The organism is Dyella sp. SG609, assembly GCF_012275375.1.
In the GTDB taxonomy this organism is placed as follows: domain Bacteria; phylum Pseudomonadota; class Gammaproteobacteria; order Xanthomonadales; family Rhodanobacteraceae; genus Dyella_D; species Dyella_D marensis.
Genome location: NZ_JAAZQJ010000006.1, coordinates 1 through 115,343, shown reverse-complemented (window position 1 = coordinate 115,343; position 115,343 = coordinate 1). Strand labels below are relative to the sequence as shown.

General features: G+C 64.4%; 92 protein-coding genes and 3 pseudogenes (1 of these 95 running past the window's edge). 41 read left to right on the top strand and 54 right to left on the bottom strand.

Translation table 11 applies throughout. The annotated features are described in order from the left end of the window. Window positions 1-1,327, bottom strand: partial view of a M1 family metallopeptidase gene (locus FHW85_RS13170; RefSeq protein WP_168648527.1) — the 5' portion only. 1,325 nt of this gene lie to the left of the window's left edge; 1,327 of the gene's 2,652 nt are visible here — the first part of the coding sequence; the start codon lies at window positions 1,325-1,327; its stop codon lies beyond the left edge, outside the window. 788 nt (window positions 1,328-2,115) lie between these two features. Here FHW85_RS13170 and FHW85_RS13165 point away from each other — a divergent pair. From FHW85_RS13165 to FHW85_RS13155, 3 genes are all read left to right on the top strand, one after another. After that, window positions 2,116-4,002 (top strand): PKD domain-containing protein, encoded by a 1,887-nt coding sequence (locus tag FHW85_RS13165; protein ID WP_246866752.1) that lies wholly within the window; start codon window positions 2,116-2,118, stop codon window positions 4,000-4,002. A gap of 270 nt (window positions 4,003-4,272) precedes the next feature. Then, window positions 4,273-4,764 (top strand): helix-turn-helix domain-containing protein, encoded by a 492-nt coding sequence (locus FHW85_RS13160; RefSeq protein ID WP_246866751.1) that lies wholly within the window; start codon window positions 4,273-4,275, stop codon window positions 4,762-4,764. Between the two features lie 2 nt (window positions 4,765-4,766). Further along, window positions 4,767-5,333 (top strand): PIN domain-containing protein, encoded by a 567-nt coding sequence (locus tag FHW85_RS13155; RefSeq protein ID WP_343203701.1) that lies wholly within the window; start codon window positions 4,767-4,769, stop codon window positions 5,331-5,333. 14 nt (window positions 5,334-5,347) lie between these two features. On the opposite strand, the gene FHW85_RS13150 is transcribed toward FHW85_RS13155, so the two are convergent. After that, entirely contained in the window at window positions 5,348-6,112 is a 765-nt protein-coding gene (locus tag FHW85_RS13150; RefSeq protein ID WP_168648526.1) for a DeoR/GlpR family DNA-binding transcription regulator, read from the bottom strand. An 81-nt stretch (window positions 6,113-6,193) separates the two neighbouring features. Here FHW85_RS13150 and FHW85_RS13145 point away from each other — a divergent pair, with 81 nt between their 5' ends. Continuing rightward, window positions 6,194-6,781: an NUDIX domain-containing protein gene (locus tag FHW85_RS13145; RefSeq protein WP_168648525.1), complete on the top strand. Its 588-nt coding sequence runs from the start codon at window positions 6,194-6,196 to the stop codon at window positions 6,779-6,781. Between the two features lie 400 nt (window positions 6,782-7,181). Here FHW85_RS13145 and FHW85_RS13140 read toward each other — a convergent pair whose 3' ends face one another. From FHW85_RS13140 to miaA, 8 genes are all read right to left on the bottom strand, one after another. Next, the gene (locus tag FHW85_RS13140) at window positions 7,182-7,553 is read right to left on the bottom strand and encodes a hypothetical protein (protein ID WP_167258408.1); all 372 of its coding nucleotides are present in this window, start codon (window positions 7,551-7,553) and stop codon (window positions 7,182-7,184) included. 164 nt (window positions 7,554-7,717) lie between these two features. Beyond that, window positions 7,718-9,010: an adenylosuccinate synthase gene (locus FHW85_RS13135; protein WP_167258410.1), complete on the bottom strand. Its 1,293-nt coding sequence runs from the start codon at window positions 9,008-9,010 to the stop codon at window positions 7,718-7,720. 79 nt (window positions 9,011-9,089) lie between these two features. Next, window positions 9,090-9,275 (bottom strand): DUF2065 domain-containing protein, encoded by a 186-nt coding sequence (locus FHW85_RS13130; protein WP_167258412.1) that lies wholly within the window; start codon window positions 9,273-9,275, stop codon window positions 9,090-9,092. Window positions 9,276-9,286: 11 nt separating this feature from the next. Continuing rightward, window positions 9,287-10,153 (bottom strand): protease modulator HflC, encoded by an 867-nt coding sequence (hflC, locus tag FHW85_RS13125; protein WP_168648524.1) that lies wholly within the window; start codon window positions 10,151-10,153, stop codon window positions 9,287-9,289. Then, on the bottom strand, window positions 10,153-11,304 hold the full coding sequence (gene hflK / locus FHW85_RS13120) for an FtsH protease activity modulator HflK (RefSeq protein WP_167258416.1): 1,152 nt from the start codon (window positions 11,302-11,304) through the stop codon (window positions 10,153-10,155). The genes hflC and hflK overlap by 1 nt, the downstream gene beginning before the upstream one ends. Window positions 11,305-11,477: 173 nt before the next feature. Next, window positions 11,478-12,788 (bottom strand): ribosome rescue GTPase HflX, encoded by a 1,311-nt coding sequence (hflX, locus tag FHW85_RS13115; RefSeq protein WP_168648523.1) that lies wholly within the window; start codon window positions 12,786-12,788, stop codon window positions 11,478-11,480. 165 nt (window positions 12,789-12,953) lie between these two features. Then, window positions 12,954-13,220 (bottom strand): RNA chaperone Hfq, encoded by a 267-nt coding sequence (gene hfq / locus FHW85_RS13110; RefSeq protein WP_167258420.1) that lies wholly within the window; start codon window positions 13,218-13,220, stop codon window positions 12,954-12,956. Between the two features lie 180 nt (window positions 13,221-13,400). Next, entirely contained in the window at window positions 13,401-14,351 is a 951-nt protein-coding gene (miaA, locus tag FHW85_RS13105; RefSeq protein WP_168648522.1) for a tRNA (adenosine(37)-N6)-dimethylallyltransferase MiaA, read from the bottom strand. Window positions 14,352-14,558: 207 nt separating this feature from the next. Between miaA and FHW85_RS13100 the strand changes: the two genes are divergently transcribed. Continuing rightward, window positions 14,559-14,750, top strand: a complete 192-nt coding sequence (locus tag FHW85_RS13100; protein ID WP_167258424.1) for a hypothetical protein — start codon at window positions 14,559-14,561, stop codon at window positions 14,748-14,750. 138 nt (window positions 14,751-14,888) lie between these two features. Here FHW85_RS13100 and FHW85_RS13095 read toward each other — a convergent pair whose 3' ends face one another. Next, the gene (locus tag FHW85_RS13095) at window positions 14,889-17,048 is read right to left on the bottom strand and encodes a S46 family peptidase (protein ID WP_168648521.1); all 2,160 of its coding nucleotides are present in this window, start codon (window positions 17,046-17,048) and stop codon (window positions 14,889-14,891) included. 154 nt (window positions 17,049-17,202) lie between these two features. Between FHW85_RS13095 and tdh the strand changes: the two genes are divergently transcribed. From tdh to kbl, 3 genes are all read left to right on the top strand, one after another. Next, window positions 17,203-18,237, top strand: coding sequence for an L-threonine 3-dehydrogenase (gene tdh, locus FHW85_RS13090; protein WP_210427788.1), 1,035 nt, complete (start codon window positions 17,203-17,205; stop codon window positions 18,235-18,237). A gap of 185 nt (window positions 18,238-18,422) precedes the next feature. Beyond that, window positions 18,423-22,088, top strand: coding sequence for a DUF748 domain-containing protein (locus FHW85_RS13085; RefSeq protein ID WP_168648520.1), 3,666 nt, complete (start codon window positions 18,423-18,425; stop codon window positions 22,086-22,088). 199 nt (window positions 22,089-22,287) lie between these two features. After that, entirely contained in the window at window positions 22,288-23,490 is a 1,203-nt protein-coding gene (gene kbl, locus FHW85_RS13080; protein WP_167258430.1) for a glycine C-acetyltransferase, read from the top strand. 37 nt (window positions 23,491-23,527) lie between these two features. Here kbl and FHW85_RS13075 read toward each other — a convergent pair whose 3' ends face one another. Then, window positions 23,528-24,265, bottom strand: a complete 738-nt coding sequence (locus FHW85_RS13075; protein ID WP_168648519.1) for a hypothetical protein — start codon at window positions 24,263-24,265, stop codon at window positions 23,528-23,530. Between the two features lie 127 nt (window positions 24,266-24,392). Between FHW85_RS13075 and FHW85_RS13070 the strand changes: the two genes are divergently transcribed. Then, entirely contained in the window at window positions 24,393-25,262 is an 870-nt protein-coding gene (locus FHW85_RS13070; protein WP_168648518.1) for a LysR family transcriptional regulator, read from the top strand. Here FHW85_RS13070 and FHW85_RS13065 read toward each other — a convergent pair whose 3' ends face one another. The 6 genes from FHW85_RS13065 to acnD all read right to left on the bottom strand — a co-directional run bounded on the left by FHW85_RS13065 (window position 25,263) and on the right by acnD (window position 34,155). Next, window positions 25,263-26,033, bottom strand: coding sequence for a pseudouridine synthase (locus tag FHW85_RS13065; RefSeq protein WP_168648517.1), 771 nt, complete (start codon window positions 26,031-26,033; stop codon window positions 25,263-25,265). It abuts the gene before it with no gap. A 79-nt stretch (window positions 26,034-26,112) separates the two neighbouring features. Next, window positions 26,113-27,219: an OmpA family protein gene (locus FHW85_RS13060; protein WP_167258437.1), complete on the bottom strand. Its 1,107-nt coding sequence runs from the start codon at window positions 27,217-27,219 to the stop codon at window positions 26,113-26,115. A gap of 321 nt (window positions 27,220-27,540) precedes the next feature. Then, a complete protein-coding gene (locus FHW85_RS13055; RefSeq protein ID WP_167258439.1) occupies window positions 27,541-28,650 on the bottom strand; it encodes an OmpA family protein in 1,110 nt (369 codons plus the stop codon). Window positions 28,651-28,838: 188 nt separating this feature from the next. Then, a complete protein-coding gene (locus FHW85_RS13050; protein WP_168648516.1) occupies window positions 28,839-30,290 on the bottom strand; it encodes a bifunctional 2-methylcitrate dehydratase/aconitate hydratase in 1,452 nt (483 codons plus the stop codon). A gap of 83 nt (window positions 30,291-30,373) precedes the next feature. After that, the gene (gene prpF, locus FHW85_RS13045; RefSeq protein ID WP_168648515.1) at window positions 30,374-31,558 is read right to left on the bottom strand and encodes a 2-methylaconitate cis-trans isomerase PrpF; all 1,185 of its coding nucleotides are present in this window, start codon (window positions 31,556-31,558) and stop codon (window positions 30,374-30,376) included. A 2-nt stretch (window positions 31,559-31,560) separates the two neighbouring features. Continuing rightward, window positions 31,561-34,155: a Fe/S-dependent 2-methylisocitrate dehydratase AcnD gene (acnD, locus tag FHW85_RS13040; protein ID WP_168648514.1), complete on the bottom strand. Its 2,595-nt coding sequence runs from the start codon at window positions 34,153-34,155 to the stop codon at window positions 31,561-31,563. 344 nt (window positions 34,156-34,499) lie between these two features. On the opposite strand from acnD, the gene FHW85_RS13035 reads away from it, so the two are divergent. Further along, complete coding sequence (locus FHW85_RS13035; RefSeq protein WP_167258448.1) at window positions 34,500-35,177, top strand: TerC family protein; 678 nt, start codon at window positions 34,500-34,502, stop codon at window positions 35,175-35,177. Window positions 35,178-35,378: 201 nt separating this feature from the next. Here FHW85_RS13035 and FHW85_RS13030 read toward each other — a convergent pair whose 3' ends face one another. The 8 genes from FHW85_RS13030 to prpB form a co-directional block, all read right to left on the bottom strand. Then, window positions 35,379-36,674 (bottom strand): acetate kinase, encoded by a 1,296-nt coding sequence (locus tag FHW85_RS13030; protein WP_246866750.1) that lies wholly within the window; start codon window positions 36,672-36,674, stop codon window positions 35,379-35,381. Between the two features lie 256 nt (window positions 36,675-36,930). After that, window positions 36,931-37,443, bottom strand: a complete 513-nt coding sequence (locus FHW85_RS13025; RefSeq protein ID WP_168648513.1) for a hypothetical protein — start codon at window positions 37,441-37,443, stop codon at window positions 36,931-36,933. Beyond that, a complete protein-coding gene (locus FHW85_RS13020) occupies window positions 37,440-38,126 on the bottom strand; it encodes a C39 family peptidase (protein ID WP_167258453.1) in 687 nt (228 codons plus the stop codon). Before FHW85_RS13020 ends, FHW85_RS13025 begins: the two co-directional genes overlap by 4 nt. A gap of 4 nt (window positions 38,127-38,130) precedes the next feature. Continuing rightward, window positions 38,131-38,532 (bottom strand): hypothetical protein, encoded by a 402-nt coding sequence (locus tag FHW85_RS22390; RefSeq protein WP_246866749.1) that lies wholly within the window; start codon window positions 38,530-38,532, stop codon window positions 38,131-38,133. Window positions 38,533-38,589: 57 nt separating this feature from the next. Then, entirely contained in the window at window positions 38,590-39,519 is a 930-nt protein-coding gene (locus FHW85_RS13010) for a hypothetical protein (RefSeq protein WP_168648512.1), read from the bottom strand. A gap of 438 nt (window positions 39,520-39,957) precedes the next feature. Further along, entirely contained in the window at window positions 39,958-40,914 is a 957-nt protein-coding gene (locus FHW85_RS13005) for a hypothetical protein (RefSeq protein ID WP_168648511.1), read from the bottom strand. A 367-nt stretch (window positions 40,915-41,281) separates the two neighbouring features. Continuing rightward, window positions 41,282-42,427, bottom strand: coding sequence for a 2-methylcitrate synthase (gene prpC / locus FHW85_RS13000; protein ID WP_168648510.1), 1,146 nt, complete (start codon window positions 42,425-42,427; stop codon window positions 41,282-41,284). Window positions 42,428-42,497: 70 nt separating this feature from the next. Beyond that, window positions 42,498-43,385 (bottom strand): methylisocitrate lyase, encoded by an 888-nt coding sequence (prpB, locus tag FHW85_RS12995; protein ID WP_168648509.1) that lies wholly within the window; start codon window positions 43,383-43,385, stop codon window positions 42,498-42,500. A gap of 143 nt (window positions 43,386-43,528) precedes the next feature. Here prpB and FHW85_RS12990 point away from each other — a divergent pair, with 143 nt between their 5' ends. The 3 genes from FHW85_RS12990 to ahpF all read left to right on the top strand — a co-directional run bounded on the left by FHW85_RS12990 (window position 43,529) and on the right by ahpF (window position 47,316). Then, window positions 43,529-44,836, top strand: a complete 1,308-nt coding sequence (locus FHW85_RS12990; RefSeq protein WP_167258463.1) for a dicarboxylate/amino acid:cation symporter — start codon at window positions 43,529-43,531, stop codon at window positions 44,834-44,836. Between the two features lie 170 nt (window positions 44,837-45,006). Continuing rightward, a complete protein-coding gene (gene ahpC, locus FHW85_RS12985) occupies window positions 45,007-45,570 on the top strand; it encodes an alkyl hydroperoxide reductase subunit C (protein WP_167258465.1) in 564 nt (187 codons plus the stop codon). 162 nt (window positions 45,571-45,732) lie between these two features. Next, window positions 45,733-47,316, top strand: a complete 1,584-nt coding sequence (gene ahpF / locus FHW85_RS12980) for an alkyl hydroperoxide reductase subunit F (protein WP_168648508.1) — start codon at window positions 45,733-45,735, stop codon at window positions 47,314-47,316. An 83-nt stretch (window positions 47,317-47,399) separates the two neighbouring features. Here ahpF and prpE read toward each other — a convergent pair whose 3' ends face one another. Beyond that, window positions 47,400-49,292, bottom strand: coding sequence for a propionate--CoA ligase (prpE, locus tag FHW85_RS12975; RefSeq protein WP_168648507.1), 1,893 nt, complete (start codon window positions 49,290-49,292; stop codon window positions 47,400-47,402). 498 nt (window positions 49,293-49,790) lie between these two features. Between prpE and FHW85_RS12970 the strand changes: the two genes are divergently transcribed. The 6 genes from FHW85_RS12970 (at window position 49,791) to FHW85_RS12945 (ending at window position 60,084) form a co-directional block, all read left to right on the top strand. Further along, complete coding sequence (locus tag FHW85_RS12970) at window positions 49,791-51,488, top strand: collagen-like triple helix repeat-containing protein (protein WP_168648506.1); 1,698 nt, start codon at window positions 49,791-49,793, stop codon at window positions 51,486-51,488. A 108-nt stretch (window positions 51,489-51,596) separates the two neighbouring features. Then, window positions 51,597-53,276 carry a ShlB/FhaC/HecB family hemolysin secretion/activation protein gene (locus FHW85_RS12965; RefSeq protein ID WP_168648505.1) on the top strand — a complete coding sequence of 560 codons (1,680 nt, stop codon included), beginning with the start codon at window positions 51,597-51,599 and terminating at the stop codon, window positions 53,274-53,276. 264 nt (window positions 53,277-53,540) lie between these two features. Beyond that, a complete protein-coding gene (locus FHW85_RS12960; RefSeq protein ID WP_167258473.1) occupies window positions 53,541-54,842 on the top strand; it encodes a dicarboxylate/amino acid:cation symporter in 1,302 nt (433 codons plus the stop codon). Window positions 54,843-54,909: 67 nt separating this feature from the next. Continuing rightward, on the top strand, window positions 54,910-56,055 hold the full coding sequence (locus FHW85_RS12955) for a porin (RefSeq protein WP_168648616.1): 1,146 nt from the start codon (window positions 54,910-54,912) through the stop codon (window positions 56,053-56,055). 17 nt (window positions 56,056-56,072) lie between these two features. Further along, window positions 56,073-57,380, top strand: coding sequence for an MFS transporter (locus FHW85_RS12950; RefSeq protein WP_167258475.1), 1,308 nt, complete (start codon window positions 56,073-56,075; stop codon window positions 57,378-57,380). Between the two features lie 52 nt (window positions 57,381-57,432). After that, window positions 57,433-60,084 (top strand): PAS-domain containing protein, encoded by a 2,652-nt coding sequence (locus tag FHW85_RS12945; RefSeq protein WP_168648504.1) that lies wholly within the window; start codon window positions 57,433-57,435, stop codon window positions 60,082-60,084. A 915-nt stretch (window positions 60,085-60,999) separates the two neighbouring features. Here FHW85_RS12945 and FHW85_RS12940 read toward each other — a convergent pair. After that, window positions 61,000-61,632, bottom strand: coding sequence for a response regulator transcription factor (locus FHW85_RS12940; protein WP_343203641.1), 633 nt, complete (start codon window positions 61,630-61,632; stop codon window positions 61,000-61,002). Between the two features lie 143 nt (window positions 61,633-61,775). On the opposite strand from FHW85_RS12940, the gene FHW85_RS12935 reads away from it, so the two are divergent. After that, entirely contained in the window at window positions 61,776-62,810 is a 1,035-nt protein-coding gene (locus FHW85_RS12935; protein WP_168648503.1) for a MerR family transcriptional regulator, read from the top strand. A 47-nt stretch (window positions 62,811-62,857) separates the two neighbouring features. On the opposite strand, the gene FHW85_RS12930 is transcribed toward FHW85_RS12935, so the two are convergent. Together FHW85_RS12930 and FHW85_RS12925 are read right to left on the bottom strand one after the other, a co-directional pair. Further along, window positions 62,858-63,844, bottom strand: a complete 987-nt coding sequence (locus FHW85_RS12930; protein ID WP_168648502.1) for a malate dehydrogenase — start codon at window positions 63,842-63,844, stop codon at window positions 62,858-62,860. Between the two features lie 82 nt (window positions 63,845-63,926). Further along, window positions 63,927-65,126 carry an aminotransferase class I/II-fold pyridoxal phosphate-dependent enzyme gene (locus FHW85_RS12925; protein ID WP_168648501.1) on the bottom strand — a complete coding sequence of 400 codons (1,200 nt, stop codon included), beginning with the start codon at window positions 65,124-65,126 and terminating at the stop codon, window positions 63,927-63,929. 247 nt (window positions 65,127-65,373) lie between these two features. On the opposite strand from FHW85_RS12925, the gene FHW85_RS12920 reads away from it, so the two are divergent. After that, entirely contained in the window at window positions 65,374-65,631 is a 258-nt protein-coding gene (locus FHW85_RS12920; RefSeq protein ID WP_167258810.1) for a GlsB/YeaQ/YmgE family stress response membrane protein, read from the top strand. 61 nt (window positions 65,632-65,692) lie between these two features. Here FHW85_RS12920 and FHW85_RS12915 read toward each other — a convergent pair whose 3' ends face one another. The 3 genes from FHW85_RS12915 to FHW85_RS12905 all read right to left on the bottom strand — a co-directional run bounded on the left by FHW85_RS12915 (window position 65,693) and on the right by FHW85_RS12905 (window position 68,724). After that, window positions 65,693-66,142: a YidB family protein gene (locus FHW85_RS12915; RefSeq protein ID WP_167258808.1), complete on the bottom strand. Its 450-nt coding sequence runs from the start codon at window positions 66,140-66,142 to the stop codon at window positions 65,693-65,695. A 164-nt stretch (window positions 66,143-66,306) separates the two neighbouring features. After that, window positions 66,307-66,816, bottom strand: a complete 510-nt coding sequence (locus FHW85_RS12910; RefSeq protein ID WP_167258806.1) for a peptidylprolyl isomerase — start codon at window positions 66,814-66,816, stop codon at window positions 66,307-66,309. A gap of 72 nt (window positions 66,817-66,888) precedes the next feature. Continuing rightward, window positions 66,889-68,724 carry a 3-hydroxybutyrate oligomer hydrolase family protein gene (locus tag FHW85_RS12905; protein WP_168648500.1) on the bottom strand — a complete coding sequence of 612 codons (1,836 nt, stop codon included), beginning with the start codon at window positions 68,722-68,724 and terminating at the stop codon, window positions 66,889-66,891. Between the two features lie 260 nt (window positions 68,725-68,984). Here FHW85_RS12905 and FHW85_RS12900 point away from each other — a divergent pair, with 260 nt between their 5' ends. Continuing rightward, on the top strand, window positions 68,985-69,638 hold the full coding sequence (locus FHW85_RS12900; protein WP_167258802.1) for a response regulator transcription factor: 654 nt from the start codon (window positions 68,985-68,987) through the stop codon (window positions 69,636-69,638). On the opposite strand, the gene FHW85_RS12895 is transcribed toward FHW85_RS12900, so the two are convergent. After that, complete coding sequence (locus FHW85_RS12895) at window positions 69,639-72,941, bottom strand: PAS-domain containing protein (protein WP_168648499.1); 3,303 nt, start codon at window positions 72,939-72,941, stop codon at window positions 69,639-69,641. Window positions 72,942-73,349: 408 nt separating this feature from the next. Here FHW85_RS12895 and FHW85_RS12890 point away from each other — a divergent pair, with 408 nt between their 5' ends. Then, on the top strand, window positions 73,350-74,981 hold the full coding sequence (locus FHW85_RS12890) for a recombinase family protein (protein ID WP_343203700.1): 1,632 nt from the start codon (window positions 73,350-73,352) through the stop codon (window positions 74,979-74,981). 139 nt (window positions 74,982-75,120) lie between these two features. On the opposite strand, the gene FHW85_RS12885 is transcribed toward FHW85_RS12890, so the two are convergent. Continuing rightward, window positions 75,121-75,270, bottom strand: coding sequence for a hypothetical protein (locus tag FHW85_RS12885; protein ID WP_167252101.1), 150 nt, complete (start codon window positions 75,268-75,270; stop codon window positions 75,121-75,123). 8 nt (window positions 75,271-75,278) lie between these two features. Further along, a complete protein-coding gene (locus tag FHW85_RS12880) occupies window positions 75,279-83,915 on the bottom strand; it encodes a glycoside hydrolase family 94 protein (protein ID WP_167252102.1) in 8,637 nt (2,878 codons plus the stop codon). Between the two features lie 249 nt (window positions 83,916-84,164). Here FHW85_RS12880 and FHW85_RS12875 point away from each other — a divergent pair, with 249 nt between their 5' ends. Both FHW85_RS12875 and FHW85_RS12870 read left to right on the top strand, forming a co-directional pair. Then, window positions 84,165-84,758 carry an NAD(P)-binding domain-containing protein gene (locus FHW85_RS12875; protein ID WP_167252103.1) on the top strand — a complete coding sequence of 198 codons (594 nt, stop codon included), beginning with the start codon at window positions 84,165-84,167 and terminating at the stop codon, window positions 84,756-84,758. 461 nt (window positions 84,759-85,219) lie between these two features. After that, window positions 85,220-85,936 (top strand): Crp/Fnr family transcriptional regulator, encoded by a 717-nt coding sequence (locus tag FHW85_RS12870; protein ID WP_167252104.1) that lies wholly within the window; start codon window positions 85,220-85,222, stop codon window positions 85,934-85,936. A gap of 208 nt (window positions 85,937-86,144) precedes the next feature. Here the strand turns inward: FHW85_RS12870 and FHW85_RS12865 are convergent, their stop codons facing one another. Further along, entirely contained in the window at window positions 86,145-86,384 is a 240-nt protein-coding gene (locus FHW85_RS12865; protein ID WP_167252105.1) for a hypothetical protein, read from the bottom strand. Window positions 86,385-86,687: 303 nt separating this feature from the next. Here FHW85_RS12865 and FHW85_RS12860 point away from each other — a divergent pair, with 303 nt between their 5' ends. Then, window positions 86,688-86,885, top strand: a complete 198-nt coding sequence (locus FHW85_RS12860) for a DUF1328 domain-containing protein (RefSeq protein ID WP_167252106.1) — start codon at window positions 86,688-86,690, stop codon at window positions 86,883-86,885. A gap of 923 nt (window positions 86,886-87,808) precedes the next feature. Here FHW85_RS12860 and FHW85_RS12855 read toward each other — a convergent pair. From FHW85_RS12855 to FHW85_RS12840, 4 genes are all read right to left on the bottom strand, one after another. Further along, the gene (locus FHW85_RS12855) at window positions 87,809-88,030 is read right to left on the bottom strand and encodes a TonB-dependent receptor (protein WP_167252107.1); all 222 of its coding nucleotides are present in this window, start codon (window positions 88,028-88,030) and stop codon (window positions 87,809-87,811) included. Window positions 88,031-88,524: 494 nt separating this feature from the next. Beyond that, window positions 88,525-89,583, bottom strand: coding sequence for a slipin family protein (locus tag FHW85_RS12850; protein WP_343203537.1), 1,059 nt, complete (start codon window positions 89,581-89,583; stop codon window positions 88,525-88,527). Window positions 89,584-89,981: 398 nt separating this feature from the next. Then, window positions 89,982-90,203 carry a TonB-dependent receptor gene (locus tag FHW85_RS12845; RefSeq protein ID WP_167252108.1) on the bottom strand — a complete coding sequence of 74 codons (222 nt, stop codon included), beginning with the start codon at window positions 90,201-90,203 and terminating at the stop codon, window positions 89,982-89,984. Between the two features lie 99 nt (window positions 90,204-90,302). Continuing rightward, window positions 90,303-90,581, bottom strand: a complete 279-nt coding sequence (locus FHW85_RS12840) for a hypothetical protein (protein WP_167252109.1) — start codon at window positions 90,579-90,581, stop codon at window positions 90,303-90,305. Window positions 90,582-91,041: 460 nt separating this feature from the next. Here FHW85_RS12840 and FHW85_RS12835 point away from each other — a divergent pair, with 460 nt between their 5' ends. Beyond that, complete coding sequence (locus FHW85_RS12835; protein WP_167252110.1) at window positions 91,042-91,494, top strand: fasciclin domain-containing protein; 453 nt, start codon at window positions 91,042-91,044, stop codon at window positions 91,492-91,494. A 720-nt stretch (window positions 91,495-92,214) separates the two neighbouring features. After that, window positions 92,215-92,445 carry a hypothetical protein gene (locus FHW85_RS12830; RefSeq protein WP_167252111.1) on the top strand — a complete coding sequence of 77 codons (231 nt, stop codon included), beginning with the start codon at window positions 92,215-92,217 and terminating at the stop codon, window positions 92,443-92,445. A 607-nt stretch (window positions 92,446-93,052) separates the two neighbouring features. Here the strand turns inward: FHW85_RS12830 and FHW85_RS12825 are convergent. Beyond that, window positions 93,053-93,271: pseudogene (locus FHW85_RS12825) on the bottom strand (transposase); the annotation flags it as partial. Between the two features lie 862 nt (window positions 93,272-94,133). On the opposite strand from FHW85_RS12825, the gene FHW85_RS12815 reads away from it, so the two are divergent. Continuing rightward, window positions 94,134-94,379 carry a 2-hydroxyacyl-CoA dehydratase gene (locus FHW85_RS12815; RefSeq protein ID WP_167252112.1) on the top strand — a complete coding sequence of 82 codons (246 nt, stop codon included), beginning with the start codon at window positions 94,134-94,136 and terminating at the stop codon, window positions 94,377-94,379. Between the two features lie 488 nt (window positions 94,380-94,867). Beyond that, a complete protein-coding gene (locus FHW85_RS12810; protein WP_243867792.1) occupies window positions 94,868-95,320 on the top strand; it encodes a hypothetical protein in 453 nt (150 codons plus the stop codon). A gap of 19 nt (window positions 95,321-95,339) precedes the next feature. On the opposite strand, the gene FHW85_RS12805 is transcribed toward FHW85_RS12810, so the two are convergent. Continuing rightward, complete coding sequence (locus FHW85_RS12805) at window positions 95,340-96,935, bottom strand: MASE1 domain-containing protein (RefSeq protein ID WP_167252113.1); 1,596 nt, start codon at window positions 96,933-96,935, stop codon at window positions 95,340-95,342. Window positions 96,936-97,185: 250 nt separating this feature from the next. On the opposite strand from FHW85_RS12805, the gene FHW85_RS12800 reads away from it, so the two are divergent. The 5 genes and pseudogenes from FHW85_RS12800 to FHW85_RS12780 form a co-directional block, all read left to right on the top strand. Beyond that, window positions 97,186-97,611 (top strand): hypothetical protein, encoded by a 426-nt coding sequence (locus FHW85_RS12800; protein ID WP_167252114.1) that lies wholly within the window; start codon window positions 97,186-97,188, stop codon window positions 97,609-97,611. Between the two features lie 301 nt (window positions 97,612-97,912). Then, the gene (locus tag FHW85_RS12795) at window positions 97,913-102,232 is read left to right on the top strand and encodes an RHS repeat-associated core domain-containing protein (RefSeq protein WP_210427786.1); all 4,320 of its coding nucleotides are present in this window, start codon (window positions 97,913-97,915) and stop codon (window positions 102,230-102,232) included. 10 nt (window positions 102,233-102,242) lie between these two features. Next, a complete protein-coding gene (locus tag FHW85_RS12790; protein ID WP_167252116.1) occupies window positions 102,243-102,596 on the top strand; it encodes a hypothetical protein in 354 nt (117 codons plus the stop codon). 111 nt (window positions 102,597-102,707) lie between these two features. Continuing rightward, the gene (locus tag FHW85_RS12785) at window positions 102,708-103,061 is read left to right on the top strand and encodes a hypothetical protein (protein ID WP_167252117.1); all 354 of its coding nucleotides are present in this window, start codon (window positions 102,708-102,710) and stop codon (window positions 103,059-103,061) included. A 142-nt stretch (window positions 103,062-103,203) separates the two neighbouring features. Beyond that, window positions 103,204-103,296: pseudogene (locus FHW85_RS12780) on the top strand (transposase); the annotation flags it as partial. 366 nt (window positions 103,297-103,662) lie between these two features. On the opposite strand, the gene FHW85_RS12775 reads toward FHW85_RS12780, so the two are convergent. Next, a complete protein-coding gene (locus tag FHW85_RS12775; RefSeq protein WP_167252118.1) occupies window positions 103,663-104,097 on the bottom strand; it encodes a helix-turn-helix domain-containing protein in 435 nt (144 codons plus the stop codon). 107 nt (window positions 104,098-104,204) lie between these two features. Here FHW85_RS12775 and FHW85_RS12770 point away from each other — a divergent pair, with 107 nt between their 5' ends. Further along, complete coding sequence (locus FHW85_RS12770; protein WP_167252119.1) at window positions 104,205-104,822, top strand: NAD(P)H-dependent oxidoreductase; 618 nt, start codon at window positions 104,205-104,207, stop codon at window positions 104,820-104,822. 190 nt (window positions 104,823-105,012) lie between these two features. Then, window positions 105,013-105,648 (top strand): DsbA family protein, encoded by a 636-nt coding sequence (locus FHW85_RS12760; protein ID WP_208399558.1) that lies wholly within the window; start codon window positions 105,013-105,015, stop codon window positions 105,646-105,648. A gap of 68 nt (window positions 105,649-105,716) precedes the next feature. On the opposite strand, the gene FHW85_RS12755 is transcribed toward FHW85_RS12760, so the two are convergent. Then, entirely contained in the window at window positions 105,717-106,007 is a 291-nt protein-coding gene (locus FHW85_RS12755; protein ID WP_343203538.1) for a hypothetical protein, read from the bottom strand. A gap of 237 nt (window positions 106,008-106,244) precedes the next feature. Between FHW85_RS12755 and FHW85_RS12750 the strand changes: the two genes are divergently transcribed. Further along, on the top strand, window positions 106,245-106,679 hold the full coding sequence (locus FHW85_RS12750; protein ID WP_167252121.1) for a response regulator: 435 nt from the start codon (window positions 106,245-106,247) through the stop codon (window positions 106,677-106,679). 307 nt (window positions 106,680-106,986) lie between these two features. Here the strand turns inward: FHW85_RS12750 and FHW85_RS12745 are convergent. From FHW85_RS12745 to FHW85_RS12725, 5 genes and pseudogenes are all read right to left on the bottom strand, one after another. Beyond that, window positions 106,987-107,343 (bottom strand): annotated as a pseudogene (locus tag FHW85_RS12745) (DDE-type integrase/transposase/recombinase); the annotation flags it as partial. Window positions 107,344-107,463: 120 nt separating this feature from the next. Beyond that, a complete protein-coding gene (locus FHW85_RS12740) occupies window positions 107,464-107,763 on the bottom strand; it encodes a hypothetical protein (protein ID WP_168648496.1) in 300 nt (99 codons plus the stop codon). A 287-nt stretch (window positions 107,764-108,050) separates the two neighbouring features. After that, on the bottom strand, window positions 108,051-108,188 hold the full coding sequence (locus FHW85_RS12735; RefSeq protein WP_167252123.1) for a hypothetical protein: 138 nt from the start codon (window positions 108,186-108,188) through the stop codon (window positions 108,051-108,053). Between the two features lie 87 nt (window positions 108,189-108,275). Further along, the gene (locus tag FHW85_RS12730) at window positions 108,276-108,758 is read right to left on the bottom strand and encodes a DUF1643 domain-containing protein (protein WP_343203539.1); all 483 of its coding nucleotides are present in this window, start codon (window positions 108,756-108,758) and stop codon (window positions 108,276-108,278) included. A 102-nt stretch (window positions 108,759-108,860) separates the two neighbouring features. Further along, window positions 108,861-109,079 carry a hypothetical protein gene (locus FHW85_RS12725; RefSeq protein WP_167252125.1) on the bottom strand — a complete coding sequence of 73 codons (219 nt, stop codon included), beginning with the start codon at window positions 109,077-109,079 and terminating at the stop codon, window positions 108,861-108,863. Window positions 109,080-109,952: 873 nt separating this feature from the next. Here FHW85_RS12725 and FHW85_RS12720 point away from each other — a divergent pair. Both FHW85_RS12720 and FHW85_RS12715 read left to right on the top strand, forming a co-directional pair. Beyond that, complete coding sequence (locus tag FHW85_RS12720) at window positions 109,953-110,174, top strand: TonB-dependent receptor (protein WP_167252126.1); 222 nt, start codon at window positions 109,953-109,955, stop codon at window positions 110,172-110,174. Between the two features lie 140 nt (window positions 110,175-110,314). Then, window positions 110,315-110,464, top strand: coding sequence for a hypothetical protein (locus FHW85_RS12715; RefSeq protein ID WP_167252127.1), 150 nt, complete (start codon window positions 110,315-110,317; stop codon window positions 110,462-110,464). A gap of 97 nt (window positions 110,465-110,561) precedes the next feature. Here the strand turns inward: FHW85_RS12715 and FHW85_RS12710 are convergent, their stop codons facing one another. Then, the gene (locus FHW85_RS12710) at window positions 110,562-110,774 is read right to left on the bottom strand and encodes a cold-shock protein (protein WP_167252128.1); all 213 of its coding nucleotides are present in this window, start codon (window positions 110,772-110,774) and stop codon (window positions 110,562-110,564) included. Between the two features lie 919 nt (window positions 110,775-111,693). Here FHW85_RS12710 and FHW85_RS12705 point away from each other — a divergent pair. Then, window positions 111,694-111,933, top strand: a complete 240-nt coding sequence (locus FHW85_RS12705) for a hypothetical protein (protein WP_167252129.1) — start codon at window positions 111,694-111,696, stop codon at window positions 111,931-111,933. A gap of 478 nt (window positions 111,934-112,411) precedes the next feature. Here FHW85_RS12705 and FHW85_RS12700 read toward each other — a convergent pair whose 3' ends face one another. From FHW85_RS12700 to FHW85_RS12690, 3 genes are all read right to left on the bottom strand, one after another. Next, window positions 112,412-113,413, bottom strand: coding sequence for an NADP-dependent oxidoreductase (locus FHW85_RS12700; protein WP_167252130.1), 1,002 nt, complete (start codon window positions 113,411-113,413; stop codon window positions 112,412-112,414). Continuing rightward, window positions 113,410-114,246, bottom strand: coding sequence for an oxidoreductase (locus tag FHW85_RS12695; RefSeq protein ID WP_167252131.1), 837 nt, complete (start codon window positions 114,244-114,246; stop codon window positions 113,410-113,412). Before FHW85_RS12695 ends, FHW85_RS12700 begins: the two co-directional genes overlap by 4 nt. A gap of 141 nt (window positions 114,247-114,387) precedes the next feature. Continuing rightward, window positions 114,388-114,969, bottom strand: coding sequence for a TetR/AcrR family transcriptional regulator (locus tag FHW85_RS12690; RefSeq protein ID WP_167252132.1), 582 nt, complete (start codon window positions 114,967-114,969; stop codon window positions 114,388-114,390). Between the last annotated feature and the right edge of the window lie 374 nt (window positions 114,970-115,343).

The window sequence follows — 115,343 nt, the reverse complement described above, 5'->3', positions numbered from 1 at the left end:
GCACGCCGTCGCGCCATGCGTCGGAACCGACGTAGCCCTCGAGCATGCCGATCACCGCCTGGCCCTTGGAATAGGTGATGGCATCGAAGGCCTGGCTGGCCTGCTCCACCGTCTCCACGTGCTGCACGATCGGATGCGTGGTGGCGATGGCGTCGCGATTCATCGCGCCTTCGCGCACATTGACCTGTTCCAGCTTGGTGTTCCATTCCGGATGCAGCTTCTCGGTGGTGCGCGCTTCCATCCACGAGGCGAAGCCTTCGTTGAGCCACAGGTCGTCCCACCAGCGCATGGTGACCAGGTCGCCGAACCACTGGTGCGCCATCTCGTGCGCCTGCACCGAGAACACGTTCTGCTTGTCGGCCTGGGTGGAGATGGTGGGGTCCAGCAGCAGCACGTATTCGAAGGTGTAGATCGCGCCCCAGTTTTCCATCGCGCCGAAGAACTGGCTGCGGCCCGGCGAGGCGATGTTGTCCAGCTTGGGCAGCGGATACGGCGTGCCGAAGTAGTCGTTGTACTCGGCCAGGATGGTCTTGGCCGAATCCAGCGCGAAGTTGGCCTGCGACAGCATGCCCTTCTGCGTGACCACGCCGACCTCGGTCTTGCCGGCCATCGCGGTGGCGCGCTCGAATTCGCCCACGCCGAAGAACAGCAGGTAGGTGGACATCTTCGGCGAGGGCTGGAACTGGATCGTCACCAGGCCGTTGCCGGCGTCGCTCTTCTTCGCCACCGGCATGTTGCTCACCGCCATGTCATCCGCCGGAACCGTGGCGGTGAGGCTGAAGGTGGCCTTGTAGTTCGGCTCGTCCCAGGACGGGATGAAGCGGCGGGCGTCGGAGTTCTCGAACTGCGTGTACAGCGCGCGCTTCTTGCCGGCCTTGGTGTCGTAGTCGATGGCGAACAGGCCGTTGGCCTGGGTGCCGATCTTGCCGGTATAGGTCATCGCCAGCGTGTAGCTGCCCTTGGGCAGCGGCTTGTCGAAGCTGAAGGTGGCGGTCTGCTTGTCTTCGTCCACGGCCACCTTGGCCGCCTGCGCCTTGCCGCCGGCCGCGGCCAGGGTGACTTCGGAGAAGCTCATGCCCATCGCGTTGAGGGTGATGCTGCTGGTCGGCTCCAGCACGTCCACCTTGATGGCGACCTTGCCGTCGAAGCTCAGCTTGTCCGCGTGCGGCGTCACCGCCACGTCGTAATGCGTGGGGCGCACGTTGCGCGGCAGCTGGGTGGTGGTCTGCTCGACGGCGTGCTTGGCCGCGGGGACGGCGGCGACAGCGCTCATGGAAGCGCTTGCGAGCGCCAGGACGATCGCGGAAACCAGGGTGGAACGGCGCATGTCAGCTCCTTGGGAAAGGCGTGGGGTCCGGCGGGTGCCGGCGAGGCATTCGGGAGGCGGCCGGCGAAGCTCCCCTTCTACGGCACGTCCCCATGATGGTCGCCGGCCATGCCGGGCGGGAGCACGGCCCGGAAGTCATGGCGGGGTGCGGCGATGCTCGCGGGAGGGGCCGTCGGCAAAAAACGCGCGGCCACTGAAAAATCAACTTAGCGCGGGCTTAGCAAATACTTAGGCGGAGTTTGCGCGAAGCATTCGAATAAATAAGCGCCGTGCGCCATATCGCTATTCTTGAAACGCAATTAATTGCCCATCTAAAACGATTACGCAAAAAATCCATGCACACCGCTTTCACCGGCCACGAAAGCTTCGCGCAACCCTGAAAACAGGCCGGCGTGCGCAACCGCGCCACGACTGGCGCGCCACCGCAATGAAAATAGCTTTGCGAAGCATTATCTGCGCAAGAAACCCGCGCACGAACTTGCGCAATTTCACGGAAATTAATCGCAACAAAAAGCCGGCAAAAATGCCCTGAAAATCCAATTGACCGGTGCTCCGCCGGTATTTATATCGTCGTCAATTCGCCGGCCCGGGGAGGGGTTGACGAATATCCCGGTGGAGGCGCCGCTGTGGCACGCGTCGGCTCGCCGCGCCAGGGGAAGCGGACCGGGATCCGCGGGGAGCAAGGCCGAAACCAGGTCCGGCCCAAGCCGGGCATCCACTTGTGCATGGGGTCCGCGCGGCCGCATCGGGCGCGCTTGTCCCCAGAAATCTCAACCGGGGAGTCATTCATGAAGACGTGTTCCATCGCAGTGACCGCCATGACCGCGCTGCTCGCCCTGAGCGGCGGCGCCATCGCGGCCGGCGGCAGTCCCGCCGCGGCTGGCCAGGCCGCCAGCAGCCAGGTCGCCAATCCTTACGCGCCCAACTACGACCACCCATACCGCCACGGCGCCGTGCCGACACGCGAAGCGCACGCGCAGATGAAGCAATGGGCGGCCTTCCATCTGGCCACGCCCGCGGCCACCGGCACGCAGACGCTGAGCTACGGCGGCGGCATCGACGGCATCGGTGTCACCAGCGGTACGCCCAAGGTCTACCTGGTGGTGTACGGCAGCCAGTGGGGCACCGCCGGCACCGACGCCAACGGCAACATGACCTTGTCCGGCGACTCCGCCGGCGCCGTGCCCTACCTGCAGCAGATGTTCAAGGGACTGGGCACCAACGGCGAGCTGTGGTCCGGCGTGATGACGCAGTACTGCGACGGCGCCGGCGTGTCCTCCGGCGCCACCGCCTGTCCCACCGGCGCCTCGTATGTCGGCTATCCCACCGGCGGCGCCACCCTCGCCGGCGTGTGGTACGACAACTCGGCAGCTTCGCCGAGCAATGCCACCGCCGCGCAGCTCGGCCAGGAAGCGGTGAAGGCCGCGGGCCACTTCGGCAATACCACCGCCGCATCCAACCGCTATGTGCAATACGTGATCCTGTCGCCCACCGGCACGCATCCGGACGGCTTCAACACGTCCAGCGGCCAATTCTGCGCGTGGCACGACTACAACGGCGACGTGGGCGTGAGCTCCTCGTACGGCGACATCGCGTTCACCAACATGCCCTATGTGCTCGACATGGGTTCCAGCTGCGGACAGAACTTCGTCAACAGCGGCAGCGCCGGCAATCTCGACGGCTTCTCGCTGGTGAACGGCCACGAATACGCCGAGACCATCAGCGACCAGAACCCGGCCGGCGGCTGGACCAACCACACCGGCTCCAGCTACAACGGCCAGGAAAACGCGGACGAATGCGCGTGGCTCAGCTCCGGCCAGGGCGCCAGCGCGAACGTGGCGATGAGCACCGGCAACTTCGCCATGCAGAGCACCTGGTCCAACGACACCAATCGCTGCGACCTGGCGCATCCGGTAGTCGGCGGCGGCGGTGGCGGCGGCACACCCACGGCCAACTTCAGCTACACCACCAACGGCCTGACCGCGAACTTCACCGACAGCTCCACCGACAGCGGCGGCAGCATCACCGCGCACGCGTGGACCTTCGGCGACGGCGGCACCTCCAGCGCCACCAACCCGAGCCACACCTACGCGGCCAACGGCACCTACAGCGTGACCGAGACGGTGACCGACGGCGGCAGCGGCAAGACCAGCAGCAAGACGGCATCGGTGGCGGTGTCCAGCGGCGGTGGCGGCGGCAGCCAGCTGATCGTCAACCCCGGCTTCGAGACCGGCACGGCTTCGCCGTGGTCGATGAGCTCCGGCGTGCTGTGCAGCAACTCCAGCTGCAGCGGCGAAACCGCGCATGGCGGCACCTGGTTCGCGTGGCTGGACGGCTATGGCAGCAGCCACACCGACACCGTCTCGCAGAGCGTGGCCATTCCCAGCGGCAAGACCAGCGCGACACTGACGTTCTACCTGCACATCGACACCGCCGAGACCACCACCACCACGGCGTACGACAAGCTGACGGTGCAGGTGCTCAACAGCAGCGGCACCGTGCTGAAGACGCTGGCGACGTACTCCAACCTCAACAAAGCGTCGGGCTATACGCAGCGTTCGTTCGACCTGAGCGCGTACATCGGCCAGACCGTGACCATCAAGTTCACGGGCACCGAGGACAGCTCGCTGCAGACCTCGTTCGTGCTGGACGACGTCAACCTCAACGTGCAGTAAGACGCAGCATCGAGGCGTAAACGCAACGGGCCCGGTCGCCGACCGGGCCCGTTCTGCGTTCGCGGCCACGCACATCGAAGCGGGCTAGGTCTTGTCTGACTTTACGGTCAAACCGGCATACGGCCGCTCGCACCGGCCGTAATCTGGCCTTCGCTCCCGGTCACGCCAGCCCCTTCGCCACACGATCGCCAGCGGGAGCCGGGTACAAGCCCAGACAATTTCGTTTATTTCGTATGTTGCGTTTATTTCGATTTTGGAGGAGCATCTGCCATGAACGTAGTCAGGATCGACCGCTGGAGAGCTCCCATGACCGTGCCGCGCCAGGATATCCCCTCGCTGCCACCCACCCCCGAAGAAGCCGAAGCCGCCCGCGCCAGCGGCCGCCTGCTGGCCGCCTACCTCGGCGACGGCGGCAACGGACGCATCAAGGTCATCGACGGCGACGCCACCATCGACGTGCCGGTCAGCGCCCTGCGCATGCTGGTGGAAATCCTCGCCAACATGGCCGAGGGCAAGGCGGTCAGCATCATTCCGGTGAAGGCTGAGCTGACCACCCAGCAGGCGGCCGACTTCCTCAACGTGTCCCGGCCGCATCTGGTCTCGCTGCTCGAAGCCGGCGACATCGCCTTCCACAAGACCGGCACGCATCGGCGCATCTACGCCAGCGACCTGCTGGCCTATCGGCACAAGCGCGATGCGGTGAGCAGGAACGCCCTCGACGAGCTGGCCGCGCAGGCGCAAGAGCTGGGCCTTGGATACTGACTGTGCCCTTTCCGGTGATTTACGACGCCTGCGTGCTGTACCCGGCACCCTTGCGCGACCTGCTCATGCGCCTGGCGCTTACCGGCCTGTTCCGCGCCCACTGGACCGAGCGCATCCATCACGAATGGATGCGCTCGGTGCTGGCCAGGCGTCCGGAGCTGAAGCCGGAAGCGCTGCAGCGCACGCGCGAGCTGATGGACTCAGCCGTGCCCGACTGCCTGGTCGCGGGCTACGAACAGCTCGAGGCAGGCCTGGCGCTTAAAGACCCGGACGACCGCCACGTGCTGGCCGCGGCCATCCGATGCCATGCCGGCGTGATCGTCACGTTCAACCTCAGGGACTTTCCGCAGCACGCGCTCGAACCCTTCCACATCGAAGCGCAGCATCCCGACGAATTCATCCATCACCTGTTCGACCTGCAGCGCGGCAGCGTCTGCGCGGCGGTCAAAGCTCAACGCGAAGCACTGAAGAACCCGCCGAGAACCGTCGAGGAATGCCTGGCGACGCTGCTGGCGCAGGGGCTGCCCACCACCGTGGCGGCGCTGCGCCCGATGACGGGCTTGCTGTAAGCACGCGCAGCGGCTTACTCCCTCCCTGCCCGCAGCACCGCCAGGCCAAGCGCCGCGAACGGCGCCAGCACGGCCTCTGCCGTATCGCCCTCCACCACCAGGGTCTGCGCGGCCTGCACCGGCGCGATCACATACGGCGAGGCCGCGTGCAGTTTCTCCGCCGAAGCGAGCACCACCACTTCGGCCGCGCGTTCGATCAGCGCACGCTTCACGCTGGCTTCCTCGAAATCGCCGGTGCTCAGGCCAGCGGTGGGATGCACGCCGGTGACGCCCATGAAGTACAGGTCGACGCGCACGCGCGCGATCGCCTCCATCGCCGCGGCGCCCACCGCCACCACCGAATGCTTGAACAGGCGTCCGCCGATCAGCACCACCTCGATGCCGGCGTGATCCACCAGTTCCACCGCGATGCTGGGACTGTGCGTGACCACCGTGGCGCGCAGCGCCTGCGGCAGGCTGCGGGCGAGCTGCACGCAGGTGGTGCCGCCGTCGATGAAGACCACCTGCCCGGGCAGCACCATCTGCGCCGCGCGGTGCGCGATGGCGGATTTCGCCTCCGGGCCGATGTGCTGGCGATGGGCGAAGTCCGCCATCGCCGGCGAGGCTGGCAGCGCGCCGCCGTGCACGCGTTGCAGCAGGCCTTCGGCGGCCAGCTCGCGCAGGTCGCGGCGCACGGTGTCTTCGGACACCCCGAAGGTTTCGCTCATCGCTTTGGCGACGACCTGCCCGTCCCGTTGCAGGGCCGCGAGGATGGCTTGCTTGCGCTGGCTGGTCAGCATAGCATTTGCACGAATTTAATTGACTTTGCACGAAACTGCACGATACGGTAGCCAGCGTCCCCTGTCCAGCTGGATTCCCCCATGTCCACCACCCCCGACCGGGTCCGCGTGATCGACAGCCAGGTGCTGTCGAACGACTGGTACCTGCTCAAGAAGACCATTTACGACTTCCGCCGCGCCGACGGCAGCTGGCAGCGCCAGCAGCGCGAGACCTACGACCGCGGCAACGGCGCCGCCCTGCTGCTGTACCAGCGCGAGACGCGGAGCGTGGTGCTGGTGCGGCAATTCCGCTTCCCCTGCTTCGTCAACGGCCACGACGGCATGCTGATCGAAGCACCCGCCGGCCTGCTCGACCAGGCCACACCCGAGCAGCGCATCCGCGCCGAAGCGGAGGAAGAGACCGGCTACCGCGTCGGCGAAGTGCGCAAGGTGTTCGAGGCTTTCATGAGTCCCGGCTCGGTCACCGAGAAGCTGCATTTCTTCGTCGCCGAATACGACGCCTCGCAGAAGGTGGGCGACGGCGGCGGGCTGCCCGGCGAAGGCGAGGACATCGAAGTGCTGGAGCTGCCGTTCGACGACGCCATGGCCATGCTCCGCCGCGGTGAGATCGTCGACGGCAAGACCATCATGCTGCTGCAGTACGCGGCGATGCATGTATTCGGGACTTGAGCGAACGCGGCGCGAAAAAAAAGCAGGGTCGCCGTAGCGGCCCTGCTTCTGCCGGAATAGGTCCGTCGCGCGTGGGTGGCATCGCTCGGGTAACGATGCCCGCGTGACGGAGGGGAGAAACCATGCGCGAGCCAAGAGCACAGACGCACTCCGGCCCGCTGACCATCTCCGGCCGCCTGGAGCCGACCATGGCTGCGCGCAACCTTAGGTTGCGATCGATGCCTCGACTTATATCCAGCTCACAAAGCGGCCAAGAACCGGCGCGGTGGGGCTTGCAATGGTTGTGATTGTGCAGGGGCGCACATCCGGTTCACGCGCTGGATCGCATCGGTCTTCACGGCGCCTTACCGCGCGCTGCGCAGAACACGCAGGCTATACGGATAGGCGCAGCGTCCGTTCGTCATCTGTCGCGCCACGCCTTGACCCGTACGCCGGACTGATAGCTGTCGCCCACGCCCGGCTCCGGCAGCTCGCCATCCGGATCGACCGCACGCCCAAGCATCTGACTGCCCGCATCGTCGTCGAACGAGCGATGCGCCCTCGCCTGCCCCGTGCCGCTGCGCCGGCCGACACCGCCCTCCGGGGCGATCGCACGCTCCGGTGGCGTCGCCGCGCTCGCCGTGGACGACTCACCGTCACCGCCGGTCGAGCCCGACTCGTCTTCGTCCTCGTCTTCGCGCGGCAGCTGCTTGGTGGGCAATTCGCCTCCCTGCTTCGGCTCGTCCTCGGGGGCGGTATCGCGGCGGGGATGCTTGTTGTCTGCGTTGGCCATGGCATGCGCTCCTGCTGCGGAGGGCTCATGGTCCAACCTGGATGATCAGCACGGCGTGGAAGCGGCGTGGTGATTGCGGAACGGCACAGTGAACGCGCTGCTTGAGTCCATAAAAAAAGCCCCGCATTGGCGGGGCTTTCTTCGTGTCGGGCAAGCACGCCCGATCAGGCAAACGGATCATCCAGCACAATCGTGTCGTCACGATCCGCACCCGTCGCCACGATCGCCAGGCGGCAACCGGAAAGCTCTTCCACCGCGCGCAGGTAAGCACGCGCCGCGGCCGGCAGCTTGTTCCAGTCGCGGATGCCGGCGGTGGATTCTTCCCAACCCGGGAATTCCAGATACACCGGCTTGCATTCCGCCCAGCCGTCCGCGTCCAGCGGGGCCAGCTCGCGGCGCTTGCCGCGGTATTCGTAGGCGATGCAGACCTTGATGCTGGGCAGGCCGTCGAGCACGTCGAGCTTGGTGATGGCCAGGCCGTTGATGCCGTTGATCTGCACCGCGCGCTTGAGCGCCACCAGGTCGATCCAGCCGCAGCGGCGCGGACGGCCGGTGCTGGCGCCGAACTCGTTGCCGACCTTGCGCAGGCGCTCGCCCATCTCGTCGTGCAGCTCGGTGGGGAACGGACCGCCGCCGACGCGCGTCGCATAGGCCTTGCAGATGCCCAGCACGTAGTCGATGTCGCCCGCGCCCACGCCGGTGCCGGCCAGCGCGCCGCCGACCGTGGTGTTGGACGAGGTGACGTAGGGATAGGTGCCGTGGTCAATATCCAGCAGCGCGCCCTGGGCGCCTTCATACAGGATGTGGCCGCCTTCCTTGCGCACGTCGTGCAGGATGGTGGCGACGTCGTCGACCATCGGGCGGATGAACTCGCCATAGGCCAGCGCGTCATCCAGCACCTGCTGGTAGTCGACCGCCTCGGCCTTCAGCCACTGGGTGAGGATGAAGTTGTGGTACTCGACCGCGGTCTTCACCTTCTCCGGCAGCTCGTGCGGATACATCAGGTCGGCCACGCGGATGGAGCGGCGGGCGACCTTGTCCTCGTAGGCCGGGCCGATGCCGCGGCCGGTGGTGCCGATCGCGCTCTTGCCGGCGGCGGCTTCGCGCGCCTTATCCACGGCGATGTGGTACGGCATGATCAGCGGGGTGGCCGGGCTGATCTTCAGGCGCGAGCGCACTTCCACGCCCTGCGCTTCCAGTTCCTCGATCTCGGTCTTCAGCGCCTGCGGCGACAGCACCACGCCGTTGCCGATCAGGCAGAGCGCGTCGTCGCGCAGGATGCCGGACGGAATCAGGTGCAGCACGGTCTTCTTGCCGCCGATGACCAGCGTGTGGCCGGCATTGTGGCCGCCCTGGAAGCGTGCGACCGCCCGCACCTGCTCGGTCAGCAGGTCGACGATCTTGCCCTTGCCTTCGTCGCCCCATTGCGCGCCGAGGATTACGACTGACTTGCCCATGATCTTTCTCGCTCGTAGGTCGTGGCCCCATCGGGGGGCCGGAGGATGTTGAATCGAAAACGTTGCAGGCAACCGCGCGTCAATGCACCAGCTGCAGGAACAGCAGCCCGGCCGCCATGACCACCGCGCCGCAGATGCGCAGGCTCCGCGGCTCCATCTTCAGCGCCTCGCGCACCATGCTCTGCCAGCCGCGCGGCGAGGCGAACAGCACCAGTCCCTCGATCACCAGGACCAGGCACAGCGCGGCGGCGAGGTCGTGCGACATGCCCGGCTGCCTCAGCGCTTGCTCGCGCCGTCGTTGAAATACTTCAGGAACTCCGAATCCGGCTTCAGCACCAGCACGCCCTTGCCGTCGTCGAACGACTTACGGTACGCGCCGAGGCTGCGGTAGAAGGCGAAGAATTCCGGATCCTGCCCGTAGGCCTGCGCGTAGATCGCCGCGGCCTGCGCGTCGCCTTCGCCGCGGATCTTGGCCGCGTCGCGCTCGGCTTCGGCGCGGATCACCTGGCCCTGGCGGTCGGCGTCGGCCTGGATGGTTTCGGCGGCCTGGCGGCCGGTGGAGCGCAATTCGTTGGCCAGCTGCAGGCGCTCGGCGCGCATGCGCTTGTACACCGACTCGCTCACTTCGTCCGGCAGGTCGATGCGCTTGATGCGCACGTCGACCACGGCGATGCCGAGGCTCTTGCGCGCGGTGGCGTCGGTCTGCTTGCGCACGCGCTCGGTGATGTCCTTGCGGCCGCCAGCGATCAGTTCCTGCAGGGTGCGGCCGTTGAACTCGAAGCGCAGGGCGTCTTTCACGATCGGCGACAGGCGGTTGGCGGCCTGCAGCTCGGCGCCGGCGGTGGCGCGGTAATAGGCGGCGTTGTCGGCGATGCGCCACTTCACGTAGAAGTCGACGTTGACGCTCTTCTTCTCGGAGGTGAAGTAGCGCTCCGGCTGCGCCTCCAGGGTGAGGATGCGGTTGTCGAACAGGAGGGCCTGCTGGATCAGCGGCAGCTTGAAGTGCAGGCCGGGCGTGTCGCCCGTGCGCACGATGCGGCCGAACTGCAGCACCAGCGCGCTCTGCCCTTCGTGCACCACGTAGGCGCTGTTGAAACCGAGCAGGACGGCGATGACGACGATGATGCCGGCGAGGAATTTCATCACTGCTTCTCCTTGCCCGAGTCGGCGGCCGGCGCCACCGTGCCCACGCCCGGCAGGTCGCGCACGGCGGCGCGGTCCAGCGGCAGGTAGATCATGTTGCGGCCGCCGGTGCCGTCCAGCACCTTGGGATTGTTGGACATCACGTCCTCGACGGTTTCCAGCCACAGGCGGCGGCGGGTCACTTCGGGCGCGCCGCGGTATTCCTTGAGGATGAGGTTGAAGCGGTCGGCGTCGCCGGTGGCGCGCGCCACGCGCTCGGCCGAGTAGCCCTGCGCCTGGGCCGCGATGCGCGAGGCTTCGCCGCGTGCTTCGGGCACCACCTTGCTGGCGTAGGCGCGGGCGTTGTTCTCGGTGCCCTGCTTGTCTTCGCGCGCGGCGTTGACGTCGTCGAAGGCGTCCTTCACTTCCTGCGGCGGCGACACGTTCTGGAAGCTCACGTCGGTGACGGCGAGGCCGGCGTCGTAGCTGTCCAGGGTGGCCTGGAGGATCTCGCGGGTCTGCTGCTGCAGCGTGTCGCGCGTCTGCGCGGCGGCGGCGGCCTGGGTCACCGCGGCCTGCGCGGCGGCGACCGGCGCGGCCGCGGTGGACGGCGCGGCGGGCACGGCGGCCTGCTCCGGCGCGGAGCTGGTGAGGATGTTGTCCATCACATTGGCGCCGACCACGGAGCGCACCGCGGCCTCGGCGGCCTGGCGCAGCGTATCTTCCGGCTGGCCGCTCAGCGAGAACAGGAATTTGCGTGCGTCCGACACCTGGTACTGCACGTTGAAGTCGACCGAGATGATGTTCTCGTCGCTGGTCAGCATGCGCACCTTGTCGGACACCGAGCGCACCTCGGTCGTGCTGACCTTGGTGACGGTCTCCAGCGGACGCGGCAGCTTGAAGTGGAAGCCCGGCTGCAGGGTGCGGGCGTACTGGCCGAAGCGCAGCACCACGCCGGCCTGGCGGGCGTCGACGATGGTGTAGCTGCTCAGCAGCAGGGAGGCCAGCAGCAGGGCGAGCACGATGGTGAGCACGCCGCCGGGGCCGCCGCCTAAGCGGGACAACCGGTTCTTCAACTGCTTGAAAGCATCGTCCAGACCGGATTTACCGGGGTTCTGGCGAGGCTTGCCCCAGGGGTCACGTTGCCCGTTACCGGGTTCGTTCCAGGCCATTGTCAGTCTCCTTGAGGCCGCTGGGAGGCCGGCAGCAATAGCCGGAAGCACCTTGGTCGGAAAGCATCATGGTGGCGAGTCGCGTCCGGGCAAGGGTCCTGCCCGGCAGGGAAGCGGCACAAACGGCGGGCATTCTAGCAGAGGCGGACGGGCGAAGGCCCGTCCCGCCTCGCTCACGGCTCGTCGCGGGGCTCGCCCAGCAAGCCGCGCAGCAGCTCGGCCTCGGCCGGGCTGCCGCCGCTCAGCGGGGCGATGACGCTGCGCGGCGCGTCGATGCGCAGGCGCCAGCCGTCCACGTCCACGTCCTCGCCGGCGATGGCGCCGGCGGCCTTCAGCCGCGCATGCAGGCGGCCGGCGGTGAGCGGCAGGCGCAGCTCGGACTGCACGCGCTCGCCGCCGAGCAGTTCGCCCAGGGCCTGGCGCAGCAGGTCCAGGCCCTGCCCCGTGGCGGCCGACAGCCACACGGTGGCCGGGCGGCCTTCGTCGTCGCGGTCGATGCGCGGCTCGGTGCCGGCCAGGTCGATCTTGTTCATCACGCGCAGCTGCGGCACGTCGCCGGCGTCGATTTCCTCCAGCACGCCGTCGACCACCTTGTGCAGGTATTCGCGCTCCTCGTCGGCGGCGTCGCTCACGTGCAGCAGCAGGTCGGCGTCGCGCGCCTCGGCCAGGGTGGCGCGGAACGCGGCCACCAGGTCGTGCGGAAGATCGCGGATGAAGCCTACGGTGTCGGCCAGCACAGCCGGGCCGCAGCTGAGGTCGTCCAGCTTGCGCACGGTGGGGTCGAGCGTGGCGAACAGCAGGTCGGCGGCGAACACCTCGCCCGAAGTCAGCTTATTGAACAGCGTGGACTTGCCGGCATTGGTGTAGCCCACCAGGGCCACCCGCGGCACCGTGTTGCGCAGGCGCGCGCGGCGCTGCTGGGTGCGCTGCACCTGCACCTTCTCCAGGCGCTTGCTCAGCATCTTCACGCGCTCGGCGAGCAGGCGGCGGTCGGTTTCCAGCTGGGTTTCGCCCGGGCCGCGGTTGCCGATGGCACCGCCGCGCTGGGCGTCCAGATGGGTCCAGCCGCGCACCAGGCGGGTGGCGACGTGCTTGAGCTGGGCCAGCTCCACTTCCAGCTTGCCTTCGTGCGAGCGGGCGCGCTGGGCGAAGATGTCCAGGATCAGGCCGGCGCGGTCGACCACGCGGGTCTTCAGGTGCTTCTCGAGGTTGCGCTCCTGCACCGGGCTGAGGGTGTGGTCCACCAGCACCAGGTCGGCTTCGAGCGCGCGCACCATCTCGGCGACCTCGTCGGCCTTGCCGGAACCGATGTAGTAGCGCGGGTTGGGGTCCTCGACGCGGGCGGCGACGCTGCCCAGCACTTCGGCGCCGGCGGATTTCACCAGCTCGGTGAATTCTTCGGCGCGGCGCACGGTGTCGCCCTCGCCACGGGAATGCGGCAGCACCAGTACGGCGCGCTCGCCTTTCTTTTGTCTATCGAACACGGATGCGGAATGACCTGTGCGGAATGGGCCCGGCACCGGGCCGGACGGCCGCGACGGGGCGAATGCGAAGTGTAGCGGCGCCAGCGGCCGCGGGGGTCGGAAACGACCAAGCGGCGGGACCTTAAGGCCCGCCGCCTCTTACACATGGGTCATTCCAGGCCCGTTTCAACCTTCCGTTTCGGGCGCCGTCGTAGCCTCGACGTGGCCCTCGTGGCCGGTCCCCATCCGCACGTTGCGGCTGGGCACCACGGTGGAAATGGCGTGCTTGTAGACCATCTGGCTGACCTGGTTGCGCAGCAGCACCACGAACTGGTCGAACGACTCGATCGTGCCCTGCAGCTTGATGCCGTTGACCAGGTAGATGGCAACCGGGACGCGCTCGCGGCGCAGTGCGTTCAAAAACGGATCTTGCAATGACTGCCCTTTGGACATTGTTGTTCTCCCCTCGCATCGGACGGGCCGGATAAAAGACGCTCGCGCGCCCCGGCCCAAGGCTTCGGAATATTAACCACTTTTAAATCGTTGATGAAAGGCTCCGCGCCCGCGTTGGAAAGCCTTTCCGGCAGGCTGCCCGGGAAGCGCGAACCCGTTCGCCAAAACCGCGCGCCAACCTTAGCCGGAAGCGCCCAGGAACAGCTCCAGCGCGTCGACGGCCCGGGCCTCCAGGCCGGGGCGGTCGGGGTCGAAAGTCCGCGCGTCCAGCTCGCCGCGCAGCCAGGTGATCTGGCGCTTGGCCAACTGGCGGGTGGCGAACACGCCGCGGTCGCGGAATTGTGCGGCGTCGGTGGCGCCATCCAGATGCTCCCAGGCCTGCCGGTAGCCGACCGCGCGCATCGAGGGCAGGTCCGGATGCAGGTCGCCGCGCGCGCGCAGGCCGCGTATCTCGTCGAGGAAGCCGTCGCGCAGCATGGCGTCGAAGCGTTCGGCGATGCGCGCGTGCAGCGGCGCCCGGTCCGCCGGCAGCAGGGCCAGCTTGAGCACCCGCCACGGAAAGCGCTCGCCGCTGCCGCCGCGCTGCTGTTCGGACAGCGGGCGGCCGGTGAGTTCGATCACTTCCAGCGCGCGCTGGATGCGCTGCGCGTCGTTCGGCCCGATCCGCGCGGCGGCGGCGGCATCGGCCTGGCGCAGGCGCTCGTGCATGGCGGGCCAGCCGATGAGCACCGCCTCTTCGGTGAGACGCTCGCGGATCGCCGCGTCCGCCTCCGGCAAATGTGACAGCCCATGTTGCAGCGCGCGGAAGTACAGGCCGGTGCCGCCGACCAGCAGCGGAACCTTGCCGCGCGCCGTGATGTCTTTCATCGCCTGCAGGGCGTCGGCGCGGAAATCCGCCGCCGAATACGGCTCGGCCGGATCGCGGATATCGATCAGCGCGTGCGGATGGCGCGCCAGCGTCGCCGCATCCGGCTTGGCCGCGCCGATGTCCAGGCCGCGGTACACCAGCGCGGAATCCACGCTCACCAGCTCAACCGGAAAATTCTCGCTCAGCGCACACGCCAACGCGGTCTTGCCCGACGCCGTAGGGCCCATCAAGAAAATGCTGGGGTGACGCGAGTCGGCAGGCATGTACGCTTCCGGAGGGCTCAAGGTGACGTGCTGGGTCAGGCTGGCATGCAGCGTTTTCCCGCCCAACGGCAACGCAACGCCATTTGGACGGTATGGGCACGTGCCTTGCTTCACATTTTGGACGAGAATCACGGTGTCTTGCACGATCGCAACCGTGGTCAGCCACAGCGAACCGCCGAGACAACGTTGAACGGGGGGAAGTACGGAATGAACAAACGCAAGTACATGGTGGCCGAACCCGGCAACCGCGCCTCGGCACCCGCTGCCGCCGCCAAGCCCGCGCGTGCGGGCGACGATGGCGCGCCACCGGTGTGGCACAAGGACAACCGCGGTTTCTGGTTCGTGGTCTGCGTCGCGGCCAGCCTGGTTTTCGCGCTGATCTATTCGGCGCTGCGCTGAGCCGCCGTGCAGGTTGGGGTGAGCGCAGCGAACCCCAACGCGGCCGCGGCGCCCGGCCTTCCCTTTGATAGGACGACCTGAAACGTCTGTTGGGGTTCGCTGCGCTCACCCCAACCTACGTTCGCCGCCGGCGCGGCATCACCGCGCCGGCACGCCCAGCTCCTTCAGCAGCCACGGCGCCGGATACACCTTGTCCATCAGCCAGCGCATGTAGCGCATGTCCACGTGGATCGCGCGCTTGTAGCGCGGATCGAACATCCAGCTCGCGCTCACCGCTTCCCAGTTGCTGTCGAAATTCAGCCCCACCAGCTGGCCGTGCGCATTGAGCACGGGCGAGCCGGAGTTGCCGCCGGTGGTGTCGAGGTTGCTGAGGAAATCCACTGGCATCACACCGGAACGCTTGTCCAGATAGCCCTCGTAGTCGCCCTTGGCGATGGCGTCCAGCAGCGGCTTGGGCGCGTCGAACGGTTCCACCCCGGTGTTCTTCTCGACGATGCCGGCGGTGCTGGTCAGCGGCGAATAGCTCACCGCGTCGCGTGCCTTCAGCGGCGTGACCTTGCCGTAGCTGACGCGCAAGGTGGAGTTGGCATCCGGATAGACCGCCCGCCCCTGCTGCTCGCGATAGGCGATCAGCGCCTGCATATAGGCCGGGCGCAGGCGCAGCAGCTCGCCGTCGCGCTCCTTGCGCTGGTCTTCGATGCGCAGCAGCGCCGGCTGCAGCGCCGCCGCCAGCTTGAGCAGCGCGTCGTCCGACTTCGCCACTTCGTCGGGCTGCGCCTTCAGCCAATGCAGGCGCTGCGCCTCGTCGCCGAGCTGGGTGGCGCCATACACGCGGTCCAGCGTCCCGGCCAGTTCGGCCGGCGTGCGGCCGAAGGCGGCGTCGAATTCCGGCACGCGCTGCGGATCGGGCAACTGCTGATAGCGGATGAGCAGAGCCGTGAGGATGCGTTTTTCCACCCCCGCGTCGTAGCGGCGCTGCACCTGCTTGAGCATGCCGGCGGTGAGGTCCTCGTCGCGCTGCTGGTAGCCGGTTTCGCGGTCGGCGTCGGGCTTGGCGCGTTCGTGGGCGTAGCGCTGCAAGGTGAGCGCCGAGCGCAGCAGCTGCGTCTGCGCTTGCAGGATGGCGAAGAGCAGATCGCGCTCGCGGTTGGCATTGCCGCCGGCGATCAGCTTGGCCACCGTGTCGATGTCCGGGCGCAGCGTTCTTGCCTGCGGCTGCTTGTCCAGCCACGCCAGCATGGCGTCCTCGTCCTTGCGGCGGATGTCGACCGCGTCGCTGCGCTTGAGGCCGTCGAGTTCGCCGCTGAAACGCTTGATGCCGTTCTTCAGCGACTGCAGTTGCGAGGCGTAGCGGATCGCCGCCTGCTTGTCGGCGCGGCCGGCGTCCTCGATCACGCCCTGCACCTGCTTCATCACCTCCACCGACTTGGGCAGACGCCATTGCACCTGGTCGGCGAACTCCGCCGCCGTGCGGTGGCGATAGGTGGTGCCGGGATAGCCGGCGAGCATGACGAAGTCGCCCTCGTTCACGCCTTCGCTGGCGACCTGCAGATGCGCCGGCGGGTGGTACGGCTGGTTTTCCTTGGCATAGGCCGCCGGCCTACCGTCGGGGCCGACATAGGCGCGCAGCACGGTGAAGTCGCCGCTGTGGCGCGGCCAGACGAAGTTGTCCACTTCGTCGCCGTAGTTGCCGATGGCGCGCGGCGGCGCGTAGACCAGACGCACGTCGCGGATCTCCAGCTGCTTCACCAGGTAGAAATCGCGCCCGTAGAACATGTTGACCACGCTGCAGCGATAGCCCGCCTCGCGCTCGCACTCGGCCACCAGCGCCTTGCCGGCGGCGTCCACCGCGTCGTAGTAGGCGCGGCCGGTCTTGCCCCGGGCCTGGGCCAGCACCTGGTCGGTGACCTTGTCGAAGCCGGTGGTCACGCGCAGGCGGAAGTCCGGATTGGCCGGCAGCTCCTGCGCGCGGTCGCCGGCGACGAAGCCGTGCTGGATCAGATCGCGCTGCGGATTGCTGTTGTACTGGATGACGCCGAAGGCCACGTGGTGGTTGGTCAGCACCAGGCCGTCGCCGCTGACGAAGGCGCCGGTGGCGCCACCCACCTTGACCACCGCGCTGAGCGGCGGCCTGGTCAGGTCCGCCAGGTCGGCCGGGTTGCCCTGGAAGCCGGCGGCGCGCAGCTGCTTGCCGATCGAGGGCAGCTGCGAGGGCATCCACATGCCCTCGTCCGCCTGCGCGCCCGGAGCCAGGCCCATCGCCATGGCCGCGGCCAGGCCCATCGTCTTCTTACGCATCCGCTGTCCCTTCTGGGTGATCGCACAAACTTGCGACCTTAGACCGAAGCGGCCGGGCCGGCAACGCTGCACTGCACGAAGACGGCCCGCCGTGCCCGCACTTTATAATCGCCGCTTTCCCCGCCCGCCTTGCGGGCCAGCCGATGGATTCCCCATGCAGCAGACGATGAAAGCCCTGGTCAAGCGCTTGCCCGAGCAGGGCATCTGGATGGAAGAAGTGCCCGTGCCGGAGGTCGGCCCCAACGAGGTGCTGATCAAGATGGAAAAAACCGCCATCTGCGGCACCGACCTGCATATCTACAAGTGGGACGAGTGGAGCCAGCGCACCATCAAGCCGGGCCTGACCATCGGCCATGAATTCGTCGGCCGCATCGTCGAGATCGGCCCGGGCGTCACCGGCTACAAGATCGGCGACCGCGTCTCGGCCGAGGGCCATATCGTATGCGGCCACTGCCGCAACTGCCGCGCCGGCCGCCAGCACCTGTGCCCGAACACGGTGGGCATCGGCGTGAACCGCAACGGCGCCTTCGCCGAATACATGGCCATGCCGGCCTCCAACCTGTGGCCGATCCCGGACCAGATCCCCTCGGAGCTGGCCGCCTTCTTCGACCCCTACGGCAACGCCGCGCACTGCGCGCTGGAGTTCGACCTGATCGGCGAGGACGTGCTGATCACCGGCGCCGGCCCGATCGGCATCATCGCCGCCGGCATCGCCAAGCACGTGGGCGCACGCAACGTGGTGGTCACCGACGTCAACGACTACCGCCTGAAGCTGGCCGCCGACATGGGCGCCACCCGCGTGGTGAACGTGGCCAACCAGTCGCTGCGCGACGTGGTGAAGGACCTGCACATCGAAGGCTTCGACGTGGGCCTGGAGATGAGCGGCAACCCGCGCGCCTTCAACGACATGCTCGACTGCATGTATCACGGCGGCAAGATCGCCATGCTCGGCATCATGCCGCGCGGCGCCGGCATCGACTGGGACAAGGTGATCTTCAAGGGCCTCACCCTGCAGGGCATCTACGGCCGCCGCATGTACGAGACCTGGTACAAGATGACCCAGATGGTGCTCACCGGCTTCCCGCTGCAGAAGGTGCTCACCCACCAGATCCACATCGACGACTTCCAGAAGGGCTTCGACCTGATGGATGCCGGCCATTGCGGCAAGGTCGTGTGTTCCTGGCTTTGATGCGAAGCCGGCTCTGATCGTGGCCTGAAGGCTCCCGCGCCGGGCGTGCGCGGGAGCCCACCGAAACGTCTCACGCACGGGTAAACTCCCCCCGCGACCGGCGCTTATGGGACTGGGTTAGGCAGTGCGCGGCCGGGGTAGGACCGCACGCCGTCGGGTCGCTTAACTGACGGAGCATCGCCCGCATGGCAGATCAGATTTCTTCCGGCAGTTCCCGGCTGACGGCGGCGCGCACACGTGCGCTCACCGTCTACCGCTCGCGGCGCACGCGCAAGACCGCGCTGATCGCCGCCATCGTGCTGGTGCTGTTCGGCCTGTTCGGCTTTCTCGCCGCGCCGTCGATCATCCGCGGCCAGATCGAAAAGCACGCCAGCGCCGCGCTGGACCGGCCAGTGACGCTGGGCAAGGTGCACCTCAACCCCTACACCTTGCGGCTGCAGCTGGACCAGCTGCATATCGGCGAACGCGACGGCAAGACCAGCTTCGTCGACGTCGACCAGATCGTCGCCAACACCTCGTGGACCTCGCTGTTCCGCCTGGCGCCGGTGCTGGACGAACTCTCGCTGCAGCGCCCGCGCATCCACATCGCGCGCACGGCCGACCAGCGCTTCAATTTCTCCGACATCATCGAGCGCTACGCATCGCAACCGGCCGCGCCCGACGCCAAGCCGGCGCGCTTCGCGCTGTCCAATATCAGCGTGCACGGCGGCGACATCGTGTTCGACGACCAGGCGGCGAAAGCCAGCCACCATGTCGAGCAACTGGAACTTGGCATTCCCTTCCTCGCCAACCTGCCCAGCAGCACCGACGTGTTCGTCAAGCCGCTGCTGGCGCTGAAGGTGGACGGCAGCCCGCTGCGCATCGAAGGCCAGACCAAGCCGTTCGCCAGCAACCGCGAATCGGCGATCGGCTTCCAGCTCGACCGCCTCGACCTGCCCCGCTACCTCGGCTACGTGCCCAAGCCGCTGCCGATCGCGATTCCGAAGGGCCTGCTCAGCGGCAAGCTGGAACTCAATTTCGTGCAGACACCGGATGCGCCGCAGGTGCGCCTCACCGGCAACCTGCAGCTGGACGATTTCGCGCTCGACAGCAGCAAGGGCGAGCCGATCGCGCGCCTCGGCCATGGCACGGCGGAGTTGGCGGACGTGCAGCCGCTGGTGTCGCGCTACCGGCTTGGCGCGCTGAAGCTGGAGCAGGCCCAGGTCTACTACACGGCGAGCGAAGGCGGGCACAGCAACTACGACACATTGACGGCGCCGTCGGCGCCAGCCGATCCGGCGAAGAAAGCCGCGCCCACCGACCTGCGCATCGCCTCGATCGCGCTCACCGGCAGCGCCATCCACTACACCGACGCCACGCAGAACAAGCTCGATCTCGCCGACCTGCACGGCAGCCTGCTCGGCCTGAGCATGCTTGCCGCGCCGCCGGCGAAGCTCGATCTGGCCGGCCAGCTGTTCGGCGGCGACATCGGCGCCAAGGGCACGCTCGACCTGGCCGCGGCCACGCTGAAGGCGGCGCTGTCGCTCAAGCAGGTGGACATGGTGCCGCTGCAGGCGATGGCCGGCTCCGCCATGGCCGCGCGCGCCGCCAAGGGCAAGCTCGATGCCAACGGCCAGTTGCAGCTGGACTGGGGCAAGGCCACCAATGTGCACCTGGCGCCGGCGCAGGCGACGGTGAGCGATTTCGCGCTGGAAGCCGGCGGCAAGGGCCAGGCCGCACCGGTGGCCTGGGGCAAGCTGCAGGCGGACATCGAACAGATCGACCTGGCGTCGCGCCAGGCGCGCCTGAAAAGCCTGGTCGGCACCGGCCTTAGCCTGGACGTGCAGCGCGCGGCCAACGGCACTATCTCGCTCACCGAATTGTTCGCGCCGCCCAAGACCGCCGCCAAGGCAGCCGCGCCACGCGGCAAGGCCAGGCCGGCCGACGCCGGACCGGCGTGGCAATGGAGCATCGCCCACCTCGGCGTGGACAACGGCGCCGTGCGCTTCGCCGACCACGCGGTGGGCAACGGCAAGCCCGCGGTGGTGGAAGTGACGGCGCTGAAGGGCGGCATCGACGAGCTCAGCGACAAGTTCAACCAGCAGCGCGCGATGAAGCTGGACGGCTCCATCGGCAAGGGCACGTTCTCGCTCGCCGGCAATGTGCAGCCCTCCCCTGCCCTGGCCGAACTGGACGTCACCACCCGCGGCCTGGACATCGCCACCTTCGCGCCGTACATCAGCGTGCCGCTGAACGTGACCATCTCCAGCGCGCGCCTGAGCGGCAAGGGCAAGCTGCATTACGACGGACGCAGCGCGGAACCGAAGTTCGGCTTCAAGGGCAATGCCGCGCTGGAACGCGTGCGCGTGCAGGACAAGGTCACCGGCGACGACTTCCTGCGCTGGAGCGCGCTCAACGCCGGCAACCTCGACGTGGCCTACGGCAGCGGCACGCCGCGCATGCACGTGGGCAGCCTGGTGCTGAGCGCGTTCTATGCGCGCATGATCGTCAATGCGAATGGACGGCTGAATCTGGCTGACGTGGTGGCGAAGCCGGAGCAGGAAGCGCCGGTCTCGGTGACGCGCGCCGAAACCAATGCGCCGGCGGCACCCAAGGTGTCGAAGACGACGACGGAAACCGAGAAGCCCACCGAATCGATCGCTCCGGCGGCGGATATCCAGCTCGGCCAGATCACCCTGCTCAACGGCCAGCTCAACTACACCGACAACTTCATCAAGCCCAACTACACCGCCAACCTCACCAAGGTCACCGGCAAGATCGGCGCGTTCGGCACCGCGGGCGGCCCGCCGGCCGAGGTGGCCGTGCAGGCGCAGCTGGACGACAACTCGCCGGTGGACATCAGCGGCAGCATGAATCCGCTGGCGCCGGTGGCCTTCCTGGATATCCAGGGCAAGGCCAACGAAGTGGAGCTGACGCGCCTCAGCGCCTACTCCAGCAAGTACACCGGCTATCCGATCACCGCGGGCAAGCTCACCGTCGACGTGAAGTACAACCTCGACCAGCGCAAGCTCAAGGCCGACAACCACATCTACATCACCCAGCTCACCTTCGGCGACCGCATCGAAGCGCCCGGCATTTCGCACCTGCCGGTGAAGCTGGCGGTGGCGCTGCTGAAGGACACGCAGGGCAATATCGACGTCAACGTGCCGGTGTCCGGCTCGCTGGACGATCCGCAGTTCAGCATGGGCGGCCTGATCTGGCGCGCCATCGGCAACCTGATCGTCAAGGCGGTGACCTCGCCGTTCCGCCTGCTCGGCTCGGCCTTCGGCGGCGGCGACCACGAAGACCTCGGCTACGTGGAATTCGAACCCGGCTCGGCCGTGCTCAACGGCGCCGCGCAGGAGCGCCTGGGCAAGGTGGTGGCGATGCTCAACCAGAAGACCTCGCTGACCCTGGATATCGTCGGCCGCGCCGATCCGGCGCAGGACCAGAACGGGCTGCGCAAGGTGACCGTGCAGGACATGATCCGCAAGGAGAAGCTGCTGGACGACGGCGGCAAGAACGCCGACACCTCGCCCGCCGCGCTCGCCGCGGTGGCGATCACGCCGGACCAGGAAGAGCGCTATCTGGCGCGTGCGTACAAGCACGCCGACGACATCGACAAGCCGCGCAATGCGCTGGGACTGAAGAAGTCGCTGGAGCCCGACGAAATGCGGGCCTTGCTGGAGACCAACGTCAAGACCGACGACGCGGCGATGCGCGACCTGGCCGAGCGCCGCGCCAACGCGGTGCGCGACTGGCTGAAGGGCAAGCTGCCGGACAACCGGTATGGGCTGAAGGATCCCAAGCTGACGCCGGAGGGGATCGACGACAAGGGCAAGACGACGCGGGTGGATTTCGGCTTGCATTGACGCCTGCCGGCCTGCGCAGCCTGCGTAGGTTGGGGTGAGCCGCAGGCGAACCCCAACCGCGCCACGTCCAGACGCACCGCATCGTTGGGGTTCGCCTGCGGCTCACCCCAACCTGCGCGGGCTTTTCGATCAGGCTCGGGTTTTCCGGCGGGCCGCAAAGGCTCACAATCGGCATCTTTCCCCCCAAGGGCCGATCCCGATGAGCTACTCCGACACCACCCGCGCGCGCTACGCCGCCGAACTGGATTCCATCCGCGAGCAGGGCCTGTTCAAGGGCGAGCGCGTGATCGTCTCGCCGCAGTCGGCGCAGATCGAGCTGGAGGGCGGGCGCAAGGTGCTGAACTTCTGCGCCAACAACTACCTGGGCCTGGCCGACCATCCCGACGTGATCCAGGCCGCCAAGGAGGCGCTGGACAGCCACGGCTTCGGCATGGCCTCGGTGCGCTTCATCTGCGGCACGCAGGACCTGCACAAGCAGCTGGAAAAGAAGATCGCCGAGTTCTTCGGCACCGAGGACACCATCCTCTACGCCGCCTGCTTCGACGCCAACGGCGGCCTGTACGAGCCGCTGCTGGGCGAAGAGGATGCGATCATTTCCGATGCGCTCAACCACGCCTCGATCATCGACGGCATCCGCCTGTGCAAGGCCAAGCGCTTCCGCTACGCCAATTGCGACATGGCCGACCTGGAAAAGCAGCTGCAGGCGGCCGACGCCGCGGGCGCGCGCACCAAGCTGATCACCACCGACGGTGCGTTCTCGATGGACGGTTTTATCGCGCCACTGGACAAGATCGCCGCGCTCGCCGCCAAGTACGACGCGATGGTGCATATCGACGAATGCCACTGCACCGGCTTCCTCGGCGACAGCGGCCGCGGCTCGGCTGAAGTCAACGGCGTGATGGACAAGATCGACATCTTCACCGGAACCCTGGGCAAGGCACTCGGCGGCGCGCTGGGCGGCTTCACCACCGGCAGCGCCGAAGTGATCGAACTGCTGCGCCAGCGCTCGCGTCCTTATCTGTTTTCCAACTCGCTGCCGCCGCACGTGGTGGCCGCGGCGCTGAAGGTGTTCGACATGCTGTCCAGCGCGGGCGAGCTGCGCCAGCGCGTGCAGGAGAACACCCGCTACTTCCGCGAGCAGATGAGCCAGGCCGGCTTCGACATCAAGCCGGGCGTGCACCCGATCGTGCCGGTGATGATCTACGACGCCAAGAAGGCGCAGGCCATGGCGGCGAAGCTGCTGGAGGAAGGCATCTACGTCACCGGCTTCTTCTATCCGGTGGTGCCGCAGGGCCAGGCGCGCATCCGCACGCAGATGAGCGCGGCGCATACGCGCGAGCACCTGGACCGCGCGATCGCGGCGTTCACCAAGGTGGGCCGCGAGCTTGGGGTGATCGGCTGAGCATCGACGGGGGAGCGGCTGCGCTCCCCCGCTTTCGCTATTGCAGCGCGCTGAGTTCGGCGCGGTAGCGCCAGGTTTCGGTAGTGGCCGATTGCACGGCATCGCCGATGTCGCGCTGTGCAGCTTCGTCGTTCGCCAGCAGCGAACCGAGGCTGCGTTCGAAACCGTCATAGCTGGCCCAGCGATCGCGGGCCACCAGCAGCATGTATTGCGCCGAGTCGCCGCCGGTGACCAGGCGATACCAGGTATGGGCCGGTGCTCCGGGTTCCTTCTGCAAGGCCTGGCGTGCGACGGCCAGCGCGCGTTCGAAACGCGCCTCCATGCCAAGCCGCACGTGCACGTGCGTCACCTGCATGGTGGCGCTGGGCTTGCGGTTCTCCAGCGGCGTACCGGTGCTGGCTTCGCGCAGCAGCACATAGGTGGGCTGTCCCATCGGGATGGCATACGCAGACACGTTGGCGCGGAAATCGGCGCCGTCGCCCGCTACGTCCACCCGATGATCGAAGGCGGCGAACGGTTCGCCCACGCTGGCGTCGACGAACCAGCCGCTGCGCTCGCCGTCCTCGATGGTCCAGCCGTACCAGGACAGCGGATCGCGGTGGGCGCGATGCCATGCGAGGTGCTGGCGGTAGCCCTGCTCGAACTTATCGGCGGCGCCGGTTTGCATGCGGTAGAGGTAGAAATGTGCGGCATGGCCCGGGGCGGCCTGGCTTGGGGCAGCATGGGCGGGCAAGGCAAGGCACAGGGCTAGCAGAAACGCGTGGCAGCGGCTCATGGGGATTCCTGGCGGGTGGGCGGCTGCGATTCTCGGCTTGCCGCTGCCTTCGCGGCCATGCGAATCTTTTTGGGCTTGCGGCGAAAATTTTTCGCCCCTCATCCCCTCCTCGCCCAGGGTTCCGCGCATGAATGTGGAGTTGCGTTATCTGCACGCGTTCCGCGCCGTCTGCGAAGGCGGCAGCCTGCGCGCTGCCGCCGCGTCGCTGCACCGCACCGAGCAGGCGGTGAGCTACCAGCTGCGCAAGCTGGAGGAAGCGCTGGGCATGCCGCTGTTCCGCCGCGGACAGGGTCCGCTGGTGCCCAATGCCGCCGGCGAGCGGCTGCTGGCGTTCTGCCGCGATATGGGGCGCGACCTGGCCAAGGTGCACGAGGCGATGCGCGACGAGCCGGCGCAACCGCTGCGCATCGCGGCGGTGAGCGGCTTCGGGCGCTATGAACTGCTGCCGCTGTTCCGCGAAGGGCCGTTGGCGGATGTGCCGATCCGCATGAGCTTTCCCACCGCGGAAGAAGTGGTGCGGCAGGTGGAAACCGGCGCCAGCGATCTGGGCTTCGTGCATCTGATGCTGCCGCATGGCGCCTTGCGCCTGGTTGCAGTCGGCATGGAACAGGCGGCCTTGATCGCATCCGCACGGCAGAGTTTGCCAACGCTGGATATCGCCGCGCTGGCCCAGGCCGATTACGTGACCTATGACGAGAGCGACTACGTGTTCGCCACCTGGTTCACCCAGGTGCTGGGCGAGAAGCCCGCACGGCTGCGCAGCGTGGCGCATTTCGAGGAACTGGAGGAAGTGCTGGACTGGGTGGCGGCCGGCCGGGGGCTGTCGGTCGTGCCGTATGCGTGCGCGCGGGAGGCCGAGGCGCGCGGCGACGTCGTCGCCGTGGGGCGCGAGAGCAAGCCTTGCCTCAATACGATCTATGCGGTGATGGATCCGGCGCGCACGCATCCGCTGCAGGAGCGCACGCTGGACGTGGTGCGGGAGCAGTTGCGCGGCTGATCAGCGCGATAGCGCGGCGACTTCCTCGGGGCGCAGGTGGCGCCACCGGCCCTTGGCGAGTTCGCCCAAAGGCAGCGTGCCGATGGCCACGCGGATCAGCCGCAGCACGCCGATGCCATGCGCTTCGAGCAGGCGGCGGATATGGCGGTTGCGGCCTTCGTCGAGGACGATCTCCAGCCAGGCGTTCTTTTCGCCCGCACGCAGCAGCGTGGCCTGCTTCGCGGCCAGGCGTTCGCCTTCGTCCACCACGCCCAGTGCGAGTTGCTCGAGCAGCGCGGCGTCCGGCACGGCGTCGATCTGCACGTGGTAGGTCTTGTCGACGTGGTGGCGCGGCTCGGTGAGGCGAGCGGCCCAGGCGCTGTCGTTGCTCAGCAGCAGCAGGCCTTCGCTGGCCTTGTCCAGGCGGCCGACCGGGCCGAGCCAGGGCAGGCCGGCGTCCTTCAGCAGGTCGTAGACGGTGTCGCGGCCGCGCTCGTCGGCGGCGCTGACCACGATGCCGCGGGGTTTGTTGAGGATGATGTAGACGCGCTGCGTCTCGCTGACCGGGGCGCCGTCGAGCAGGATGCGTTGGCGGGCGGCGTCGGCGGGGCGTTCCGGGTCGAGCACCACGCGGCCGTCCACGCTGACGCGGCCTTCGCGTATGGCCTTCTCCGCCCGGCTGCGCGAGCACACGCCAAGCTTGCTGAGCACGCGGGCCAGGCCGTGCTTCGGCGCGGCTGCGGCACCGCGGCCCGGCGTGATTCGCCTGCCCTGCCCTTGCTTTCGGTCCATGCCGGTCATCGTGCCCCAGTCCGCCCAAAAGAAAAGCCCGGCTTGCGCCGGGCTTTTCCACGCGACCTTGCGGTCGTGATTACTGCTGGACCTGCAGCTCGGTGCGACGGTTACGGGCGCGGCCCGAATCCGTGTCGTTGCTGTCGATCGGGTCGTTCTTGCCGTGACCGATCGGGCCCTGCAGGCGGCTGGCGTCGACGCCGTGGCCGGTCAGGTAGTCGAACACGATCTGCGCGCGACGCTCCGACAGGCTCTGGTTGTAGGCGTCCTTACCGACCGAGTCGGTGTAGCCGGCAACCGTCACCTTCACCTGCGGGTAGCGCTGCAGGGTGTCGATGGCCTGGTCGAGGATGGCGATCGAGTCGGCGCTGGGCTCAGCCAGGGCCTTCTTGATGTCCTTCTCGCCCTTCTTCGGACGGTCGAACTTGAAGTTCACGCCGCGCAGGTCGATGACGACCTGCTTCGGGCAGCCGTCCGGACCGACGATGGTACCGGCGGGCGTACCCGGGCACTTGTCGTCGCAGTCGTTCACGCCGTCACCGTCGCTGTCCAGCTTGGAGCAGTCCGGAGCCGGCGGCGGCGGCGGGGTGGCGGCCACCGGGGCAGCCGGCGGAGCGCCGAAGCGCGACACCACGCTGAAGCCCAGGAACCAGTCGCCGTAGCCATTCTTCTCCGGCTGGGTCTTGTCGTCCCAGTCGTAGCGGTAGCCGGCTTCCGCACGGATGTCGCTGCTGTCGGTGATCGACTTGGAGATACCGACGCCCAGCTCGGCGGCCGGCGACCAGGCCTTGTCGAAACGGCTGTGGTGGTAGCTGCCCATCACGCCGGCAAGCAGGTACGGACGCCATGCGTCGGCCGCGCCGAAGTAGTAGCGGGCGGTCACGCCGTAGTTGTTGTTGGACCAGTTGCCGCCACCGACCTTGGAGTCGATGTCGCGCTTGGTGCGATCGATGAACAGGTCGATCGAGGTGTTCGGCGCGATGAACTTGCCGACGCCCAGGCCGTAGTAAACCTGACGGCTGTTGGTGTTGCGGTCGGTGTCGTTGTAGTAGCCGCCGACGGTCGGGGCAATGTACCAACGGTCATCGAAACCGGCGGGTGCGCTGGAGCTGCTGTCCTGCGCGTGAACGGCACCCACGCCGCCCAGGGCCAGGGCAATCAGAAAATACAAGCCCTTACGATTCATCAGGTGTCTCCTCGTTTATTGGTTTTCGCGTCCGTTCCACCCCAGACGGAAATCGCGCGTCAGAACTTCAGGGTTCGACATTCGGGGGCCTCATGGCTCCCTGCTTGGCGTTCCTAACAGCAAGCGGCGCAGAGTGTAGCAAAACCGTTAAGAGATACACACGTCCCTTAACAGGTAAACGTGACAGCTTAAGCTTTTGGTGGGTTCTCGTTCAGGCAAATTCGCGTGAAAACGCGCCTCACCGAAAGTTCTTCGCACGTGGCTGCGAGGCAAAAGAAAAGCCCGGCTCGCGCCGGGCTTTTCTGACGACCATGCGGTCGGTTACTGCTGGACCTGCAGCTCGGTACGACGGTTGCGGGCGCGGCCGGCATCCGTGTCGTTGCTGTCGATCGGGTCGTTCTTGCCGTGACCGATCGGACCCTGCAGGCGGCTGGCGTCGATGCCGTGCGAGGTCAGGTAGTCGAACACGATCTGCGCGCGACGCTCCGACAGGCTCTGGTTGTAGTCGTCCTTGCCGACCGAGTCGGTATAGCCGGCGACCGTGACCTTCACGTTCGGATAGCGGCCCAGGGTGTCCACGGCCTGGTCCAGGATCGCGATCGAGTCGGCGGTCGGGGTGGCCAGGGCCTTGCCGATCTCGCCAGCCTTCACGTGGCCCTTCTTCGGATAGTCGAACTTGAAGTTCACGCCGCGCAGGTCGATCACGACCTTCTGCGGGCAACCATCCGGACCGACGATGGTGCCGGCCGGCGTACCCGGGCACTTGTCGTCGCAATCGTTCACGCCATCGCCGTCGCTGTCGAGCTTGGAGCAATCCGGCGGCGGCGGCGGGGGCGGCGTGGTGGTCGGGGCAGCCGGCGGAGCGCCGAAGCGCGACACCACACTGAAGCCCAGGAACCAGTCGCCGTAGCCGTTCTTCTCCGGCTGGGTCTTGTCGTCCCAGTCGTAGCGGTAGCCGGCTTCCGCGCGGATGTCGCTGCTGTCGGTGATGGTCTTGGAGATACCGACGCCCAGCTCGGCGGCGGGCGACCACGCGTTGTCGAAGCGGCTGTGGTGGTAGCTGCCCATCACGCCGGCCAGCAGGTACGGACGCCATGCGTCCCACGCGCCGAAGTAGAAGCGCGCCGCGGCGCCGAAGTTGTTGTTGGACCAGTTGCCGCCACCGATCTTGGAATCGATGTCGCGCTTGGTGCGATCGATGAACAGGTCGATCGAGGTGTTCGGCGCGATGAACTTGCCGACGCCCAGGCCGTAATAGACCTGGCGGCTGTTGGTATTGCGGTCGGTATCGTTGTAGTAGCCGCCCACGGTGGGGGCGATGTACCAGCGGCCGTCGTAAGTGGGCGTGGCGCTGGCAGTGTCCTGCGCGTGAGCGGCACCTACGCCGCCCAGGGCAAGCGCGATCACGAAGTACAAGCCCTTACGTTTCATCAGGTGTCTCCTCGTTTATTGGTTTTCGCGTCCGTTCCACCCCCAGGCGAACGACCCTGCGGGCCGTGCCGCCATGAGTCCCGGCCGATGCCGGCCTTGAAGCCAAACCACCCGAAACGGGCGCAGAGAGCTTAGCAAAAAACAAACAATTCTCCGAACGCCCGTTCAGTTTTTAGCTCACACCGTCTTTACAACGTGAAGAGTTCCAGGAATTCCTGAACAGGCATGGCGTCCAGCCTGCTCGGGTCTGCTATCGCGTGGAGGATCGCCCCGACCTTGTGCCCGGGCAAGTGCCCGCGCATCGCCGCTTCGAATTTGCCGAGCAGCACCGGGATGCCTTCCGCCCGGCGCCGGCGGTGGCCGATCGGATAATCGACGGTGATCTTTTCCGTACTGCTGCCATCTTTAAAGAACACCTGCACCGAGTTGCCGATAAAGCGCTTGTCGGGGTCGTAGTAGTCGCGGGTGAAGCGCGGGTCCTCGCTGACCGCCATGCGGGCGCGCAAGGCATCGATGCGCGGGTCGGCGGCGACCTCGTCGCCGTAGTCCTCGGCGGTCAGGCGGCCGAAGATCAGCGGCACGGCCACCATGTACTGGATGCAGTGGTCGCGGTCCGCGTAGTTGGCCAGCGGGCCAGTCTTGTCGATGATGCGCGCGCCCGCCTCCTGGGTCTCGATCGCCACCTGGTCGATCTCGTCGAGGCGACCGGCCACCTGAGGGTGCAGCCGCATGGCGCACTCCACCGCGGTCTGCGCGTGGAACTCGGCCGGGTAGCTGAGCTTGAACAGCACGTTCTCCATCACATAGCTGCCGAACGGCCGCTCGAAGCGGAAGGCGTGTCCCTTGAACGCCACGTCGTAATAGCCCCAGGTCGCCGCGCTCAGCGCGGATGGATAGCCCGCCACGCCGCGGTAGACCGCATGGATCGCATGGGTCACCGCGCGGCGGCAGGCGTCGCCCGCCGCCCAGCTCTTGCGCGGGCCGGTGTTCGGGGCGTGGCGGTAGGTGCGCAGGGCGCCGTTGTCGATCCAGCTGTGCGAGACGGCGGTGACGATCTGCTCCCTGCTGCCGCCCAGCATGGCGGCGGCCACCGCGGTGGAGGCCAGCCGGACCAGGATCACGTGGTCCTGCCCCACTCTATTGAAGCTGTTGAGCAGGGCGTAGCAGCCCTGGATCTCGTGCGCCTTGATCGCCCAGCCCAGCACCTCGCGCACGGTAAGCGCCGTGCCGCCCTCGCGCTGGGCCTTGCGGCCGAGATAGTCGGCCACGGCCAGGATCGCGCCGAGGTTGTCGGAGGGGTGGCCCCACTCGGCCGCCAGCCAGGTGTCGTTGAAGTCCAGCCAGCGGATCTGCGTACCGATGGCGAATGCCGCCTGCACCGGGTCCAGCTCGTAGCTGGTGCCCGGCACGCGCGCGCCGCCCGGCAGCACGGCGCCCGGCACCAGCGGGCCGAGGTGCTTGACGCATTCGGGAAACTTCATCGCCAGCATTGCCGCAGCCAGCGAATCCAGCAGCATGTAGCGCGCCGTGTCGTAGGCTTCGGCGGAATCGATGCGGTAGTCGAGGACGTAATCGGCGACGTCGACCATCGCCTGGTCGGGCGACGGCCGCTCGGCGGAGCGGATGTCATGCGAACTCATGAAGCCCCTCTCCTGGCAAGCCTGATCGAGACCACTAACCATGTCGCCGCATCCGGCGGCAGTCAACGCCCGCCCCCGCCGAATCAGACTGCAGGCAGGCGCACCCAGCCTTCCATCAGCACGCGCGCGCTGCGGCTCATCACCGCCTTGGTCACCGTCCACGCACCGCCGACCTGCGCCGCTTCGGCACCGACCCGCAGCGTTCCCGAGGGATGGCCGAAGCGCACCGCATAGCGCTCGCCGCCGCCGGCCGCCATGTTGACCAGGGTGCCGGGAATCGCCGCCGCCGTGCCGATCGCCACCGCCGCCGTACCCATCATGGCGTGGTGCAGCTTGCCCATCGACATGGCGCGCACCAGCAGATCGATGTCGCCCGCCTTCACCGCCTTGCCGCTGGAAGCGACGTAGTCCGCCGGCGCGGCGACGAACGCCACCTTCGGCGTGTGCTGGCGCGTGGCGATCTCCTCCAGCGAACCGATCAACCCCATGCGCAACGCGCCATGCGCGCGGATGGTCTCGAACATCGCCAGCGCCTTCGGATCGCCGTTGATCGCGTCCTGCAGCTCGGTGCCGGTGTAGCCGATCGCCGCGGCCTCGACAAAGATGGTGGGGATGCCGGCATTGATCATGGTCGCCTTGAGCGTGCCGACGCCCGGCACATCCAGGTCGTCCACCACGTGGCCAGTGGGGAACATCGCCCCGCCCGCGCCCTCTTCGTCCGCGGCCGGATCCATGAATTCCAGCTGTACTTCCGCCGCCGGGAACGTCACGCCGTCGAGTTCGAAATCGCCGGTTTCCTGCACCGCGCCGCCGGTCATCGGCACGTGGGCAATGATCGTCTTGCCGATATTGGCCTGCCAGATGCGCACCACGGCCACGCCGTCGCGCGGCACACGTGCGGGGTCGACCAGGCCGCCCGCGATAGCGAACGGACCGACCGCCGCCGACAGGTTGCCGCAGTTGCCGCTCCAGTCGACGAAGGCCTGGTCGATCGCCACCTGGCCGAACAGGTAGTCCACGTCATGGTCGGCGCGCGTGCTGCGCGACACGATCACCGTCTTGCTGGTGCTGGAGGTGGCGCCGCCCATGCCGTCGATCTGCTTGCCGTACGGGTCGGGGCTGCCGATCACCCGCTGCAGCAGCGCATCGCGCGCGGCGCCGGGCACCTGCGCGGCTTCGGGCAGGTCCTGCAGGCGGAAGAACACGCCTTTGCTGGTGCCGCCACGCAGATACGTGGCGGGAATGCGCAGCTGGGGAGCGTGGGCCATGGTCATGCCGCCTGCGAAGCTTCGAGGAAGTCCTGCGCGAAACGCTGCAGCACGCCGCCCGCTTCGTAGATCGACACTTCTTCGGCGGTGTCGAGGCGGCAGGTCACCAGCACGTCGACGCGTTCGCCGTTGCGGCGGTGGATCACCAGCGTAAGTTCCGCACGCGGCGTGCGCGCGCCGATCACGTCGAAGGTTTCGCTGCCGTCGATGCCCAGGGTCTTGCGGTCGGTGCCGGGCTTGAACTCCAGCGGCAGCACGCCCATGCCGATCAGGTTGGTGCGATGGATGCGCTCGAAGCCTTCCGCCGCGATCGCTTCCACGCCGGCCAGACGCACGCCTTTGGCAGCCCAGTCGCGCGACGAACCCTGGCCGTAGTCGGCGCCGGCGATCACGATCAGCGGCTGCTTGCGTTGCATATACGTCTCGATCGCTTCCCACATGCGCATGACCTTGCCTTCCGGCTCCACGCGCGCGAGCGAGCCCTTCTTCACCGCGCCGTCGACCACCGCCATCTCGTTGAGCAAGGTGGGATTGGCGAAGGTGGCGCGCTGCGCGGTGAGGTGGTCGCCGCGGTGGGTGGCGTAGGAATTGAAGTCTTCTTCCGGCAGGCCCATCTTCGCGAGGTATTCGCCCGCGGCGCTGTCCAGCAGGATCGCGTTGGACGGCGACAGATGGTCGGTGGTGATGTTGTCGCCCAGCACCGCCAGCGCGCGCATGCCCTTGAGCGTGCGCTCGCCGGCCAGGGCGCCCTCCCAGTACGGCGGACGGCGGATATACGTACTCTGCGCGCGCCAGTCGTACAGCGGCGCGGCCGTGGTGCCGCCCTGGCCGCTGCGCGCGAACATCGGCTCGTAGACTTTGCGGAACTGTTCCGGCTTCACGCTGGAGGACACGATCGCATCGATCTCCTCGTCGCTGGGCCAGATGTCCTTGAGCAGCACCGGCTGGCCGTTGGCGTCGACGCCGAGCACGTCCTTCTCGATATCGAAGCGGATAGTGCCGGCAATGGCGTACGCCACCACCAGCGGCGGCGAAGCGAGGAAAGCCTGCTTGGCGTACGGATGAATGCGGCCATCGAAGTTGCGGTTGCCGGAAAGCACCGCGGTGGCGTACAGGTCGCGCTCGATGATTTCCTGCTGGATCTTCGGATCCAACGCACCGGACATGCCGTTGCAGGTGGTACAGGCGAAGGCCACGATGCCGAAGCCGAGCTGTTCCAGTTCCGGCAGCAGGTTCGCTTCCTTCAGGTACAGCTCCACCGCCTTGGAACCGGGCGCCAGCGAACTCTTCACCCACGGCTTGCGGGTAAGGCCGCGCGCATTGGCATTGCGCGCGAGCAGCGCCGCGGCGATCACGTTGCGCGGATTGCTGGTGTTGGTGCAGCTGGTGATGGCCGCGATGATCACCGCGCCATCGGGCATCTGGCCCGGCTGTTCCTGCCACTCGCCGGCGATGCCGCGCGCGGCGAGATCGGCCGTCGGCAGGCGCTTGTGCGGGTTGGACGGGCCCGCCATGTTGCGCACCACCGAGGACAGATCGAAGCTCAGCGTGCGTTCGTACTGCGCGGCGGCCAGCGTATCGGCCCACAGCCCGGCGGCCTTGGCATAGGTTTCCACCAGCTTGACCTGCTCGTCGCTGCGGCCGGTCAGGCGCAGGTAGTCGAGGGTCTGGCCGTCGATAAAGAACATCGCGGCGGTGGCGCCGTATTCGGGCGCCATGTTGGAGATGGTGGCGCGATCGCCCAGCGTCAGGCTGGCCGCGCCTTCGCCGCGGAATTCCAGGTAGGCGCCGACCACTTTCTCCTTGCGCAGGAATTCCGTCAGCGCCAGCACGATGTCGGTGGCGGTGATGCCGGGCTGGCGCTTGCCGGTCAGTTCCACGCCGACGATGTCCGGCAGGCGCATCCACGAGGCGCGGCCGAGCATCACGTTCTCTGCTTCCAGGCCGCCCACGCCGATGGCGATCACGCCCAGTGCGTCCACGTGCGGCGTGTGGCTGTCGGTGCCGACGCAGGTGTCGGGGTAAGCCACTCCCTCCTGCACCTGGATCACCGGCGACATCTTCTCCAGATTGATCTGGTGCATGATGCCGTTGCCCGGCGGAATCACGTCGACGTTCTCGAACGCCTTCTTGGTCCACTCGATGAAGTGGAAGCGGTCCTCGTTGCGGCGATCCTCGATCGCGCGGTTCTTGGCAAAGGCCTGCGGATCGAAGCCGCCGCATTCCACCGCCAGCGAGTGATCGACGATCAGCTGCACCGGCACCACCGGATTGACCTTGGCCGGATCGCCACCGCGCTCGGCGATCGCATCGCGCAGGCCGGCGAGGTCGACCAGGGCGGTCTGGCCGAGGATGTCGTGGCAGACCACGCGCGCCGGGAACCACGGGAAGTCGCGCTCGCGCTTGCGCTCGATCAGCTGCCGCAGCGAATCGGCCAGGATCGCCGGATCGCAGCGGCGCACCAGGTTCTCGGCCAGCACGCGCGAGGTGTACGGCAGCGTGTCGTAGGCGCCCGGCTGCAGCGCCTCCACGGCGGCGCGCGCATCGAAGTAATCCAGCGAGGTGCCGGGAAGGGGTTTGCGGTAGTCGCTATTCATATGTGTCGAGAACCCAGGAAGAGATTGCCCGGCCCGCGTCCGCCGGGCGGCGGCCGCTCGCGTCGATGCAAAACCGCCACATTGTAGCGAGGGAAAGCCTTTTGCTTAAGGGTGTTGGCTTGACTGGTATGCACGGCGCCACCGACAATGGCGGGCACTAATCCCAAAGGGGAGTAGTTCCGGACGCGCCGCAGCGCGCGTCCGTGCAGTGGTCGTCATCACGGGCGGAGCACCGCCCCGGTCACTGCAGCGGTTCTGCCGGGAACGAGACTTTTGCGGTAATCACGAGGCTGCGTGCGCTCGTGGTTGCTGCATTCGTCCCGCGCGCAGGAACATGAACCGCCATGGATTTCCTCACCCCCGAATTCTTCTCCGGCCTGCTGGCCATCGTCCTGCTCGACCTCGTGCTGGCGGGCGATAACGCCATCGTCATCGCCATGGCCGCGCGCAACCTGCCCAAGCAGCTGCAGAAGAAGGCGGTGTTCTGGGGCAGCTTCGGCGCGGTGGCGGTGCGCGTGGCGCTGACCGCCGTGGTGGTCTACCTGCTCAAGCTGCCCGGCCTGATGCTGGTCGGCGGCCTGCTGCTGCTGCCCATCGCCTGGAAGCTGCTGCGCTCGGACGAGGGCGACGGACACCAGGTGAGCGCCGCGGCGGGATTCTGGACGGCGATCCGCACCATCGTGGTGGCCGACGCACTGATGGGCCTGGACAACGTGCTGGCGATCGCCGGCGCCTCCGGCGGCCACATGGTGCTGGTGATCATCGGCCTGGCCATCAGCGTGCCGCTGGTGGTGTGGGGCTCCACCCTGATCCTGAAGCTGATCGAACGCTTCCCCGTCATCGTCTACATCGGCGCCGGCGCGATCGCCTGGACCGCCGCGCGCATGATCGCGCACGACCACCTGCTGCACGACTGGTTCGATGCGCACGGCTGGGCGCGCTACGCGCTGGACGTGCTGCTGGTGGCCGCGGTGTGCGGCGGCGGGTGGTATGTGCAGAAGCGGCGCGCGAAGCTTGCGTGAGTCGAAAACGGGCGGCCACGGGTGTGCCGCCCACTCCAAACCCCGTCATTCCGGCGCAGGCCGGAATCCAGTGACGACGGCGCTGGCTTGAGCGACTACGCCACAAGCATCGCTTGAGCGGCGACACGACAACCGAATGTTGCCGCTACTGGATTCCGGCCTGCGCCGGAATGACGAACTTGTAGCACCGCCGCGGCGCGCTCAATACATCATCGGCACCCGCACCGTCACCGTCGCGTCCGGCGTATCGCGCGTCACGCCCACGCCCAGGGTGAAGTTGAGCGTGCGCTTGTCGCTGAAGCGGTACGAGCCGCCGATCAGCAAGGTGCCCAGCACCGTCTTCACCGAACCGGCCACCCGACGGTTGTTCTGCTTGGTCACGCCTACCCAGCTCTGGTCGTAGCCGATGCTGAAGGAGGCCTTCTCGTTGAGCGCCAGGCCCATGCCCACGCTGACGTCGGCCACGTCGCCGACCTGGATCTTGCCGAGGTTCTCCTTGCCCGCCAGCACCAGGGTGCGGCTGACGTTGTTGCGCGCGAAGTTGTGCAGGTAGCTGACGTTGCCGAAGAACACCACCGGGTCGGACGGATACAGCCAGGTCACGCCCGGCTGCAGCGAGTAGAAGCCGCTGCCGGTAGGCAATTGCAATGGCAGGCCGGTGCCGGTGGCGTTCTGCACGCAGCGCTGCACGCAGTCGGTGGTGACCTCGAACGGATCGCGGCCGGTGCGCGATTTCGCGCGCAGCCAGGCCACGTAATAAGCCTTGTCGGCGCCGCCGTCGTTGAGCTGGTAGCGCAGCGTCGCCTCGATGTCGCCCAGGCCGCTGCCGCTGGCGCCGAAGGCGCGGTCGGTGGCGCTGCCGGTGAAAATCTCGCGGCTGATGGTGTCGGTGTGCCCATGCACGAAGGGAATGCGCACCTCCGCTTCCATCCGGTTGGTGATGCCGTAGCGCAGCGCGATCGCGCCGGTCTGCGTGGTGGTCTTCACCTGGCGCACGTCGACCAGGCCGATCAGGATCGCCGGAATGATGGTGTAGCCCACCAGCGCCACGCGGTCCGCCGAGGAATAACCGAACTGGTACGAGGGTTCGACGATCAGCTTGCCGGGCGGCGTCAGCACGCCGGGCTGGTCGAAGATCGGCGCCACTTCGGGCGGGCGCGAGTCGCGCTGCGGCGCCTGGCCGACGGGCTGCGTGTCTTCCGGGCCCGCAGCGGCCACCGCATCGGCCGGCATCGGCAAGGCCGTGGCCGAACTGCCGGCCGCGCGGATATTGCCGGCACGCTGACGGTCCAGCACATCCAGGCCCACTGCCTGGCGCAGCTCGCGGTATTGGGCTTCCTGCGCGGCGAGCGTGCGCCTCATGGTTTCCAGCTGTTCCATCTGCGCGGCGATCTGGCTGCGCATGGCATTCAGGCGCTCGCCTTGCGCTTTCACCTGCTGGTGCAGTTCATCGGATTCCACTGCGGGCGCTTGCTGCGCGGCGACTGTGCTGGCCATGAGCGCCAAGCCCACGGCTGCGGCGACGCTATGCCTTACCCCACGATTCCCGATCATCACCCTCTCCCCGGTTCCTTGATTGGCACTTTCTTCTCTCACTCCCCAAGGCAAACCCTTCTCCCTCCGGGAGAAGGTGGCGGCAGCCGGATGAGGGTCCGGGCGGAGCGCAACGCACCACTCCGGCCGTACCCTCACCCCAACCCCTCTCTCCCACAGGGACTACCTTCGGGTCGCCGACGGGAGAGGGGCTTCATGCTCAGCGGCCGAGCGGGTTGCTCAAAGCCGACTGCAGGCTCTGCCCCAGATTCAGACTGCGGAACGCGCCGAGCGTGTTCACCGAAACATTGAGCGTGGTCATCGCCGCGATGCGCTGGTTGTCGAGCGTGTTCTGCACCACGGTGGTCGCGGCGTTCTGGCCGAGCGCAGCCGGATCGACCGCGTTGCCAGGCCCCACCTGCACCACCGCGGCCGTATTGATGGCTGCCGATAGCGCGCTGGCCTGCGCCGGCGTGAGATGCGCGACGTCGGGAATCTGGATATGGGTGGACGCGACCAGGTTGCCGTCGACGTACACCACGCGGTCCAGCCCCAGCGACGCCACCAGGCCCGTGCCGAGATCGAAGCCGCCGCGCGCCGCATCGAGGCGCGCCTCGCTTACCGGCGTCCACTGCGCAACGGCCTGCTCGTCCGCGTAAGCGCGCGGCGCCGCCAGCGCCGTCGCGACCAGCAGCGCCAGCCCCAGGCCGGCGCGATACGTGCGCGTGCTCATATGTCCCCCGGCCCCCGCTTGGGGAGGGTGATGCCGTCCAGGCCGCGGCGGTCGATGCTGGTGCCGAGCGGCGCCAGCGGCGCGGCGCGCCAGTCGGACGGGCTGTTGAAGACCGCCAGCGTGCGGCGGTTGTGGATGACGAAGACCAGGCGGTTCTTCCACATCGCCTCGAAGCGCGCGCGCGGCAGCGAGCGCGTGCCCAGCGCGGGGTCGCCGATCAGCACGCGGTCGTAGAGCAGGCCTTTCACCACCACGAAATGGTGATAGCCGCGCTCGTCGATCAGCACGATCGCCGGCAGGCGTTCCTGCTGCAGCTTGTCCAGCGGCACTTCGAAGCCATCGGCATCGAAGCCGTTGGCGGCGAGATAGCGCTTGATGTCCAGCAGCGAGAAGCCTTCGCGGCCGATCTTGGCGCGGTCGCCGTGCGCATACATCTGCGCGAACGCAGCTTGCTCGTCGACCGGATAGCCGTATTGATAGGTAAGCAGCGTCGCCACCGCCGCCGAGCCGCAGCTGAAGTCGTACTTCTGCCGGATGGTGTTGCGGAAGCGCGCTTCCTTCAGGCTGGTGAGCCTGAGGCTGAGGCTCTGCCCCTGCGCGCCCGGCACCGTGATCGACGCAGCCGGCGCCGCGCCGTGCCAGCACAGCGCGGACAGCAGCAGCACCGGCAGCCATGGCCTCATGGCGCTACTGCCGGAACTGCACGTTGATGATGGTGGCGTTCTGGATCAGCACATTGTTGCCGGTGTTCTGGATCACCATCGGCACGCCGGCGGCCCCCTGGAAGGAGCCTGCGCTGATCGAGTTGGTGCCGGTGACCACGTCGTCGGCCTGGTTGTTGCTCACCGTGCCGTCGAGGGTCATTTTCGCGCTGACGTCGGCGCCGCCGCTCAAGCTCGCGAGCACCTTGCTGTCGACGCGCGCGCCCAAGCCGTTCACTTCATCGGGATGCGCTGCCGCGGCCGCGCGATAGGCCGATGCGGGCGAGGCGGACAGATACGTGGGCGCCGCTTGCGCCTGCGCCAGCCCCCATGCACCCAGCGACAGGCACGCCATGCCGACGCCGCATGCAGCTGTGATCTTCCTCATGGCGGTTCTCCCTTGCGCGAACGTGGCGGGGCGTGGGCCCCGCCACGCGGTTGCACATCAATGGCCGACGTTGAGGTTGGCCTGCACGTTCACGCTCTGCTGCGTGAGCGCGGCCACGCCGCTGTTCTGCGCCATCACGGTCACGCCTGCCGCCGCTGCCGCGGCGCCTTCCATGTGGTTGGACATGTCGAAGGTGCCCGCCGTAGCCCACGACGCGCCGCCCGCCGCGCCCGCGCCGCCGGCGCCGCCGGCCGCACCGCCACCCGTGCCCACGCCGCCTTCGCCGCCCATGCCGCCCGCACCCGCGGTGGCATCGGCCGCGCCGCTCGCGCCGCCGGTGGCGGTGGCGCTGCCGCTGGTCGAAGTCGAGGTGCCGCCCGTCGCCGAGCCGCCGGCCCATGCGCCGCTGCCGCCGGTCGAGGTGCCGCCGGTGCTGTTGCGGCGCGCATCCGCGCTGGCGTTGCCGTAGTTGTCGCCGTCGCTGCCGCCGCCCCACGCGCCCGCGCCTGCCGCTGCGCCGCCGCTGGTGCCCGAGCTGTCGCCGACGCGGCCGCTGCGCGCATGCGCGTTGCCGCCGCTGCCGCCTGAGCCGCCGCCGCCGCCCGTGCCGTAGCCGCCATAGGCATCGCCGCCGGAACCGCCGCGTGCGCCATTGGCATTGCCCCAGTTCTGCGCGACGTTGCCGATGCCGCTGACCTGGATATCGGTCACCGTGCCGTCGAGCCGGCTGACCGCCACCGCCTTGCTGTTATTGAACGAGTTGGTGACCGCCGAAGTGGCCGTGCCGCCGTTGTTGGCGGACGCCGCGCCCACTGCCGATGCATTGGCATCGCCCATGTTGTTGCGGTCGTTGCCCTGGCTCGAATTGGTCCGGGTATGAGTGGAGCTGTTGTTGTGCGAGTTGGTCGAATTGTCGTCGTCTGCCATGGCGGGTAGCGTCAAGCCGATGCCAAGCAGAATTGCCGTGGCGATGAGTGTCTTGCGCATGGACTCTCTCCTGCGGAACAGTGGCCCCCTGGTACGCCGAGCTACGCGGCTTCCAGACGTGGCAACATGCATGCCACTGGCTTCCACCGTTTCGCATCGCGCGAAATCCTTGCGCGCAGTCAAGCACTTGCATGGCGCGAAACCGATCGCGCCGCTGAACGCCGGGAATGGCAGCGGGCCCGAGTGCATCAATCGTGTTACGCCGCGCAGACGCGCGCAGGCCCCAAAGGGCTGAAAACAAGGGCGGACGCAGCCCGCCACCACTCGGTGCAGGCCACGCTTCGCTACGCTGTAACAGCGGCGTTACGCCCTGTGCCTGCCGGTCAGCAACAAAGCATCTACGCGCCGCGAAGCGCGAAGGAAGCGGCGCTTTTCGCGCTGCCGGATAAAAACATCCGCGGGCGCCGCAACCGGCGCGCCCGCGGATGGCACGTCGGCTCAGTACACCAGCGTGGTGTTGGACGCCGTGGCGGTGATGCCGTAGTTGCACTGCGGGCTGGTCGAACCCACCGGGAAGTCCTTGGTCCACGGCGGATTGGCGATCTGCACCTGGTTCAGGTTATAGACCGCGATATTGGTGAAGGCGATCGAGCCGTTGCTCGGGTAATGACTGCAGCTGCTGACGCCATAGGCTTCCAGCACGCCGCCGAAGACCCAGTTCAGCGTGGCATACGGATTGGTGGTGAGCGTGGTGCTGGTGCCCTTGGTCACGTCCTTGGACACGATCTTCCAGGTCGAGCAGGTCACGCCGGGCGCGCAATTGGAAAAGGTGTCGCCGGTGATGCTGTCGCCCACCGACACGTTGATCGGCGAGCTGTGGTACGTGGTGCCGCTGACGCAGCAGTTCCAGCTGGCCATGGTCCACTTGTGGTCGTTGTAGCCGTTCCAGCCCAGCACCGGCTGCAGGATCGACTGCACGTTCGGCAGCTGCTCGAGTCCAGGGAAGAAATAGATCACCTGGCTGGCCGAGGTGGTCGGGTTGCTCGGCACCTTCCAGCTGGCCACGATGCGGCCGATCGCCACGCTGCTGGAATAATTGGTGTCGATCACCCAGCCGTTGATGGTCGGGTTGTGCGCGGCCGGGAAGCTCACCGCCCCGTTCGGCTCGATCCGCGTGCCGTTCAGCGCGAAGTGCGGCTGCGAGCACAGCGCGGGCTTGCGCAGCGAACCGTCGACGCGGCGGATATTGCCGTCCTTGTGCAGCTCCTCGCCTTCATGCACTTCCTGCACGCAGGCAGGATCGAAATAACCATTGGGTGTCACCACGAAATTGCTTGGCACGCCCTGCGGGCGCAGCTGCAGCTCCATCGCGCTCACCGAGGTGAGGGCCGCGTCGGGCTTCAACGCGGCCTGCTCGGCGGCTTGCGCGCCGACGGCGACGGCCAGCAAGGACAAGACGGCGATCAACGATGCGCCGAACCTGCTCCGGCGCGTTCTTCCGATGAATCTATTCATGGGTCGCACACTCCTGATGACGGTTGGGATAGCGCCCTCCTGGCGTGGTGCGCAACGTCTTCGCACGCGGCGTGCGGGTGCGAAGACAGGCCGCGCGTATGGCCGTCCAGATGGCCGGGGAAGTTGACACCGAATGCGGATTCCTTGCTGCGAAGCACGCGTACAACCGGTGTGAATGGAAGGCCGCCACTTCTTCACCGGCCGCAGACGATGCTGACGCAAACGCAAGAACATGCGAAATGCCATGCGGCGGAAACAAAAAAGGGAGCCCGCGGGCTCCCTTCTTTCCGTGCCGGACGGCTTGCGCTCAGCGCTTTTCGATCGGCACGTAAGCCTGGTCTTCCGGACCGGTGTAGTTCGCGCTCGGGCGGATGATCTTGCCGTCCTGGCGCTGCTCGATCACGTGCGCGCTCCAGCCGGAGGTGCGCGCGATAACGAACAGCGGCGTGAACATCGCGGTGGGCACGCCCATCATGTGGTACGCGCTGGCCGAGAACCAGTCGAGGTTGGGGAACATCTTCTTCAGTTCCCACATCAGCTTCTCGATGCGCTCGGACACCTCGAACAGGGTCGGGTTGCCGCCTTCGGTGCACAGCTTGCGCGAGACCTCCTTGATGATCTCGTTGCGCGGGTCGGACACGGTGTACACCGGATGGCCGAAGCCGATGATGATCTCCTTGCGCTCGACGCGGGCCCGGATGTCGGCTTCCGCCTCGGCCGCGTTGCGGTAGCGCGCGATGATCTCCATCGCCACTTCGTTGGCGCCGCCGTGCTTGGGACCGCGCAGCGCGCCGATCGCGCCGGTGATGGCGGAATACATGTCCGAACCGGTGCCGGCGATGACGCGCGCGGTAAAGGTGGACGCGTTGAACTCGTGCTCGGCGTACAGCACCAGCGACTTGTCCAGCGCGTGCGCGTGCAGCTCGCTAGGCTTCTTGTTGTGCAGCAGGTGCAGGAAGTGGCCGGCGATCGACTCGTCGTCGGTCTCGGTCTCGATGCGCTTGCCGTTGTGGCTGAAGTGGTACCAGTACAGCAGCATCGAGCCGAAGCTGGCCATCAGGCGGTCGGCGATGTCGCGCGCGCCGGTGAGGTTGTGGTCGTCCTTCTCCGGCAGCACGGTGCCCAGCACCGAGCAGCCGGTGCGCATCACGTCCATCGGATGGGTGGCGGCCGGCAGCAGTTCCAGCGCGCTCTTCACCGGCGCGGGCAGTCCGCGCAGGCGCTTGAGCTTGGCGCGGTAGGCGTTGAGTTCGGCCCAGTTCGGCAGCACGCCGTGCACCAGCAGATAGGCGACCTCCTCGAAGCAGCCCTTGGCGGCCAGGTCGTGGATGTCATAGCCGCGGTAATGCAGGTCGTTGCCGCTGCGGCCAACCGTGCACAGCGCGGTATTGCCCGCGGCCACGCCCGACAGGGCGACGGATTTCTTGGCCTTGGGGAGGACTTGCTCGCTCATCGATGGTTCTCCTGCACGCATGAATCTCTATGGACGAAGGCGGCGCGCGCCTCCGTGGGGAAAGCGGCGCTCAGCCCTTCTTGGCGAAGAGCTCGTCCAGGCGGCGCTCGAAATCGTGATAGCCGATGCGGTCGTACAGCTCCTCGCGCGTCTGCATGGTGTCGATCACGTTGCGCTGGTGGCCGTCGCGGCGGATCGCCTGGTAGACGTTCTCAGCGGCCCTGTTCATGGCGCGGAACGCGGACAGCGGATACAGCACGATGCCGACGCCGGCTTCGCGCAGTTCGTCGACGCTGAACAGCGGCGTCTTGCCGAACTCGGTGATATTGGCCAGCACCGGCACCTTCACCGCATCGGCGAAACGGCGGTAAGTCGGCAGGTCGTAGACGGCCTCGGCGAAGATGCCGTCGGCGCCGGCTTCGACGCAGGCGATGGCGCGCTCGATCGCCGCATCCACGCCTTCGGTCTGGATGGCGTCGGTGCGTGCGATCAGGAAGAAGTCCGCATCGGTCTTGGCGTCCGCCGCCGCCTTCACGCGGTCGGCCATCTCGCCGGAAGAAACGATTTCCTTGCCCGGGCGGTGGCCGCAGCGCTTGGCGCCGACCTGGTCCTCGATATGGCAGGCGGCCGCACCGAACTTGATCAGGCTCTTCACCGTGCGGGCGATATTGAACGCGCTGGGGCCGAAGCCGGTGTCGATGTCCACCAGCAGCGGCAGGTCGCACACGTCGGTGATGCGGCGCACGTCGGTGAGCACGTCGTCCAGCGTATTGATGCCCAAGTCCGGCAGGCCCAGCGAGCCGGCTGCGACACCGCCGCCGGAGAGATAGATCGAACGGTAGCCGGCGCGCCTGGCGAGCAGAGCGTGGTTGGCATTGATGGCACCGATGACCTGCAGCGGCTGCTCTTCGGCCAGTGCGGCGCGGAAGCGTGCGCCGGGGGATGCGTTGTGGGTCATGGAACCTCCGCGTAAAGCGGCGATTTTAGCGCGCGGAGCGGGTCCAACCCGTGCTGCGGCGCGTCAAAGATCGCACCAATCGCGTACCACAAGCGTCGATATGCGTATCGCCGGGCGCCGTATCGCTACCTACATTCGCTTGCATGAGTACACCCACCCGACTTGCCACACGCATTCTCCAGGGCCTGCTGATCGGCATTGCCGCCGCGGTGCTCACCCTCGCCATCGGCCGCTTTTATCCGGGTGCGCTGAAGGCCATGCAGGCCTTCGCCGCCACCGTGCTCGATCCGCTCGGCCAGGTGTTCCTGCGCCTGCTGTTCTTCGTAGTGATCCCGCTGGTATTCGCCTCGCTCGCTTCCGGCGTGGCGCAGCTGGGCCGGCTCGGCCGCCTCGGGCCGCTGGCCGGGCGCACCTTTGCGCTGTTCGCGGCCAACATGCTGATCGCGGTGGCGCTGGGCCTGCTGATGATGAACCTGCTGCAGCCGGGCCATCAGCTGGAACCGGGTTCGCGCGAGCGGCTGATGCAGGAATACGGCGGCAGCGCGCACCTGGCGGTGGAGCGCCAGCAGCAGCGGCCGGCGCTGACGCCGGCCGCGGTGGTGGACATGTTCATGCCGCGCAATCTGTTCGGCGCCTTCGTCGGTAACGATCGCGGCATGCTCGGCGACGTGCTGCCGCTGATCCTGTTCGCCATCCTGGTCGGTGCGGCGGCCACCCTGCTGGACGATGAAAAACGCCGCCGGCTGCAGGCGGGGCTGGATCTGGTGAGCGAGCTGATGACCGGCATCGTCGGCTTCGCGCTGCGGCTGGCGCCGGTGGCGGTGCCGGCGATGATCTACAGCGTGATCGTGAAGATCGGCACCGATGCGCTGCTCACCCTGGCCGTGTTCGCCGCCGGTTGCGCCTTCGCGCTGGCGCTGCATCTGTTCGGCACCATGTCGCTGTGGCTGCGCCTGCTGGCCGGGCGCTCGCCGCTGGCCTGGTTCCGGCAGGTGCGGCCGGTGCTGATCACCGCCTTCTCCACCAGTTCCAGCAGCGCCACCCTGCCCGCCTCGCTCGCACTGGCCCGCGATCAGCTCAAGCTCTCGCCCAGCACCGCCGGCTTCGTGCTGCCGCTGGGCGCCACCATGAACATGAGCGGCACCGCCCTGTTCGAAGGCTGCGTGGTGCTGTTCGTGGCCCAGGCCTTCGGCGTGGAACTGGCGCTGGGCCAGCAGTGCGTGCTGATGCTGCTGGCCGTGCTCAGCGCGGTGGCGGTGGCCGGCATCCCCGGCGGCTCCATGCCGTTGATCGCCGGCCTGCTTGCCACTTTCGGGGTGCCGCCGGACGGCATCGGCCTGGTGCTGGGGGTGGACCGCATCCTGGACATGCTGCGCACCACGGTGAACGTGGGCGGCGACCTGGTCGCCGCCACCGTGGTGGACGTCCAGGCCAGCCGCGCTGGCACCTGACCAGGCTCGCGTTCCTGTCACGATGGCGGGCGCAGACTCCAGGTCTTGCGCCGGGGCCGGCTATCGATAGTCGCCATCTATCACCACCATCCCGACAATCGATTAGATAAATCCCGTTGCCGGCGCTAATCTTTGCTGCTTCCAACCACCACAACACGGGAAAACAACCGATGTCGTTGATCAACACCGAAATCAAACCGTTCAAGGCGCAGGCTTACAAGGACGGCAAGTTCATCGAAGTGACGGACGCCAGCCTCAAGGGCAAGTGGTCGGTGGTGGTGTTCTATCCGGCGGACTTCACCTTCGTCTGCCCGACCGAGCTCGAGGACCTGGCCGACCATTACGCCGAATTCCAGAAGCTGGGCGTGGAGATCTACGGCGTGTCCACCGACACCCACTTCGCGCACAAGGCATGGCACGACACCTCCGACGCGATCAAGAAGGTGAAGTACACCCTGATCGGCGATCCGACCGGCACCATCACCCGCAACTTCGACGTGATGATCGAAGAGGAAGGCCTGGCGCTGCGCGGCACCTTCGTGATCAATCCGGAAGGCCAGATCAAGCTGTGCGAGATCCATGACAACGGCATCGGCCGCGACGCTTCCGAGCTGCTGCGCAAGGTGAAGGCCGCGCAGTACGTCGCCTCCCACCCGGGCGAGGTGTGCCCGGCCAAGTGGAAGGAAGGCGACAAGACCCTGAAGCCCTCGCTCGACCTGGTTGGCAAGATCTAAGCCACGCTTTTCCGCGATACGCGGCCCGCTGCATCGGGCCGCTCCGGACCCGGCGTCCTGCCGGGTCCGCTTTCCGAAGACGCAAGTTGCCCGCGACGCCTGGCTCTGGCCAGGTGCTCGCGGCGCTCACCCCGAATTCCCCGAAACAACGGAGCAACCACCATGTTGGACGCCGATCTGAAGACCCAATTGCAGGCCTACCTCGAAAAGGTCACGCACCCGATCGAGCTGGTGGCCTCCCTCGACGACAGCGCTGCCTCGCAGGAACTGGCCGGGCTGCTGGAAGACATCGCCTCGCTGTCCGACAAGGTCAGCCTGAGCCGCGCCGGCAAGGATGCGCGCAAGCCTTCGTTCGCGATCAGCCGCGTCGGCACCGACGTCGAAGTGCGCTTCGCCGGCATCCCGCTCGGCCACGAATTCACCTCCCTGGTGCTGGCCCTGCTGCAGGTCGGCGGCCATCCGTCCAAGGCCGCGCCGGAGCTGCTGGAGCAGGTGCGCAACCTCGAAGGCGAGTACCGCTTCGAGACCTTCATGTCGCTCTCCTGCCACAGCTGCCCGGACACCGTGCAGGCGCTGAACCTGATGAGCGTGGTCAACCCCAATATCAAGCACGTGGCCATCGACGGCGCGCTGTTCCAGGACGAGGTGAACGAGCGCCAGGTGATGGCCGTGCCCACCGTGTTCCTCAACGGCGAAACCTTCGACCAGGGCCGCATGACGATCGAGCAGATCGTCGCCCGCCTCGACACCGGCGCCGCCCAGCGCGACGCCAGGAAGATCGACGCCAAAAAGCCATTTGACGTGCTGGTGGTCGGCGGCGGCCCGGCCGGCGCCGCGGCGGCGATCTACGCCGCGCGCAAGGGCATCCGCACCGGCGTGGCAGCGGAGCGTTTCGGCGGCCAGGTGCTGGACACCATGGCGATCGAGAACTTCATCTCGGTCACCTATACCGAAGGCCCCAAGCTGGCCGCCTCGCTGGAGCAGCACGTGCACGAGTACGACGTGGACGTGATGAACATGCAGCGCGCCGAGAAGCTGGTCGCGCCGGCCGATCCGAACGGCCTGTTCGAAGTGAAGCTGGCCAACGGCGCCACGCTGAAGTCCAAGACGGTGATCCTTTCCACCGGCGCGCGCTGGCGCAACATGAACGTGCCGGGCGAGCAGGAATACCGCAACAAGGGCGTGACGTATTGCCCGCACTGCGACGGCCCGCTGTTCAAGGGCAAGCGCGTGGCGGTGATCGGCGGCGGCAACTCCGGCGTGGAAGCGGCGATCGACCTGGCCGGCATCGTCGGCCACGTCACCCTGCTGGAATTCGACGGCAAGCTGCGCGCCGACGAAGTCCTGCAGCGCAAGCTGCGCAGCCTGCCCAACGTAAGGATCATCGTGAACGCGCAGACCACCGAAGTGCTGGGCGACGGCCAGAAAGTCACCGGCCTGGCGTACACCGACCGCCAGAGCGGCGCCGGCGAGCGCGTGGAACTGGAAGGCGTGTTCGTGCAGATCGGACTGCTGCCGAATACCGAATGGCTGAAGGGCACGCTGAAGCTGTCCCCGCGCGGCGAGATCGAAGTGGATGCGCGCGGCGAGACCTCGATCCCCGGCGTGTTCGCCGCGGGCGACGTCACCACCGTGCCGTACAAGCAGATCGTGATCGCCATGGGCGAAGGCGCCAAGGCCTCGCTCAGCGCCTTCGATCATCTGATCCGCATGCCGGTGATCGAAGCGGAAGCTGTCGCGGCCTGATCGTTGCTTAGAACTCGCCCGCCCGCAGCCCCCGGTACGCCAACAGGCGGGGGTTTGTCGGGCGGGCGATTTTTTTATGCCCGTCAGCCCTGATCCGGCCCACGCTCCAGCGCACGCCGGATCTCTTCCAGCGCGCCCGGATCGTCCAGCGTCGACAGATCCCCCGGATCCCGCTGCTCCGCCAGCGCCTGCAGCGAGCGCCGCAGCAATTTCCCCGAGCGCGTCTTCGGCAGCGCATTCACCACGTACACGCGCGACGGCTTGGCGATGCCGCCGAGCTGGTCGACCACGCGCTGCTGCATGGCATGCGCCACCTGCCCCGCCTGCGCGCCCGCGTCCTGCTTGAGCGTGGCGAACACCACCGGCACCTGGCCTTTCAGTTCATCGCGCACGCCGATCACTGCCGCCTCGGCCACCGCCGGATGGGTGGCGACGGATTCCTCGATCTCGCGCGTACCCAGGCGATGGCCCGCCACATTGATCACGTCGTCGGTGCGGCCGAGGATGGTGGTGTAGCCGTCGGCATCGCGGATCGCCCAATCCAGCGAGCTGTACAGCAGCTCGTTGAAGTGAGCGAAGTAGCTGCTCAGGTAACGCTCGTCGTCGCCCCATACCGTGGTGAGGCAGCCCGGCGGCAGCGGTGGCTCGAACACCAGCACGCCCTTGCTGCCCGCCGCGGCTTCCGCGCCGCTGGCTTCGTCGATCACCTTCATGCGGTAGCCCGGCGCGGGCAGGCCCGGCGAACCGAACTTCACCGGCTTCAGATCCAGGCCCGGCATCAGGGTGATCGCGGGCCAGCCGGTTTCGGTCTGCCAGTAGTTGTCGATCACCGGCACGCCCAGGCCTTCGGTGATCCAGTGCGCGGTCGGCTCGTCCAGCGGCTCGCCGGCGAGGAACAGCCACTTGAGCGCGGACAGGTCGTACTTGCGCAGCCACTCCGGGTCCTGCTTTTTCAAGACGCGGATGCCGGTGGGCGAGGAGAACATGGTGCGCACCGCATAGCGCTCGCACAGATACCACCAGATGCCCGGGTCCGGCCGCGTCGGCAGTCCTTCGTACAACAATGAAGTGGCGCCGCCGATCAGCGGACCGTAGACGTTGTACGAATGCCCCACCGCCCAGCCCACGTCGGAGGTGGAGAACATCACCTGCCCCGGCGCGATATCGAAGATGCAACGCACCGACATCGCCATGGCCACCGCATAGCCGCCGACGTCGCGCTGGATGCCCTTGGGCTTGCCCGTGGTGCCCGAGGTGTAGAGCAGATAGCTCGGCTCGTTCGATTCCAGCCAGGCCACCGGCACCTCGGCCTGCTCGTACACCTTGCGCAGTTCGGCGTAGTCCAGATCGCGGCCAGCCACGCGGGTCATCTGGGGATCGAGTCCGCGGTCGACGATCAGCACGTGCGGCGGCGGCGACGACGCTTCTTCCAGCGCGGCATCCACCAGCGGCTTGTACGGAATCACCTTGCCGCCACGCATGCCGGCGTCGGCGGCGATCAGCAAGCGGGGCTGTGCATCGTCGATGCGCAATGCAAGGTTGTGCGCCGCAAAGCCGCCGAACACCACCGAGTGGATCGCACCCAGGCGCGCGCAGGCCAGCATCGCAAAGACCGCCTCGGCCATATTGGGCAGGTAGATCACCACGCGGTCGCCGCGCTGCACGCCCAATGCGGCCAGCACCGCGGCGAACACATTCACTTCGCGATGCAGCTGGCGATAGGTCAGCTCGCGGGTAATGCCGGTCTCGGTGGAAATCGCCACCAGCGCCAGCTGTTCGCCGCGCTCGGCCAGGTGCCGGTCCACCGCGTTGTAGCAGAGGTTGGTGGTGCCGCCGACGAACCAGCGGCGGAACGGCGGGCGCGAATAATCGAGCACCTGCTGCGGCGGGGTCTGCCAATGGATCAGTCGCGCCTGCTCGGCCCAGAAGATCTCGGGCTCTTCGATCGAGCGCCGGTAAAAAGCCTCGTAATCCATGTCCGCATCCGCCCGCCGGGTATGGACGGCAAGACTCGCCCAAGCCGCGCGGAGGGTTGCACTAGACCTTGGTCGTACCGAATGAAGGGATTAATGGACTTGGCGGGTATTAGGCCAAAAGGCTTATTAGAACGATGCAATAAGCATAGGCATTAAAATCCATAAAGCATGGAAAATGCCAAATACCCGTCCTTCACAAATGTGTTTCCGGCACTGAGAAACAAATCATGCGAATATCAAAAATAATCCGGAATTAACACGCTATTTTCACATTTCTTCACAGAGTATCGGCCTCGCCCAGCAACGCGCGTTGAGGTGCTCGGATGGGCATGGGGAAACGACGCGCACATGCCACTGGGACAGGGGAGTGGCTAATCCGGAAACGACACACGCGGCATTAATCATCTGCCTGGATCCAGGACGGAATCGGGCGGCGCGCGTGCCCCTTCGGAAGCCCTATTACCAGCGACTCGGTTGCGTTTCTCGGAGGAAATGGCGATGAGTAAGCGACATGTGAGCACCGTGTTGAAGCAGACCCTATTGATTACCTGCATGCTGGCCGCCGGCATTTCGCTGACGGCCTGCTCGGGTCACAGTTCCTATAAATCCGGAGGCGGCGGCGGCGTCGTGAATCCCGGCGGCGCCGGTGGCGGCGATGGCGGTGGTTCCGGCGGTGGCGGCGATGGTTCTGGCGGCGGCGGTGGCGGCACCGGCGGCGGTGGTGGTGGCACTGGCGGCGACGGTGGTGGCACCGGTGGCGGCGGTGGCGGCACCGGTGGCGGCGGTGGCGGCACCGGTGGCGGCGGTGGCGGCACCGGCGGCGGTGGTGGCGGCACCGGCGGCGGCGGTGGCGGCACCGGCGGTGGCGGTGGAGATGGCGGCGGCGGCGGCACCGGAGGCGGTGGCGGCGGTACCGGCACACCTGCACCCACGGGTGTCGTCGGCGCGGTGGCGACCGGCGGTGGCGGCATCGTCACGGCGGTAGGCAACACCGTCGTCGGCATCGGCCAGCAGATTCCCAACACCACCATCCTGGGCAATACGCCGGTGACGCAGGGCCTGGCGGGCGTGGTGACCAACACCGGCGAAGCCGTGGTCGACGTCGGCAACGGCCTGAAGAGCGGCCTCGGCCAGATCGGCAACACCAGCGATCCAGTCGGTACCACGGTGCTCGGCACGAGCAGCGCCGTCGGCGATCTTGGCCAGGCGGTGACCAGCCTCGGCGGCACCGTGAAGGCAGCCGGCGCGTTCCAAGGCTCGCCGATCACGCCGATCACTTCGCTGGTCGGCAACGTGGTGTCCACCGTCGGCACCGACGTCAGCAAGCTCGACACTGGCCTCAACGGCCAGCTCGCCAGCGGCCTGCCGAAGCAGTTGACGCAGACGCTGAGCAATACGCTGACGCCGATCGCCCTGGTCGGCCAGAACGGCAGCGCGACGGGCAATCCGACCAACCTCGTCGCCGCCGTGTCGACGGCGGGCGGCGGCGCGGCCACGGGCCTGGGCAACGGGCTCAGCGGCATCGGTGCTTCGCTCGGCACCTCCCTGCCGGGCGGCCTGAGCAATCCGACCACCGTCGCGCTGGGCAATACCGTCAGCGACGTCGGCGGCACAGTCAGCGCGCTCGGCGGCGGCCTCAGCAACGGCCTGGGCAAGGCGGGCAGCATCGCCAACCCGGTCGGCGTGACGCTGGCCAGCACCGGCGGCGTGGTCTCCGGCGTGGGTGCCACCACCAGCGGCGTGGCCGGCGTGGTAGGCAGCCTTGGCAGCGGCCAGCTGTCGGGCCTGAACCCGCTGACCAGCACGCTAGCTTCGGCGGTCAACCAGGTGGGCGGCGGCGTGACCAATCTGGGCGGCGCGGTGACCAATACGGTCAACGGTCCGCTGCAGCCGGTCACGCAGGGCCTGAGCAACGTGGTCAACACGGTCGCCAGCGCCACCACCGTGCCACTGGGCACCAACGCCACGGCCGGCACCGGCAGCCTGGGCGGACTGGGTAGCCTGGTGAATACGGTGACGGCGCCGATCACCGGAGCCGTATCCGGCGGCACGTCGGGCACCGGCAGCAACCCGGTCAGCGGCCTGGTCGGCTCGCTCACCAGCACGGTGGGCAGCGTGACCTCCGGCGTCGGCAGCACCGGCGGCAGCACCTCGAACAACAACGGGGGCCTGCTGGGCGGATTGCTGAAGAAGTAAGCGGCAACGGAGAGGCGGCCGCAGGGCCGCCTCTTCGCATGAGGCATCGCTTCGCTGCACACTGGCCGTGTGCAGTGAAGATCCAGCGACACGAAGGAGCGTCATCGCATGAGGAGATGGTTGGTGTTCGCCACCGCCGCCGCAGCCTCGACCACGGGCTGGGCGCAGAGTCGTCCTCCGGTTCCCAATCCCCTGCAGACCCTGCCGCGCGTGGAAGCGCCCACGCGGCAACCGAGCGTCACGCTCAACGTGGAGCAGCAGCGCAACGACCAGCTCGCCGCGCTGATGGCGCTCACCCTCGCGCCGACGCGCATCGACATCGACGGCGTGCACTCCGTGCCGTTCGACCAGGTGGCCGCGCTGTTCAAGCCGCTCACCGGCAAGACCGTGCGCATCGCCGACCTGGTCGCCGCGGCCAATGCCTGCACCAAGCTCTATCAGGATCGCGACTACGCGCTGTCGTTCTGCTTCATTCCCGCGCAGAACTTCCAGGACGGCGTGGTCAAGGTCAGCGTGGTGGAAGGCTATGTGGCCGAAGTGGACGTCGGCGGCGCCCCCGGCAACATGGAGCGGAAGATCCGCGCCATCGCCAGCCACATCACCGCCGACCGCCCCCTGCGCCGCAGCACCTTCGAGCGCTATATCCAGACGCTGGGCATGCTGCCCGGCGCCAAGATCGACGCCGACATCCCCGCGCCCACCACCACCGACGGCGCCACGCGCCTGAAGCTGAAGGTGAAGCGCCAGCGCTACGACATGAGCACCGGCATCGACACCAACCACCCCGGCGTGCAGGGCATCTTCGCCGGCACGCTCAACGGCATGACGCCCCTGGCCGAACAGCTCACCGGCTCGGTGCTCTACCCGCCCGGCCGCGGCAAGCAGCAGTTCTACAGCGCCGGCTATGCGCAGATGCTCGGCTCCAGCGGCCTGATGGGCCGGCTCAACGCCTCGAGCTACTACGGCAACCCGGACATCGACAACCAGCTGCCGTCGTATCTGCGCCATCGCCTTTCACAGAACCGCCTCGACTTCAGCCTCAGCTACCCGCTGCTGCTGAGCAATACGCGCAGCCTGATGCTGGGCGCCGGCCTGTACGGTTCCAACCAGAACGACAAGTACCGCAACCTGATCAACGGCGCGCAACTGGAACTGAAGAACGACGTGCGCGTGCTGCACAGCGAACTGGACTTCACCCAGACCGGCGAAAAACGCACGCGCAAGCTCGGCATCGGCATCGCCCAGGGCTTCGACATGCTCGGCGCCGGCAGCCGTGGCCTTACCAATATCCCCGGCGCGCTGGTGGCCAATCCCACCGACGTGCGCTTCACCCGCTACAACCTCAACGCAATGCAGAGCGATACCTGGCCGGCTCACCTGGTGACAGTGGCCAGCGTGGTGGGCCAGTACAGCCACTATCGCCTGCCGTCGACCGAGCAGATCAGCTTCGGCGGACCGCGCTTCGCGCTGGGCTACGACCCGGGCTCGGTATCGGGCGACAGCGGCTGGGGCGCCTCGCTGGAACTCAACCGGCCGTTCAAGGTGAACGCCAAATGGGTGAAGGTGCTCACTCCGTACGTGCTGGGCCAGATGGCGCGCGTGTATCTCAATGGCGCGCGCCCGGCCGCCGACAAGCTGCAGACAGCCGCGCTGGGCCTGCGCCTGACCGACGGCAAGCACTACACGGTGGACGTCTCCGCCGCGCAGCCGGTGGGCGACAAGACGCAGGACAACCTGGCGCGGCATACGCGGTATGACCTGACGTTCTCGTATCAATTGTTCCCGTAACGCATGCCGATGCACGCTTCTCCCCTCCGGGGAGAAGATGCCGGCAGGCAGATGAGGGGTGGGTGCTCGCGGTGGCGCTGGTACGAAGAGAAGAAAAGCTTTTGAGCTTTCTCGGCCTTCCGCTCACCGCTCCGCCCGCCCCCTCACCCCAACCCTCTCCCCGGAGGGGAGAGGGGGCAAAGAGCCGAGCCTAGTAGGTATGTGTTATTTGCCCCCCGCCCCCCGCCTGACAAGCTCCCGGACACCCTCCACCGGGATGCCGTCATGCCTGCGTTTTTCCGCCGCTTCTACTTCTGGGTGCTGGCCGCGATCGTCGCGGGCGGGCTGATCGGCCATTACGCGCCGGAGACCGGCGTGGCGATGAAACCGCTCGGCGACGGCTTTATCTCGCTGGTGAAGATGCTGATCGGGCCGATCATCTTCCTCACCGTGGTGCTGGGCATCGCCGGCGTCTCCGACGTGAAGAAAGTCGGCCGCGTCGGCGCCAAGGCCATCCTGTATTTCGAAGTGGTGTCGAGCTTCGCGCTGGTGATCGGCCTGGTGGTGGTCAATACGCTCAAGCCCGGCGCCGGCTTCAACGCCACGCCCGCTTCGCTCGATGCCGCCGCGGTGGCCAAGTACGCCAATGCCGCGCACGAGCAAGGCACCGTCGCCTTCCTGCTGCACCTGATCCCCAAGACCTTCACCGACGCCTTCAGCGGCGACGGCGACCTGCTGCAGGTGCTGCTGCTCGCGCTGCTGTTCGGCTTCGCCATGATCCACCTGGGCGAACGCGCCAAGCCGGTGATGAACCTGCTGGAAGCGCTGTCGAAGGTGTTCTTCCGCATCATGGGCATGATCATGCGCCTGGCGCCGCTGGGTGCGATGGGCGCCATGGCCTTCACCATCGGCAAGTACGGCGTGCACAGCCTGGGGCCGCTGCTGAAGCTGATGGGCAGCTTCTACCTGGCCTGCATCCTGTTCGTGGTGGTGGTGCTGGGCGCCATCGCGCGCGCCACCGGCTTCAGCATCTTCAAATTCCTGCGCTATATCCGCGACGAGCTGCTGCTGGTACTGGGCACCTCCTCGTCGGAGTCGGCGCTGGTGCCGCTGATGCAGAAGCTCGAGCGCCTGGGCTGTTCCAAGTCGGTGGTCGGCCTGGTGGTGCCGAGCGGTTATTCGTTCAACCTGGACGGCACCAATATCTACCTGACCATGGCCGCGATCTTCGTGGCGCAGGCGCTGGGCGTGGAACTCACGCTGACGCAGGAGCTGACCCTGCTCGCGGTTGCCATGCTCACCTCCAAGGGCGCCTCCGGCGTCACCGGCGCGGGCTTCATCACGCTGGCCGCCACCCTGGCCGTGGTGCCATCGGTGCCGGTCGCGGGCCTCTCGCTGATCCTCGGCATCGACCGCTTCATGAGCGAAGCGCGCGCGATCACCAACATCATCGGCAACGGCGTGGCCACCGTGGTGGTCTCGCACTGGGAGAAGGAACTCGACCACGCCAGCCTGCAGGCCGCGCTCGACGGCCGCCCGCCCTCGCCCGCCGCGGACGAGGCTCCCCTGCTTACCGATGCCGGCTGAGCCGGCCCTACCCGCCATCCACGAGGCTGCGATGAACACCTTCCCGATCAAGTCCCTGAGTGCCGTCATGCTGTGCGCGCTGGGCCTGGTGCCGGCGGCGCGGGCGGCTGACATCAACAACTGGCCGATCAAGTACACCACCGGCGACGGCACCGAGTGGGCGCTGTACGGCAACTACCAGTACGACTGGATGGACGTGCGCCACAGCGACACCATCGAGGACTCGCACACCAACCGCCGCAAGGAACTCGGCTTCACCGCCAAGAAAAAGGGCGAGTGGGACGCGCTGGTCTATTTCGATTTCCAGTCCAAGCAATGGCTGGACGTGTACTGGCGCATGGAAACCAAATGGCTGTTCGGCCAGGACTACGGCAAGTTGCGCTTCGGCTACAGCAAGCTGCCGGTGGGCTTCGAAGGCGTCACCAGCGCGCGCAATGACAGCTTCGTGGAGATCGCGCTGCCGCTGCAGGCCTTCTACGAGACACGCCGCACCGGCGTCGACTGGGCCTATGAGCGCCCCACTTACCTGGTCAATGTCGGCTACTACTTCGGCGAAGACCTGCAAGGCGACAACGACGGCACCACCGTCGCCGCGCGCGCCGCGTGGACGCCGCTCAAGCAGGAAGGCGACGTGGTGCATCTCGGCCTGTCCGCATCGATCGAAAATCCCGACGGCACCACCGACGGGCGCGGCGTCTATCACTCGCCCTCGGCACGCTGGCGTTCGCGCCCCGAAGTAGGCCTCACCACCGTGCGCCTGATCGACTCCGGCTCGCTCACCCACGTCGACAGCAATCGCCGCCTCGGCTTCGAAGGCCTGTGGATCCACGGCCCGCTGTCGTTCCAGGGCGAATACCTGCAGGCGCAGACCAAGCGCACCGACGGCCTGGCCGACTACACGGCGGACGGCTACTACGTGTTCGGCAGCTACGTGCTCACCGGCGAGTCGCGCCCCTACACCGCCGGCAACGTCGCCAACATCAAGCCGCGCGGCCCCTGGGGCGCGGTGGAACTGCTGCTGCGCTACAGCGCGCTGGACCTGGACGACGGCAAGGTGCGCGGCGGCCGCGAACACGACCTCACCTTCGGCGCCAACTGGTATCTGACCCAGCATTTCAAGTTCCAGGCGAACTACGTCAAGGCGCACTCCACCCACCTGGGCAAACGCCAGGATCCGGACGTGCTCGAGCTGCGCGCCCAGGTGTATTTCTGAGCAACGGGAGCCGCAGCATGAGCAGCACCACCGCCGGACTGATCGCACGCGCGCCCGCCATGACGGCCGGGAAGCGCCTGCGTTCGATCTTCAGCGGCTCGATCGGCAACCTGGTCGAGTGGTACGACTGGTATGTGTATTCGGCCTTCTCGCTGTACTTCGCCCAGGTGTTCTTTCCGGCCAGCGACCAGACCACGCAGCTGCTCAATACGTCCGGCATCTTCGCCGTCGGTTTCCTGATGCGTCCGCTCGGCGGCTGGCTGCTCGGCACGTTCGCCGACCGTCGCGGGCGCAAGGCGGCGCTGCTGCTGTCGGTGTTCATGATGAGCCTGGGCTCGCTGATCATCGGCCTGTCGCCCGGCTATGCGCAGATCGGCGTGGCCGCGCCGATCCTGCTGGTGCTGGCGCGCCTGCTGCAGGGCTTGTCGATCGGCGGCGAATACGGCACCTCGGCCACCTACCTGAGCGAAATGGCGCCGCGCGAAAGCCGCGGTTTCTGGTCGAGCATCCAGTATGTGACCCTGGTGGCGGGACAGCTGATCGCGCTGGCGCTGCTGGTGGTGCTGCAGCAATTCGTGCTGTCCACCCAGCAACTGCACGACTGGGGCTGGCGCATTCCCTTCCTGATCGGCGCGCTGCTGGCGGTGATCGCCGTGATCATCCGCCGCAACATGGACGAGACGTCCTCGTTCAAGCGGGCGAAGCACGCGGAAAGCCCGCTGCGCACCCTGATGCGCCATCCGCGCGAAGTGCTGACGGTGATCGGCCTGACCATGGGCGGCACGCTGGCCTTCTATACCTACACCACCTACATGCAGAAATTCCTGGTGAACTCGGCCGGGATGAGCAAGGCCGACGCCACCTCGATCTCCACCGCGGCGCTGTTCGTCTACGCGCTGCTGCAGCCGGCCTTCGGCGCGCTGTCGGACCGCATCGGCCGGCGCCCGCTGCTGATCGGCTTCGGCGTGCTGGGCGCGCTGCTCACCTACCCCATCCTGTCCACGCTCAAGGAAGCGCACGACTGGTGGCAGGCGTTCGGCCTGATCATGGCCGCGCTGATCATCGTCAGCGGCTATACCTCGATCAACGCGGTGGTGAAGGCGGAACTGTTTCCCACCGAGATCCGCGCCATCGGCGTGGGCCTGCCTTATGCGCTGGCGCTGTCGGTGTTCGGCGGCACCGCGGAATACGTGGCGCTGTGGTTCAAGAAGATCGGCCACGAGGATTATTTCTACTGGTACGTCACCGCCTGCATCGCCTGTTCCCTGCTGGTATACATAGGCATGCGCGACACCCGGCGGCATTCGCGCATTGTCGAGGACTGACCCTCAGCGCAGCCAGGAAGGCCGCCGCGACCAAGGCGCTCCTTTACCTTCCATGGCCATCCGTTTCCGCCACGGCAAGACCCTCGCCATCGCCGCGCTGCTGGCCGCCGGCATGGCGCTGTCCGCCCTGCTCACCTATCGCATCGCGCTGCGCCAGAGCCTGGGCCGCATGGCCGAGGACAGCGCGCAGCAGCTGCAGCTGCAATCGCTGGCCCTGCAGCGCCTGATCGACCGCTACCGCGTACTGCCCGGCACCCTGGCGCTGGACCCGGAACTGCGCGCCGCCCTGCTGGCGCCGCCCGACGCCACCATGCAGCACTACCTCAACCTGAAGCTGGAACACGCCAACGGCGTGACGCATGCGTCCACGCTCACCCTGCTCGATCGCGACGGCTTGGCGCTGGCTGCCAACAACTGGCGCGAGCCCAGCAGCAATGTCGGCCACCGCTACGATTTCCGGCCGTATTTCCAGGGTGCGGTAGCCCACGGCGTCGGCACCTTCTATGCGGTGGGCATCTCGACCCACGTGCCCGGCTACTTCATCGCCGAAGCGGTGAAAGGCAACCGCGGCGAAGTGATCGGCGTGATCTCGGTGAAGGTGCCGCTGGGCGAGCTGGAACGCGAATGGCTGCACGGCGAAGGCACCTTGCTGCTGAGCGACAAGGCCGGCGTGGTGTTCCTCACCAACCAGCGCGAATGGGAATTCCGCGAACTGGCCGCGCTCAAGCCCGATGAAGCCGCGCGCATGGAAGCGACCCGCCAATACGAAAACCAGCCGCTGCGTCCGGCCGTCTATCGCGTGCTGGACGAACTGGGCGACGGCAGCCGCCTGGTACGCATCGTCGAGCCGGAAGATCGCGGCACGCGGCTGTGGACCTCGCTGAACCTGCCGCTGGAAGGCTGGACCCTGCACCTGCTGCGCAGCGCCGCCGGCAGCCTCGCCACCGCGCGCCTGGCCGCTGCGGTGGCCGCGGGCGCCTGGGCGCCGCTGATCCTGCTGGGCCTGTTCCTGCAGCAGCGCCGCCGTCTGATCCAGCACCGCCTGCAGAGCCGCGCCGAACTGGAACGCCTGGTCACCCACTACACCGGCGAGCTGCGCTCGGCGCAGGACAGCGTGGTGCATGCGGCGGAAGCCGCGGCCAGCCGCAACGCCAGCCTGGAACACCTGCCGCAGGGCGTGAGCGTGGTGGACAAGGATCTGCGCCTGGTGGCGTGGAACACCCGCTACCAGGAAATCTTCAAGTTCCCGCCCGGCCTGCTGCGCGCCGGCATGCCGATCGAAGAGGTACTGCGCCACAACGCGCGGCTGGGCCGGCTCGGGCCGGGTTCGGTGGAAGAAGCGATCCAGCGCCGCCTGGATCACATGCGCAGCGGCTCGGCGCACATGTTCGAGCGCGAACGCCCGGACGGCAGCGTGCTGGAAATCCGCGGCAATCCCCTGCCCGGCGGCGGCTTCGTCACCAGCTTCGCCGACATCACCGCGTACAAGGCGGCGGCGCGCGACCTGCGCAACCTCGCCACCACGCTGGAGCAGCGCATCGAGGAGCGCACGCACGACCTCGAGGCGGCCAAGGCCGAAGCCGAGCGCGCCAACCGCAGCAAGACGCGCTTCGTGGCCGCGGCCGTGCACGATCTGCTGCAGCCGCTGAATGCGGCGCGCATGTACGTGGGCGTGCTGCGCGGCCGCCTGCCCGGCGGCGACGATCGCGGCCTGGCCGACCGCGTGGAGAGCGCGCTGGAAGCGCAGGACCAGCTGCTGGCGAGCCTGCTCGATATCGCGCGCCTGGAAGCCGGTGCGCTGACCGCGAAGCCGGTGGACGTACCGCTGGAGCCACTGCTTACGGGCCTGGCGCGCCAGTTCGGCATCCTGGCGCAGTCGCGCGGCCTGGTGCTGCACTACGTGCCCTGCCATGCCACGGTGCACAGCGATCCGCTGCTGCTGCGGCGCGTGCTGCAGAACTTCCTGTCGAACGCGATCCATTACACGCCGCGCGGTCGCGTGCTGCTCGGTTGCCGCCGCGCGCATGACGGCTTGCGCATCGAGGTGTGGGATACCGGCGTGGGTATTCCCGAGGCGAAGCGGCAGGCGATCTTCGAGGAGTTCCGCCGGCTCGATACCGGTATCGATCGCGATGGGCGCAGCGCGGGATTGGGTTTGTCGATCGTGGATCGCATTGCGCGATTGCTCGATCACCGCATCGGGTTGCGCTCGTGGCCGGAGCGCGGCAGCGTGTTTTCGGTGACGGTGCCGTTTGGCGATCCGGCGGGGGTGGCGGCGGCTCCTGCCGCGATGGCGGTCGCTGGCGATGAGGATTCGCCGCTGCGCGGTTGCCGGGTGTGGTGCGTGGATGACGCGCCACGCGTGCGCGAGGCTACCGGCGCGCTGTTGCGGCACTGGGGGTGCGAGGCGACGCTGATCGATAGCGCGGAGGGCGCGGTGGCGCTGGCGCGTGCTGGCGGGGCGCCGGATTTGCTGTTGCTCGACTATCAGCTGGGTGACGATGTCACTGGGTTGGATTTGCTGCCGCGGCTGGTTGAGTGCTGGGGGGCGCGGCCGCCGACTATTGTGCTTTCCGCGCAGAAGGATGCTCAGACGCGCATGCGCGTGCAGGAGGCGGGCTTACGGTTCCTGCCTAAGCCGGCGGCGCCGGCGGCGCTGCGGGCGTTGATGTCGCAAGTGTTGCTTGCTGGTGGCGCGTTTTAGCTTGTCATCTCGGCGTGGGCCGGGATCCAGTAGCGACTAGGTGGGGTTGTCGCGACTTGGCCGCTTATGCAGCGGGCATTCCGTGCGCCTGCCGGCGCCCGGGTCACTTTCTCTTTGCTGGCCCAAAGAGAAAGTAACCAAAGAGAGAATGGCCTGAGAGCCAAGGCTCGCGACGCGACTAGAAGGAGCAGTGGGCGGCTGCGGTAACCTGATTAACCTGGGTCTACACGAAACGGCAGTGCGTTTACGTAACGCGTACTTCAACGTGCCGCTGCCGAGAGGACGTTCAAGAACTGAGGCCCGCTTGAGGGGTGCGTTCTACCTCAGCTTCTCAGGTTGAACCCCTTCTCCCCCGGGAGAAGGTGGCGGCAGCCGGATGAGGGTTCGGGCGGAGCGCGGCGTTACACCCCGCGACGCCGGCGTAGGTTGGGGTGAGCGTAGCGAACCCCAACGTGGCAAGGCGCGTGAAGGTGCGGGTGTTGGGGTTCGCCTGCGGCTCACCCCAACCTACGCCGGCAAGATTTGGCCTTGCGCTCCGCCCGGCCCCTCACCCTGCCCTCTCCCCGGAGGGGAGAGGGGTGATGGCGTGAGGTAGGCAGGAACGAAGACCCAAAGCTGGCCTCGTTCCTTGAACATCCTCTCGGCAACGGCACGTTGAAGAAGCCGTTACGAAAACGCACTGTCGTTTCGTGTAGACCCAGGTTAATCAAGTTACCGCAGCCGCCCACCGCTCCTTCTAGTCGCGTCGCGAGCAGTGGCTCTTAGGCCATTCTCTCTTTGGTTACTTTCTCTTTGGGCCAGCAAAGAGAAAGTGACTCGGGCGCCGGCAGGCGTCCGAAATGCCCGCTGCATAAGCGGCCAAATCGCGATAACGCGACAAAGAACCTAGATCCCGGCCCACACCGGGATGACGAGCTACGGCGACTCGTCGAGGTCCAACGACTTCGCCAAAACAGCAGCCTGCGTCCGCGACCGACAATCCAATTTCTTCAACACCGCAGTCACGTGAATCTTCACCGTGTTCTCAGCCAACCCAAGCTGATCCGCAATCTGCTTGTTAAGCAGGCCCTCGGCCAACAACATCAACACCCGCAACTGTTGCGGCGTCAACTGCGCCAACCGCGCCGCCAGCGCCGCATCGTCCTCGCTGCGCTCCGCCTTTCCGGCGGGAAACCAGCTCCCGCCCGCCAGCACCTCATGCACCGCGCTGCCCAGCGCCCCGACCGGCGCGGACTTCGACACGAAGCCGGCCGCGCCGAACTGCTGCGCCCGCCGCACCGTCCGCGGATGGTCGTTGGACGAAATCACGATCACCGGCACTTCGGGCCGCTCGCCGCGCAACAGCACCAGTGAGGAAAAGCCCATCGCACCGGGCATCGCCAGATCCAGCAGCACCAGGTCGATCACCGGCTCCTCGGCCAGCGCCGCCTCGACGGCGCTCTGGCTCGCCACCTCCAGCATCCGGCCGTCGGGCAGCGCCTCGCGCAGCGCGTGCAGCACCGCGGCGCGGAACATCGGGTGATCGTCGGCGACAAGAATGGTTTGCACGGTGGGCCCCGTCGGATCGGCCGCGCCCGGCCGGGCGCAACCGGGAAGTGTTTTAGCAGAGGCCCGCCGCCACGGCTATCGGAACGCTTGACCCTTACGTAACGTAAGGCCCCAGTGTGCGGCCCGCACCGAAGGAGAACTCCATGCTGCTGACCGTTGGCGAACTTGCGCGGCGTTGCGGGCTTACCGTCCGCACCCTGCACCACTACGACGCCATCGGCCTGCTCAAGCCTTCGGTGCGTTCCGCTGCCGGTTATCGACTCTACGATCGGGCCAATATCGAACGCCTGCACCGTATCCGCGCCCTGCACCAGCTGGGCCTGTCGCTGACCGCCATCGGAGACGCCCTGTCCGGGCCGCAGGCGCCGCTGCCGGAGGTGATCGATCGCCAGATCGCCGCCCTCGACCGCGAGCTGGCCAAGGCCGCGCTGCTGCGCGGGCGGCTGTTGCGGCTGCGCACGCAGCTGGACGCCGGACAGCCCCCCGACCTGGCCGACTGGCTGGACACGCTCGAGACCATGACCATGTACGAAAAATACTTTTCCGCCGACGAACTGAAGACCCTGCCGCTGCATACCGACCCCGACGTGCTGCCCGAATGGAAAGCCTTGGTGATGGCGATACAGGCGGCGATGGACCGCGGCGCCAGCGTGCACGACGCCGACGCGCAGCTGCTGGCATTGCGCTGGATGAACATGATCGGGCGCGGCACCGGCAACAACCCGTCCTTCCTGCTGCGCCTGCTGGCCATCAACGAACAGGAACCGGGCATCCGCGAGCGCAGCGGCATCACGCCGGCGCTGGAGCGCTTCGTGGAACAGGCGCTGGTCGCCGCGCGGCTGGCCATCTTCGCGCGCTACCTGGATGCGCGCGAGATGGAGCGCATGCAGGAAAACTACGGCCGGCAGATGCACGCCTGGCCGGTGCTGATCGCCGAACTGCGCAGCGCGCTGGAAGACGCCCTGCCGCCGGAGCATCCGCACGTGCAGGCCAAGGCGCGGCGGTGGATGGAGCTGTTCCGCGCCTATGCCGGCGACGACCCCGCCACGCATGCGCGCATCCGCGAGGCCTATGCGCAGGAGCCGGACCTGCGCAGCGGCAGCTCGGTGGACGAAGCGCTGCTGGCATACGTGCGCAGCGCCTGGCAATGCGCGCAGCAGGCCAGCCACCAGCAATAAAAAAGGGCGGCCGAGGCCGCCCTTTTCTGCTTCGCTGCCGAAGCGGCTTACTTCTTGGCGAACAGATGCTCGACCGCGGCGCGCTCTTCGCGCAGTTCCTTGTCGGTCGCTTCCATGCGGGCGCGCGAGAAGTCGTTGATCGCCAGGCCCTGCACGATCTCGTACTTGCCGTTCTTCACCGTCACCGGGTAGCCGTAGATCACGCCCGGGGCGATGCCGTACGAGCCGTCCGACGGGATGCCCATCGAGACCCAGTCGCCGTCCACGGTGCCCAGCGCCCAGTCGCGCATGTGGTCGATCGCGGCCGAGGCGGCCGAGGCGGCGGACGAAGCGCCGCGCGCCTTGATGATCGCCGCGCCGCGCTGCTGCACGGTCGGGATGAAGTCGGTCTCGTACCAGTTCTGGTCGACCTGCTCGAGCGCGGCCTTGCCCTTCACCGAAGCCTGGTGCAGGTCCGGGTACTGGGTGGAGCTGTGGTTGCCCCAGATGGTGACCTTCTTGATGTCGGTGGTGTGCGCGCCGGTCTTCTCGGCCAGCTGCGACAGGGCGCGGTTGTGGTCCAGGCGCACCATCGCGGTGAAGCACTTCGGATCGAGGTCCGGGGCGTTCTGCTGGGCGATCAGCGCATTGGTGTTGGCCGGGTTGCCGACCACCAGCACGCGCACGTCGCGCTTGGCGTGGTCGTTCAGGGCCTTGCCCTGCGGGCCGAAGATGGCGCCGTTGGCTTCCAGCAAGTCCTTGCGCTCCATGCCCGGGCCGCGCGGGCGCGCGCCGACCAGCAGGGCGTAGTCCACGTCCTTGAAGGCCACGTTGACGTCGTCGGTGGCGACGATGCCGGCCAGGGTCGGGAAGGCGCAGTCGTTCAGTTCCATCACCACGCCCTGCAGCGACGGCAGCGCCGGGGTGATTTCCAGCAGATGCAGGATCACCGGCTGGTCCTTGCCGAGCATGTCGCCGGCGGCGATGCGGAACAGCAGGGCATAGCCGATCTGGCCGGCAGCGCCGGTAACGGCAACGCGAACGGGGGCTTTCATCACTTGCACTCCTTCATGGTCGGGTGGGCCTTGCCCACCGAATGGTGTTGGCGGGCCCTTACGACCCACCGATACGGATGGATCAGCTCAGCTGCGCGAAGAAGGCCTGGATGCGTTCGAGGCCCGGCTTCAGCTGCGCCGTGGGACAGGTGTAGGAGATGCGCATCGCGCGCGGCTCGCCGAAGGCCGAACCCGGCACGCAGGCCACGCCGGTGGCTTCCAGCAGCACGGCGCAGAACTCCACGTCGTTGGTGATCTTCGTGCCCTGGTAGCTCTTGCCGAAAGCCACCGAGATATCCGGGAACGCATAGAACGCACCCTGCGGACGCGGGCACACCACGCCGGGGATGGCGCTCAGCGCCTCGACCACCACGTCGCGCTTGCCGGCGAATTCCTCGCACTTGGCGCGCGGCACGTCCTGCGGGCCGGCGAAGGCCGCCACGGCCGCGGCGGTGATCACTTCCGGCACGCTGGTGATGTGGTTGGAGTTGAGCGTGGTCACCGCCTTGGCCACCGACTCGGGGCCGGCGATCAGGCCGACGCGCCAGCCCGGCATGCCGTAGGTCTTGGACACCGAGTCGACGAACACCAGGCGGTCGCGCAGCTCCGGGCGCGCGAACACGAAGTTGTTGTAGCCCAACCCATCGAACACCATCGAGTTGTAGATGTCATCGGTGATGATCCAGGTGTCCGGATACTTCGCCAGCACGTCGGCCAGCGCGGCGATTTCCTCGCGCGTGTAGACCATGCCGGTGGGGTTGGACGGGTTGTTGAACAGGAACACCTTCGGCTTGCGCTGCAGCGCGGCCTCGAGCTGCGCCGGCACCAGCTTGTAGTTCTGTTCCGCGCCGCAGTGCAGGACGTTGGCCTTGGCGCCGACGATGTCGGCGATGTCGTGGTAGGTGGTCCAGTACGGCGCGGCGAAGCAGATCTCCTCGCCCTCGTTCAACATCGCCTCGGCCAGGTTGTACAGCACCTGCTTGGCGCCGATGCCGATGGAGAGGTTGCTGCGGCCGTAGCCGCTGAAGCCCAGGGCCTCGATGTGCTGCAGGAAGGCATCCAGCAGCGCGTCGGCGCCGCGGTTGCTGCCGTACTGGCCGGAGTCGTGCTTGAGCGCCTCGCGCGCCGCCTCGTACACGTGCTCGCCCGGCAGGAAATTCGGCACGCCGATGGAGAAGCTGATGATGTCGCGGCCGGCAGCCTTGAGCTGCCTGGCCTTCTCGGCGATGACCATGATCGCGCTGGGCTTGGCGCGGCCGACACGCTGGGCTAGCTGAGGCATGACTTCCTCTGGTTCGGGGGGACGGAGGCAGCAAACTCGCGGATTTTAGCATGCGGCGCTGCCGCATCCGGTGTTGCCGCAAGTCCTTGCCGGCGCAGGAACTACCCGGTGCATTCGTCCACGGGGCGGGGCATGATGCGCACGCTACCGGCCGCTACGGCGCCGCCGGGACCGGGGCAGCGGGCCAACAGGAAGCGCCCGCCAGCGGTACTCAGGGGACGTTGCCAACCATGACGGAGGAACGGGTATGCATTGGCTTTGGGTAATCATCGTCGGTCTGGTCGTCGGCCTGCTCGCCAAGGCCATCATGCCGGGCAAGGACCCGGGCGGCTTCATCATCACGGCCCTGCTGGGCATCGCCGGCTCTTTCATTTCCACCTGGGCGGGCGAGCAGCTCGGCTGGTGGCCGGCATCGGGCTTCATGCACTTCATCGGTTCGATCATCGGCGCCGTGGTGCTGCTGGCGATCTACCACTTCGTGTTCAACCGCAACCGCACGGCCTGAGCATGAAAAAAAGCCGCCGGCGGGTCGCCCCGCCGGCGGCTTTTTCGTATCCGGCCTTGATTTAAGCCTGGGCCTTGTTGCCGCCGAACAGCGAGCCGGCCAGCGAGGCCAGCGAACCCAGGTCGATGCCGCTGCCGCCCTGCGGCACCTGGCCGTCGGGGGTGAGGTGATCCACCGCATGCGGCAGCACCTGCGACAGCTGGCCCAGCAGGTCGCCCGGATTGACGCCGAGCTTGCCGGCCGCCTCCTGCACGATCGAGCCCAGGCCGCCGTTCTGCAGCGCCTGGCCGAGCTGGTCGCCCGATACCGGCTGGTTGGCGCCGGTGCCGACCCACGACTGCGCCGCTTCGCCCAGGCCATGCTGCTGCAGGATGTTCAGCAGCCCCTGCAGGCCGCCGGCCTTGTCGATCAGCTGGCCGGCCACCGAAATCAGCGAGCCGCCCTGCCCCTCCTGGCCGCCCTGCCCCAGCAGACTACCCAGGCCGCCAAGCAGATCATTGAGTGATGCCATGTTTGCTCTCCCTAAGATTGAAGGACCTACCCCGGTAGCGCACGTCTGGCGCGTCCGCCGATTCTACGTAGGCATCGGCTAGCCGCATGTGACGGCACCGTTAACGGACGAAGGCCGCAGTCGTCGCCGACTGCGGCCTTCGTGTGTTCGCAGGAAAGCGAGGCTCAGCCGCGCTGGTCGAGGATCGCGTTCCATTCCTTGACGCGGTCGGCCTGGGCGGCCAGCAGCGCGTCCACGTCGCCTTCGACGGTGGCCTTCTCGATCACGTCGTCCTGGCGGATGGCGTCGACCACCTTCTGGTCTTCGGCGCTGACGATTTCGCCGAACACGCTGTGCTTGCCGTCCAGCCACGGCGTGGCGCCATGGGTGATGAAGAACTGGCTGCCATTGGTGCGCGGACCGGCATTGGCCATCGACAGCACGCCCGGCTTGTCATGGCGCAGGGCCGGATTGAACTCGTCCTCGAACTTGTAGCCCGGGCCGCCGCGGCCGCTGCCCTCGGGGCAGCCGCCCTGGATCATGAAGTCGTTGATGACGCGGTGGAAACTCAGGCCATCGTAGTAACCGCGGCGCACCAGGTTGACGAAGCTGGCCACGGTCACCGGCGTCTTGTCGTCGTGCAGGCGCAGGTGGATGGGGCCGCGATTGGTGGTGAGGGTCACGTTGATGGTCATCGGTATTCCTTGGACTGGCGGAGGTCGGCAAGGATACCCCAGCCGGCCGCCGCTGGCTCGGCGAGGGCCGGCTCAGGGCAGGCCCAGCGCCGCCCGCTCCAGCGCCGCGGCGCCGCGCGGCCGGGCCGCCGGCGGGGCCGGCGCCTGCAGCGGCCACGGCGCGTCCTCGTACAGGTGGCTCCACAGCCGGTCCAGCGCCAGGTAGCCATACGGCAGCAGCGGCACGTGGCGGTCGCCGAAGCCCGGCAGCGGCAGGAAGGCGTCGAAGTGCTGCGCGTACGGCACCTTCCAGTACAGCGGATGCAGGCCGTGCACGCGCAGCCAGTCCACATAGGGCTCGGAGGTAAAGGCAGTGGGCAGCAGGCCGTCCTCGGCGCCGTGCAGCACCCACAGCGGCAGCCCGGGACGCGGCAGCCGCGCCGAGGCGGCGGCGACGCTGGCGTGCAGAGCGGCAACATCGGCGCCGTTGCCGTCCCACAGCGCGCGCAGGCAGCGGATGCCGGGCAATGCGGGATCCGCGGACGCATCGGTGCCGCCGAGCAGTGCGATGCCATTGCCCGGCGGAATGCCGGCGCCATCGGCCCACCACGAGGCACGCACGGCCGGCGTCGCTTCCGCCGTGGTGGCGTAATGGAAACCGCAGGGCACGTCCGCCGCGCCGCGGCGCAGATACGACGACGCATAACCCGCCGCGATCGCGCGCCACAGATCGAACGCCTGCGTGCTCGCCGCGACGTTCAGCGCGGCATCCGTCCAGCCGCCCGCGCGCAGATGCTCATAAGCCTGCGCGGCCTGCGCCTGCGCCGTGGCGCCGCTCACCAGGCCCTGCTCGCGCAGGCTGGCGCAGCGGGCGAGCCAGGCGGCCGGCGGCTTGCCGTCCTTGCCGCGCGCCAGCGGCGTGTTGCCGAAGCGTGCGTCGCTCAGCGCGCAGGGCAGCCACAGCGCGGCGTCGGTGGCGTAGTCGTAGAGCGCGCGGCCATAGCCTTCGACGTGCACGTTCGGTTCCAGCGCCACCACGCCGGCCAGCACGCCTTCCCTGTCGAGACCGGCGGCCTGCAATACCGCGCCGCCGCCGTTGGAAAGGCCGGTGGCGATGATGCGCGTGTTCTGCGGCGTGAACGGCGCCTGGTCCGGATAGGCGCGATCGAGCATGGCCAGGCCGAAGCGCGCGGCCTGCAGCACGTGGCGGCCCCAATCGGCTTCCGGGTTGTCGCCGGAGTGCAGATGCTTGATGGCGACGCCAGCATCGGCGGACGCCTTCGCCGGCTCGAATTCCAGCGGCGCCGCACCGCGCTGCGCGCGCGTGCCGTCGAGCTGCACGCCGGTGTCGTCGGCGTAATCGAAATAGCCCGCGCCCGTGCCCTTGTCGGTGTAAGCCACCGCGCAGCCACGCGGCAGACCCCACGCCCCCGCCAGCGCGATCGCGCCATAGATGCCGCGCGAGCCGGACGAGGCCGTGACCACCAGGCAGCGCTTGTGCGTATCGAAAGCATCCGGTACCTGCAGCAGCACGCGATGCGGCGCATGCGCGCCGGGAATGCGCGCGAAGGCCTGGTACTCGCGGCCCGGCACTCCGGGTACGGCGCCGTAGACACGCCCATAGCCGCCGAGCGGGCCGAGATCGGCGATGCCCTTCCAGCTGTTCTGGATCGCCCGCCGGCGCAGTTCCTGCGGCGTGGGATGCAAGGCATCGGCATACGGCGCGGGCAGGCCCGCCAGGCCGGCCAGGGCCAGCCCCGCGCTCAGCAGGTCGTCGCCGTTGCGGTGCTCGGTGACGCGGACCTCGCCTTCGATGAACTGCGGTGACTGCATGAAACCCTGTCCCGATCGATGAGAGGAAGGCGGCTGCGCCGCGCAAGCGGCGAGCAGCGGCACCAGCAACAGCCAGGAACGATGGAGGATGGTCATCGCGCCACCATAGCAACCGGCGGTTGGCGCGCTATCGTACGAAGGTACAGCGGGGTTTCCTCAGTTCCAAAGTTGGAATCCTTCTCCCTCCGGCGACCCGAAGGTAGTCCCCGTGGGAGAGAAGGTGGCGGCAGCCGGATGAGGGTCCGGCCGGAGCGATGCACCTCACTCTTGCGCTCCGCCCGTACCCTCACCCCAACCCCTCTCCCAAGGGGAGAGGGGCTTTGCGCCGCGCCCTGCGCAAGCTAACGTCACAAGTCATGCCCACCCTCCTGATCGCCGACGACCACCCGCTGTTCCGCACGGCCCTGCGCCAGGCCGTCACCGAAAGCGTCGCCGACTGCCGCATCCACGAAGCCACCGACCTGCCCGGCGCGCTCGCCGCGCTGGCGGCCGAACCGGACACCGACCTGGTGCTGCTCGATCTCAACATGCCCGGCAGCCAGGGACTCTCGGGCCTGGCCGCGCTGCGCGGGCAGCATCCGGGCGTGGCCGTGCTGGTGGTGTCCGCGCACGACGAGGCGCGCACCGTGCGCCGCGTGCTCGACCACGGCGCCGCGGGTTTCATCGCCAAGAGCGCCTCGCCCGCCGATATCGGCGACGCCGTGCGCACCGTGCTCGCCTGCGGCACCTGGCTGCCGCCGGCGCTGGCGCAGGCGGTGGCGGCGCTGCCGGCCGATCCGGCCGATGCGGATCTGGCCGCGCGCCTGGCGCGGCTCACCGAACAGCAATACCGCGTGCTCACCCTGCTCGGCGAAGGCCTGCTCAACAAGCAGATCGCCGACCGCCTGTCGATCCAGGAGCGCACGGTGAAGGCGCACGTCACCGCCATCTTCGAAAAGCTCGGCGTGCGCAACCGCACCCAGGCCAGCGTGCTGCTGAATTCCTTGGCGCTGAGCGAACCGGCGCTGTGATCAGACCATCGCCGTGGCGAGCCGCTGCAGCACCTGCTGCATGGCCAGCGGCTTGAGCGGCTTGTAGAGCACCATCGCGCCGGCGTCGAGAATGCGCTGGCGCAGTTCGCCGTCGCGATCGGCGGTGAGGATCACAGCCGGCACGGCGGGACGTTCGCGGCGCAATGCGCGCAGCACGTCCAGCCCGGTGACGCCGTGGTCGAGGTGATAGTCGAGCACGAACAGATCCGGCGGCCATGGCGCATCCATCGCCTGGCGCGGCTGCGCGGCGACGTGCACCTGCCAGCCCCAGCCCTGCAGCAGCGTGGCCAGCGCGGTGCGCGCGGCGGGTTCGTTGTCCAGCACCACGGCGCGGCCGGCCGCCACGCCTTGCGCGATGTCCGCCGCAGCCGCCGGCGCGGACACCGGCTGCGCACGCGGCACGTCGAGATGGAACACGCTGCCGCGCCCCGGCCACGAGCGCAGGCCCAGCGGATGTTCGAGCAATGCGGCCATGCGCTGCGCGATCGACAAACCCAGGCCCAGCCCCTGCCCGCCCGCGTGGTTCAAGCGGTGAAACGCCTGGAAAATGCGCTCGCGCTCTTCCGGCGCAATGCCCGGCCCCGTATCCCACACTTCCAGCCGCAGGTATTCGCCGTGCCGGCGCAGGCCGAGCAGCACGCGTCCGCGTTCCGAATAGCGCAGCGCGTTCGACAGGAAATTCTGCAGCACCCGGCGCAGCAGCAACGGATCCGAGCGCACCCAGGCCGCGCTGTCCACCACGCCCAGCCGCATGCCGCGATCGAGCGCCATGGCCTGGAATTCCGCCGCCAGCGGCCCGAGCACTTCGCTCAGCGCGAACTCGCGCGGCTGCGCGCGCAGACGGCCGCCTTCGAGGCGCGCGATGTCCAGCAGGCCCGCCAGCAAGCCTTCCGTCGCCGCGAGCGCACCTTGCAGATGGCGCACCGTGGCCGCTTCGCCGCCGCGCTCGGCCAGCGCATGCGCGAACAGTTGCGCGGCATGCAGCGGTTGCATCAGGTCGTGGCTGACGGCGGCGAGGAAGCGGCTTTTCGCGGCGTTCGCGCGCTGCGCCTCGGCGGTGGCATCGGCCAATGCACGCGTGCGTTCTTCCACGCGCAGCTCCAGTGTCTCGTTCGCGCCGCGCAGCGCATCCTCGGCATGGCGGAACGCGGTGACGTCGGTAAAGGTGGCGACGAAGCCGCCGCCCGGCATCGGATTGCCGCGGATCTCCACCACCGTGCCATCGGGAAAACTGCGTTCGGACAGATGCCGCGTGCCGGCGCGCATATGGGTCAGGCGCCGCTGCACGCGCGCTTCGACGTCGCCCGCGCCGATCATGCCCCGCGCCACGTTGTAGCGCGTCAGGTCCGCCACCGGCCGCCCCACCTGCAGCAGTCCGTCGGGATAGCCGAACAGGCTGGCATAGCGGCGGTTCCACGCCACCAGGCGCAGTTCCGCGTCGACCACGCAGATGCCCTGGCTCATGTTTTCCAGCGCCGCTTCCAGCACGCGCTGGTTGAAGCGCAGATCCTGCGCGGCCTCGCCGACGATGGCGGCGACGGTGTCCAGCTCGTCGCGCCGCTGCTGCCGCACCACTTCCAGCAGCAGGCGCGCGGAGGCGGCGCCGATCACCGCGGCCAGCTCGTGCTCCACCTCGGCCACGCGCGCCGCGCTGGCGCTGCCGTGCGACGGTGCGTCTTCGAACAGATGCGCCACACGCTCGGCCGGCAGGAAGCGCGAAGCCAGCGCGTGCAGTTCGGCGACGCCGATGCTGCCCACCGCCGCGGGCTTGCGTGCGCGGCCGAAGCGCGAGCCGGCTACCGCGAATATCACCGCCACGTTGGCGGCCAGACCCGCCGCCACGGCACGCCCGAGGCGGCTCCATTCGCCCAATCCCAGCAAGCCGTCCGGCGCCAGCCAATGCAGACCGTACGGCCAGCCGCTCCACCACGTCGCCGCCGCGGGAAACATCGCCGGCAACAGCACGTAGAACCACACCAGCGTGCCCGCGGCCAGGCCCGCCGCCACCGCGCGCGGCCCCAGCTGCGGCCGGTACACCGCGGCGAGCAGCGCCGGCGCCAATCCCGCCAGCGCCGAAAACGAAATCGCGCCGATATCCGCCAGCACGTCGTTGCGCGCCAGCACGCGGCTGTAGGCCCAGGCCAGCAGGATCACCGCCAGGATCGCCACGCGGCGCTGGTTGATCACCTGCCCGCGCAGATCGCCATGCTCGCCGCGCCCCCAGCCTGCCTGCACGCGCAACGGCGCGATCAGGTGATTGACCACCATCAGGCTCAGCGCCAGCGTCGCCACCACCACCATACTGGTCGCCGCGCTGAGGCCGCCGAGAAAAGCCAGCAGCGCAAGGCCGTGCTGGCCGCGCGCCATCGGCAAGGCCAGCACATAGAGATCGGACGGCACGCCGCTGGGCGCCAGCCAGGCATCGCCCAGCCGCGCCAGCGGCAGGATCGGCAGCGCGATCAGCAGCATGTACAGCGGGAACAGCCAGCGCGCGGTGCGCAGGTGCGCGCCGTCACGGCATTCCACCACGCCGGCATGGAACTGATGCGGCAAGGTGAACATGGCCAGCGCGCCGAGCAGGATCATGGCCGGAAAACCCGCGCTGTCGTGCGGCGGCGGCGCGGCTGCCGCCACACCCGCCGGCGGCAGCGCGAACAGCAAGCTGCCCAGCGCCAGCATCGCCGCCAGCTTGAACAGCGATTCGAACGCCATCGCCAGCACCAGTCCGCGGTTGTGCGCCATGGTGGAGGCGCGGCGGGTGCCGAACAGCATGGCGAACAAGGCCATCAGCAGCGCGACGTAGAGCGCGCTGTCCTGCCACGGCGGCGACTCGGCCACCTGGCCGCGGCCGAGCATGGCGAAACTCATCGCCACCGCTTTCAGCTGCAAGGCGATATACGGAACGATGCCGATCAGCACTACCACGGTCACCAGCGCGGCAAGGCCGGAATGGCGGCCGAGGCGCACCGCGATCAGGTCGGCCAGCGAACCGGCGTTGTAATCGCGCGCCAGCTGCACCAGCCGCCGCAGCACGGCGATGCCGAACAGGTACATCAGGATGGCGCCGACGAAGGTCGGCGGCAGCCACCAGCCGGAGCGGCTGGCCTGGGTGACGGTGCCGTAGAAGGTCCATGAGGTGCAGTGGATCGCCAGCGACAGGGCGTAGACGATGGACCAGCGTTTTTCGAAGAGTGCGGGGCGGCGTTCGCCGAGCAGCGCGACGCCGAAGAGCAGGCCGAGCCAGATCAGGGCGGCGGTGGCGATGATGGTGGGGGTCAGCATGGACGCGGCTTGCCCGACCGTTCCCGCAAGCCCCGCCCCTCACCCCAACCCTCTCCCCGGCGGGGAGAGGGGGATGTCGGGCGAGGCGAAAATCCAGCGAAGAGCACGCGGCGCAGCCGCGGCGTTCCGCTTGCGCGCTTTTGCTCTTGATCTACCGGGTCCCCTTGGCGCCGGCGGTGAGGGCTGGACGAAAAGGCCCCCGCAGGGGGGCGAGGACAGGAGTCCTCGCCTTTTTGATCAGGGCATGGATGCCCTGTCAAAAAGCCCGGCCAGCCCTCACGGACCCTCAGCAGCGCAGCTGCTGAGGGCGCCAAGCAGGGTGCCCTTTCTTCTTGGTTACTTCTTCTTTGGGCAACCAAATGATATCCAATATAGACTTCATAACTTGCTCAAGGATCGATGCTTCACGTGGACGCAAACATCAAGGTTTATAGCTATTTACGCTTCAGTGACGCTCGACAGTCCACCGGCGGTAGTGCCGATCGCCAGACCGAGTATGCGGCCAACTGGGCCAAGCGCCAGCAGCTACAGCTCGATGATTCGCTCTCCCTCCGCGACGAAGGATTGAGCGCCTACCACCAGCGTCATGTAAAGCAAGGCGCCTTGGGCACCTTCCTCCGTGCCGTGGACGAGGGCCGCATTGGCGCCGGGTCCGTGCTGGTCGTGGAGGGCCTGGATCGCTTGAGCCGTGCCGAACCGCTCCAGGCCCAGGCACAGCTCGCCCAGATCATCAATGCCGGTATCACGGTGGTGACCGCCAGCGATGACCGGGAATACAACCGGGAGGGACTCAAAGCCAACCCCATGGAGCTGGTCTACAGCCTGCTGGTGATGATCCGGGCGTATGAGGAAAGCGATACCAAGAGCAAGCGGGTCAAGGCGGCCATTCGTCGTCAGTGCGAGCAGTGGGTGGCCGGCGCCTATCGCGGTCGCATCCGCAATGGCCAGGATCCCCAATGGCTCACCTGGCAGTCGGGTAGCTGGCAGCTCATCCCGGAACGGGTCGACGCTGTCCGGATGGCCATCGACTTGTTCCGGGCCGGGCATGGGGCGGTGGCCATTGTCGATCGTCTCAATGCTGCGGGACTCTCCGTCTCGGACAAAGGGACCCGGGCGACGCACCTGTATAAGGTGTTTCGCCTACCCGCCCTGCGAGGTACGAAGACCCTGTCGGTCGATGGCGTCGAGTACGCGCTGTCCGACTACTACCCAGCCATCCTGAGTCCGGAAGCCTTCGACGAACTGCAAGGCCAGATCCGGCAGCCTGGTCGGCGCAAGGGTAAAGGCGAACTGCCGGGCATCATTACTGGGCTACGCCTCACCCAGTGCGGGTATTGCGGGTCGGCCATGGTGGCCCAGAACCTCATGAGCCGGAAAAAGGACGACGACGGCCGGGTCCATGACACCTATCGCCGCCTGTCTTGCGGCTCCGGGCAGGCTTATCGTCGTTGTTCGGTGGGTGGCAGCACGAGCATCGCACCGATCGAACGGGCGCTGCTGGAGTTCTGTTCGGACCAGATCAACCTGGATGCCCTATTGGATCGCGGCTCCGTCGATCCGCCAGCTCGTCAGAAGCTCACCGCCGCCAAAGCACGCGTCGCCGACATGGAGACGCAACTCAAGCGCTTGACCGATGCTTTGATGCAGGATGACGGTGCAGCGCCGGCGATCATCCTTCGCAAGGTCCGCGAACTGGAGGATGAAGGGGAGCGCCTGCGGCAGGAGATGGCCGAGGCCGACGCGGAATGGGCGGCTGTGTCTCGAAAGGCACCGACGACCGCCGATGCTTGGCGTGAACTGGTGATCGGCGTGAAGAGCCAGGATTACGATGCACGGCTGAAAGCACGGCAACTCGTGGCCGATACCTTTGCTCGCATCGTGGTGTATCGCGTGGGTGTCGAGCCCGGCGAGGCTGCCAACTCTGCGCTAGACCTGGTCCTCATACCGCATGGCGGTCACCCTCGTGCGCTAAGCATTCACCGCAAGACAGGGCAATGGCTGGGCGCGGAAGAGGTAAGTACCCAAGCGTTAGGCTACTGATCTGCATAGTCGCTACGTCACGAAACGCAGTCGACTCGAAGTCAGGTGCACGTGTAGATGGTCACCGTGGGTATCATGATCCTCATCAGTAAGGCGGCCATTGTCATGATCAGCGGTCGCCTTGCCGTGCCAGTGAACATCAATAATAAGCCATGCCATCTTCAGCAGCTGCTTTCGGTCCGCTGATCACAGAAACCCGGCCCTCGCGATCAACTTCATCAGTGCACGCAGGCGGAAAGCCGAATACGTCCGGCCCATCTGCCCAGGCATCTATGGAGACGATCGACATGACGGTTTTTAGCGAAATACCGCGGCAACGCTAGTCCTATGGGGGGGCTTCGGCGTGAATCGGCGCCGAAACTCAATCCTATGCTCCTTGCCGTCATCCACCAGCGTGATTCCCTGCCCAGCTTGCGCCTTGCCGTCGAGACTGACTTGATCGCCCGGCTCAAGGCTCTCTTCTTGCAGGATGGCAATGTGATAGTCCGTTTCGCGAAACCGGTAGTCCATCGTGAATGAGCGCCACACCGCAGGCAGAACGGGCCTGATGTGCAGGCGCTCACCCTCCAGTTGCAAGCCAAGCAGCGACTCCACGATGAGCCGGTACATCCAGCCAGCCGATCCGGTGTACCAGCTCCAGCCTCCGCGTCCGGTGTGCGGAGCTACGCCATAGACGTCGGCGGCTACCACGTAGGGCTCGATCTTATAGATATCTACGGCCTCGGCCGTCAGGCAGTGGTTGACCGGATTGATCATCCGCAGCAGCTCCCATGCACGCTCGCTGTCACCCAGCTTGGCAAATGCCATCGTTGCCCAGATCGCTGCGTGGGTGTACTGACCTCCGTTTTCCCGAACGCCGGGCACATAGCCCTTGATATAGCCCGGATCAAGCGCGGACTTATCGAATGGAGGCTCCAGCAGCTGCACCAGTCCAATATCCCGCCGCACCAGGTGCCGATCCAGTGAATCCATCGCTTGGTGCTGACGTTCCGCGTTGCCCGCCCCTGACAGCACCGACCAGCTTTGCGCAATGGAATCGATCTGGCACTCCTCATTGGTGGCCGCCCCCAAAGGGGTGCCATCGTCGAAGTACGCGCGCAGGTACCAGGCGCCATCCCAACCATCCCGCTCGATGTTGTCGCGCAGCGTGGCCGCCTCGGCCTCGCAGCGCTCCGCGAATGCCTCGTCGGCGTGCAGGCGCGCCACAGGCGCGAACTGCATGAGCACGTCGTAGAGGAAGAAGCCCAGCCAGACACTCTCGCCATCGCCATGCTCACCAACACGATTCATTCCATCGTTCCAGTCTCCGCTACCCATGAGTGGAAGTCCGTGACTACCACGAGGCATGCTGCGTTCGATGGCGCGCACGCAATGCTGATAGAGCGTCTCTTGCAGGCCCGAACGCGCCGGCAGATCGTAATAGGACTCTTCGTCGAGTCCGACCTGGCGCCCCTCCAGGTAACCCACCATTTCATCGAGCACACCGTAGTCGCCCGTGGCGACCACATGGCGGCAGGTCGCCAGCGGGAGCCATAGATAATCGTCCGAGCAGCGCGTGCGTACGCCATGATCCAGTGGCGGGTGCCACCAATGCTGGACGTCGCCTTCGACGAACTGATGCGAGGCACACAGCAGAAGATGTTGGCGCGAGCTATACGGCGAGGCATGAGTCATCGCCATGGAGTCCTGCAGCTGATCGCGGAATCCGTAGGCTCCGCCCGACTGGTAGTAGCCGCTGCGCGCCAGGAAGCGGCAGGCAATGACTTGATACATCAGCCACCCATTGGCAAGAACATTGATCGCCGGGTCCGGCGTCTGCACTTGCACCTTCCCAAGCGTCCAGCGCCAGTGCATGCGTATGGCCTCCAGGGTATTGGCGGCGGTGCCACGGCCACGGAACCTTTGCACCATAGTGCTTGCCGCCTTGGCGTCACTGGCCACGCCAAGGCGGAAAATGATTTCGTGTTCATCGCCATCGTCCAGGTCGAAGCCGAGCTGGATGGCGCCACAAGGGTCCAGTCCTGCTCCCACCCTCCCCGACAAACGCGCCTGCGACATGGCCGCTGGAGCCCGCAAGCTGTTATTGCGCCCAAGGAACTCGCTGCGGTCGCAACTGACCGTGCGGGCGGGGTTGTCGACATCGAAGAAGGCCACCCTTCCCGGGAAGTCCGAGCTGTAGGCATTGCGGGCAAACAATGCTCCGGTCGCCGGATCCGACTCGGTCACTACATGCATGGCCGTTTTGCTGCGCAGCTCACCCAGCACCCACTCGACATAGCCCGTGGCGGAAAGGCGGCGCGTGCGTCCGGATACGTTGTGCACCTTGAGCACCGATAGTTTCACCGCCGAATCCGGCGAAACGTAAACCCAAAGTTCGGTGCGAAGGCCTTCCTCCGTGTGTTCAAATACCGAGTAGCCGAAGCCGTGGCGTGTCACATAGAGCCCTTTGCCGCGACATGGCAGCGGTGTAGGCGACCAGTAGTGTCCGGTTTCCTCATCGCGCAGGTATATCGCCTCACCACAGCTGTCGGTCACCGGGTCGTTCAGCCATGGGGTAAGTCGGAACTCATGCGCATTCTCGGCCCAGGTATAGGCGCTTCCGCTTTCGGAGACCACGGTACCGAACTGTGCGTTTGCCAGCACGTTGACCCAGGGCGCGGGCGTCGTCTCTCCTGCCTCGAGCGCGATGACGTACTCGGTGCCATCCGCGCTGAAGCCGCCATAGCGATTGCTCAGCAAAAGCGGGGCGGCCGACTGTTCTGTTACGACGCTGTCGAAGTTCTCGGCGAATGCAAGTCGGCCCGCCGTTGGAGTGAACGGCATCGGTGAGGACCTCACCCGCCGTCGATTGACTTGCTCGACCAGTGAGCCGCGGTTGTCGTCGATGATCAGGCGCGCGACGGCCTGCACCAGAATACGGTCCTCTTGGGAAATCTGCTGCGCGGGTCGTACGAAGATGCCGCCGGGTCGATCCAGCAGGCTCGCCTCAACGCCGGACGCGATCAGGCCCATGATCATGTCCTGCAGTTGCTGTCGATAGCCGGCACGATCCTCATTCCATATCACCAGGTCAACTGCCAGCCCCTTCAATCGCCAGTAGGCGTGAGCCTGCACCAGCTGACGTACCAGATCGATATTGGCCAGCTCCGCGATGTGCAACAGCACAATGGGCAAGTCGCCAGAAATAGCTTGTGCCCATAGCCCCGATTGGCCGCGCCGATTCGCCATAAGAATCCTGGCGTCGGCGCGCATCGACGCATTTGCGTAAATAATGGACGCAGCCATGCGTTCGTACAGTTGCGCGTCCGTCAAGCGTGCATTCAATTGGCTCAGCAGTACCTGGCTGTGTGTCCACGCCAGGTCGAACACGCGATCGGCCAGGTGGCGATCGCGATACTTCGCCAAGAGATGCATGCACGCATCGCGGCTATCATCGATACCGGTCACCAGATCGACCACGGCCGACTGCTCGGCTTGCAGCGTGATCCGGCAGCGGATGGCAACGATCGGGTCGAGCACCGAACCTTCGCTATTCGAAAGGCGGCGATAGGCATCGGCGCTATCCATGACTTGAGGTGACGCGGCGCTGCGGCCTCGGCCAATAAATCGGGCGCGATCGGTGTCGTAAGAGATTTCGTCGATATGGGCATCATGCACGGCCAGCAGATGGCACAACCATGGCGACGTCTCCTGACTGGAGCGAGCGCGCCGGGTGCATACGATGGCCTGCAATGAGCGCACCAATTCGGTTTGCACGAACAAATTGCTGAAAGCCGGATGTACCGCATCGGCCGTCGGTGGCGCCAGCACCACCTCAGCATAGCTGGTGATTTCGATGACCCTCTCCGTGCGTCCGCGATTGGTGATGCGGAGACGACGAAGTTCGATGTCGTCTTCGGGCGACACCACGATTTCGGTATGAGCGACGAAATCACGTTCGCGCACGCGAAACTCAGCGCGCGCCTCGGAGAAGATCGCTTCGTAGAACTCGGGCTTCTTCAGGGTCGGCTGGTAAGCGCAAGACCAGAAGTCACCGCTGGCGACATCGCGCAGATAGCAGAACGTGCCCCAGTTGTCAGAACTAATGTCCTCGCGCCATCGAGTCACCGCCATATCGCGGTAACGGCTGTATCCGCCACCGGCACTGCTCACCATGACGTGGTAGCGTCCATTGGAAAGCAGCTGTACAGCGGGATCCGTACGATTTGGTTCGGTAAAAACACGCAACCGAGGCTCGGGCACCAGTGACGACGCTTCCAGTGAAGCAAGTCCTGTGGCGTGCTGATATTCCGTCGCTATTCGTGGCACTCGCTCCTGCAGCAATAGCAGCGTGGCCTGAAAACCTGGGTCCGCCTCGAAGCGCTTCTGCATCGGGCGTCGTCGCAATACGTAGTTGAAAGCCAGGAGATTCATGCCCTGGTGATGCGCCATGAAAGAATAGATAACGGCTGAACTCTGTCCGCGTGGCAGGCGCGAGGGGGTGTAGTCGACCGCCTCATAGAGACCGAAGCGTCCCTCCATGCCCTCGTCCGCGAGGCGTTGCAGATTTTCGCAAGCCGCTTCGGGTGCGACCATTAGTGCCAGGGCCGATGCATAGGGCGCAACGATCAGCTCCTCGCCCAGGCCGCGCTTGAGGCCAAGGCCCGGGACGCCAAAGGCCCGGTACTGATAGTTGTAATGGATATCGCGCGCGTTATACCCGCACTCGGAAACGCCCCAAGGGATATTCAGCTGACTACCGTACTCAATCTGCCGATTGACGGCAGTGCGGCAAGTCTGGTGCAGCAACGTGCCTTCATAGCTTGGCATCACCAGCAGTGGCATCAGGTACTCGAACATCGAGCCTGTCCATGACAGCAGCGCCGGCTCGCCTCCGACGCTCGTCAGCAAGCGCCCGAGCGTGAACCAGCTTTCCTGAGGCAGCTTCTGCTGGGATATCGCCACAAAATTCGTGAGTCTCGCCTCTGATGCCAGCAAGTCGTAGAAGCCCGTATCGAGCCGACGCTCGTCCACGTTGTAACCGATGGAAAGCAGGTGGCGATGGGAGTCATAGAGAAGCCCGTAATCCATCTCGGCCCGCTCGGCGGCCTGCTGAGCCAGCCGGGTGAGCGCAAGGACCAGCTCTATGGCCCGTCGCTTCGCTACGACGGCCGTCGCCTGTGCACGGACGGCTTGCTCTGCGTCGATTGGCATATTCGCCGCCTGTCGAAGCGTTGGAATGCCTTTCTTTCCGCCCCCTTCTCTCGCGTCGGACAATCCGGCAAACACGGCTAGGTAGTCCGAGGCGTCACGACATTGCAACAGCAGCAGTTGCAACCAGAAACCGACGTCATCGCCCACAACGCCACCCAGCCCGATCGCCACTTTCTCGACTCTGTCCAGCATTTTTTTCACGCTATCGGCTGCAGCTGGCAGCGTTACCGGTGGCGTGGTGATGGCAGCATCGAGTTCGGCCACGATGGTCAACAGCATATCTGTGTTCTCGGGCTGCTCCGTGGTCACCGCTTCGCGCAGAAGCTCCAGCGTGTCATGCAGGCCGTCGAACATGCGCTTGTCATATACCGGATCATCCGGCAGTGCGATCAGGCCGGAACGAAGGGTCAGCAAATGCCCTGCAAGATTGCCGCTATCTACCGCGGACACGTATCGAGGCCGCAAAGGTTCCAGCGATCGCGTGTCGTACCAGTTATAGAAGTGCCCCCGATACCTTTCCATCCCTTGCATGGTTTGCAGCGCCGCAGCGGTGCGATCCACCAGTCGTGCGGCGGTCAAGTAGCCAAGATCATACGCCGCAAGGTTTCCCAGGAGTGCCAGCCCCATATTGGTCGGCGATGTGCGGTGCGCAATCGCGATCTCTGGCTGCTCTTGCATGTTGTCAGGGGGAAGCCAGTTCTCCTGTGGCCCGACATGCACTTCAAAAAATGCCCAGGTTCTGCGCGACAGGCGGCGGAGCAAGCGCTGCTCGTCCGGCGAAGGGGTGAACACGTTGAAAAGAGGCGGCTTGCTTATCCACCATGCGACGACGGGCGAGGCGAGCCAAAGCAGCAAGAGCGGACCAGCAATCGCCAATGCATCCGGTCGCCGCCATCCGAGAATTACCAGGGTCGTGATGGCGACGAGCGGTCCGATCCACATCGATCTCAGCAGCGCCAATACGCCATTGGCGACGGCGCGGCCCGCTTCTCTTGATGGGTTCCATTGCAAGAGCCGCCGCCTACTGATGATGACGCGCCAAAGCGTGCGCAGTATCGCGTCCAGGCTATAGAGCGCCTCGTGCGGCAGCCATATCAAAGCCAACATAGCACGAACGAAGTGTTGGCCTATGGAGTACATGGTACCGTGCAGATGCCGGCCAAGCATGATCTCGGATGGCTTCCGGAGCAGGTCCAGCAGTGACGCGAGAATCGGCGGTACGAGCACGACAGCCAAGACTGCGAACGTCCACGATGTCACTCGCGACACGTTCATCCAGCCGATCAGAAGAAGCGCAATCAGTGACGGTGGAACCAGGCTTCGACGGAGGTTGTCGATGATCTTCCAGTGCGACAGTGCAGAGAGTGGGTTGCGTTCGCGGCGCTTGCCCCGCAAAGGAACCCACGGCAGAAGCCACGGCAGCAACTGCCAGTCGCCGCGTATCCAGCGACGACGACGCTTTACATCAGCGTCGTAGCGAGATGGATATTCCTCATAGAGCTGGATATCGCTGATAAGCCCGGAACGGGCATAGCAACCTTCGATCAGGTCGTGGCTCAGGATACTGTTGTCAGGAAAACGCCCGGCGATCGCCTGCTCGAAGGCGTCGACATCGTAAATACCTTTACCGATGAATGAACCTTCGTGAAAGAGATCCTGATAGACGTCCGATACTGTTCGAGTGTAAGGATCGACACCGGCTTCGCTACCAAAGATTCGCGCATAAGACGACCGCGTCGCGCTGGTCAGACTGATACCGACGCGCGGCTGCAAAATGGCGTAGCCGGATACGATGCGACGCTTGCGTGGATCATAGACAGCGCGATTGAGCGGGTGCGCCATCGCCCCGATGAATAGCCGGGCGGAATCTCTCGGAAGCTGCGTATCGGCGTCCAGCGTGATGACGTATTTGACCTCCCGCAGGATTTCCGTGCGCCCCACCACAAGCATGAATCGCTCTCGACCGATGCCACGCAGCAATGCGTTGAGCTCGGTCAGCTTGCCTCGCTTTCGTTCGAAACCCATCCATATCTTATCGGCCGCATTCCAGCAGCGTGGCCGGTGAAGCAGAAAAAACCGGTCCGCGGTTGCATTGGGATAGGCGGCATTGAGGCTATTGATACGTTGCTTGGCAAACAGCAGCAAGGCGGCGTCCTGTTCCAGCGTCTCGATTGGCGCATCCGTGAAATCCGTCAGCAGGCAGAAGTGAATATGTTCGTCGCGATTGGCGAGAAAACGCACTTCGATACTTTCAACTAGTTCGTCAATGTCTTGAAAGCTTGAGAACAATGAAGGAACGACCACCAACGTGCGAGCTTCTGCAGGCACGCCCTTGCTGAAATCCATGCGCGGCAACATCTCGGGAGGTAGAGCGATGGTCGCCAGCCAGTTCACCAGGCTGGTTGCCAGCTGGCTGGTCATCAACACTATGGGCACGGCGATCAGTGCGGCCAGCCAGCCGTGCAGGCCATTGCGCCCGATATCCAGCACCAACGGACGAGCAAGCAGGAGAGTTAGCAGCGCGATCAGGCCGAGATAGATCTCCAGCGGGGCCGCTAAGATGAGCCGCCGAAGCCTTTGCGCAAAGGGTGCTCGGACGAGCATGTTGCGCTCCAGGGTCACCGCCCCTTTGCCCACTAGATAGAAGCCGACGTGCGACTGCGCACCTCCTTGCTTAACTCCGCCACGGGCTAACTCGACGGCCGCTCGGGCGACCTCCGTTTCAGAGTGGCCACTGTACTTGGAAAAGGCTTCGACCACATGGCGATAGCGGTCGCGCGTATCGAAATCCATGGTGGAGTGGACACCAGCCGGGTCCTCGCGAAGGGTGTTCTCGACCGAACTGGTGCTCTCGACGAAATCGCGCCAATTCATGGCTGACAGCGTGCGAAGACTGCCGATACTGTTGCCGATGGATACTTGGTCCGCTGCTTGCTGCTGCGCCTCCAGTTGCACCAGATGTTCGACGCTCAGCCCGGACTCCGAAAGCCGTTGCTCGATCCATGTCAGTGGCAGCGCCAAGGCTGCGCCCTGCCCTTGCAGTCGCCGCGTCAGTTCTGCGACGAAGGAGCAGGCCATCGGCGGATCGGATCGCGCCATGTCTGCTACCGCGAGCACCACATTCTTGGGGTCGCGCTCGGCGATATCCGCCATTATGTTGGCCCACTCGTCTGCCAACTTGCGATCACGCCAGTGAGTCATGACGCGCATCGCTATGCGACGAAGATTGTCGATGAGGGCGAGCCGGAGCATGATTGGGATGGCCCATAGCTCGCCAAGCGTGAGGGGGGACACCGTTTGATAAGAGGCCACGAAGCGTCGCAGGCCTTCGCTATCCACCCTGCCGTCGGAATGACAGATCGTTTCCAGGGCAATGTCGTAGACCCGCGGAAGTCCTGCGGACGGCCCGCCGCGAAGATGCGTAAGTTCGTGGCTGTAGCCCTTCGGGAAGTGCTTCTGTGCAATGCGGATCTGCTCTTCGACCAGATAGAAATTATCGAGGAGCCATTCGCCCGCCGGCGTGATGCGCAGTCCGTCTTTCAGGGAGCGCGTGAGCATTTCATAGGCTCGCGAAAGGATGGCTTCGTTGTCGGCCAGACGCGCCAGCAAGGTATTGGCTTTGACGTGCTGGCTCGCGTGATGTCGACTTGCCAGATCCGCCCCGTACAGTTCCATCTGCTCCGCGCCATACAGCTCCGAACGCAACGTCGGCTCAAGCACGTGGCTGGCGCGGCGCGGCATGATCCGCTTGCGAAAGGCCGCCTTCAGGAGATGTAAGCTCCGCAAAGCCAAGCGTCTTTGTATGGTCAAAAGCGTGGCCTTCCGGTTGTAGTGTAGGCTGTGTCTGCCAGACCCAGAGCCGATCACGCTGGGCTTTTCGCCATATGGTTTTACGCCAATCCGTGAGGCAGTGACGTGAAGGTGGATGAGAGGCGGCGCGACGCCGCCTACCGCCAGATGCCCGACTGATCTCGCCTCGGCAGGCATTCCATGCCGGAAGCTGTTGGTCTTTATCCGGTCGCGCAGAAATGGGGGTATGCCATGCAGATAGGTATCATCGGGCGCAAGCCGGCCAGTGCCCTCGTCGCCAAACGATGGCTACAGGCCGGATACCAGGTCGTCGGCTTCGATCCACATCACGAACCGGGCAAAGTGGCCTGGCCTACGGGCGCGACGCCGGTCGATCGTTTCGACGATCTGGCTATCGTTCTTTCACCGCCTCGCACTCTGTGGATGGCGATGCAGAGCCGCGCGGAGACCGAGTGCGTCTACAATACTTTGCTGCCTCTTCTCGACAGGGGCGACACGGTTATCGATGCAGGTCGCTCCTATTACAAGGACACGCTTCGTCGGGCGCTTGTGTTCTCCCGATTTCAGTACTGGCTCATCGATGTAGGCATATGCGGAGCATGGCCGCTGACAGACGGCTGCTGCCTGGCCATTGGCGGAGACCGGTCGATGGTTGAGCGGCTTAGCGGCTTAGCGGTATCTTCGATGCGCTCGGAGCTTCGGGCGCACAAAGCTGGGGCAGGATCGGCCGGGAGGGAGCGGGCCATTTCGCAAGGATGCTCCATCAAGCCATGAAGTGGGCCATGGTGCAGGTGGCCGACGAAGGTTTCACGATCCTTGGCCTTAAGGCTGAACCTGCCGTCGATCTTCGGTAATTGGCGACGCTCTGGGACCATGGCGATAAGGCGCGTAGTTGCTTTTTGAATCTGGCGGCCCCTGACCGCGTGACGAAGCGTGGTCGAATGGGTGCGCAGGATGCGGCGCTCGATGAAGCTCCCGACGCCAGATGGGTCCTTGAGGAAGCATCTGAGCTGAGGGTGGCCATACCCCTGCTTGCGGGGTCGTTGCTCAGTCTTCTGCGCGAGACCTCCCCCTGATCCGTGCAGGCGCGCCAGCTTGTCAAGTCGCGACCCGCGCTCCACTGAGTTAAACAAAATATTCACAGCAGGATCGCTGTAGATGGGTTAACCCGTTTGTGCAGTTTTCTGGAACCCGATCCGGGACCTAAGATGTATCGAGCCGTAGAGGAGAAGCCTATGCCCCAGGCATATGGTCCGCGACAGAATCGCCTGCTCGCCGCATTACCTGAAGCGGAGTTGGCGCATTGGCTACCGCATCTTGAGGCGGTGGACATGCCACTCGGCAAAGTGCTTTATGAACCTGGTAGCCGATTGGCTCATGTGTACTTTCCAACCACCTCGATTGTGTCATTGCTATACGTGATGGAAGACGGGGCCTCGGCGGAGATTGCCGTCGTCGGCAACGAGGGGATTGTCGGCATTTCGCTCTTCATGGGAGGGGAGTCGACGCCGAGTCGTGCCTTAGTGCAAAGCGCGGGCCAGGGATATCGGCTTAAGGCCGACCTCATGCTGCAGGAATTCAGTCGCGCCGGTGCCGTCATGCACCTCCTGCTTCGTTACACCCAGGCCCTTATAACGCAGATGGCGCAGACGGCAGTATGCAATCGCCATCACTCCCTAGATCAACAACTGTGCCGATGGCTCCTTCTGAGTCTGGATCGACTGCACTCCAAAGAACTGGTGATGACGCAGGAGCTGATTGCCAACATGCTAGGCGTTCGTCGTGAAGGTGTCACGGAGGCCGCTGGCAACCTGCAGCAAGCCGGGCTGATCCGGTATCAGCGCGGCCATATCACGGTGCTCGATCGCGAAAAACTGGAGCGTCGAACTTGTGAATGCTATGCCGTGGTCAAGAAGGAATACGACCGCCTCCTTCCCCCGATGGCGATTTAAGGGATGCGCCAGCATCGCCTATTTGTAGTCGATGCCCGGGTTGGCGATCCGCCGCACCAAGCCGGCTCGACCTCCTGCCTGGAAGCCAGTCGTTTTATGCAGCGCTTCAGCCACGGTAAGAGCCTTGAATGCCCTTCATTGTCGGGACCTCTAGCGGCAAGCATGGATTGATGCATGAGATACGCCTGGGAAACGCTATCTACCCACGTCAATCTTTTCCGAGAGGCTCACTATTGGCTGACAATCCATCGGATTCGGTGGAACCGGTCTGCCGGTATGCCCGGCCCAAAGAGCGTTCCACGGATCGAATCTGCAGAGCGCCGGACGGATGCCGTAACAACGCCTGCCTCAACAGCGCGTTCTCTTTCATGATGCGCTGATTCTGATCGAGAAGGGTGTCAAAACGCCCTTCCAGACCGGTGACGTGGGTATCGCCGGATATCGTCATAAGTATTCCGATGGATGTAATCAGTAAACCGACTTGGTGTCATCGCATATTGCCTTTCACGTTAGCATCTTACGTCGCTCTGACGACCGCGTCAGTACGGTGGCGCACCGACGACAAACCTCGGCATGCGTACGATTTCCATTGAAAGCCACGCCGGAAGGAAAGCAGACGTTCCTTCCGGCCGGTAATCACTGAAGTTACCCAGACGCTTTCCGAAGATGGCATATCACGCTGTCAGCGCCTGTACAGACCAGCACTACGCTTATAGCGTGGCGGACACCCTCGGCTGCCACAGGGTTCATCATGCTTTATTACGCACTCATTTTTCTTGTCATTGCGTCGATATTCGGCACCCTTGGCTTTACGGGTATCGCCGGAGTCGCCACTGGTGTCGCCGAATTCATTTTCTTCGCGTCCTTGGCCTTGTGCATTACGTTGCTCACCTTCAACAGGCACGGGAACGAAGTCACGACCACGCACCCTGTTGACGGCAAGTCATAATCCTTTCTGGCACACGTTTGCGTGACGTGTAAGGTACAGCTCATGTGCCAGTGCGTCCCACTGAAGAGTCACCGCATATCAGGAGACGAATATGAATGGCCATCGAGCAGAGCTTCAGCGGACTCTAGAACAGTTGGAACGCTCTGTTTCCAGATTGCGTAGCGAGAGCCTGGACGATCTCGACTTTTGGTGCAGGTATGCGCCTCTAGCTCGTCAAGCCCTTGCATGCGCCAGCGCTTCTGACAATCAATGGATGCGCGATCGCATTGCCGACATCGAAGGCATCAGTGGCATCATTAACCCCAACTGGAGCCGACCAAGCCATAGTTGGCCAACGCTACCTGGTAGCGAGCAGTGACATAGCCATAGCCAGGGAATTCATCATGTATGTCATGGATAAGTGCCACCAATCGGGCGTCGCCCAGCCCCACGGCTTTGGCGGTTGGGCGACGGTAGAACGTACTGCGGGCGAGGCCGATCACTTGGCAAGCCCTTCGAATGGAACAGGCCGCGGGCCGCTGACGACGAAGAAGTCGTCGTCGCTGCTCGAGTGATCGCGTTTTTGCGTTTTTTTGAGCAGATCCGCTTCCATGGTCAGCTGGCCAACTTTCCGTTCCAACTGGCTTTGGGCGTCACTTTATTCATTTTCAGTAGGCACGGGCGCTCCGTTGCGGCTAGCGTGCATAACATTGACGACAAGTCATAGCCCCTCATGGACACCCCATCTACTTCTCGCGGATAGCACTTATGGGGCTGACCAATGAGTCTCACCCCATGAATGGCACGACGCCAGGCAATGATGCGATCACCGAACAAGGGCGGCAATGCCCCCATAAGCCGCTTGGCCCTAGCGCTTGGAAATACGCAACTAGGTAGGCTGGACATGCCGCGCAAGCCTGAGACGCGTGTCGATAGCTAATGCATCAAGCTTTGCTGACCCAGGCACATTCAATATCGTCCTTAATGACCTGCTGAAGATCGGTTATCGACAGTTCCGAGACCTCGAAGACTCTCCCATGCCGTGCTCCCCGATAGTCGCCATCAAGGCGAAACGTCGCCGCCCAGACAACACTGTTCAGGACAGCTGCGACATACATGGCGGTGTAGTCGAAACCGTCGCTCGTCGTCCCTGCAATGTCAGACATGGTTGCAACCTCTTCGGGTGAGATGCGGATAGATAGCCTCGCGGTCTTAGAGGTTTGGCTCACGGACTGCGGCACTGACTCAAAGCATCGACTCCCAAACCTCAGCGTGCGTAGCAGCTAGGTCGCCGATTCCCTTTCGTGTAATGCCCACACCAAGACTCTTCATGCCGATCACCTTGGTGATCATCAAGTGTGTCGAGCGGCTCAAATGTCGGCTTGACAAGGCCGCGCGCATTATTCGATCAATGTTCGGCATGGACATGTTCGTCAGCTCGAAGTGGCTAATATGCCGAGCTTAACTTCGCTGACCAGCAGCGTCGCGCCCCCCCGAAAGCTATGCTTCAGTTAGATGCGGTGTGCTGGTTCGATATAACGTTGGCCGGCGAACGACAGAGCGTCTTCCAGTCATTGTCGCTATGACAAGCTAGTCGCCAAAGCAGGCTGCTTGCCAGCTATACGTACCGTGCATATCAGAGCTCCTTGACCGAGACCGCTTATCCGGGCTTCGCGGATATCTGGCTTAGTCTAGGCGGCACCACCTCATCGTCAGAAGCAAGTGCATGACCGCCCTCTGACACAAGGTCATTCAACGCGCTGGCCAGGCTCCACTCCGCCGTCTTAATAGCTCTAGGATTGTCTTCGGCCTTGGTGTCAACTGGGGCATGGATTGAAGTCGATTCATCGGCGTCGCCATGGCTTTCATCCGCATGCACGGTCGCGCGATGCGCGCCTAGCGCCCATGCGAGCGCTGATACAGGGTTCATGCTATCGACCATTGAACTAGGAATGAGGATGGTGGTTCCGCGCTCCTTCGTCGTCTCATAGATGATATTCATAGCGCGCAACTGGAGTGCAGTCGGCTGATCGGAATAGACCTTCGCCGCGCTGACGAACTTGCTCGCAATCTCGGCCTCGGCTGACCCAAGGATAATGCGAGCCTGCTTCTCTCGTTCGGCTTGAGCCTGCCTCGACATAGCGTCCTGCAGCGCCACGGGAATAGCCACATCGCGTATTTCCACTGATCGCACCGTCAACCCCCATTCGGTGGTCTTATTTCCGATTTCAGTGCATAGCGCTAGGTCGGCGGATTGGCGGTCCGATAGCAGGGACGCGAGCATCGATGAGCCAATCATTTCGCGCAGTGAGGTTTGAGCTACACGGGCGATGGCCTGCTGGTAGTCGGTAATGGCCAGTGCAGCCTTCCTGGCATCGTGCACGTGCCAGAAGATAATGGCATCCACGTTGACAGGCACCGTGTCGCGCGTGAGCGCCTGCTCAGCGTTGAAGGCGGTGGTCTGAATACGCTCATCAACGACCGCGACCACTCGATCGATCACCGGAATGATGAGAAATAAGCCAGGCCCACGCACCCCCAGTAGTTTTCCTGCGCGCAGAACAACAAACTTCTGCCACGTGTTGGCCATTTTAAGCGATTGCGAAACGATTGCGGCGGCGCCCCAAAAACCAATCGCCACGCCTATATTGCCGCGATACATAAACAGGCCGCCCACGGCAGTCAAGGTGGCGACGATGAATAGGGTAATAGTGTTCACGACGTCACCCCGCTTGCCAGTGGCGAATGAATGGCGATGACTCACATTGGGGTCGAAGCGGTTCCGTGTCGGTGCGTTGGCGCACGCACGCGATTTCTCTTGCATCGATTCAAATAGATCGTGTCACGGCCTCGGGTTATTGCCCCCCTCCTCGCCGTTGCACTTATCCGATGCATCAAGCCCGGTGACTGCATCGGCCATCCGAGTGAGAAATCATCCTCACCACCCTTGACGGATGGTGGTCCTTCAATGACTACAAGGGACTCGCTATAAACCAAACGCATTCACCTCGCCCATGGAACTGAGGACGTGAACGTCCACATTGGCCACTGAGGAGAGTCAACAGCGCTCGATCGGTAGAGCCTGCAATCGATGCTCAGCAAGGTACTGCACTTCGTCTAATTGGTACGGACCCAGACAAGCTCGATGTCCTCCATGACGGCTTCTCGAACCTCATTCAGCGATACGCCGAGAAGTTCATTGATGCCGCCATGTCGCATGCCAAAGAATATTCCATCACGCCGATAGGTGGCGCTCCACCTGACACGATCCGAGCGAGTGAGTTCGTAATCGCCGTCGTACGTAAAGCCATTCGTAGTTTTGCCAGATATATTGGTCATGATGACTTCCTTCGACGGTGATCACCAATGCCCTCAGATTCTCTCGACAGGTGCGGGCGCAATGATCAACCATCGTATGGGGATGCGAGCGCTCATCGATCACGATGAGCCACGGGTTGTGTTGGTCGCTCCATCATTGTCCGTGCGATCCGAATCGATACAATCTCGATCACTGAACGATTCCGACAGGTCGAGCTTGAGTGCGCCGTCATCTTGTCGAGGCAGCGGCAGAGGCTTTTCTGGAGAATGTGCCGCCCACACCGAATGGCCCGAAAATCGCTGAGTACAGCGATCACTGTGAGCAACATCGGCGGCCGGCGAGAAGCGCATCTTGTGAGGGTAAAAATAGAGCAAGTTGAGCTGATTGAGGATGTACATGGAAAGGCCTCGAGTGCGAACCTGCATCCTGCAGGGCGTGCGCGTGCATCACCCACAACTCCGATCAGTGCGGAGGAGGCTCAGAGAGCTTGGAAGAAAAGTCACGGATAGTCTGAGGCGCCGGAGGCATGATCACTTGAGCCGCGGCGCCTCCCCAACATGCGCCTTCTTTCGTTACGCCGCCGTAACGTGTCGTCAAACCCTTGCGTCCGAAGCCCCCGACAGGCATCCGAATACGACCGGGTTAGATATTGTGTCCGCCTCGTCTTCTCGCGTTACCCCCACCTAACAACCGCAGGCGCATGCTGCGTTGGCGCCAGGAATAAAGCCTTCTCTTGGCAGGCGCCTCAGTCACGCGGTCCTATCCCTAACGCCACCTGAGTACTTCTCCGACTCTTATCGGAGTTGCGGCTTCGGCCGCCCCAGATCCGCCACTCGGATCACCACTCAAGGCACATATATGTCCAACCATGACGCCAATACTACCCACGCCCCTGGCAAGAACATCATCGAGACAGCGGCTGCGAATGGATCCTTCCATACGCTAGGCAAGGCCCTCGAAGCAGCGGACCTCACCCAAACCCTGAAGGAATCAGGCCCCTATACCTTCTTTGCGCCGACGGATGCGGCGTTCAAGAAGCTGCCGGAAGGCACCCTGGAGAACTGGCTGAAGCCAGAGAACAAGGCGGAGCTTATCTCCGTACTGAAGTACCACGTGATGCCCGGTCGAGTACCGGCGGTTGACGTCGAGAAGCTGACCACACCCAAGATGATGCAGGGCCAGACGGCAGCGGTCACGAAAGACGGCGACAAGCTCCGCATCGGCAGCGCAATCATCACTGGGCGAGACATCACCTCGAGCAACGGCATCATCCATGCCATCGATGCGGTGAACGTGCCCGCCAAGAAGTAACTACCAGGAACTTGTGGTGGGGCCATCCCCGCCACCGGTTTCATCACACACCGGCCTACCGTTTGACTTCGACTGCTGTTTCGACTTGTAGAGGCTCATTATTTGAGGCGACCGCTATGATCACCCTTCTTTCACACATCGCCCATCGTCCTGTGTCACTGCTTGGCAAATGGATAACACACCTAAGTGATCTGTTCGATCATCTTATCAAGACACCTCCTTTGAAGCCCTTGCAAGTGATGTCTCGAAGGCAAAAGCTCGCTGCAGCAGTAGACGCCGCGAAGCATATAAAACGAGGCATGCGTCGATGATTCTTGGCACGTTTGCGAGATTCATCTACTTCTTCCGCCCTTTCCGGCGGGGCGCATACCGCCACGCGCCATCCATCGAAGAGTTAGCTCTGATGCATCAAGAGCACACGGGATGGATGCGTCGGGCGATTCGCATGTATCAATCACTATGGCGCCGGCCACCTTTAGATTCCGTGCGCTTCGTGAAATCGAATCGCGAATGAGAACAAAGGAAGGCTTAGTTCAGTCGAAGGTGCTTTAAGGGAAAGACGTCGCCATGCTAAGTCATTTCTACTCGATGCCATCCAGATGAATCGTCATAGTTCTTCCGGCTGATATCTGCACTTGACCGACCTGTCATGCGCCATCTTTATAATGCCAGGTGTCCAGATCGTTAGCTGGTTCGTCCCCACGGCGGATGGAGGCCTCTATGAACGGCAATCCACTGATTGATTGGTGTGAAAAGGTGGCCGCACCGGTCCTGGAGGCGGCGGCGGCCGGGCAGCCGATTAACTTTGCAGCGAAGCAAGCACTTCTTCGCCTATCGGACATACTGGCATCGCCAGGTATAAACGAAGGCGAATCATCCGCCGCAAACGATCAACACCCGATTGATCAGCTTAGTGCTCTAGAGCGGGTATCTGGCACCTGCAAAAGCTGAGTGGCCTGCGGACTTAACACGCGACACATGTCGATAGGACTACACCAAGAAAGGGCTTGACGCCTACGGGCCACCTGTCACGCGCATGATCAATAACTGGGATGCCTGACTCGTCTTTGCTTCAGTCACTGGAGGTATCGATCATGACAGGCATTCAAGGCTCTTACCGAGGATTGATCTACATCGCCATCTACCGCCGTGAAAGGGACACCGTGAGCTGGTCGGCGAGTCTTGAAGACGATGACGGGGAAGTGACGTTTGTCGCAAACCATTTCCCCTGTAGCCTTGGGACAGTCGACTGCGAGAGTGCCATTCGACAACGAATTCTGACAAGCATCGACGATTACCATCGCCGCCACGAGACGCCGATCCTTCACTAGTGCCAGAGCCGAAGGTCGGCAATGCTTCGCGCGGCGGTGACATCACCAGCATCATTCTCGTGGACGGCATGGTTGACCACGAGGTCACCCTGAGCGAAACCGCAATGTATTATTTACTTGGTGGCCAATGCTGAGTTCCAGACCGGTGGAATAGGTTGGTGCGCCCCCGGTTTCGTCGTCGGGGCGACACTCCCGCCTTCAGTAGCGGGACGAATTAGGATCCATGGTCACTTTAGCTGCTTCGCATAGTCAGCGGGCGTGAGCCCGCCCAAGGCCTTCTTTGGCCGCTCTTCGTTGTAGTCCCGACGCCAGGTTTCGATCTCAGTGCGTGCCGCAAGTTCGGAAGCCAGTGTTCGTTGAGGCACTCATCACGCAGTGCGTCCGTTGAACGATTCGATGTAGGCGTTCTGATTGAGTTTTCCTGGCTCGATCAACCTCAGTTGCACGCAGCGCTCATGGCGCTGCGCCAGGCCGACGATGCGATCGCGGAGCACCACATTGCGATCGGGACGACCTTTATAGTGATAGACGCTTGCGCTCATGCCGACGATGACCAGTGCTCGACGCTCGCTAAGTTCGTTGCCCACCATGTAGCGCACAAGCTCTGCTCTAGGCGTGCGCAGTGGTTTCCCGCAAGCCTCGCATGGCGGGCCGAACAAGCTGGCCCGGTGATGCAGCAACGCTTCGGGATCTGACTCTTCTTCACCAGTTAATTCTTGATAGCGCGACAGAGCGTCAGCACCGAACCGCTGATCGAGCGCCTGGGCCACCGAGGCGCCTTCTACTCGCCGAAACTCCTGGATCCTGGACACCATCGCAGAGAGTAGGGACGCAATCTCGGCCCATTCTTGCTCATCGAGCATTGGCGCGTTCCGCTTGCATCTCCAGCAGTAGAGTGTCCTTGCCATAAGCCCCTGCTCCTTGGTCAGGGAGCGGCCATCAGCCGCCCTGTCTATCCATCGACTAGCTCAACTTCGCGAGACACGGCGTACCTAGCGACTTAGTCCGGCATGTCTGCTTCGGGTCGAAAGCGGACTTTACTGAACATCTGGACTAGCCAGGAAAAATGGTCACCACGCCGAGTTCTGACCTTCTGCCATGGCTCCGGAAGAGGTCGTGTGTCATGCCATGCCCGCCGACACTTAAATAGGTCGCCAGGGGGCTTATCGGGCAACCGTTACACTTGCCGATGGCCTTTCCTTTAAGGTGGCTCACTGGCGTGCTCCCTAGATCCCCAGACACGCCCCCCTTCGCCGGAACCGGCAGCACGGCGCCGACCTTCCCGCCGTCACCGGTACCCGACACAGCATGCGCAAGCACGTATCCGACGATATCTGGCAGCAATTCCAACAAGAGCTGGCCGCCTTAGACAGAAAGCCGGCCGAGCCATTGAACTCTGAGGAATTGGCCATGCTGACGCCGGCGCAACGGCTCGCACTGGCCAAAACCGAGTTCCGCGATCTGCAGCGAAAGCACCGACTTCACCTCGATGACGTGCTGACCTTCTTTCCTGAAGAGGAAGTGGTTTCGTTCCTGCAGAGTCTTATGAACTAAGGCATGGTGCTTTGGGCTTACTCTCCCTCGCAGATGAGCACGACCTGCGGCGAGCGCCAGATGATCTGCCTGGCATTTGAGCGGATTTGGCGGCGCTCGGTCCAGCCCCAGGGACTCACTTCTGGCGCGCATCAATCCGCATCACTTGCCACTCCACAGAAATCCTTCCTCGGACCAAGCAGGGCGCGGCTCGACGCCCTTGCATCTATTGCATCAAAAGTGCGGAGAGAAGTGCCCTGGCGAGGAGGGGGGACGACCGCGCGCGCTGAGGGCAAACCCTCTTTGCTCATGCACTGACCAGGGCCGTGGCCGCGACAAGCGCCCGTCTGGGCGCCGCACGCCGAGCCCCTGCTCGGATCCCATTTCAACCGCCGGAGAACGCCCCGAGCGACCGGCGAGGCCTGCTCATGCCACTTTCACACCTCAGTGCTAGATTTCGGTATCCGTTGATCGGTCGATTTCATCCACCCAATAAAGGGTCGCGTTATATGCACCTGCTCTCACGTGCAATCCTCGGCGTCGGCCTCGTCGCCGGCCTTTCCGGCACGGCCATGGCCGCGTCACCCAGCAACGGGCTTGGCCAGGCTTGGCCCAATGCACCCGACGTGAGCACGAACCCCAACTTCCATGTCTACGTCTTCGACTTTGGCGGGGTTCGGTACATCCAGGTCAATGACGCCAACGGAAACGTACTCGGCAGCGTCGGTAGCGCTGGAGGCATCTTCCTTACACTTCCCATTGGCCGGTACGCGAATCTCGTCGACACGCCATCCCAACCGACCGCCCTTCCGGCAGCAACGCAACCAGCTGCCGCACCCAAGCCGGTCTACAACGATGGCACCACGGCCATCACGGCGACGCCACTGTCCAACGGCGCCATGCAGTTGCGCGCCGCCGATGCCTGTGGCGACCCGGTCACCTGCAATATCAAGGTGCAGTAAAAGGACGGGCTAACTCCACCTAGGCGTGGGGTTGGCCGGGATGCTGTAGCGAGATCATGAGCCGCCGACCGTGAGGCAATGGGCGCTCACGCGTTGAACCTTGATAGGTCGCTGCGCGGTCCTCGATAGCACGGCGGCCCAGGCCGCTGGACAGCAGCCGCAGGGACGGCAGCAGCTTCTCCCAACCAATGTGCGCCAGGCGCTCCACGTCACCGACCGTTTGCACCAGCAACGTCATGCGTAGTGGGCGATGCGTCCCGCAGCGGACCTTGACCAACACTTCGCTGACGTTCTGTTCCATGCAGGCGTCCGTGACGGCATCGCAGATGAGGCGATAAGCAGCGAGGTGCATCGCTGGGGGAAACACGCTGGCCGGTCCCCGGACATCACACCAGAAGGCGATCCCGGCCGCCTCAAGGTGTCTCGCTAAGACACCCTGCGCTACCATCCCCGGCAGTCCTCTATCGCGGTACATCAGCGGATGCATGGCGTCGCTCAGGAGGTGGAGTTCGCCTTTCGCCGCCTCGGCAAGCCGACGATAACGACGATCCTCCGCCGCCGGCAGGTAGAAACTCACTCGGGAAAAAAGGTGGCTCAACATCACATCAAACGCTTCGCGCGTACGCTCAAGCGAGACCGCCGCACTGCGCAGCTGCGATTCACCCAGCTCCACGTTCCGCTGCGCGAGCGCCATCGCCGTGCGTGAGTCCACGCGCTCCTGCTCGGCCCGCCGATGAAGTCCCGCCACATGCTCGCCGACGAGCAGCATGGTGGCGATAGCCAGTGCCACCAGAACCTCCGCTTGAAGCGTGTTCGGATCATCCTGCGTCGGCATCAACAACATGATCCCCACGCTGGCGAGCGTCCCGGCCAATGCCGCGCCCCTCCAACCATGGCGGAGCGCCAAAAACACGACCGGCAGGAACATCGCCATCTGAGCGACCGGACGACTTTGTGCATCCTGGAGACCCGCCCACCCGACGAGCAGCATCACGGGAATAGCCACGAACACGGTCTCGAACAGGAGCCGACTATCCGCCACCTCGTGAAGCCAGGCATGCCATTGGCCGCGGGCCTCACTCGCTAGCTGGGCGAGGACCATCGCCGTAGGTGCAATCGTCAGCACGCCTAGCAGATTACCCAGCACCAGCCGCGGCACCACCTGGCTGTAGTCAAGGACATAGTTTGGTGGCAGCGGAGTAAAGAGCAACTGGCCAAGCGTGATGCCCGTGGCCATCGTCGCCACCACGAAGGAGCACAGGACAAGGCCAACGACCTGAAACGTCCCCTGCTTTGGAAAAAGCAGCCCGCGCTGACGGAAGGCCCAAACGACGGGCATGTAATACGCAATCGCCGGCACCAAGTTTATCGTTGCCCATACAGCGCCATATTGCGGATAGCAGTCGATACTCACGTAGACCATGCGCGCCAAACCGCCGAGTGCCAGCGCCGGCCAGTAGCGATACCGCGCCAGAAGCAGCGCACTCAGATGAAAACCGGTAACGATGATCCAGTGGGTAAAAGTCACTTTGCTAATGAGAAACAGCGCAGCGCAATACAACGCGCCGAGTGCAAAGTGTCGAATCAGGGCGTCCGCCCTTGGCCCAACCCGCATCGTTCTTCCCCTTGCCCAATCCTTGTGGTGTACCGCTCGAAAGCCGGGATCACACCGAGCCCAGCGTGAAACGCCTGTGAATCCTACTCGAAGGTCCGGAAGACGCGTAGGCGGCTTCGCCACACACTTGGTATCGATGCCGGTCAGCCTATTCGATATGCTTTCAGCACAGGAAAATGGAACTCACACAGGGAATCTATGAGCGGCATATGGGAGAAGGTCGGCTTTGGCGTGGTGTGGACGATCGTAGGTGCCGGCGCAACAGCCTTGGGATCAAGTACCTAATTTCACGGAAAGGCATAAAGGCGATACGGACGAAATTACCTATCTGAGCGGCCGTGTCCACGATCTCGAAAATAAGAATGATGAGCTTCGCAAAGAAGCCGGGGACTCCAAAGCATCGAGCCAAGCCGCCAGCGATCTAGTTACGTGCCGCGCGCAGCTGGAAGATATGCGACGCGTCCAGAACACGGCAGTGATCCAAGAAATACGACGACTTGAAGAAGCCGTAACTCAGGATGAGCGTCGTCTACCGGGCTTTGTTATTTATAACTGGACGGACGGTCAACCGAGTAAAGATAACGAGTCGTCAAGCGCCTATGTATTGAAGGAACGACTGACCAGAGAACGCTCAGACCTTTCAGCCATGCGTTTAAAGCTGGTATGCGCGCCCTAACCTTCTTCCACATTGGTCGTCTCATTTAGACGTCTAAATCCAGGCCAAAGCGCCCCTGCCAAGTCTTCACATTTCCTTGACATGATCTCCTGAGATGCTGCTGTGCTGGTCCGCGGCTTGCCCGACCGGAAGCATGCACACGGCTTTACGGATGACGCCGCGCCGCTGATGGACCGCAGCGCGAACTTAGGATCGAGACAACAACGGCGAGGGAACAAGGATGGCCGCTAGACAAAGGTGTCATAGCCGCACGCGCCGCGTGTGGTTTTCAGCGTGGGCGCTAGCCCTGTGTTTGGGATGGGTGGGCGCGACTAGCGCCACGACCTACTACGCCATCCCGTTCTACATAAAAGACTTCGATACGAACAACAACCCCGTACAGTATTCGTGGGGGGAAATCAGCCTAGCGCTCGATGGGACGAAACAGTTCCTCGCTGCCCGCTACCCCGCCGGCACGAATTGCCAAGTCGCCTCAGCCTATGAGAACGCGACACAGCAGGCCCAGGGCAACGTCGCGAAGGTCTACTACGTATCGACCGACCCGAGCAGCTTCGTCTGCCCAAGCCATGTCATCGAGATTCAGTTGTCGGCCTACGACAACAATCCCGAAAAGAACACCGGTGATGCGGGCAACTGCAACGGCGGCGACGGCGTGCAAGGCGGCGACGGCATCGTCACCTGCCCTGGCACCCCCTTGGTCTTGGACCCGATCAATCTGGCGACGGGTAATAAGTACGACCAAGAATCCGATTTCGATGCCCTGCCCTGGCTGACCTTTCGGCGCTTCTACAACAGCCAGGCCAGCGTGCGACCGGCGAGCATGGGGCCACAATGGCGCCACTCCTTTGACCGCTCCCTGCTGTTCCAGAACACGCTCGTGGGCGGCGGCGGCACGTCGTATATCCAACTACTCCGGGCTGACGGCCGCAGCGAGCGTTTCATGCCTACGGCCAATGGCGGTTGGGCAGCCGACCCCAATATCCCGGACACGTTGACGGCCGACAGCACGGGCTTCACCGTCTACGTGGCCGGCCCGAATCAGTTCGAGCGCTACTCGACCTCGGGCCAGTTGCAATACATCGCCGACGCCACCGGCCAAACGACGACGCTCACCTACAGCGGCGGCAAGTTGCAGACGGTGACCGACCCGTTCGGTCGCACCCTGCAGTTCGCCTACGACGGCGCCGGCTTGCTGCATACGGTGACACTCCCGGACGGCGGCGTGCTGACGTACGGTTACACCAACGGAACGCTGACCTCCGTCCAGTATCCGGATAGCAAGACCAAGCAATACGTCTACAACGAACCGACCTACACCGGCGGAGCCAACTTACCCTACGCCCTGACCGGCGTCATTGATGAAGCGGGCGTTCGCTACGACACCACGGGCTACAGCGCCACCAATGGTCGCGCGGTGTCGTCGTCGCATGCCGGTGGCGCCAATGCGGGAAGCGTGACAGGCGGCAGCAGCTCGTTCGCCACCATGACGTTTCCGCTGGGCGCGTCGGGCAACGTCTCCATGAAAGACGATGGCTATGGCGCCATCAAGCTGACGGGTACGTTTGCGGCCTGCAACACCGACTGGTGCAAGCAGAAGTATCAGACGATTCAGTACGACACGAACGGCTATCCCAGCCAGTACACGGACTTCACCTTCAACGTCACCAAGCTCACCTACAACACGGCGGGCCTGGAAACGCAGCGGATCGAAGGCTACAACCTGGCGTCGCTCGGGCAACAACGCACGATCAATACCACCTGGGACACCACGCTTCGCAACCCCTTGACGCGAATCACGCTCGACAGCAACAACAATCCCATCACGCAAAGCGCCTGGGTGTACAACAGCACCGGCCAAGTCACTGCGCGTTGCGAGGTTGATCCGGCTGTCAGCGGCGCATCTAGCTATACCTGTGGGAGTAACGCGCAGGCGCCCGGAGGCGTGCGTCAGTGGACTTACACCTACTGCACCAGCGTGGACGGCACCCAATGCCCCGTCGTCGGCCTAAAGCTGACGGAAGACGGCCCGCGCACCGATGTCTCCGATATCACGCATTACAGCTATTACCTGACGACGGATACGTCTGGTTGCGCCACTCCGGGCGGCGCGTGCCATCGGGCGGGCGACCTCTATCAGGTCGCCGACGCGCTGGGCCACGTGACCACGAACACCGCCTACGACCAAGCGGGGCGGCCGACCCGTCTGATTGATGCCAATGGGGTGATCACCGATCTGACCTACACACCCCGCGGCTGGCTCAAGACGCGCACGGTTGCCGGAGCGACGACAACGTATACCTACAAGCCTTATGGCGCCGTCGAATCCATTACCGATGCCGATGGCGTGACGATCACCTACGGCTACGACAACGCGCATCGGCTGACCGACATCACCGATGCCCAAGGCAACCACATTCACTACACGCTGGATGCCGCGGGCAACCGTACGGACGAAGCGACCTATGCCGTGGGCAGCTCCACCCCGAGCCGCCACCTGTCCCGCACGTTCAATAACCTGGGCCAGCTCACCAAGATCATTGACGGCTTGAACCACACCATCTTCGACGCCAGTGCCAGTGGCGGCTACGATGCGAACGGCAACCTGGTGACGTCGGTCGATGCGCTCGGCGTAACCCAGACCCGGAGCTACGATGGCCTGAATCGCTATTCGGGCCTCCAAAGCAGCGCCACAGTCAACGGTTCGACGGTGGTGTCGTCCACCAGCTACACCTACGACGTGCTGGACAACCTGACCCAGACCCTCACGCCGGACTACAAGTACACGACCAGCGCGTACGACGGCCTGAGCAACCGGAAGACGTTGACCAGCCCCGACACGGGCACAACCTCCTCCACGTTCGATGTCGCTGGCAACGTGCTGACCCGAACGGACGCCAAGAACGTTGTCGCCACGTCCAGCTACGACGCGCTCAACCGCGTGACGGCGACCACGTACGTCGATACCAGCCTCAATGTCGCTTACCACTACGATGAGGCCGACAGTGTTACCGGCTGCGTGGGCTCGTATCCGGTGGGGCGCTTGACCCGCATGGTCGAAGCCAGCGTCACCACGGTGTACTGCTACGACGCCCGCGGCAATGTCACGCAGAAGAGCCAGACCCAGGGTTCGGTGACCGACGTGACGGGCTACTCGTATACCTCGGCGGACCGGCTCGCCAGCGTCGTCACGCCGAGTGGCACGTCCGTCCAGTACCAGCACGACACCGTGGGTCGCATCAGCGCCATCACGGCGCTCCCGCCCGGCACGACGGGCGCCGGCACCGGCAACATCGCGACCAGCATCACCTATCTGCCCTTCGGCCCCGTTGCGAGCTACACCCTGGGGAACGGCCAAACCGTCACGCGCACCTACGACCTGAACTACCAGGTGACGGACGCCACCAGCCCGGCGCTCAACCTGCACTTCGCCCGTGATGCCATGGGGCGCATCACGGCCCTGGGCAATGTGCCTGGCGCCAACCCCGCCACGGAGACCTACGGCTACGATTGGTTGTCGCGACTCACCGGCGTGAACAACGCGGCTGGCACGAGCGTGGAGTCCTATACGTACGACGCCATCGGCAATCGCACGGGCAAAACCGGTAGCGGCCTCGCCACAGGCACATATAGCTACTACCAGTATCCCCACAACTGGCTGAGCTACATTGGCAGTGCCGCCCGCACCTACGACAACAACGGCAACACGACCGCTAGTTCGGTGGGTGGCGAATCGTTCGGCTTCGGCTACAACGGCCGGAATCGGATGACCATCGCGCAGCGCAATGGCAGCACCGTCGGCACCTATACCTATAACGCCCTGGGCGAGCGCGTCGCTAAGGTGGCCACGCTGCCGGCGTCGCTGAGCCAGCGCTTCGCTTATGACGAGAGCAGTCAACTCATCGGCGAGTACGGTGGGACCACCCGCGATTACATCTGGCTGGAAGATCTCCCGTTGGCCGTCATCGATACGCAAGGCACGGTGAGCACCACCAATTACGTGCATGCCGACGGCCTCAACACGCCGCGGGCGGTCGCCGACAGCACTGGCGCAACGGTATGGCAATGGGCGTATCAGTCCAATCCATTCGGCGAGGCTCAACCCAGCTCCACCAGCGGCTATACGCTTAATGTGCGCTTCGCAGGGCAATACTACGACGCCGAATCCCGCATCGCCTACAACATCAATCGTCACTATGAGGCGGCGACAGGTCGCTACCTCCAAAGTGATCCGACCGGACTGGACGCCGGCCCGAGCACGTATGGTTATGCCAATCTCAGCCCCCTGACTTTCACTGACCAGCTTGGCTTGCTCCCGACACCCCTACCTAAGCAACGTCAGCGAACCGTGCCATGCAAAACAGCGGAATTGGAACAGTGCCAAGAAATGTGTGCTCAGAATGGCACTACCGTCCAAAGTTGCAGAATGAATGAACTATTTAAGGTGACGAGAATAGTGGATGACAAATCCCTCTATGGATGGGTACCAAGCAAGCTAAGTTGCTCCTGCAAAGAACCGCCGCGGAGACCTTGGATCGTGCCCGAGCCCGAGCCAACTCGCTCTCCCGCCGCCGTCTCACCGAAATGCGACTGCACCGACCCGATAGAATGTGCAACTCACTAGGAAGCATCCCGTGATCACCTTTGATAAGCGCGAATTGCCGGAAGGCGCAGACTCAGTCAATCCCGAAAAACTGACTATCGGAGACACCTATTTCAAGGTTTCGTATGCCGATGAAGGCATGACCATTCCTTTGATGGATTCCGTGACTTATATCGGTCGAAATTTGGTTGATGATGATGAAGACACCCTCTACTTCCAAGACGTGGAATCCTATCGCGAAGGAGTTCGTTTCTCCGATACCGATGTGGAACCGGGTTCGGCCATGTTTTACGCTAACCCTGCCGAAGAGCTTCGATCGATGTTCGACTTTGAGGGTGCGCTCGAGGAACTAATGAGATGCTCTATTCGCCGAAAGAATAGGTGAGCGCGACACATCTCGAAGAGAAGGCGGTTAGTGGCCGCCTTCTCTATTGCATGAACCCGTCAATGACTTAAGCAGCTCACACACGCAGGCTGACAAACACCACCAAAGCTAATGACGATCACTTTTGATAAACGCGAGATACCTCCGTATGGCCAGTTCGTCAGCAATGACAAGCTGGTCATTGGCGAAACCTACTTCCATGTCACCTACGTCGATCAAGACATGTTGATCCCCACAGTCAGCTCACTGGTATACATCGGAAGGAATTTGGGCAATAACGAAGTAAACAGGCTCTACTTTCAGGACGTCGATTCCTACTTCGATGGCTTGCGAATCACCGACGAGAACCCTGACCCCAATAGCATGCGGCTCGAAAGCTTCCCCGAAGATAGTCCTTCCGTCTTTGAATTCGACTATGCACTCGAAAGCTTGATGCTCTGCTCCCTTCGTCGAAAAGCAAAGTAAGCAGCGTCCTCCTGCATCCAGGTGCTTTCTCTAAACAGAGTGATATGCCGTTCAGGATTTCTCGCGACTAATGACCCAACGCCACCGGTTTTGAGTAGCGCTTCGATTTGGAGTCCAATCCCTCAGCCGAAGGAGATTGGACGTGAAGAAGCGTTTTACCGAAGAGCAGATCATCGGGTTCCTGCATGAAGTTGACGCGGGCATGCCGGTCAAGGAGCTGTGTCGCAAGCACGGAGCTGCGTGCGGGTCTTCATGGTTCTCAAGAATGGCTGCTGTCTTATTCGGGCTCGTCAATCTGCTCCAGACGCAGAAACCCTTCCCTATCCTCGCCAAGACTGCGCAGGCGATTGCGTCGCCCACAGACCGGGCACATAAAGTGCAGGCCGAAGCTGTCGAGGTTGGCCTCGGCACCTCCCGTGAACTCCGGGAATTCGGTATGGCAGCGGATGCAGATCCACATGCCGGCGAGCATACGCCAGCCGAGCGTCAATGGTGATAGGTCGATCGCCACAAAACGACGTGGCCCGTCGTCATTTGGGGTCCAGCGGGACCATGCCTACGAACAGGTGTAGGCCTCCGCGCTGCAGAAGGCGAGACCCGTTTATCGGCGTTGATAGACGACGCCTTGAATCAAGACCTGATCCGGCTCCGGTTCCTCGTCAAAACGTTTATGCGCTTCGGCAATGGCGAGTTGGTTCTTGTTTGCCCAGTTAACCAAAGCCATGACCGGCTCCAGCAGCGTTCTTCCCATGTCAGTGAGTTCGTAATCAACGCGCGGAGGAATGGTTGGGAACATCGTTCGCGTCACCAGTCCATCGCGCTCCAACCCGCGCAACGTCAGCGTCAGCATCCGCTGGGAAATGCCGTCGATGCCGCGCTTCAATTCGTTGAAGCGCCGTGGGCCATTAGCCAGCATGACGACGATGTAGAGGCTCCACTTGTCGCCGATGCGATCCAATATTTGGCGGGTTGCCACACAGCCGCCGGCATTCGGTGCAGGCATATCGGTGGGCAGCTCGATGTGACCAGGTGACATGCGTGTGCCTTCTTGTGAGGACAGGGCAGAAGGCACCATCCTAGGTATGAATTAGTAAGTCAGGACAATTAGCTGACTTAGTTCTTATTTTATACTTAGGAGCCATCATGAGCCATACCCTGCTTGTCACCTCCAGCCCGCGCGGGGCTGACAGCCTGTCCACTCGCTTCGCCACCGAAATCGCAGAGGGCATCCAGGCCCGCTCGGGCGGCCCGCTGACCGTGCGCGACCTTGCCGCGAATCCTCCGCCCCATATCGCACCGGCCTATATCCAAGGCAGGACCACCTCGCCCGGAGAGCGCACGCCGGAACAGGCAGAGGCAGTGAAGGTCGCGCAAGCGTTGGTCGATGAGTTGAAGGCCGCCGATGTGATTGTGCTCGGTTCGGGCATGATCAACTTCGGCCTGCCCTCGCAGCTAAAGGCTTGGTTCGATCACGTCACCTGGCCGGGTGTCACTTTCGGCTACGGCGATACTGGGCCGAAGGGGCTTCTGACCGGCAAGAAGGTCTATCTCGTTACCGCTGCCGGCGGCGTGTTCTCGGAAGGTGCTTGGGCACCGTTCGACTTTCAGACCAGCTATTTGCTGCACCTCCTCGGTTTCATCGGCCTAACCGACGTTGAAGTGGTGCGTGTCGAAGGCACAGTTCTGGCCCCCGATGTGGCGAAGGCCGCCATCGCCAACACGGAAACAGCCATCAAAGCTTTGATGACGAAGGCTGCCTGACCTCATGGCCGGGGAAAAACCATCGCACTGTGCAGCGCGACCGGGCCGACCGGGAGGCACATCATCGAGGAAGCCTTGAAGCAGGGCTACAACCTGTCGGTCTATACGCGCGACGCCAAGAAACTCGCGCCGTTCGCAAGAAGGGTCGAAATCGTTGTCGGTAGCGCGAAGATCAGATCACGAGATGGTTATGCAAATAGATCTCTATACTGAAATCTCATGTCCGTGGTGCATCGTCGGACATCACCGTCTCGACAAAGTGCTGGCGGAGCGTTTTCCCGACTTGGTTGTTGATATCAGGCAGCACCCCGTCCTGCTGCTGCCTGATGCGCCGGCAGGTGGCCTTTATATTCCCGACTTGCTGCGTTCGCGCTACGGCATAACCGATCCGAAGGCCGCCTTTGCTCGCCCCGAGGGAGAGGCTCGCGCTTCGGGCTTCGACTTGGATCTTAGTCGTCAGCTCTGGGCCTATCCGACCCAGGCAGCTCATGCCTTGATTCTGGCAGCCACTGGGCGTAACACGCAGCATAGGCTTGCGGTTGCAATCACCGATGCTTACTTCATCGCAGCGAAGAATATCTCCGATGCGAATGTGCTGGCCGACATCGCAGCCGACTACGGCTTCGACCGCGATCAGGCGCGTGCCATTGCACTTGATCCCGAACAGCACCGCCGCGTCGAGCAGGAAGCGGCCAAGTCGGCCGATGCCGGTGTCCGTTCGGTTCCTCACTTTGTCTTTGGAGGAGGCATTGCCATCAATGGAGGGCGCAGCGAAGACGAAATTGCTGCGGCAATACATGCTGCTTTTGGCGCAATCTCTCTCTGACGCGGCTTCCCCAAATCCAATGACTCGGAACTTGGCGCAGGTCAAGTCGATAAGGTCCGGCAGTGCCGTCATACGTTCTCTAGCAGGCGCCTCACGCGAGTTCCAATATCGTCTCGCACAGCGCGATAGCCGGCATCGTCCATATGCTTAGGATCGGGCAGGTTCCAATCCTCACGTCGCTTGGCAGGAACCCACGGACAGTTGTCGCCGCAATCCATGGTTACCACGGCGTCGAACTCGCCGCCGACCTGATCTAGCGATTTGGAGGCGTGCGTGCATAGGTCGTAGCCAAGCTCCGCCATGAAGCGAACCGCCTTCGGATTGATGCCCGGATAGCTACCCCTGGTCGTCAGAGTCACAAGAACCCGGGCGGCTGCGAAGAGGAGTGATCCAGCAGGCTTCTCCTCCAAGCGCGGAACTGTACCTTCGGGATGGCACCCGTCCGCCCTGAGGCATTAAGACCTGCGCACTTACTAGACCGGCTATAAACGACTATTGGTCCGGCTGGATGACTTACATCCAAAAACCAGCCAACGGCGTACAGTGACACTGCCCTCCGAGGCGACCATGGAAGGCGCCGTCACAGAGTAGGTATAATGAGCGCAGAATCACCCAATGCCGATATCGGTGACCAGCAACCTCCTAGGCCGCGGGTGCTGGTGGTGGAAGACCAAGACGACGTTCGAGCCATACTTTGCGCGATGCTGGAAGAGCTTGGCTTTGAGGTCATGAGCGCGATCAACGCCGATGTCGCCCATGCTCTGCTTGCCGCTGGCGGTCGCTTTGACTTGTTGCTTACTGACGTCAACATGCCCGGCTCTTTCGACGGAGCGCAGTTGGCCTTCCTAGCACGGGAGATCGATCCAAACATGATGATCGTCGTCGCCTCTGGACGCATTGATGAGGCGGCTGGAAGGCTACCAGCCGACTTGTCGATCTTGAGAAAGCCATTTGGCCTGGAAGAGCTAGTCGCCGTGGTCGGAAACCGACGTCACCGCCCCGACGAGCAAGCGAGCGACGTCGTTGCCTAGAAGACTCCCGAAGCGTTACAGCAGGTCTGCTAGCGTCGTCACCTCACCAGCACACGCCACCGCGGCGATCAACTGCCGAATGCTGATATTAGCGAGGAAGTTGGCGTCCCAGCGCATCATCGACATCGTTTCGCCGGGCTCGCCATCGGGTACGGGAACCTGTGTGGTCCCCTCCCCCAGCACGGCGAGGACATGCTCCTTCGTGAGCGCGTCGGCACCGTAGTTCTGGATGGCTAGCGAACTTATAGGAGTAGTAGCCGGTCACTTCACTGCGCGAGAAGCTGGTGTCCGCGGCTTTCTCGCGATAGTTGTAGAAAACCTCGATGTAATCGAACAGGTCGCTACGTGCTTCCTCGCGACTGCCGTAGACGCGACCTCGTACCCTCTCCTTCTTCGAGCTGCTGAAGGACGACTCTGCCACGGAGTTATCCCAGCAATTGCCACGCCGGCTCATGCGGACCTCCAGACCATGCTCGCGACAGAATCGACGCCAATCGTCACCACCGTATTGCACGCCTTGGTCAGAGTGGATCACTACGCCTGATGGGGGATGTCGCCTCCAGATCACCATCAACAGCGCATCCATCGCCAGCTCACGTGCCAGACTGGGTTTCATTGACCAGCCAACGGATGCACGTCCACATGAAGGCAAGCATGCGCCCACGCCTGCCAAGCTAGTAGACATACCTAGTTATTTGCTTCCCACCGTCCTGGTGACAGCTCTACTCATGCCCCATTCCAAGTCCATGGCTATTTGGACTGGGCAGGAGGGTCGAAATGACCTTCAGCCACTGTCATTCGAAGCAAGCAACCTACGCGCGAATTTGCTGGCGTACTCAGAAAGAGCCTCTCTGTCGACACTGTGTCCGGTGTCAAGACACCAAAGCGCGAAAGATTCGGATTGCACCTCCACCTTAAATGCGAGGACGCCAGCACGTCGTTGTTGATCCAGAACCTTCGTAGCGGCGGCCTCCCACTGACCGAACGTGGTGTGCCAACTGCGCTGGGGAACGAGCCGGCGAAATGCCTCGTAATCCTCCTTTATGAACCAAGGAATGCCAACCGGGTGGCGCATTTTGTTCATGTCCTGCTCCAGCAGCGAACGCCAATCGCGCATGCGTTCCCACAAGATGAGGCGTGAGAGAACTTAAATGCGCGCTTGGCAGCGACGCCCCGCTACGTTATAAGCCTCCGCGTGAGCCTCCCGTGCTCGATAACCTACAGCATGTGGTAGCCGGACTTGCGCCTTCTGACCCATAGGACTAACGTCGAATAGGTCTGCTGTTAGGAATCCCTGTGCCGACGATCACAATCGATGCCTGGGCAGACGGTCCCAACGCCTTTGGTCTATGGCGTGGACACTGGCGGCTGTTACGCGACGGCCTGGCGATCAAAGGGCGCTTTGGTGTCACCGGAGAGCGCTTTCTTACCCGGGTTGATGCTGTAGATGCCGCCATTAGGTGTGGTGTCTCGGATCAGCGAAACGTCCCTGAGGGTCAGCCAAATCATGGATGGTGATCGGGACACACATCCTTCGACTCCGCATCAGTCATAACAGCGCTCCTTGAAGGAAACGCAGTCTGCCGATTGACTTTCTCAAACAACAAAGTCAACAAGCGGCGTGTCATATTCAACCATGAGCGGGTGGCAAGGATCACCACCTTTGGTGATGCCAAGGCATTTCACGGGCTTGCCGCTAGCCAGCAGCAACCCAGACAGCCATGCCACGCGTGGACGGAGGCGCTCCGGCAACTTCGATCGCGTCCCCCAGCACGGAACGAGCACATCGGCGCACTGGATGATGTTTTCCAGCTCGACCGCATTGCGCGGCCCAAATGGGTCAGCACACTTGCCAAGAACTGACACACTAGCAGTACGAAACGCAAAGATGCTCCCGGCAACGCACTGCGATCCGCCCCAGCGCCTCGTAAATCCAATTTTCTTACGCATGCCGGCATCGCCAGCTTCCGCATCGGCGACAGAAGGATAGACCCCAAAGAACGCGAAGACCGGCCCGCTCGCCGCCAACTTCTGAGTGAGGCAGTAGCGGTATCGGCCGCAATCGGAAATGATGGCCACGCTCGGCATATGGAACTGGATTACCGCCTCGCTGGCTCATTTGTCACGTGACCGCTTTCCGGTGACGCGATAAAGAAGTCATCGACATGATCCGACCGGCCTCTATTCCTCACCAATGAATTCCCTGCCAGCGGTCCATGCCGCCGCCTTAGACAGAAAGCGGCGTGCATGCTCGCCAATCTCTTTCGTGAAGCGACCACCACCAAGTGACATTCGCGCACCGAATCGATATGCAGTCACTCTCGCATTTGCGGGATGTTTGATCTCTGTAAGAGATAATTCCCAGCCCCCGATCATCTCACGACGAACGATACTGCTCACGACGCCACCCTCATAAGTCTGGATTGTGACCGACGCTACGGCCTATGAACGAGACTGCCATGAAAGCTTCGCTTCGCACCGCATCGACATAGTTCCTCGGCCTTCTTTTATCCTGGTCAAAGATGAGCACTACAAGACCGCCGGGTACGGGACGCTCTGGCGCGTGCATATCTGGTCGATCAAATTGAAAAGCCAATCATCGTCTTCGTGCGCGCACTGCGTTCGCACACCGTGAAATACGCCATCCGTCCACCGGAAGAAATCCGGTTCGCTGGGGTTGCTGGAATGCAGTTGCACTATCCCCGCTTCAATGCGGCTCAGCATGCTTCGTAGCTCTTGTCTCGATTTCAACATGACGTCGTCTCCCGGTCAGTGCAAAGGGCGAACCTTGAGCAGCCCATGCCGTAACTCCGAAACGAATCGGGGAAGTGCTCGGGTAGCGTCAGGAACAAAGCCGCGTGACTGAGGCACTTGCCAAGACTGGAATGTCTTCATGCCCCAACGCAGCATGCGCCTATAGTTGTTAGGTGGCGGTAACGCGGAGGACGACGGAGGCATGTATTGTGTAGTGATCGCCTCGGATGCCCATCGCAGCTGCAAGCGCGATAGCTTTACGACATGCTACGGTAGCGTAACGGAGGAAAGCGCATGCTTAGGGAACATTCTGCTCGGACGGCAATGTTCCGACATCTCAGACCATTCGCAACCTCTCCTCCAAGACCCTGTGACCCGGCTCTCTAACAGAGATCGCTGATGATGCGTATGCGCCACGCATCCTTGCCTCTGTGACGCCAAGTCGTGCTCGGCATCTATGCACTTTAGTCTTCGAGAGATCGTGAAGTGCACCACTGCGCTCTCACCAAGGAGGTCGCCATGACCAATATATCCGGCAAAACCACGAATGGCTTTACGTACGAAGGCGAGTACGAACTTATCCACGCGGATCGCGTCAGATGGAGCGCAACCTACCGACGCGATGGCATCTTCTTCGGGATGCGTCATGGCGGCATCAACGAACTTCTAGGCGTGTCGCCCGGAGAGGTTCAACAGGTCGTCATGGACGATATCGAGTTTACATGGACCCAAGCGGGCTAAAAGCATGGCCCTTTGGCAGCAACGCTCATATATCTGAGCTCGATGATGGATCTTAGGATCAACCGCTTGTCCTTGACGCACGACGTACGACGATCGCTCTACGGAGCCGATGCCCCATCACCACAACTGAGAACGCTCCATTGGTAAAGACCAACTACTCTTTCGAAAAACGCCAGCGGGAAATTGCAAAGAAGAAAAAGCAAGGCGACAAGCAGGCCAAGAAAGTGGCATCCCGCGATGGCGCCAGGATGGAGCCCATGGCTGGAACAGCAAATGCCAAGAGCATCTGATCCTGCCGCCGTTCCAGGAATGCGCTGAGCACCGCAAGTGCGCTTAAGGCAAAAAGCCCGGCACAAGGCCGGGCTCTTTTCCTTCAGGCAAGGATCCTTAGATCGCCTGCACCTGTTCCGCCTGCAAGCCTCGCTGGCCTTTGGTCACGGTGAAGGACACCTTCTGACCCTCGGCCAGGCTCTTGAAGCCTGCAGACTGGATCGAGCGGAAGTGGACGAACACATCGTCACCACCCTCGTCTCGGCTGATGAAGCCAAAACCCTTGGCATCGTTGAACCACTTGACGGAACCAGTTTCAGTCTGGGCCATGTCTATTTCTCCTTGAAACGAGTAAGGCCGCATCGCGGCGGAAAAGCTGGTCGCAAGGAGGAAGGGGAACAACGGTGTAGTGAAAAGCTATCTACAGCATCAGGCCACAATTCATGGTGACCCTCGAAACTCAGCCGCTTCACACTACAGGGTAATTCGCCAAAGAGCAAAGCGCGCATACGCCCCGCTCAGACTGAGTGTCTTCCGTTACCACAGCATGAGGGAGCTGAGTCGATGCCATCATTCAAGCAAGCGCAAGCCTGCGGTGCTGATTGCCAGGCTTGAAAACGGCAACTCCCTCATCGATGGGTGCGAGCAAGTCGCCTCGCCGGCCTTACGGGTAACAGCAGTGGGGAAGCCGATACGCTATGCTGGCCCAAAAGCGCTATTCCGCCTGTCAGAGGTGCTCGCGTCGCCAAGCGTATACGAAGGTCATTCTCGACCTGAAAAGCAGATTCCGCCTGCTGTATCCGAGTAGCCATCCCTGGCTCGGCGATTTGTCCCCGGCATTCGTTGCCGGCACCCTCCTTACTCAGAGAATCCCATGACGCACCCTCCGAAGCCCTTCACGGCGGCAGATATTCATGCCGTCTACGCCACTGTGCCGGCGAAAAAAGACAATTCCGGCGAAAACGATGCGTCGAAGTACACCCGGTCACCGCACTTCAAGCGTGATCCGAACCACCCTGGAAGAGCACCGAACAAACTGGATCTCGTTCCTGGATCGCGCCGAAAGTAGACGAGCGATCAGGGGCAGTTGTCCCTTTCCATGTCGATGCCATTACTGGACTTAACATTCTTCATATGCTCCTAGGGCTACACCACGTGAAGCCATGAAGCACATCGGCCACCTGTCACGCGCATGACCTGCGACTGGGTCCCTGACTCGTCTTCGCTCCAGTCGCAGGAGATCGCCATTGTGTCCGACGAAATCAGAGGTTCGTATCGAGACTTGATCTACATCGTTGCTTACCAGCAAGAAAGCGGCAACGTGAGCTGGTCGGCGAGCCTAGAAGATGATGAGGGGTCAGTGACTTTCATCACCAGCCACTTCATTTGCAGCCTCGGAAAGGTCCATTGCGAGAAGCTGATCCGACAACGGGTCTTCGCGAGCATCGACGAATACCATCGCCGCCATGAAACCCCTACGCTTCACTAAACCAGGGAGACAGCGCCGATCTCATTCCGCGCCAAAGACCTCACATACCAACTCGAACAGCTAGTCCGCCGGCATGGCCTCGCATGATCGCCGCTGCGCATTGCTCGTCATGTGACGCGGCCTGCTGCCGTCGCACGGTCGTTCTTCGACCAGACGACACCGTTCCCGCGCATCTCACCATGGATCTCGCCAATGGGCTGCGCGTCATGTAGCGGAATGAAGAAGCCTGGTGTGTGGCCCTGAATAACGGCCGCATGAACTGCGGCATCTATGAAAGCCGCCTGGCGGAACGCGGTCGATTTGTCATGGGCGGCCCTATTGCAAAGCGGTTTGCGCTGACTCTTTCAAACAGGCAGGGAATACGTAGAGCTTGCGCCACGAATGGCTGCGAAGAAATACCGGCGCCCCCTGGCCACCGCCCAGCGCACACTCTGGCCTCATGTCCAGTTGCCACGTGCACGAGTCGAAGCGTTCTTGCTCATTTGACCTTGACGACGACCTTGCCCCTGGCGTGCCCCGCTTCGACGTAGGCCAAGGCCTCGCTGACCGATTCGAATAGGAACACCCGATCCATGACGGGGCGGATGACCCCAGCCTCGACAAGCCGGGTGATCTCTCGCAACTGAGGCCCGTTGGACCGCATGAATAAGAACGCGTATCCCAGATCACGGCGGGCTGCCTTCCTCCTGACACCAGAACTCAACAGGCGGGCAATGAGCACGACGAACCATGGCGCCTCGATACCTTTTGCGAATGCTGGATCGGGAGGGCCGGAGATCGAGATGAGATTTCCGCCGGGCTTCAGCACACGCAAGGACTTCTCCAGCGCTTCCGCGTTCTGGCTATGCATGACCAGGTCGTAATCCTGCAACACGTTCTCAAAATCGTCTTTCCGGTAGTCGATGACGACATCCGCCCCAAGGCTCTTCACCAGCTTTGCATTCGCGCTGCTCGTGGTGGTCGCCACGGTGGCTCCCATATGCTTGGCCAATTGAATGGCGAAGCTGCCTACGCCACCGGATCCAGCCTGGATGAATACGTTCTGGCCCTTTTTCAGGTGAGCTTTTTCAACCAGGGCTTGCCAAGCGGTCAGGCCGACCAATGGGATCGACGCCGCCTCTTCCATGGTGAGATTCCCGGGCTTGGGCGCGACATCGTTTTCGTTCACGGCGATGAATTCCGCGAATGTGCCGATGCGGTGATCGGGCGCCCGTGCATAGACTTCGTCGCCTATGTTGAATTGCCGAACGCGCGATCCAACTTGAACCACGATGCCGGCCACGTCATGGCCCAATACCAGTGGCATGCGATAGGGCAGGATGAGCTTGAACTCGCCGCTCTTGATCTTGAAATCCAGCAGGTTCACACCCGCGGCGTGGACTTCGATCAACACATCGTCATCCCCGAGCAAGGGCTTCGGCATGTCGCCGAGCCGCATCGTCTCGGTTTTGCCGTATCGGTCTACGATGAACGCTTTCATGGTGTACGCCTTGCCCGCACAGCATCGAGCTGAAGATCTTTTCGAATCCCGGCGTCCATCACGCTGGCGGGTGCGTATTTGCGAAGGAGCTGCAGGCCGCGCGCTCGGCCGCCGGCGGTGTACCGCAGCTTCGGATGGGGCGCCAGAGCAGCTTTCAACACAGTATCGGCAACAACATCGGGTTTATCTCCCGCCTCGACGAGTTTCTTCGTTCTTTCGGCCAGTGCCGCACGAATCTCACGGTACTCGTCGAGCTTGGCATCGGGCTCCAGAAAGTTGGCCTCGAATTGCGTCTTCGTGTACGCAGGCTCGACGACGGAGACCCGGATGCCTCGCGTGCGCAGTTCGTGGTCGAGTGATTCCGAGTAGCCTTCGACCGCGTGCTTGGTGGCCGCATAGAGCGCCCCGTATGGCATCGGCAGGAAACCAAGCACGGAGCCAATATTGATGATGCGACCGCCGCCTTGGCGTCGCATGTGAGGCACGACGGCGCGAGTCATACGGATGAGACCGAAAAAGTTGGTATCAAAGATCGCCTGCGCCTGCTCGATCGAACTTTCCTCCGCTCCGGCGGGAGCAACGCTGAAGCCGGCATTGTTGACGAGTAGATCGATGCGGCCTTCTCGCCGGATCACTTCTCCGACTGCGGCTTCCGCCGACTCGTCCCGCGTCACGTCCAGCGGCAGCATCGCAAAGGGCAGCTGACCGACCTGCGCTACGCGTCTACTGGTGCCGTAGACCGTATAGCCGGCGGAGGCTAGGCGCTCCGCCGTCGCCTTGCCGATGCCCGAGGAGGCACCCGTGACCAGCGCGATAGATTTCTTAGGTTTCATGGGAATGCCTTTTGACGTGTAGCCGTGAACTCGATGAGGTGAAGCGGTGCGTTATCAGGTCGACGCGGTATTGCCTTCCAATGCTCTGATTATGATGTTCATCATATTCATGCTCACAAAAAGGCTCAGCCGCGGCGCCGCTCAGGCTGTGGCCGGGACGAGGTGATTCAACGCAGCCTTCAATAACGCATCGGAGAGCGTGGAATCATCCACAGCACGAGCCATGACCAGGGCGCCAACCATCGTGGCTGCGGTGACCAGGGCATGCTCATGCGCGCCCGGCTGCCCCCAATCGGGCGATTGACGAGCAATCACATCGATCATCTCCTTGATCCGGCGCGTGGCGGCTCGACGCACCTCCTCCGCCTGGCGCGGCATCTCCGAACCAAGCGCCGCGACGGGACAGCCCATTTCTGGACTTTTAACGTGCTCTTTTGACAGGTAAGCGCTCAGCAACCGCTGCAATGCCTGCTCCGGCGGCACAGAGGCAGCGATCTGTGCCGAGGCGGCGACAGCCTCGGCGCCTGCGCGATCCGCCGCCTCAGCCAGCATCGCCTCACGTGAAGTGAAATGAGCGTAGAACCCACCGTGCGTCAGGCCAGCTTCCTTCATGATGTCGGCAACGCTAGTGCCGTCATACCCGCTGCGGCGGATGGCGCGCGCGGCAGTTTCGACGATGCGCTCGTGCGTCGCTGCCTTGGATCGAGTGGCAGTTCGTCTCATATGATCGTCATCATATTATTTCTCGACTGAAATGCAAGAGATGCCTGATCGGGGATGCGCTTGCCCCCTGAGCTGCGCAGTTACCCCCGCCTCACCCGCGCACCCTTTAGAGGTCGATTTCGACGCAGCTATTCACAGCCCTCCAGGGTCCGTCTGACGCGGTCTGGCGGGCATGAAAAGTGAGGCGGCAGCGACGCGCTTTGACGCACGCCAACAGGTCCCGTGTGATCGCTCGCGACGGTGGATGCCCTGGCTTATGCACGCGCCAGCGAAAGCGGCTGGTACGCCCCCGCTTTCGTAGACGGTTAGCTACTGGATTTTGAGTTAGCCGCCTCGAACATCATTGGCGCAAGGCCTCCCAGATGTCCATGGCG

Coding starts and splice junctions, on each gene's coding strand:
- FHW85_RS12830 (WP_167252111.1), top strand. CDS start 92,215: ATGAACGGCAATCCACTGATTGATTGGTGTGAAAAGGTGGCCGCACCG.
- FHW85_RS12965 (WP_168648505.1), top strand. CDS start 51,597: ATGAGGAGATGGTTGGTGTTCGCCACCGCCGCCGCAGCCTCGACCACG.
- FHW85_RS12690 (WP_167252132.1), bottom strand. CDS start 114,969: ATGAGACGAACTGCCACTCGATCCAAGGCAGCGACGCACGAGCGCATC.
- FHW85_RS13145 (WP_168648525.1), top strand. CDS start 6,194: ATGTCCACCACCCCCGACCGGGTCCGCGTGATCGACAGCCAGGTGCTG.
- prpE (WP_168648507.1), bottom strand. CDS start 49,292: ATGGATTACGAGGCTTTTTACCGGCGCTCGATCGAAGAGCCCGAGATC.
- FHW85_RS12735 (WP_167252123.1), bottom strand. CDS start 108,188: ATGATTTGGCTGACCCTCAGGGACGTTTCGCTGATCCGAGACACCACA.
- FHW85_RS12775 (WP_167252118.1), bottom strand. CDS start 104,097: ATGTCACCTGGTCACATCGAGCTGCCCACCGATATGCCTGCACCGAAT.
- FHW85_RS12885 (WP_167252101.1), bottom strand. CDS start 75,270: ATGTCGATCGTCTCCATAGATGCCTGGGCAGATGGGCCGGACGTATTC.
- FHW85_RS12920 (WP_167258810.1), top strand. CDS start 65,374: ATGCATTGGCTTTGGGTAATCATCGTCGGTCTGGTCGTCGGCCTGCTC.
- FHW85_RS12930 (WP_168648502.1), bottom strand. CDS start 63,844: ATGAAAGCCCCCGTTCGCGTTGCCGTTACCGGCGCTGCCGGCCAGATC.
- FHW85_RS12875 (WP_167252103.1), top strand. CDS start 84,165: ATGCCGGAAGCTGTTGGTCTTTATCCGGTCGCGCAGAAATGGGGGTAT.
- FHW85_RS13050 (WP_168648516.1), bottom strand. CDS start 30,290: ATGAGTTCGCATGACATCCGCTCCGCCGAGCGGCCGTCGCCCGACCAG.
- FHW85_RS12865 (WP_167252105.1), bottom strand. CDS start 86,384: ATGACGATATCCGGCGATACCCACGTCACCGGTCTGGAAGGGCGTTTT.
- tdh (WP_210427788.1), top strand. CDS start 17,203: ATGCAGCAGACGATGAAAGCCCTGGTCAAGCGCTTGCCCGAGCAGGGC.
- FHW85_RS12905 (WP_168648500.1), bottom strand. CDS start 68,724: ATGACCATCCTCCATCGTTCCTGGCTGTTGCTGGTGCCGCTGCTCGCC.
- hflK (WP_167258416.1), bottom strand. CDS start 11,304: ATGGCCTGGAACGAACCCGGTAACGGGCAACGTGACCCCTGGGGCAAG.
- FHW85_RS12840 (WP_167252109.1), bottom strand. CDS start 90,581: ATGTACATCCTCAATCAGCTCAACTTGCTCTATTTTTACCCTCACAAG.
- miaA (WP_168648522.1), bottom strand. CDS start 14,351: ATGCCTGCCGACTCGCGTCACCCCAGCATTTTCTTGATGGGCCCTACG.
- FHW85_RS12855 (WP_167252107.1), bottom strand. CDS start 88,030: ATGTCTGACATTGCAGGGACGACGAGCGACGGTTTCGACTACACCGCC.
- FHW85_RS12860 (WP_167252106.1), top strand. CDS start 86,688: ATGCTTTATTACGCACTCATTTTTCTTGTCATTGCGTCGATATTCGGC.
- prpC (WP_168648510.1), bottom strand. CDS start 42,427: ATGAGCGAGCAAGTCCTCCCCAAGGCCAAGAAATCCGTCGCCCTGTCG.
- FHW85_RS13095 (WP_168648521.1), bottom strand. CDS start 17,048: ATGCGTAAGAAGACGATGGGCCTGGCCGCGGCCATGGCGATGGGCCTG.
- FHW85_RS12805 (WP_167252113.1), bottom strand. CDS start 96,935: ATGCGGGTTGGGCCAAGGGCGGACGCCCTGATTCGACACTTTGCACTC.
- FHW85_RS13085 (WP_168648520.1), top strand. CDS start 18,423: ATGGCAGATCAGATTTCTTCCGGCAGTTCCCGGCTGACGGCGGCGCGC.
- FHW85_RS12845 (WP_167252108.1), bottom strand. CDS start 90,203: ATGACCAATATATCTGGCAAAACTACGAATGGCTTTACGTACGACGGC.
- FHW85_RS12955 (WP_168648616.1), top strand. CDS start 54,910: ATGCTGTGCGCGCTGGGCCTGGTGCCGGCGGCGCGGGCGGCTGACATC.
- FHW85_RS13025 (WP_168648513.1), bottom strand. CDS start 37,443: ATGAGCACGCGCACGTATCGCGCCGGCCTGGGGCTGGCGCTGCTGGTC.
- FHW85_RS12695 (WP_167252131.1), bottom strand. CDS start 114,246: ATGAAACCTAAGAAATCTATCGCGCTGGTCACGGGTGCCTCCTCGGGC.
- FHW85_RS12835 (WP_167252110.1), top strand. CDS start 91,042: ATGTCCAACCATGACGCCAATACTACCCACGCCCCTGGCAAGAACATC.
- prpF (WP_168648515.1), bottom strand. CDS start 31,558: ATGGCCCACGCTCCCCAGCTGCGCATTCCCGCCACGTATCTGCGTGGC.
- prpB (WP_168648509.1), bottom strand. CDS start 43,385: ATGACCCACAACGCATCCCCCGGCGCACGCTTCCGCGCCGCACTGGCC.
- FHW85_RS12815 (WP_167252112.1), top strand. CDS start 94,134: ATGCGCAAGCACGTATCCGACGATATCTGGCAGCAATTCCAACAAGAG.
- FHW85_RS13075 (WP_168648519.1), bottom strand. CDS start 24,265: ATGAGCCGCTGCCACGCGTTTCTGCTAGCCCTGTGCCTTGCCTTGCCC.
- FHW85_RS12945 (WP_168648504.1), top strand. CDS start 57,433: ATGGCCATCCGTTTCCGCCACGGCAAGACCCTCGCCATCGCCGCGCTG.
- FHW85_RS13165 (WP_246866752.1), top strand. CDS start 2,116: ATGAAGACGTGTTCCATCGCAGTGACCGCCATGACCGCGCTGCTCGCC.
- FHW85_RS13065 (WP_168648517.1), bottom strand. CDS start 26,033: ATGGACCGAAAGCAAGGGCAGGGCAGGCGAATCACGCCGGGCCGCGGT.
- FHW85_RS12710 (WP_167252128.1), bottom strand. CDS start 110,774: ATGGCCCAGACTGAAACTGGTTCCGTCAAGTGGTTCAACGATGCCAAG.
- FHW85_RS13010 (WP_168648512.1), bottom strand. CDS start 39,519: ATGCGCAAGACACTCATCGCCACGGCAATTCTGCTTGGCATCGGCTTG.
- FHW85_RS12900 (WP_167258802.1), top strand. CDS start 68,985: ATGCCCACCCTCCTGATCGCCGACGACCACCCGCTGTTCCGCACGGCC.
- FHW85_RS13140 (WP_167258408.1), bottom strand. CDS start 7,553: ATGGCCAACGCAGACAACAAGCATCCCCGCCGCGATACCGCCCCCGAG.
- FHW85_RS12935 (WP_168648503.1), top strand. CDS start 61,776: ATGCTGCTGACCGTTGGCGAACTTGCGCGGCGTTGCGGGCTTACCGTC.
- FHW85_RS13035 (WP_167258448.1), top strand. CDS start 34,500: ATGGATTTCCTCACCCCCGAATTCTTCTCCGGCCTGCTGGCCATCGTC.
- FHW85_RS12950 (WP_167258475.1), top strand. CDS start 56,073: ATGAGCAGCACCACCGCCGGACTGATCGCACGCGCGCCCGCCATGACG.
- hflC (WP_168648524.1), bottom strand. CDS start 10,153: ATGAAATTCCTCGCCGGCATCATCGTCGTCATCGCCGTCCTGCTCGGT.
- FHW85_RS12990 (WP_167258463.1), top strand. CDS start 43,529: ATGAGTACACCCACCCGACTTGCCACACGCATTCTCCAGGGCCTGCTG.
- FHW85_RS12770 (WP_167252119.1), top strand. CDS start 104,205: ATGAGCCATACCCTGCTTGTCACCTCCAGCCCGCGCGGGGCTGACAGC.
- FHW85_RS12895 (WP_168648499.1), bottom strand. CDS start 72,941: ATGCTGACCCCCACCATCATCGCCACCGCCGCCCTGATCTGGCTCGGC.
- FHW85_RS12810 (WP_243867792.1), top strand. CDS start 94,868: ATGCACCTGCTCTCACGTGCAATCCTCGGCGTCGGCCTCGTCGCCGGC.
- FHW85_RS12740 (WP_168648496.1), bottom strand. CDS start 107,763: ATGAACAAAATGCGCCACCCGGTTGGCATTCCTTGGTTCATAAAGGAG.
- FHW85_RS12970 (WP_168648506.1), top strand. CDS start 49,791: ATGAGTAAGCGACATGTGAGCACCGTGTTGAAGCAGACCCTATTGATT.
- FHW85_RS13060 (WP_167258437.1), bottom strand. CDS start 27,219: ATGAATCGTAAGGGCTTGTATTTTCTGATTGCCCTGGCCCTGGGCGGC.
- acnD (WP_168648514.1), bottom strand. CDS start 34,155: ATGAATAGCGACTACCGCAAACCCCTTCCCGGCACCTCGCTGGATTAC.
- FHW85_RS12785 (WP_167252117.1), top strand. CDS start 102,708: ATGACGATCACTTTTGATAAACGCGAGATACCTCCGTATGGCCAGTTC.
- FHW85_RS13100 (WP_167258424.1), top strand. CDS start 14,559: ATGAACAAACGCAAGTACATGGTGGCCGAACCCGGCAACCGCGCCTCG.
- FHW85_RS12880 (WP_167252102.1), bottom strand. CDS start 83,915: ATGCCGCGCCGCGCCAGCCACGTGCTTGAGCCGACGTTGCGTTCGGAG.
- kbl (WP_167258430.1), top strand. CDS start 22,288: ATGAGCTACTCCGACACCACCCGCGCGCGCTACGCCGCCGAACTGGAT.
- FHW85_RS13070 (WP_168648518.1), top strand. CDS start 24,393: ATGAATGTGGAGTTGCGTTATCTGCACGCGTTCCGCGCCGTCTGCGAA.
- FHW85_RS12910 (WP_167258806.1), bottom strand. CDS start 66,816: ATGACCATCAACGTGACCCTCACCACCAATCGCGGCCCCATCCACCTG.
- FHW85_RS13135 (WP_167258410.1), bottom strand. CDS start 9,010: ATGGGCAAGTCAGTCGTAATCCTCGGCGCGCAATGGGGCGACGAAGGC.
- FHW85_RS12960 (WP_167258473.1), top strand. CDS start 53,541: ATGCCTGCGTTTTTCCGCCGCTTCTACTTCTGGGTGCTGGCCGCGATC.
- ahpF (WP_168648508.1), top strand. CDS start 45,733: ATGTTGGACGCCGATCTGAAGACCCAATTGCAGGCCTACCTCGAAAAG.
- FHW85_RS13030 (WP_246866750.1), bottom strand. CDS start 36,674: ATGGCCAGCACAGTCGCCGCGCAGCAAGCGCCCGCAGTGGAATCCGAT.
- FHW85_RS13130 (WP_167258412.1), bottom strand. CDS start 9,275: ATGTCGCACGACCTCGCCGCCGCGCTGTGCCTGGTCCTGGTGATCGAG.
- hfq (WP_167258420.1), bottom strand. CDS start 13,220: ATGTCCAAAGGGCAGTCATTGCAAGATCCGTTTTTGAACGCACTGCGC.
- FHW85_RS13150 (WP_168648526.1), bottom strand. CDS start 6,112: ATGCTGACCAGCCAGCGCAAGCAAGCCATCCTCGCGGCCCTGCAACGG.
- FHW85_RS22390 (WP_246866749.1), bottom strand. CDS start 38,532: ATGAGGAAGATCACAGCTGCATGCGGCGTCGGCATGGCGTGCCTGTCG.
- ahpC (WP_167258465.1), top strand. CDS start 45,007: ATGTCGTTGATCAACACCGAAATCAAACCGTTCAAGGCGCAGGCTTAC.
- FHW85_RS13020 (WP_167258453.1), bottom strand. CDS start 38,126: ATGAGGCCATGGCTGCCGGTGCTGCTGCTGTCCGCGCTGTGCTGGCAC.
- FHW85_RS12870 (WP_167252104.1), top strand. CDS start 85,220: ATGCCCCAGGCATATGGTCCGCGACAGAATCGCCTGCTCGCCGCATTA.
- FHW85_RS12700 (WP_167252130.1), bottom strand. CDS start 113,413: ATGAAAGCGTTCATCGTAGACCGATACGGCAAAACCGAGACGATGCGG.
- FHW85_RS12915 (WP_167258808.1), bottom strand. CDS start 66,142: ATGGCATCACTCAATGATCTGCTTGGCGGCCTGGGTAGTCTGCTGGGG.
- FHW85_RS12750 (WP_167252121.1), top strand. CDS start 106,245: ATGAGCGCAGAATCACCCAATGCCGATATCGGTGACCAGCAACCTCCT.
- FHW85_RS12760 (WP_208399558.1), top strand. CDS start 105,013: ATGCAAATAGATCTCTATACTGAAATCTCATGTCCGTGGTGCATCGTC.
- FHW85_RS12720 (WP_167252126.1), top strand. CDS start 109,953: ATGACCAATATATCCGGCAAAACCACGAATGGCTTTACGTACGAAGGC.
- FHW85_RS12925 (WP_168648501.1), bottom strand. CDS start 65,126: ATGCCTCAGCTAGCCCAGCGTGTCGGCCGCGCCAAGCCCAGCGCGATC.
- FHW85_RS13160 (WP_246866751.1), top strand. CDS start 4,273: ATGAACGTAGTCAGGATCGACCGCTGGAGAGCTCCCATGACCGTGCCG.
- FHW85_RS13055 (WP_167258439.1), bottom strand. CDS start 28,650: ATGAAACGTAAGGGCTTGTACTTCGTGATCGCGCTTGCCCTGGGCGGC.